This is a genomic window from Christiangramia qingdaonensis, from assembly GCF_048381525.1.
Classification (GTDB): domain Bacteria; phylum Bacteroidota; class Bacteroidia; order Flavobacteriales; family Flavobacteriaceae; genus Christiangramia.
Genome location: NZ_JBLWIM010000008.1, coordinates 46,243 through 129,428 on the forward strand (window position 1 = coordinate 46,243; position 83,186 = coordinate 129,428).

Genomic DNA, 83,186 nt, shown 5'->3' on the forward strand with positions numbered 1-83,186 from the left:
GTGATTAATCTATGATCATTTTTCAATCCAACTATGTGAATAATTGTAGTGATAGTCGTATACAACATTAGAACCACTGTGATCATCATTCCGCTCAAGATCGAAGTACAGCAAAGGCTCGCCCAGTATATCGTGGAATACCAGTTTAAGGGTACATTATCAGCCTCTGTGATCTGTATATTGAATAACTGGAACATCACCAGAGCACTAATGATTAGCACTGTATCAAGTTTGGCAATATCCAGAACCTGGTAATAATGTTCACTTTTTAGCTTGGATTCAGTACCGGTACTAATTCCCAATAAAGTTAATAGCAAGGTAAGTATCGTCGCAGAAGCAAGCGTGATCGTATTACATAGCATATTGAGTCCGCTATGGGAAGATTCTATAAGCTCTTTCGCTTCGTAACCGGAAAGCTGTCCTAATAAGAATATACCAAGTCCGGTAATTACGGTAGCGATGATACCTCCGTAAATTGCTTTTCTGTTCTCGCTAAAGAAGTTTCTCATTGTATTCTTTTTATTGATGGAATGGACAAACCCAGTCTTTCCCGGTTGCCTTGCCACTATATTGTTTTGCTTCGCTTGATGATCCAAAATCTTCTAACATGGGATTCATACTCCCCTGTAATTCTTTATCCCGATCTCTAATCTTATCACGAACTTTTTCGTAGGCTCCCATTTCCCTTAATTTCTCAAACTGCGCATGCAGATTAAAGGCTATGGAAGGATACGGACTTCTACGAGCTTTTCTCGAACTGTTGGGATGCATCCCTACAATATAAAAAGATCTTCCGGCAATACTGAAGCTAAAATTATCATCTTCTGGATCACTGCTTACTGCTGGGTCCCAGTCTTCAGTATCAATCTTTTCGATTTCTTCCAGCTGTTTCCATAACAATTGCTCAAATTCATCTTCCGTAGCAATATCAGAATCCGGAAAAACTGCGATCAAAGATTTAAAATCGTTTGTCTCAAAATCATATTCGGCAATGTACTTTTCAAGATCCATTAATAAATTTTTGGTTTGCTGGGGATCTCCCAACTTGCCGTATTGTTTGGTTTTCACATGTTCCTGGCTAAATACTGTTTGCGCCATGATACATGGATGATCCTCATCAAGGATCCAATGTTCAAATTTCTCTTTCGTTTTCATCTTCATTCAATTTTAATACTACATATATGCGGCCTCTGGCTGGTAGGACTGCTCGATTAAACCCTTATCTGGTTGCTTCAGTATTTCAATAGTACTTCCATCTGCCTCCCATCGTATCAAACCTAGCTTTCTAAATTCCTCGAGCCAGTTCTCCATGACCCATCTTTCCCATTTCTCGTAAAATATTCGCGCATTGATCACGATAGCTTCTACCTGGTGAACAGGTGGTGAATGCACCGGATGTTGCTGGTGGTAGACTTTTGCTGGTGATAATAGTAAAGGATAGATACTTTTCATTTGACGCATCTTCATAGCCACATCTGTATCTTCTGCACCGTAGCCTGTAAATTGAGCGTCGAAACCTTCCAATATTTTGAATAACTGCTTCGGGATATAAAATGCGAGGCTCCAGAATAGCATATAATCACTGGCTTCGACTAGTTCACTGATCTCTGGCCGGGCTGGATGAGCAGCACTTAGATCTTCCAGATCGCTCAATTCAAAATTCTGCGGAATGCTACTCTCAAGATAATATGGATTTCCCATAATTAGAGTTTTATGAGCCAGACCTTGGGTGATCATATCATCAAAAAAATCTGGATGTGGAATACAATCAACATCGAGAAATATTAAGTGATCAAATTTGGCATTTTCAGCTCCAATATTCCTTGCTTCAGCAATAGGAAGGTTAGCGCCCTTAGAACTAATTTCCGAAATCTCTATTGGTAAATCCTTAAAAGCGGTTAAGTCTGGCACCTCATCAATAGCCACGATCCTGATCTCATCTGGCTGCAAACTACTTCTTTTAACACCCTGGAGTAAATTATGTAAATGTGCTTCACGACCTTTCACGATCGTGATCACTGAAAATTTTATCTTATTCTGCATGTTCTTCCTGTTGTTGGTTTGCAAATAGTTCTGGAATTAATGGTAACCGATCATAATTCCCATCTAAATGTATTTTTAGATTATTAATCGCACGAAGATCATCATCGACATCCCACGATCTATGCTTTAATATTTCTGAATCATCCAGTTCAAATATAGAATTTGGATCTATCGCCAGATCATGCTGGTATAGATGGGTCGCAGTAGTTTCCTGCTCATTATAGGGCCTATCCTCCGGGATCGCCACAAAAGCTTTCTTCGCCTGCAAGATTTCGGTTACGGAGTTGAGTCCGCAATTCGCCACGACAAGATCAGCTTGCTCTAATAAATTCTGGAAATTTTGAACATAACCACAGTTCCTGATCCTGGAAATGGTGAAGATCTCTTCTGGCATCCCGATAACTTTGATCTCTGCGGAAGTAAAACGTTCCGGAAGTAGATCAATCGCCTGTAGAAGTCTTTCATTTCCTCCTCCTCCACTAATTACGAGGATGTTATTCACTCCTTCTGAAGTAGCCGTTATTTCCTGCCCAATCTTTCGATCTGTAACAAAGCCCAGGTAGATCGTTTTCTTCCGAAGCCAATCAGGAGTTTGATCGCTTTCAAATTCTTCAGGGTAATATGCAAGAACAAATGCAGCTCCCTGGAAAGCCTGTATATGTGCCGCATCATCCCTGTGACCTGGAAGTTTGACGTACGCATAAGGAATTGAAGAAACTCGCATCAAAGCTGCAATTTCTACGCTTACATCAACAATCATAAATTTGATGTTCCTTTCCACAACTTCCTGCAAGATCTGCGCGCTTCGCAATTGTATAGATCTTTGGCCCACCGGACTGTAATGCAAATAATCTGGTTCTGCAATCTGGTTTTTGAAACTTGCCGTACCATCTAGATTTTCATCTGGCAGCCGTACGAATTGGCCTTTCAAGGCCTCCGGTTTTTTCAAACTACTAAAAGTGCAAATTTCATTCTCAAAAACCTTTGCAAACAAGCGGGCAAAATTAAGATGACCACTACCATGCTGATGTGCGTAATACCCTATCATACCGCAATTTTTTTCAGATTTTCCGAGATCATTTTCCGGTAAAGATTTTCATAAGCATCTACCATTTGTGCTTTATCGCAAAATTCGATAGCTCTTTGACGACAATGATTTCTATTCAGCTTTGAACTCGAATGGATTGCATTTACAAATCCTGCTTCATCTTCAAGGTCAATAAGAACGCCGGTTTCCTTAGTTAAAATTTCAGGAGCAGCTCCTACGTTAAAAGATACAACAGGAGTTCCACAAGCGAGTGATTCAGCAATTACGAGTCCGTAAGGTTCGTCCCATACACTGGTAAATAAGGTCACTTCAGAAGAACCAATCAATTTATTTAACCCTTTATGCTTAAGGTGTCCAATATATTCCACTCCTTCCAGCTCTAATCTTGGCTCTACATATTCTTTGAAATATTCAGAATTGCTAAGTGGTCCGGCCAGGACAATTTTCTTATTTGCTTTCAAGGCATAATCTATAGCCAGGTGTGGTGCTTTTTCCTTGCAAATTCGACCAATCCAGCAAAGTTTATCTTTTTCAGCAGATTTGGAAAAGGTCCACGCAGCAGTGTCGATTCCGTTATAGACTACTTCTGTTTCCGCAAGTAAGTGAGCATAAGTCTTACCAAGTTTTTTACTTACTACGCTAAATTTTTCACTATGATCTCTTCCGAAGATACTATCAAGGCCCGCGTGAATGCTATCAAAAACCGGTGTATGAAAAGAAGTTAGAAATTGAAGCCTGCTACTGGCTCCCCAAATTATTGGTAATTCGTGCATGCTATGATTATGCACTACATCATAATCAATAGATTCGATGATCTCCAGTACATTTCTATACATAAGTTCATCCATTTTAGATTCTGTCAATTCTTTATTAGCAACCTGAACCAGGTCCAGAGAAGTCACATCAAATTGAGGATCTGAGCCGGATAGCGCGTATAAATGAACTTCATGGCCTCGTTCCATAAGCGTTTGTACCAGCTGGTGAGTGATCATTTCCAAACCACCGGCATATGGCTCGGCAATGGGAAATTTATTATGCGCGAGAATGGCTATTTTCATCTGGGATTATTTTTAGTTGGTTAATGGTTTTAGGCGTAAATTCAGAATAGAGATAAATTCCTGATAGAAGAAAGAGTAGGCTTACCTGAAGACTATACATTGCAATCCCGGTTTTTCCAACGGCAAATAACAACATTGTCATGGTAAGCAAAAGGACCGGAATCCTAAGCGGAATATGTTTGAGACTGGATACCGATGCAAATTTGCTAGTTGTCACAAAACTTGCCGGCATTCCTACTACAGCCATAATGGGAGAAAAAGCCATCTCAAAACTTAGGGCAATATGAATCAAAAATGCTTTAAAATTATACTGAAAAGTGTTTTTTCGATTAGATAGGAATAAAAACAATTTGCCAAAGACGTAAATGCTAAACTGACCTAAGATAAGCATGGGAATCCAGTCTGAAATTTGGCAGTTCGTAAATATTTCTGCCAGTATATAAAGCAAACTGAACGCGATAGGAAATGACAGTAAATTCACCCACGCAGATAATTGCATAAATACAGATAGTTTACATTGATCCTTTACACGAAGGCTACAAAATTTCAAAAAGCACTGCGTATTTCCATATACCCATCGATGTCTTTGCTTGCGCAGATCTGCAATACTTCCTGGCATAACTCCCTGCCCTAAAATTTGATTTGAGAAGTAGGTTGTAAACTTTTCAGACAGGAATTTTATTCCGAGGTGTGCATCTTCAGTCAGGGATTCTGTAGGCCACCCTGAAACAGAAAGTAGTGATGCTACTCTTATCATACTTAAGGTGCCAGTTGGTAAAGTGGAAAGACTTCGATTTCCCGCCTGAGCATAACTACTGAAAAAGTGTTCCAATTCGTTGAATAAACCATGGCGTTCATGATGAAGTGTATAATGCTGAGGGAATTGAACCACCGCTGCATCAGTACCATCAATAGTTGCTACAGCTTTGGAAAGACTATCTGGTTTCAGTATATAGTCGGCATCTACAGTGAATATATATTTGGTATCCGGATGCATTAGCTTTAAGCATTGGTTCAATGCGCCAGCCTTGTATCCATCAAGCCTGTCGAAGTGTTTAAAGATGACTTTTTCAGGATATCTATTGCAAAATTCACGGACCGGTTTCCAAAGTTTTTTATCTGAAGTGTTATTATCCAGTACTACGATCTCATAATTCTCATAGTTAAGCTGAAGAGCCGCCCGAACTGTTTTAATAACCAAATCTGAAGGTTCATTGCAAATAGCAATATGTATTGAAACTTTCGGCGATTTTTCAAATTTTGAAGATTTCGACAACGATTTATTCTGTCGCCTACAGAATCTGACTCTAACGATCGATTCTACTAACATTAGAAGACTTAACAGGCTTAAAAATATGATCAAAGTCGTTTCAAAACCCACCACAAAATAGGATAATATCACCGCAAGGAACATGACATAGCAAAGCATTAAAATGTTTTGAGATACTTTCAAAATTTCTTTTTCTTTTTACGAATTTGGTGGAAGTAACGCATGATTGTGTGCGGTTTTACATTTGAGCTTAACGATATTCTTCTAATTAGGAAAGGTTTAACTCTAGAATACTCAAGGAATACACAGTTGTTAATATTTTAGTATTAGAAAAACCGACCACTAATAATGCAAACCATCAAAATTGCTGAAACGTCAGCCAAATCAATATTAAAAGAACTAGCATCTGTTTTTGAAACGGACTATACAGAGAATTATGGAGAAGCTTATATCGAGTTTTCCAATGAGCATGGGAATGGTATAATATCAGGTATAAATTTTCCTAACGGTGTCGGTATTTTTAGATTTGAAACAAATTTAAAGGAAGATACCTGTTTAGATTTCCATGGTGATCTGGTGCATCCTTTTAAATTTATATATGTTATAGAAGGCCGCCTGGATCATAGGTTCCGGGATGAAGATATCGTGCATCACATAGAGAAGGATCAGTCAGTAATAATTGGGGCGAATAGTGGAAGCGGTAATAAGATCATGTTTCCGGGAGGTATGACGATCTCTGTAGTTGTGCTGGATGTTGATAGAAAGAAATTTGTAGAGCAACTTACATTTCCTCTGGAAGAAATGGATGATATCTATCACAGAATATTTGCAGATACTAATGCGATGCGTACCCTTTATCACCATACTCAATATAGTCTTAAGATGTCCCATCTAATTCAGGAATTAAGAGACTTTACTACACCTGGACTGGAAAGAGTAAGTTATCACGGGGCGAAAGCATTGGAGCTTCTTACATTTATGCTTATGCTTTATCGGGATGACAGTAAGCCTGAGGATCATCAAAATGTAATAAGGCAGAAAGATCTGGAAAAAGTGAAACAGGTGATCTTCCAAATAGATAAGAATATTGCAGAACTTGGCAATATTAGCTCGCTCGCCCAATCGGTTGAGATAACCGAAACCAAATTACAGGAAGGTTTTCAAATACTTTTCAATTGCACGGTTCATGAATACATTCAACGTAAAAGGATGGAAACCGCTATGCTGCTATTGCTGAAGACCAGTAAAACAATTAGTGAGATCGTATATGAAATCGGTCTCAACAGCCGAAGTCATTTTTCCAAGATCTTTAAAGAAAAGTATGGAATGACTCCAACTGCTGTAAGAAATAAGGATAAAGTATGATCGTAAATTCTAATGCTGATGGTTGGGAGATATTCTCACATTCTGCGCATGGATTGCTGGCAGGTAAAATTGCAGACCAGCTGAAACCAGATATTAAAGGTAGAAATTGGGTAGCTACCCTCACTGCGATCGTAGAACATGATGACCGGCAATTAAACTTCAGAGAAAAGGATTACCTAACCAATATTGGTACTCCCCAGGATTTTCTCGATGAGGACAGAAATATTAACGAGATCATTAAAAGAAGCCGCAGGTTACTGGAACAAGCTAAACTTAAGTCTAGCTGGGTCACCATATTAGTCATGAAACACCTGGAGTTCTTATACAAGGATCTTTCTGAAGAAAGCAAAATGATCTATCGTTTTATGAATGAGATCCGTGAGGAAATAAAGAAACTCATGAAAGTAAATTCAATGACTGACCAGGAGGTACATGACCTTTACCAGATCATGGTATTTGCAGATAGATGTTCACTTATCCTTTGCCAGAATGGAGTACCCGCCAAAAATCGGGAACTTGAAATCAACACAAGTATTCAGAATACCAAATTTGTGATCTCAAGAAATGAAGCTGATGACATCTTTATAGAGCCGTGGATTTTTGAACAGGATTCTTTCGAGTTAAGTTGTGAATACAAAATGCTGGAAAAGGCGTCATTCTCCGGAAATAAAGAATTTGAAGATTGTCTTCGGAATACTCCAATTAGTCTGAGGCATTGGAAGATTAATAAATTAAATGAAGACTTTTAGAGCTAAGTTGATTCATTAAACTGAAATATGTAGCTAACTGAAATTTTCTAGTGATCTTAGTATGCTTACAACTACACAAAAAGGCATGAATACCAATACTAAGTCCGATATTGATAAGTTTTGGAACAGGTTTCTAAGTTCTAACCCTGACTATTCTACTAAGACAATTCCTCCACACTACTTTTTTTGTGATAATAAGAAGGATGCAGATGAATGCGCAGATCTGGTAGTCAAAGACATCAAAAAAGCCACGGCTACTTCCCGGTGGTGGTTCAATCAGCATAAAGAGTGTCTACCGAAAGTTGACGATCTCGCAATTGTAACAGACTGGATTGGAAATCCAAAAGCAATTATCGAAACTACTAAAGTAGAACACGTAGCTTTTAATAAAATAACCGCAGAATTTGCTGAAATTGAAGGTGAGGGGGATAAGTCGCTTGAATATTGGAAGAAAGTGCATCTGGCTTATTACGAACGGGAGATGGAAAGTTACAATGATGAATTTGATGAGAACATGATCATCGTATGTGAACATTTTCGAAGAATTTATAGTGAGGTTTGATTTTCAAACGGTATAATAGATGAAACTAGAAGTGTCTAGTATTATTCCAATATTAATAAATAAAATAGAGTGCAGACTATAATTTCTACGGTAACCGAGCTTATTAGTGAAAATCTGGATGATAAGGTTGTCTTAAAGCTTTTGGTTTAAACTAAACGATTGGTTAGTTTTGTACCAGCATTATGGCAAGAGCAAAAAAATATAACGAGAAAGAAGTAGCAGAAAAGGCAATGAATCTTTTCTGGAAAAACGGCTATGCGAATACATCGATGCAAATGCTCGAAAAAGAAATGGGAATTAATAAGTTCTCTATCTATTCCAGCTTTGGCAATAAAGATGGTCTGTTTCTAAAAAGTCTGGATTGTTATAAATCAAGATTGTTCGTGCTTGTAGATAAGCTGGTAAAGTCAACCAATGGGATTCCCGCGATCAAGGAATACTTTTACGATTTTGTAGATTTCACGAGAGACACTAAACATGGTAAGGGCTGCCTGGTCACCAACACGGCGAATGAAATTGGTTTAGAAAGCGAAGAGGAAATTCCGCAGGTTCTAAAAAGTTTTACTGATGAGATCAAGCAAGTGTTTGCTGATAAACTTAAGAATGAAAGAAATTACGATTTGGATATGATCGAAGAACAAGCAGATTATCTCCTGATATCGATGTTCGGACTTTCCTCTGCCACCAGAATTTTTTCTGAAGACCAATTGGAACATTATATTGAGAACATATTTAAGAACATATAAAAAAATTTACCCTAAAACTAAACGGTCGTTTAGATACGATTAAACTTTAATTAAAAATTGATAATTATGAATACTGAAAAGAACACAGACATTTTAACTGTACATACGAAAGAATCTGCTCCGGAAGGCGGAAAAGCACTTTTAGAAAAATCTGAAAAAGCTTACGGATATGTACCCAATTTGCATGCAGTACTTGCAGGCTCACCACAACTTTTAGATGCTTACCAACAGTTGCATGAGCTATTCTCAAACTCATCATTTGACAAGGATGAATTAACTGTAGTATGGCAAACGATTAATGTAGAGCACGAGTGTCATTATTGCGTTCCTGCTCACACGGCCATTGCCAAAGCGATGAAAGTTGATGATGCTATTAGCAATGCCCTGCGTGATAAAACAAAACTCCCTTCTGAAAAGCTTGAGGTTCTTAGAAATACGACCCTCACACTTACCAGAAATCGTGGAAATATCTCTAAACCTGAGATCCAGGAATTCTTTGATGCAGGTTATTCTCAAAGACAATTGCTTGATATTGTACTAGGCCTTTCTCAAAAAGTGATTAGCAACTATACAAATCACATTGCTGAAACTCCAATCGATAAAGGTTTTGAGTCTTTTAAGTGGAACGCATAATATTGCAGACATATTTAGAATAGAGCAGCCCCAAATGGCTGCTCTTTTTTGTTTCAATTTTTTCATATTAGTACGGTAAGATCCTAATCCTTAAATTTCGATCCTAATTTTAAGCTTTCGAATTTGGGTTATCTTCCAAAAGTCAAAATTTGCTGCATAAGCAGTATTGCCGAGGCAAAACTCGCCATTAATGCGGGTGTAGATGCAATTGGTTTAGTAGGACCTATGCCTAGCGGTCCGGGAATTATTGACGATCGGCTAATTGCTGAAATTGTTCAGGAGATCCCTCCCGGTATTGAAACTTTCCTGCTTACCAGCGAAACTTCAGCTGAAAATATAATAGCTCACCATCGAAAAGTGAATACATCAGTCATACAACTGGTTGATCAAATAGAACTTTCAGAATATAAAAGGATCAGAGACCACCTGAATCAGGTTCAATTAGTACAGGTCATTCATGTGACTGGTTCCGAAGCAATACGGGAAGCACAAAAAATTTCCAGCTACGTTGATACCATCTTACTGGATAGCGGAAATCCTGGACTGGCAGTTAAAGAACTCGGAGGTACCGGCCGAACTCATAACTGGAAAATAAGCAGGCAGATCATTGATAGTCTGGATATTCCGGTTTACCTCGCTGGAGGTTTAAAACCTGAGAATATTCAGGAAGCAATCAGAGCTGTTAAACCATTTGGAGTGGATCTTTGTAGTGGCGTTAGAACTAATGATCGTTTAGACTCTAAAAAACTGCTCAAATTTTTCAGCAATCTAAAGCAGTGAAATTCTAAAATCCAAAATATTTGCTGGTCTTTTGATGACCCTGGAATAACTGTTAGTCCTTTGCGTTAACTCTGAAAACTTACTTGTCGTTGTACAACAAATTATAAAATTCGGAAATTGCTTGCAGAAATTGGATTTTACTCTAATTTTGCGAAAAATTCACAAATTTTTAACACAACACAACAACGACATGAAAAGATTAGTACTGCTGCTACTAGTAGCATTATTTTCAAATTTTGGAGCCCAAGCGCAGGTTACCACAGCAGAGATTAGTGGAACCGTAGTCGATGATCAGGGAACTCCGCTGCCCGGTGCGAACATTACAGCTGTTCACACACCAACAGGTACTCAATACGGTGCCGTTACAAATTTTGATGGGGATTTCACCTTATTGAACCTTAGAGTTGGAGGACCTTATACCATCTCTGCTAGTTTTGTAGGTTTCAAGACTTCAATTTTAGAAGACGTTAACCTTAATCTTGGTCAAACTTTCAATGTAGATGTGAATATGGTAGCAGATGCTACTCAACTTGATGCGGTTATCATTACTGCTACCAGGAACCAGATCATTAACTCTGATCGTACTGGAGCTGAAACTAACATTGGTCGTAAAGAATTAAAAACGCTACCTACAATCTCTCGTTCAGCATCAGATTTTTATCGTTTAGAACCTACAGCTTCCAGCAACGGATCCTTCGGTGGTCGTAATGACCAGTTCAATAACTTTAGCCTGGATGGTTCGATCTTTAACAACCCATTCGGTCTGGATGCCGCTACTCCTGGTGGTCAAACTAATGCACAACCGGTTTCGCTGGATGCTATAGACCAGATCCAGGTATCTACAGCACCTTACGATGTAACACAGGCTGGGTTTACCGGAGCTTCTGTTAATGCTGTGACTAAAAGTGGTACCAATGAGATCGAGGGAACTGTTTACGGTTTTTACCGTAATGAAGATATGACCGGAGATAAGGTTGGTGGCGATGATATTATCGTACCAGATCTAACACAAGCCCAGTACGGTGTTAGTATAGGAGCACCAATAATCAAAGATAAATTGTTTGTATTTGCCAATTTCGAGAGAGACGAACGTCAGGATCTTGGATCTAATTTCGTAGCTGGCAGACCAGGTCTTACAGGATCAAATGTTTCCAGAGTTTCTGCGGAAGATCTTGATTTCGTTTCCAATCAGCTTTCAACTTTGGGTTATGAAACCGGACCCTATGAAGGTTATACTTTTGATACTGAATCAACTAAAGGATTACTGAAGCTTGACTGGAACATTAACCAGAATCATCGAATGGCTGTAATTTATAATTTCCTTGATGCATCCAGAGATTTGCCGGCTAACCCGGAAGCTATTGGCCGAAGAGGTCCAGACCTTACTACCCTGCAATTCAGGAATTCAGGCTACAGGATCAACAACAAGATCGATTCTTGGTTAATTGAACTTAACTCTAACTTTGGAAATAATATTTCTAATAAATTCCAGGCTGGATATACTCATTTTGACGATAGTCGTGATCCTTTTTCTGCTCCTGCTCCACCAATTAATATTCAGCAAGATGGTGTGCGTTATATTGTAGCAGGTCACGAACCTTTCTCCATAAATAACAGACTTGATCAAAACGTTTACCAGATCACCAATAACCTGAACATGGTTAAAGGAAATCACACCTTTACTTTTGGTGCTAGTTTTGAAAAATTTGAATTTGACAACTCATTTAACCTTGGAGCATACGATTACAATGGGGATGCTACTTTAGGCACAGGTCCCGTAAGTACATTTTTCGATGCTTTTACCAGTGTACGAATAGATCCTAATAATCCTGGAACTTCATTTGAAGAGGCAGTGAATAATGGTACTATTGGAGCAGCCCTTCAAAATGCGCAGAATACATTTGATAGTCGAAATGCTAATGACAGTTGGGCACTTGCTGAAACTAATGTTGGACAGTTCGCTCTTTATGCTCAGGATAAATGGAAAATAACTGATGATTTTACATTTACTTACGGACTAAGAGTTGACAAACCTCTTTATTTTGATACTGAAGATAAGATCCAGGAAAACATTGACCGTCTTGCCGGTGGTACTTTTCCAAATGGAGATTATCAACCAGGAATCACTTACTACAATGAGGATGGTGAAGCGCTTAATTTAAACAGTCTCGAACTACCTTCTAATAAACTATTATGGTCTCCAAGAGTTGGTTTCAACTGGGATGTAATGGGAAATAATCAGTTACAGCTTCGTGGAGGATCAGGGATCTTCACAGGTAGACTTCCTTTCGTATGGATAGGAAACCAGGTAGCAAACCCTGCGTTTTATTTCTATCAAACTACAGCACCAGATTTCCAGTTTCCGCAGGTTTGGAGAAATAGTTTGGGAGCAGATTATAAGTTTGAAAACGGACTTGTTGCAACCACAGACCTTATTTATACAAAAGATCTAAACGCACAAATGGTTAGAAATTATGGTCTTTCAACTCCAACTGGAACTTTGAATGGTGTGGACAATCGTCCGGTTTACCAGACTAGTGATCGTGCAGTGAACGAGTTTGGTGGAGTAACTAATGCTTACGTCTTCACGAATACAGATGTTGGATATTCCTTCAACTGGTCTGTGAAATTAAGCAAGAACTTTGAAAAAGACTTTTTTGCAAGTGTTGCCTATAATTATCTGAAATCTGAAGATGCCAGCTCTCTTGATGCTGAGATCTCCAGTGATGCTTATGACCGGAATCCGGCTATTGGCAATGTAAACAGAGCTGTAAGCACTCCTTCAAGATATGGTGACAAACATCGTATTGTAGGACAGTTGAACAAGCAATTTTTCTACGGGAAGGATGACAGATGGAGAACATCTATCGGTGCATTTTACGAGTATGCTCAGGGAGGAAGATTCTCTTACACCTATTCTGGAGATATCAACAACGACGGATCTGTTTTGAATGATCTTATTTATATTCCAACTCAGTCTGAACTTCAGCAATACCAGTTTACAGGAAGTATTGAGGAACAAGCTGCGCAAAGAGAAGCTTTTGAAAGATTTATTCAACAGGATGAATATTTGAATGATAATCGTGGTGATTATGCAGGGAAGTATGATATTTTGAGTCCATGGAGAGGACGCTGGGATGTGAAATTCCTTCAGGACTACAACTTTAAGGTTGGTGAAAAAACAAATACGATCCAGTTTAGTATCGATATCCTTAATTTCGGAAACCTGATTAGCTCAGACTGGGGTGTGATCGAACGACCTGTTAATGATCAACCTGTTGGAGTATTCGTGGATGACACCAATACACCTGTGTATACATTCGGTGGCCAGACCAGAACATTTGCCAATGACTTTAGTCTTGACTCAAGATGGCAGGCTCAGGTTGGATTACGTTATATTTTCTAATGCTAATGAGTTCAATTACAGAAAAGCAGCCTTTACAGGGCTGCTTTTTTTATGCTTTCAATTCAGATTTAGTTAACTCACAGCATTCCTGGCAAAGTTTGACGTATTCATAATGCTGGTTCGCCTTTACAAGCATCAGATCAGTATCACTACCACTTCCTATTTCCACTCTTCCGTTTTCATCCGGTAACAATTCACAATTTCCCAAATGCAGTACATGGTATTTATTAAATCTTAATCGTTTTTCTATATAAAAGGTATGGGTTTTCTTACCATTTCTAAACAGGTTAAATAGAGTATCGATAAATTGCTGTACGTTCATACATTAGTTTATGGAAATTTAATTGCTCTGTTTTGAATTGGTGTTTCAGCTATTTTAATAAAAGCGGGCTAGCATTATCTCTTTGTTAAGCACACGATTGGCAGTAAAAACAGTTTTAGGTGACCAATGTTACTTTTGCTTTCATTTTGCAGTCCTATCTTTGCTTTATTAAACGCTACAATTATGAAAATCGAACAAATTTATACGGGATGCCTGGCTCAGGGCGCTTATTACATAGAAAGTGATGGAGAAGTCGCTATTATAGATCCGCTGAGGGAAGTTCAGCCATACCTGGACAGATTAACTGAAGCTGGCGCAAAACTCAGCTATATTTTTGAAACACATTTTCATGCTGATTTTGTTTCGGGTCACGTAACGCTTTCAGAAAAAACAAACGCCCCTATTATCTACGGGCCAGTTGCGAATCCCGAATTTGAAGCGATCGTTGCTGAAGATGGACAGGAATTTAACCTTGGTAAGTTGACGATCAAAGTACTGCATACTCCTGGACATACAATGGAAAGCACGACCTATTTACTGAAGGATGAAAATGGTAAGGACCACGCCTTATTCACAGGAGATACACTTTTCCTTGGAGACGTTGGCCGTCCAGATCTTGCGCAAAAGGCCGCTAGTATGACCCAGGAAGAACTCGCAGGAATACTATTTGATAGTCTGCGGGAAAAGATCATGCCGCTTGCAGATGATATTATAGTATATCCCGCCCATGGAGCAGGTTCTGCCTGTGGAAAGAACATGATGAAGGAAACGGTGGACACCCTGGGTAACCAGAAGAAAATGAATTACGCTCTGAGAGCAGATATGACCAAAGCTGAATTTGTGAAAGAAGTGACTGATGGATTGCTACCTCCTCCTGCCTACTTTCCAATGAATGTTAAGCTAAATAAAGAAGGTTACGAAAGTATCGATAAAGTGATGGCTAAAGGATTGCAGGCACTAAGTCCTGAAGCATTTGAAGCGGCTGCGAATGAGACAGCTGCAGTAATGCTGGATATTAGACACCAGGATGAATTTGCAAAGTCACATATTCCAGGCTCGATTTTTATAGGTCTTGATGGCAGTTTTGCCCCATGGGTAGGCGATCTTATAAAAGACGTTGCACAAACAATTCTATTAATTGGTGATGAAGACAGAATTGAAGAAGCGATCACCAGATTGTCCAGAGTAGGTTTCGATAATACCATTGGCTATCTTAAAGGTGGTTTCAAATCGTGGATCGATGCTTCTAAGGAAACCGATACTGTGGAAACGATCAGTGCGCTAGACCTGAAGTCAATTGTAGAAGATGCACCTGTTTTTGACGTAAGAAAACCAGGCGAATTTCAATCTGAACACTTGCCTAATGCAGTTCACACATCTCTTTCCGAGATAAATGAGCACCTATCAGAATACCCTGAAAATGAGAAATTTTATCTTCATTGCGCGGGTGGTTACCGTAGTATGATCGCCGCATCAATTTTAAAAAGTAGGGGAATTCACAATCTTGTCGATGTACAGGGTGGTTTTAACGCCATCAGGGAAGCTGGTCTAGAAACGACGGACTATGTATGTCCATCAACGCTATAAGTGATAATTTTAAATATATGAGGCGGTCATTTTGATCGCCTTTACTTTTGTAAAACCAGGGTTGTCATTGCTCTTATGTCCTGAACATTCGTAGTCTTTACAGGTTCCAGCAGTTTGAGATCGTATTTGTTCGTTAATTGAGAAATAGTCTCCCTGTCTAAATAATAGCCTGCTTTCCAATCATTATATGAATCTGATAACTCTACTGTAGCCTTCAGCAAACCAATATTAGAAGCTGTTCTAATAAAAATACTTCCTGTAGGCTTCAGAACTCTTATTAATTCTGAAAACATTCTATAAAAATGATTTTCATCTTCAGCAAAATGAAGTACAGCGCTGCAAATAATATGATCAAAATGAGCATCTGGAAATGGTATTTCTGAAAGTTTGGCAGGCATCAACCTCGCCTGCAATTTTGGGAAAATTTCCTTCGCTAAACGCAATCTTTCCAGGTCCATGTCAATTCCCCAAATATTATAATCGAATCCTGCGAACCATCTTAGATTTCTACCTTCACCACAACCTGCATCAAGTATTCTATCGCTTCGCTTATACTTCTGCTTCATGATCTGGTCGATCAGGTAGATATCCATATTTTGTATATACTGAAATATTTGTGATTCTTCCATTGGAGTCTTATTTTCGGAACAAAGATAGAGAAGCAACTAATGTTACTCAACAGGCAGCAATTCTATCTTACTTTTGTAAAAAAATTAGATGAACCTCTTCCGAAGATTATTTCTAAGTCAGCAAAACACAAATCATAACATAGTCAGGTTAGATCCGGATGATTTCAAGAAAGCCATTTCAAAAAATTCTGGGAAACTTATTGATGTACGTACAAAAAGAGAATTCGCTAACGGTGTAATTCCCGGCGCGATCAATCATGACCTTATGCAAAAGAATAATTTTCTACAAGCATCTTTTCACTGGTCAAAATCTGAGCCTATTTATCTCTACTGCCAGTCGGGAATGAGAAGTATGAAGGCAGCCAGGCTTTTGTCGCGCAACGGATTTACGAAGATCTATGAGTTAAGAGGAGGAATCTCAGGTTATGATCTCTAAACAAAATTCATGAGAAAAATAAATTACGCAATCATCTTACTCTCAATATTAGGCTTTACAATTTCAGGACATGCCCAGGGTAGACAGGAATACGGTAGCTGGAATGCTGCTTTTCTAACTAAGAATATTGGCGAGGACTGGAATGTAAGGCTGGAATATCATCATCGTACCACTTCTTTTCTTAAGTATCACGAACAAACTGTAATTCGCCCATCTATCGACTATCGACTCGATAGTATTTTTAGTTTTGCTGCCGGGTATAGTTACTTGCATAATGATCAAAATATCAACATCGCCAAACCAGATTTTTACGAGCATAATCTCTGGCAACAGGTGGCACTGAACCACGAAATTGGTTTGATGAATTTTAATCATCGATTGAGAGTAGAAGAACGTTTTATCGATGCTATCGTAGAGCGTGGTGGCCAGGAACTAATTGATGGTAGTAATTATCAAACCCGACTCAGATACCGCTTGACAGCCAGTATAAATGTCTTGAAAAACCCTAACATATCCATAGTCGCGTACGATGAGTTATTTCTAAATTTTAATTCTGGGATCTTACCAGACACAGTAGACCAAAATTGGATTTTTATAGGACCGCAAATAGGAATAGCGAAAGGCCTGAACATCACCTCAGGCTATCATTTTATTGTGTTACCTAGATCTGGAAATAACCTGCACAGGCATATTTGGGATACCATCTTAAGTTATACCTTTTAGACTGATGCGCTTTGGGAATTTGCAGGTGAAGGATTACTATTTCGTAGGCGTGCAGTTACTATTATTCCTTATTTATTTTATACCGGTAGATCTCTTTAGATTAAATATCCCTGATTGGTTAAGAATGATCGGTTTAATTCCCGGAATATTAGGGATTGGGCTGGCTTTTTTTACACTATTTCAACTTAGAAATATGTTGTCTGTGTTCCCTACACCAGTAGATAGCGGGAAATTGATTACCAAAGGTGCATTTTCGCTATCCAGGCATCCAATTTATACTTCAATAGTTCTCTCTGCTTCTAGCTTCGGAATTTTTTCTGAATCGGTATTTCGACTGATCATTACGGTACTGCTGTTTATTCTATTTTACTTCAAATCAAAATATGAAGAGCGTTTATTACTACTGAAGTATCCGGAGTATGCTGAATATTCGCGACACACTCCAAGATTTCTTTAATAAATCCAGATTTACCCCTTATTAATTACCAACTTCTGAAGCAGATACCAGTAAATTAGTCCAGAATTGCCAGAACCCGAGTAAGTTCAGCGCGGGTGTTCCAGAGTTTCTCCTGCACGCTAATTTGCTTCAGTCGTGCACTTATCAAACTTTTTTCCCGGGTATTGACGAGGAAAACAGAACTTTCGCCAAGTTGCAGCTTTCGTTCTTCAGCATAAAGCATGATTTCGTAATTTTCTACAAGTTGATTGATCATCAACACCTGCTCCTGGTAAGACAAAAATTGTTCTTTCAGCGCCCTTATTTTATTCTGAAGATTGAGTTGTTCGCTATATAATTCTAATTCTGCATCCTGAAGTTTGATTTTCGATTTTTGTAGATCCCCGCGTTCTTTCCGAAGAAATAAAGGAATACTGAAGTTTACACCAACTTTATAATTCTCATTGACAAAACTTTTTAAAATATCGGGATCGCCACTTAAAAAATTGTATTCCAGATCCAGCTTTGGGAGTAATTTGTTTGCTTTCAATCTTCTGTCAAATTCCAGAATTTCTACCTTATACTCCAATGACCGAATTTTCGGGTGCGTGGAAATTTCAGTATCACTTAAGAACTCGGCAGGAATCGTGCTATTTTCGAATAACGCATCCTCGGGATATACACGTTCCCTAATTACCAGAGGTGTATTATTTTCAGCCCATAAATATGTTCCTAATTGTTGAGAAGCCTTGAAAAACTTCAATCGTGCCTGTTCCAGGCTTAACTTACGGTCCTGTATTTGAATATCGGCTTCCAAAGTATCAATAGCAGGCTTATCACCTACTTCAAAACTGGAAAGGATTCCGTCATATCGAAACTGCGCATTCTCAATAAAGTTGTTGTACAACTTAAGCTCCCTATACGCGCTAATCCAGTCAAAATAAGCTACAGATGCGTCATAAAGAACTTTGTTCACCGCCAGTTGTTGATCTGCAAGAGATTGCTGCTGGTATGCTTTTGCCTGTTTTAAAGCAGCCATACGCTCGTTAATAAACAAACCCTGTCCTATAGGTACAGAAATTCCTGCTGCAAATAAACCATCATCTGGTACATTGTTCTGCGGATTCAAATAGAAACCTTCGTTCTGTTCAAATTTTGCCTTCAGTTCAACTCCATACCATGTTGGGATCTTAAAAGCTGCATTGAAAAGGTCAAAATAACGGGAATCTTTAAAGTCCTTTCGATCATAATTAGCTTCTATCTTCGGGTCAAAGCCACCTCTAGCCTTTAGCAATTCAGCATCACCAAGATCGGCTTTCAGTCTGGCCTGTCTAACTACCGGATGAAAGGTTTTTACCATCTGCAGGTATTCTTCAAAATTCAGAACAATACTATGCTGAGTCTGGCCATATTGTAACATTGGCAGAAAAAGCAAGGCAATAAGAAAAGTCCTGTTTAAACTCATTTCTTCTTGTCGGTTTCAGTTTTATTTTCCGGAGTATAATAATTTGGAGGGAAACCATTTAAATGACGCCATAATTCATACCAGATTGGTACGTCTTCCAATAATGCCAGTGTATTCGCCCCGGAACCCACTCTTAACGCATCTGGCCATTCGTGGTCGTTTTCATCTGGTGCCAGTAAAACTCTATACTTTCCATTGGGACTAATGAAATTCTCTATAGCAACTACTTTCGCACCGTAAGTACCGTAAGATACATTTGGCCAACCGCTGAATACGATAGCAGGCCAACCATCAAACTGTACTCTAACCTCTTCACCTTTATGCAATAATGGTAGGTCAATTGGCTTTACAAATGTTTCCACGGCAAGGTCATAATCTGAAGGCATGATATTTACCAACTGTTCACCTTCTTTAAAAGTCTCTCCGATCCCGGCTTTAATAGCCTTGTTTATATACCCGTTCTGCGGCGCTTTGACATAGTAGAGATCCTGCCTCATTTCATAATTCGTATAAGCGTTCTGGAGTTTACTCACTTCAGCCTGAGCATCGAATTTACCTGATTCTGCAGAGGAACGATCACTTTGAATCTTGGAAATCTTATCACTATACTCAGCAGCAGTACGATTAATTTCGATCCTGGCATTAATGATATCATTTCTACTTGCCATTAGCTTATTCTCTTGCGAAATTAGTTTCGCCTGAGTTTCCTGCAGTTTAAGTCGCTTTTCTTCTACATCGGTCATCGCTTTCAAACCTTCTTCCTGAAGGGTTTTAGTACGATTAAACTGAGTTTCAGCAATGCTCAGATTTGTTTTAGCGGCCTGCAGGTCAATGCTATCACTTTTAGTTTTCAGTTTTGCCTGCTCCAATTTGTTTCTTGCTTGTTCCAGCTTAAGTTCCCGTTCCTGTGCTAAGGCCTGTAATTGCGTGCCTAAAGCAGAGATCTTTTGATCATAGGATTTCAGGGAATTAGACTTGGAAGCTACCTGATCACCAGTTCTTTCTACCAGCGATGGATCAAAATATTCGTTTTTAACTTCGGTTATATGAAGGATCGTATCTCCTTTTTCAACATAATCTCCTTCATTTACGAACCATTTTTCGATCTTACCAGGAATGACCGACTGTATTGTTTGTGGTCTTTGCTCTGGACTTAAAGTAGTCACAGAACCATTTCCTGATATCGTCTGGGTCCACGGAAGAAAAAGTACGATAACGCCGAAGATCGCAGAGAACTTCAGGAATCTGTTGAAGTATTTAAAGTGTCTTGTATGCAGAACCTTTTTCCCGGCTTTGAATTGCCTTAGGTCAACCTGCTCATTCAATGGATTTCTGGTGATATTAAGCATAGTCTTTAAAGATTAGATTCAAGTTTACCGTCCCGAAGAATGATATGACGATTACAACGATTCTGCCATACTTCGTCTCCACTGGCAACTATGATAGACCATTGTTGATCTTCAGACATTAGATGATCTACAATACGTTTCTCATCTTCATAATCAATTTGGTGTAAAGGTTCATTCAAAATCAACAATCTTGGATCCCGCAATAAGGTTCTGGCTAAAATGATTTTTTTGGCGATGGTATGAGGTAATTTCATGCCTTCAGGATAAATTAAGGTTTCCAGACCATCGGGTTGTTGGCGTACAAATTCTTTTAGACCAGTTTTATCTAAAACTGAAAAGATCGCAGAATTAGTAATCGTATCATCACCGAAAGTTAGATTGTCGAATAAAGTACCTTCAAATAGTGATTCCTCTGTTAGCGACTGCCCAAGCAAACCATGATAATAGTTGAGATCTATATTCCTCAACGAAATCCCGTTCACGTAAATCTTTCCCTGGGTTGGCTCTACCAGTCCCGCAATGATCCTTAATAATAAAGATTTCCCGGAACCATTTGGACCTTTAAGCAGTATCTTCTCCCCTGCCTTGATCGTTAAATTAATATCCTTGAGAACTTCCTGCCCATCAGGTGTTTTAAAACCAATATTTTTAAGTTCAATTTCCAGGTCTTTATGTTCAGCAAAAGAAGTATCTCCACCCGATCTTTCAAGTTTTTTATCAACTACTTCACCAAGTTTTTCAAGGGAAGTCAGTAAATCGTAAAAATTTTCAAGCCCCATGATCATTTTCTCCACAGAGCTAATAATCAATAGTATGATGATCTCTGCTGCTACAAACTGCCCGATATTCATTTGCTGATTAAGCACCAGGAAACCTCCAATTAAAAGCAAACCGGCAGTGACCAGAGTTTTAAAACCAACCATTTGAATAAACTGAAGCTTAAGTACCTGGAAGTGGCTCTCCCGCTCTTCAAGATATTTTGTTACCAGTGCATCATTCTTATTAATAGCATGTTTAGTCTTCCCGGCTACCTTAAAACTAATTAAGGTTCTGGCTACTTCCTGAATCCAATGAGCGATCTTATACTTCATTTTGGATTCTTTGATACTTGTATGCAAACCTCGTTTAGCTGTGAATCTGAATACCAGATATATAAGAAGCACGAGTAGTATTCCGTAGAAGATAAAGAAAGGGTGGTACAGTGAAAGCAGTATTAATCCGAAAACGATCTGTAAAATTGCGGCTGGAAAGTCCAGTACCAATTTGGCTATTCCCTTCTGTATCGTAATGACATCAAAGAATCTGTTGGCAAGCTCCGGAGGATAAAAGTTCTCAAGCTCAGACATCTTGATCTTCGGAAATCTGTAGGTAAATTCAAAGGAGGCTCTGGTGAATATTTTCTGCTGAATATTCTCCAGAATCCTGATCTGCATTAACTGAAGCACCCCAACGAATGCAACCCCTAGAGTCACCAATATTACCAATATTATCCAGGAAGTCGTAATTCGAGCACCCTGAATTAGGTTAACAATAGCCTGAATTCCCAGCGGTACCGAAAGGTTCACCAATCCGGCAAAAATTGCATAATAAAGGATTTGCAGAAAATCTTTTTTGTCAAGCTTTAGTAAACCAACAAATCGTTGCCAGGCAGTCATTTTTTCTTCAGCCATTGAGTTCAATTTTTAGGGTATTGATCACGAGGTCTTTAAAATAATTGGATACACTTTTCTTTTCTGAACAGTCTGTAATAGACTGAATATGGTCTTTCAAAAAATGCTGATGTAAGGCACCATCCAGAACCATGCTGGAAAGGCTAAGAGAATATTCATAATCTGCAGATACTTCAGAAATCATTTCCGCAATTCTGGTGACCAGTCTCTTATATATGGAAAAATAACCTTCTTTATTATCAGTTTCCACCTCTTTAGTGAGATAAGATTTTGAAGATTCATTAATAATAATATGGTTCAAGGCGACCTCATTAATATGTTGAAACCTGAAATCCTGAACAACAGGATGCGTAATCACTTCGATAGCTTTCAGTAATTTTTCATTCGAGTCTGAAATTCCGTAGGTTGACATAGTCAACTGAAATTCTTTCCAGCCCCAGAACCAGTTAGTAATATATACCAGAAACTTATGCTTATTTTCGAAATATCGATAGATAGAACTTTCGTTTGACTTGATCTTGACACCTAGCTTTTTAAAGGTGAACTTCTCAAAACCTATATCGTCAATGAGAAGAATTCCCTGACCTACGATCTTTTTCCCCAACTCACTGGACTCAGGATCTTTCAGAAATAATTCTGAATTCACTGAAATATTAATATTCTGATATAATTTATCCACTTAAGCTTATTTGAGACAAATCTAATAGTATTACTATTAATATATGATAGTTTATATCTTAATTAACAGTTGTTAAACTCTCATGGATATAAAAAAACCCGGAAAAGTTTCCGGGTTATAAGCTTAAACTTCCTGAACACCGGGTTCCAGCGGTGCTTCAATTAGTTTCTCAGGTGTTATTGGTAACTCTCGCATTCTTTTACCAGTAGCATTGAAAATGGCGTTTGCCAGTGAAGCGGCGACACTGGTAATACCCAGTTCTCCTATTCCTTTAATTCCCATTTTATTCGCGATCTTATCTTCTTCTGGAAGGAAAATGACATCAATGTTCGCCATATCAAGGTTCACCGGAACATGATAATCTGCAAAAGAACGGGTAATAAAATTTCCGAAATTTGGTTCAACATCTGTTTTTTCGGCTATAGCCATTCCAGCACCCATGGTGAGACCACCAATTATTTGTCCGTATGCAGTTTTGGGATTTAGAATTTTCCCAGCAGCACCAACATTTACCATTCTTTCGATCCTCCACATTCCGGTATCTTTATCTACCCATACTTCAGCGAAGTTGGCACCAAAAGAGAATACAGAATGTTTTTCAAATTCCGTAGAAGGCTCGGCCATTCCGGTCATTTCAAATTTAGTGATCTGGTTCTGCTTTAAAAGTTCAGTTAGGGCAACTTCCTGATCTTTAGGAATACTTCTATTGTCTTTTAGTTTCATGACTGCATTTTCGCAGGCAGCTCTTGCTCCATTACAATAAGATGCAGCACCCCACGATCCTCCAGACCCGGGAGTTACCGGGAAGTTGGAATCTCCAAGTTCTACTTTAACCTGTTCTACTGGAATCCCTAGATATTCCGCAGCAGTTTGAGCCACGATCGTATAAGTGCCTGTACCAATATCAGTCGCATCCATTTGAATAGTTGCTTCTACCTTATCTTCAACAAGTTCCAGAAGTACTTTTGCGTGAGTTTTACGATAAGGTGAATTTCTGGAAGCCGCACTAACACCATAGCCTACAAGCCAGTTTCCTTTTACATTAGTTCGAGGTTGATCCTTACGATCTTTCCACCCAAATTTTTCAGCGCCAATGCGCAAACATTCTACCAGTAATCGGGAGGAGAAAGGTTGATTCTTATGAAGATCTGTTTGAGTATCATTCTTGATCCTGAATTCTAAAGGATCCATCTTTAACTTCCAGGCCATTTCATCCATTGCAGATTCCAGTGCAAAACTTCCAGTTGCTTCTCCCGGAGCTCTCATGGCAAACGGTGTTTGCAGGTTCATAGGCATCAGTCGCTCGGTCACCTTGGCATTCGGACTGTTATATAGCATTTTTGAAACCATTCCGCAGGGTTCCTGGTAAACAAGATTAGGTGAAGTATGCGACAGGGTATCATGAGATAAGGCTGTCATGGTTCCATCCTTTTTAGCACCAATCTTCATCGTTTGCTCATTCTTCTGTCTAAGCCCTGTATTGGTGAACATCTGGGTTCTGGTCACTGTTACCTGCACCGGTCTGCCTACTTTTCTAGCCGCCATAACCGCCAGGGTTACATGTCGCTCTACATTAAGTTTGGAACCAAATCCTCCACCAACATAGGCTGCGATCACTCTTACATCCTTCTGCGGAATCTGGAAAGTATCTGAAATAGCAATAGTAGCATCTTCCACCATTTGCTGACTGGCATAAGCAGTTACCTTACCATTATTCCATTCGGCAATCACTGCATGAAGTTCCATGGGATGATGATGTTCGATAGGAGTTATATAAGTCTGCTCCACAACCTCATCTGCTTCAGCAAGCCCTTTATCCATATCACCACGAGAATAATCTGAATCCTCACTCGGAAAAAATGCGTTTCCTCGTTCTTTATCAAAATGTATCGCAGGATCACTTGCCTTACTGTATTCGAATTTAACCAGTCTTGCAGCGTATTGAGCCTGCTCAAAAGTTTCAGCAACAACAACACCTACATACTCTCCATAGTAATGGACTTTATTGCTTTGAAGTACCGGTGCAATAGTATCTGTAGCGATCTGATAGCGATCTTTCTTGAAATCGTTAAGCTTTTCAGCGTTCTTGTGGGTAATTACCGCCAGTACGCCGGCAGCATTTTCAGCTTCAGTAGTGTCTACAGACACAATAGTTCCTTTTGCAATGGTGCTATTAATACCCTGTGCGTAAACTTTATTCTCTATAGGAAATTCTGAAGCATAGGTAGCTTTCCCTGTAACCTTTAAATGTCCTTCTACCCGGTCTATTGCTGCACCAACTCCAGTTTTGTTCATTGTCTTCATCTTATAAATTTTTGAAATTGGTTATGCTGTTCGATTTGTAGCCTGCTCCAGTGCCCGCACTATAGCTTTCTTACCCATCTCGACCTTATATTTATTCTTCTCAAATGGTTTAGCGTCTTTTAAAGCAAGTTCAGCGGCCTTCTCGAAATTTTCTGTATTCGCTTTTTTACCCTTTAGAAAATCTTCAGCTTTTGAAAGTTTCCAGGGTTTGTGAGCAACTCCACCCATGGCCAGACCAACTTTGGAAATCATCCCATTTTGAATGGATAATCCAGCTGCCACTGAAATAAGCGCAAAAGCATAACTGGAACGCTCTCTAATCTTCAGGTAATAGTAATTATCTGAAAATTCTGGAGATGATAAATGTATCTCAGTTATCAATTCTCCTTCTTCGAGGGTAGTATCTTTTTCAGGTCTATCGCCGGGCAACCTATGGAACTCGTTAAATGGAATTTTGCGACTGGAACCGTCTGTCTTTTGAACTTCAACTTCTGCTCCCATAGCGGCAAGGGCTACGCACATATCTGAAGGATGTGTAGCGATACATTCCTTGCTATAACCAAAAATTGCATGTACTGCATTCATTCCATCAATTGCGCCACAACCAGAACCTGGTTCCCTTTTATTGCAGGGCATTGAAGTCTCGAAGAAATAGGGACATCTGGTTCTCTGTAGTAAGTTACCTCCATTGGTAGCCATATTCCTGATCTGTGCAGTAGCAGCAGATAGCATCGCCATGGACAGTAATGGATAGTTCTGACGGATATCCGGATGATTCGCAGTATCAGAGTTATTTAGCATCGCTCCAAGACTCCAACCTCCAGATTGATTCTTTTCAATTTTATTGAACTCAAGATTATTTACATCCACTAATTGATCGGGACGTTCTACATCTTCTTTCATTAGATCCACCAGATTAGTTCCTCCGGCCAGGTAATGTGTCGTTGCAGTAGTTTCCTGCAAAGCTTCCTGTGTATTTTTGGCATTCGTATAAGTGAATGGTCTCATATCTGGTTGGTATTAAGCGTTCTTTGCATTTTCCATTTGTTCCTGGGTAGCAAATTCCCAGGTTGGCATTTCACTATCTCCGGAATGAACCTCCTTAAAGGCCTGTACAATATTATTATAAGCACCACAACGGCAAATATTTCCAGACATACGCTCTCTAATTTCTGCTTCGGAAAGTTTCAGGTCTTTATTGATAGTTTTCAGATCTTCAGTTAAATAACTGGCTTCCCCATTCTTAGCTTCTTCCAGTAATGCTACAGAAGAACAAACCTGTCCAGGAGTACAATATCCGCATTGGTAGCCGTCATGTTTCACAAAAGCTTCCTGCATAGAATGAAGTTTTCCACCGCTGGCAAGACCTTCTACTGTGGTGATCTCTTTTTCGTCGCAGGTTGCTGCAAGAGTTAAACAGGATAGTTTTCTTTTACCATCGATCATTACTGTACATGCACCACATTGCCCATGGTCACAACCTTTTTTCGTACCGGTAAGAGCAAGCCGCTCCCTGAGTGCATCGAGCAGACTCATTCTAGAATCGATATTTAGTGGTTTGCTCATATCATTCACTCGCAAATTCACTTTTACTTCATTTAATAAAACCCGTGCTTCTTCCGGAAGGTCTTCCATAGTGCTAGCAAACAAATCATTAGTAAAATATGAAGTTGCCCAGAGACTCATACTTGCCACTGAGACCTGCTTTAAAAAGGTTCTCCTTGAAGAGCCTTTCAGCCCCATTTCATCAAAAACCTTCTTTTCATCATCGGTGAAGTCATCTGCCTCAACTTTGGCATTCCACTTATCTAAATCTTTCATTTAATTATTTTTTGGAGGTAAGTCTACCCTTTAAAATTACAGAAATAAGACTTGGGAAATGTTACTGAACTGTTAACAGCGAGCGTTAACGAACCAATCGCCACTCTTTTTAACCAAAGTTTATTATTAAATAGAAAATATCAGATGCTTAGATCAAGTCCGAACTTGAAGATAAGTCGCAGTCCAACATAAAATACCAGGACAGCAGTTAATATTCCAAGTAGCCTCAAATTGAATTTTTTACTGCTTAGATAAGAACCAATTAATCCCCCTAAAACTACAGCTATGATTAATTTCAAAAGCAGATCTGTATCAAGTTTAAAAGTATCAGCCATATGTAGTCCCACTAATCCAGCGATACTATTCACGAGTATAAATACTGAAGCCAGGGAGGCGATGACCCGTGCATCTTTCCACCGCATTAGATTAAGAACAGGTGAAAGAAATATTCCTCCTCCAATACCAGAAATACCTGACAACAACCCAATGCCTCCACCCAGAATAGCCTTTTTAAGATTGGTGAATTCCGTAGATATTTGAGCAGATTTCCAAAATCGGAGACACATAAAAATGCCTGCCAGTAAAAGTGCAAACCCAAGAATTATAAAGAAAGTTTCCTGTGATAGTTTCACCTGTGCACCCAGATAGGCAAGTGGAATACTTAAAACGAAAAATGGCCAGAGAATTCGAGGTTTCAATACTCCATTCCTTGCAAAGACTAAAGTGCTGATAGATACCACGCAGATATTCAGTATTAAAGCGGTAGAACGAATCTCATAGAAATCGGTCATGACGAGGCTTAGTATGGCCAGGTAACTGGAACCTCCGCCAAACCCTACCGAACTATAGAATAGCGCGATTAAGAAAAATAACAATGGCAGGTATTCCAGAGGCATCTTAGGAGATCAAAAATGTTTTAATTAATGATCCTTTCCCAATTTTTTCATTAGCTTCAACAAATGCCAGGGCATTACCTTTTGCCATTGAACCTATCATTGAAGATCCCTGGGCATTTAGAATTTCTACCAGATTATTGTCAATATTAGCTTTCAGAAAGACTGGACGGTCTCCCCTGTTGTGAAAATCGCTGAAAATTGGCAAATTGAGTTCTAGCAAGCCTTTACCTGGAAGTCCGCTAAGTTTTTGTAAAAGCGGTAACAAATAAATATAAAAGCAACTAAGAGAAGATGCTGGATTTCCGGGCAACGCAAAGACAAATTGGTTTCCTTTCTTTCCAAAATATAAAGGTTTTCCAGGTTTTTGCTTTACCTTATAGAATAGCTCTACTACCCCGTTTTCTTCCAGCGCCTGCTTTACAAAATCGTAATCTCCCACTGAAATTCCTCCTGAAAGAATGAGTACCTCCGTATTTTCTAAAGCTTCCGAAATTCCAGTTTTGATCAATTCAAAATCATCATTGATCTTCCTGCTTGCTGAACTGGAAAATCCTTTGCTTTTCAATGCCGCTTCTATAGCACCACTGTTGGATTCGTAGATCTGCCCGGCATGCAATGATTCTCCGGGAGCGACTAGTTCATTCCCGGTGGTGATCATTTGAATGACGGGTTTCTTAAATACTTTTATTTTTCTGAGCCCAAGATTACCTAGCATTCCAATTCCGGCAGCAGTAATTTGGTACGACTTGCTAAATACCAGTTCACCTTTCTTTAATTCTTCACCTTTCTTTCGGATACACTGGCCTTCTTTTGGTAATTCATCAAGAATAAGTAAGTTCTGTTTTACTTCAGTTTTTTCCTGCATGATCACTGCAGAAGAACCTTCCGGAATTTTTGCACCGGTAAAGATTCGAACTGCTTCACCGTTCTTAAGTATGAACTCTTTCGAATCACCTGCAGCAACTTCACCAACGATCTTATATTCCTGCTGAAGACCACCCAAAGCATAACCATCCATAGCCGAATTATCGAAACCCGGCAAATCAATGTCTGCTTTTAGATCTTCAGCCAAAACTCTGTCAAGTGAATCTTTAAGACCTACTACTTCAGAACCTAGTTGAACATCCTGTGATCTAATAATTTCTAATGCTTCCTGAATTTCTACCATTATCCTCCTATTGAGATCATAGACCGATTTTGTTCATAATGCTCTGCATCCATCTTCACATCCATACCATCCCGGCTATGTTTCTTGGATTTAATAGCGTTTAAAATAATCGGACTTAATTCTTCACCTGCCCGCATAGGACTGAGTAGATCGGTTTCAGAATTGGCAAACAGGCAGTTTTTCATTTTTCCATCGGCAGTAACTCTAATCCGGTTACATTCGCTGCAAAAAGGATTGGTGATCGTGCTAACAATGGCAAAGCTTCCAGTATGACCAGCCACTTTAAAATTCGTACTTGTACTATGCTTAGGGTTTTCGAGTACTTCGATCTTTCCAAATTTTTTCTCAACCGTATCCAGTATTTCCTGTTTACTCACTCCCTTGCTCCAGTCCCATTCATTCCCTTTAAATGGCATGAATTCTATGAATTTCACAACCAGATTCTTATGCTTTGTAAGTGCAATAAAATCCTTGATCTCGGCATCGTTTACGCCTTTTATCAGCACGATATTAAGCTTGATATGCATACCCATTTCAAGCGCCTTCTCCAGGTTCTGCATAATACGGTCGTAAAAGTCTCGCTTGGTAATAAAAATCGACCTTGCCTTATCTAGGGTATCAAGGCTGAAATTGATCTTTTTTAAACCTATTTTCTGAAAGAGATCCAGGTATTTATCCAGTACAATACCATTAGTAGTGATCTTCAAGGTCACTCCCAATTTGGAAAGTTCCTCCACGAGATGCCCAAAATTCTTCCGAACCAAAGGTTCTCCACCCGTAAGCCGAATGGTATCTACTCCAAGGTCTCTAAAGCTGGTCGCCAGACTAATAATCTCTTCCAGGGTCATAATACTGGGTTTATCCATTAGCTGAATTCCATCTTCTGGCATACAATAAAAGCACCTCAAATTACAGCGATCTGTAAGTGAGATCCTCAAGTAGGTATGTGGCCTCCCAAAATTATCTACGATCTGCTTTCTTTCTTCAATCATGTCTCTTTCCTTCTAAAACTTTGAACGCATGCAAAACATGCGGAAATATGGCGTCCATGCATTCTGCAGCGCCTTTGGTGGAACCTGGAAACGCAAGTACAAGCTTTCCGTTCATTACACCTGCTACAGATCTTGACAGCATAGCAAAAGGCATACGTTGTTGTCCATAACTTCTAATCTGTTCTTCTACACCGGGTAGATTTTTGTCCAGCATCTTGCAAATTATCTCGGGAGTATTATCCCGATCGCTTACCCCAGTTCCACCTGTGAAAATTACCAGGTTTCCTTCGGCGTTTTCCAAAGCTGTTTTAATTTCTGAAGGTTCATCTGCAATGATGGATTTTGTGCCAGGAATGTTCAAATCCTTCAGTTTGGAAAGGATCACTTCTCCAGCCTTATCCTCGCCGTTTCCTTTCGAAATAGTATCGGAACATACAATCACACTGGCCGTAATCCCTTCAGAATTGATCTTAAAGGAGGATTTACCGCCTTTCTTTTGCTGCAATTTTATACTGCCAATTTCCACCTTTTTATCGATGGGTTTCAGCATATCGTATAAGGTCAGCGCTACAATACTGGCGCCATGCATAGCTTCGACCTCAACACCGGTTTTGTAGATCGTTTTCACCTCTACCGAAATATGGATCTCAAGATCCTTAATCTCATATTGAATACCAGTATATTCGATAGGCAATGGATGACAATCTGGAAGCAGATCAGGAGTTTTCTTCACCCCTAAAAGTCCGGCAGCTTTAGCCATTTCGAAAACATTTCCCTTAGGCACCGTATTATTTCGAATCGCATTGATAGTCTCTTCCGAAGAAGTTTTCACAACCGCCAAGGCTGTTGCTTCTCTCAGGGTATTTATTTTGTGTGTTATGTCTACCATTATTTATTTACTTTCCATTGGTGAGAATCGTCCTCAAAAAGTTCTTTTCCAAAGATGGGTACTTTCGCTTTGATCTCTTCCACGAAAAAATTACATGCCTCTATCGCTATCTTTCGATGAGCCGAAGAAGTGAACACGAACAAACAGATCTCTCCCGTATTTACCCTACCCATACTATGATAAATATGAGCGCAGGTGATATCGAATTTAGAGAACGCTCTTTCCCTTATTTCATGAAAAACCTGTTCCGCCATTTCTTCATAGGCACTATATTCTATGGCCTGAACTATTTTACCATCCACCTCATCTGCCCGAATCTGACCAAGAAAGATACTATGTGCACCAATATTGGTTTTGGACTGATGATTCGCGATGGATTTCGCGATCTTTTCTGGTGGAATTGCTCCTTGTACAAATACCTTCTTAGGTTTTTTCTTATCCATTTATAATTGTTTGAACTCCACCGAAAACATTTTTAAGATTCCCGAAATGGAATTTATTTTCTAATAACTCCTTTGCACGTAGGCTTCTAATTCCAGACTGGCAAAATACCTGTACCTCTTTATCCTTCGGAATTTCTTCCACCCGTTCCTCCAATTGCTGAAGTGGGATTCTAAGTACATTTTTAGATTCGATCAACGGCTCTTCATGCAATTCTCGAACATCCAGGTAAAACTGATCCGTATCTTTTAAAATACAGTTAGTGGCCATACTTTGAATACCTTTTTCCAGTATCATTGTGATTTGATCCGGTCGTTTTTTTATCTCAATAAGTTGATCCTGCTGAAGCATCAAATTCTGAATTTTAAGTTTTCCAGATAATATCGTTCCGGTTCCCAGGATGATTTTCACAGCTTCCATGGCCTGGTACATTCCGAAAATTCCAGGTAACATGCCCAAGGTTCCCGTAATTTCACAACTTATATTTTCCCGCGCTATCTTCGGAAAAAGACATCGATAAGTTGGTCCGCCCTTATAATTGAAAACAGAACACTGACCTTCATGTTTATAGACCGAAGCGTAGATCCAGGCTTTGTCTTCCAGTAAGCAGGCATCGTTGATCAAATACTTAGTTTCAAAATTATCGGTTCCGTCAATGATCAGGTCGTAATTGGCGATTAGTTGGCTGGCATTAGAAATAGTCAATCTTTCATCGTAGATCTCCAGGCAAACTTCTGAATTCAATGCCCGTAATTTTTCGGCAGCAACCTCTACTTTTTTCTTACCAGTATCAGCCTCAGCATATAATGTTTGCCTGTGCAGATTTGTGATAGACACGCTGTCGTGATCAAGCAAGCCAAGTCGGCCTATCCCAGCTCCAGCAAGATAAGTTGCGGCGGGACAGCCAAGACCGCCCATCCCAACGATTAGAATACCGGCATTCCTGAGTTTTTCCTGTCCGGAAATCCCAATATCATCCAAAGCTATTTGCCTGTCGTATCTCATCCTCCTGCGAAAGGAGGTAGAAATGCGATCTCGTCTCCTTCTTTTAAAGTTTTATTTTCATCAAATTGCTGATTCACTGCTACCTGAATTGTTTCAGAATCATTAAATTTATATTCCTCGAATACTATTCTTTTGAGTTCTGCCAATGTATCTGCACTTTCCAATTCTTTATATTCTTCCTGTAGGCCTGCCGTTTCGGCAAGTTTTCCGAAGTATTTAAGTTTAAGCTTCATGTTCTAGTTTTTCTAAAAGTTTTAAATCCTTCTCAGTGTCGATATCAACAATACCTTTTTCGAATGGCACCAATTGATAATTAGTAAGTCCGTTCTTAATCAGGTCTCTTGCACCACGATCACCTTCGATCTTCATAAGGTCAGGGAAGATTTTGCTGGAAAATATTGCTGGGACACCTGGAATTTCCCGGTATTCTGAAAAAGTTGCCAGGCAATTTGCTGTAAAGTGTGTATTTATAAATTTCTTTAAAAACGACTCACTTATAAATGGTTGGTCTGATAATAATACGAGTACATTCTCAATAGCAGGATGCAAATTTTGAATTTCTTCCAGTCCTTTTTTAAGGCTTGTCGACATGCCTTCCTGCCAGTTGCTATTGATTAAAAGTTTATGATTTTTCAGTTCAACCTCATTTAATATTTTTTTCGAATTCGCGCCTAGAACAATTATTCTTTCTGAAAGGTTTAAATTTTCTGAAACATCGATACTATGCTGTAGCAGCGATTTATTCTTGAATTTCACCAATTGTTTTGGCTTTCCCAATCGCTTACTAGAACCTGCAGCGAGAATTAGAACGGCAATATTTGATCTTTTCCTACTCATCTCTAAATACTCAATGCTTCTGAAGTTGTCCTTTCGTGAATTGGCGAGTTTTTATATTTCAAAGATTTAGCGCTGGAAGCGGTTAGTACTGCCTGGATTTCTGCTAAAATGGACAAACCAATCTCGGCTGGCGTTTCAGCTCCCAGTTCCAAGCCTATTGGTGCATGAATTCGATCCTCATCGACATTGGAGATTTGTATCCCTGCGTGATCCAGATCATTCTTCATACGTTCCCATTTTTTAAGCGGACCCAGAATACCTATATAAGGAACTTCTCTTTTATTAAGCAATAATTTAAGGACTGCAAGATCATAATTATAATTATGACTCATAAATGCAAAACAGGTTCTTTCATCAATCTCAATATTCTCTAAAGTTTCTTCCGGCCTGCTCACGATCACCTGGCAACCTGAGGAAAATCGTTGTGTATTCGCATGAGTTGGTCTCCCATCTGCTATAATGATCTTCCACCCCAGAAGTTCTGCCTGGCTAGCCAGGACCATTGCATCATTCCCCGCACCTATCAAAACCAGCTTAACCGGTGGATCATAAAACTGGATATAGTTAATTCTGCTGGTTCCGTTTCGCTCCAACTTCAGAATATTAGATCGCTTATTCTGAATAACTTCTGAAGCTTCATATAACACTTCTTTATCCATTTCAGCTGAAGTGAACATTTTATCTTCAGAATATATCAAAGCAGTGGTTCCAGGTTGGAAACTGGTTACTTCCAAGTCGAATTCCACCAGAATTGAAGCTTTTCTCTCGGTTTTTGTTGCAATTTGAAGCAATTCACAAGCATTATGCTCATTACCGAAATTAATCGCCTCAAATAATACCTTAATAATTCCATTACATCCTAATTGTGCGCCAATTACTGCATCATTCTCATCACTGGTATCATAAGTAACCAATTTATTCTTCTGCTGATGCATAGCGTGTAGAGCTTTTCGAAGTGCATCGCCTTCGAGACATCCACCACTAATAGCCCCGGTGAGATTGCCGAATTCATCTACTAACATTCTCGCACCAGCTCTGCGATAAGAAGAACCTTCCACATGAACCACGGTCGCCAGAACGCAGGATATTTCCTCATTTTTCAGCTTGTTATATTCTGCTACAATTGCTTCCATTTCTCTCATACCAGGCTCGTTTTTCTCATACTATTGATCGCAGTTTGAATATTTTCAAATGCCAGGTTCAGCTCTTGCTGCGTTGTAGTTTTACCCAGACTAACACGATAGGTAGCCAGCGCCAGACTCTTTTTAAATCCCATAGCAGTCAGGACATGCGAAGCTTCGATTATATTGGAAGTGCAGGCTGAACCTCTAGAGATCGCGATCCTGTTCATTCTGCGATAGAATGCATCTCCTTCTACATTGTGAACGCTAAAACTAATGGTATTTGGAAGTCGATCCTGATCTCTGGCATTTATCTGGATATTCTCCAAACCTTGAAGCTGCTCTTCAAAATTATTACGTAGCAATAAAAGTTCTTCTGAAGTTTCCTGCAATTCCTTTTTTGACAATTCCGCAGCAGAACCAAATCCTACTATTGCTGGAACATTCACAGTTCCAGGCCTAATTCCATTTTCCTGATTCCCTCCATACATATACCTGGTTAAGTCGATTCTCGAGGAACTATATAATGCACCTGCTCCTTTAGGTCCGTAAATCTTATGAGACGAAAAAATTGCGAGATCTATTCCCAGAGCTTTTAAATCAACGTCAATTTTACCGACTGCCTGAGTGATATCGCTCATAACCACGCTACCATTCTGGTGCGCCAATTCTGAAATTTTAGTGATATCCTGAATTACGCCAGTTTCATTATTAGCCAGCATCATCACTGCCATACTGGTATCTGGACGCAACAAACTTTGAAAATGTTCCAAATCCACTATTCCGTCACAATTGACCTCTACATAACTAATTTCATACCCATCATTCTCAAGCGCATTCAGTGTTTCCAGAATAGCTTTATGCTCCGTTTTACAACTAATTATATGTTTTCCTTTGTTTCTGTTTTCTTTTGCAAACCCAAGCAAAGCAAGATTAGCAGCTTCCGTAGCTCCTGAAGTAAAAGTGATTTCTGAAGTTTTGGAATTGATCAAATTTGCCACCTGCATTCTTGCCTGTTCCAATGCCTCACTGGCATCCCAACCAAATGCATGATCACTATGAGGATTTGCAAAATTCTGAGTGAAATATGGCAGCATCTTTTCCAGCACCTCTTTGCGAACCGGGGTGGTGGCATTAAAATCAAGATATATTTTCGCGGGTTGTATCAAATGATTTAAGCGTTATGTATTTAATTATATATCGGACTTTAAAACTATGAAACAAGGCTTTAAATTTCTCAGTTTTAGTTTTAATTTAAGATTTCAAGCAGCTGTTTTTCTTCTACTGAGACTTCCTGTAGTTTTTGCTGAAGTTTATTGTAAGCTTCCATTACTGCTTTTGCATACATAGTAACCTCAGCACCACCACCGGTCTTTCCACCCTTTCTTAATATTACCAAAGGTTCTTCGGAATGCTTATTTAACTGCTGAACAATATCCCATGCTTTGCGATATGATAACTGCATTTTTTCTGCTGCTTTGGACAAACTACCTTCAGCTTTGATATTCTGAAGTAATTCATGTGGACCGGGACCATAGAATTTATCTCCATTAGTCTCGATCCAGCATTTCACCTTGATACTTTTCATGGACATCAGGTCTTAAGATCGCCCTGCAAACCGGTGATAAACGGTTGCTTATAAAACCTTTTTCCGGTCGCTTTGTAAAGTGCATTCGCCAATGCTCCCTGAACAGGCGGGAAAGGCGGCTCTCCCAAACCTGTTGGATCGATACCGTTCTCTACGAAATGAACATCAATCTTTTTAGGAGCTTCTTTATGTCTTATAAGTCGGTAGCCATCAAAATTGCTTTGTTGCGGAGCACCTTCAGCAAAGGTCATTTCACTGAACAAAGCATGACCAATTCCATCGATCGTACCACCTTCCACCATGTTCTTTGCAGCTTCAGGATTTACCACGATTCCGCAGTCAACCGCACAGGTTACTTTATCGATAAGAGGCTGATTATTCTCAACGGTCATATCGAGGATCTGAGCGACATAAGAATTATGGCAATAATAAGCCGAAACCCCTCTAGCCATCGTTGAATTCGAATTCCAGCCCGATTTATCCCTGGCCAGTTTTAAAACCCCGGCATATCTTTCTGGATCGTAATCGTTGTTTTCACCAACTGGCTTACTTTTCGCCTTTTTCAGCATTTCTAATCTGAATTCTATAGGGTCCTTCCCCATTTCTTCAGCAAGTTCATCGAGGAAAGATTGCTCGGCTCCGGCAATAAAATTCGACCTTGGTGCTCTAAAAGCTCCAACAGAAATATTGGAGTCGACCACCCAGCTTTCTGCCAGGTAATTATCAATAGCTCCTGCCGGAAATCTATTGGCGAAAAGCGGACTTTCAGGAATACCTCCCGCATTCACGTGGAAAGCAGTTAGTTGATTATTAGCATCCAACGCAGCCTTATAAGTTACATGATAAGCCGGCCGGTAAACACCATTGGTCATGTCATCTTCACGTGTATACACGAGTTTGATAGGTGCACCCACCTTTTCTGAAATCACCGCTGCTTCGACCAGAAAATGACCGTAAAGTCTTCTTCCAAAGCCTCCGCCCATTCGCGTCATCTGAATATCAATATTCTCAAGATCCAACCCAAGGCGCTTCTGTACGCTTTTTTCAGCATATTCAGGAGTTTGTATAGGACCAATTAACTCGGCTTTCCCATTGGAAACATTCGCAAAAAAATTCATTGGTTCCATACAATTATGCGCCAGGAACGGGCAGGTATATGACCTCTCGATCACTCTCGCTGCATTCTTAAATGCTTTTTCAGGATCTCCATCTTTTCTTACAACTTCAGCATTTTTACTACCTGCTTCTGCCATTAATGAGTTGTGTATATCGCTGCTTTCGAGTCCGCTTGCATCCTGCATTCCAGCCGACTTCTCCAGGATTTCGATTTCTTTGGTAAGTTCAGGGTTAAGATCCCATTCGACATCCAGTTCTTTTCTTGCTTGCATCACCTGCCAGGTGGTTTCTCCAACGATAACCACAAGTTTAGAGAACGATCCAACATCACTCCATTCCTTCTCCATATCTTCAGGATAAGTATCGATGGTGAAAATATCAGTAATACCAGGTAGGCCTTTAGCCTTTTCAGCATTCATATTTTTAAATTCCATTCCAAAGGCAGGTGGCTGCATCACCATTGCGATAAGCAGTCCATCTCTTTGGGTATCCAGTCCATATAAAGGTTGCCCAGTTACGATCTTCCTGGCATCCACGTTTTTTCTGGATGTACCAATGATCTTGAAATCTGTATTCTCCTTCAAGCTTACTTCCTCTGGAACTTCAATCGAGGCAGCCGATTTTGCGATGTCTCCAAATCCAATTTTCTGTCCGGATTTGGCATGTTCGATCATTCCATCGTTTACCGTAATTTCCTCCTGAGGTACTTCCCACTGTTTTGCAGCCGCTGCAACCAGCATATATCTTGCAGTGGCACCAGCTGTTCTTAAAGATTGCCAGCCCTGTCTAATAGATTGACTTCCACCAGCAAGTTGCCTGGTGAAAATTTCAGTATTTAGCGGAGCTTGCTCTACAATTACATTATTCCAGTCGACATCGAGTTCCTCTGCCACGATCATAGGCATGGAAGTCTTTACATTCTGCCCTATTTCAGGGTTTGGTGAATAAATGGTAACGATTCCATTGTCCCCAATTTTAAGATAGCCATTCAATTCGAACCATTCATCTGGCATTTGCATCGCCAGTTCTTCACTACCTTCTTCCGCCGGACCTTTACAAGCCATCCAGTTAAAGCCAATTATTAGTCCGCCACTAGCGATAGAAACACTCTTTATAAAGGATCTACGTCCAAATGTTGTTTTTACTTTACTCATCTTGATCTTCTTTGACTATAATTAAACTTCCTGAGAATTGGATGCGGTTTTAATGGCTGCTTTGATCCGGGTATAGGTTCCACATCTACAAATATTACCATTCATAGCATTCTCTATCTCAGAATCTGTAGGATTTGGATTCCGGTTCAGCAGTGCAGTTGCAGACATGATCTGCCCAGCCTGGCAGTATCCACACTGCGGAACATCATGTTCTAACCAAGCCTTCTGCACTGGATGGTCTCCGTTTTCAGATAGACCTTCAATAGTAGTGATCTTATTCCCTGCTGCCGAAGATATTGGTAACTGGCACGATCTTATCGCATTGCCATTAAAATGTACAGTGCAGGCGCCACATTGAGCGATTCCGCAGCCAAACTTGGTACCTACAAGATTTAAGTGATCTCTCAAAACCCATAATAATGGTGTGTTAGGATCTATATCAAAAGAATGTTCCTTATCATTAATGCTAAGAGTAATTACCGCCATATCTTAAATTTTCCTAAAAACTACGCAATTTTTCAAAGCGAAACCAGTATTCAGAACTTTTAGCTGGCTAATTCCTTATAATGTCTAACAAGATTTTAACCAGTCTTATTGATTTAGATCAACTTAAAACGCCAGTCACATACTTAAATTTGTCCTAATTAATTCTCTGAGTGAACATTAAGTTGGAACTTGAGAATAAACCAAAAAAATATTATTATGAAAGTTTTATTTGTACTTACATCACACGATGAATTAGGAGATACTGGAAACAAGACTGGTTTCTGGATCGAAGAATTCGCTAATCCATATTATAGCCTATTAGACAAAGGTGTTGAAATCACCGTTGCAACGCCTGAAGGTGGAAAGGCACCTATTGATCCTACCAGTGATTCTGAAGATAATCAAACGGAAGACACCAGACGATTCAAAGACGATGAAGCTGCTCAGAAAGTGATCAATAATACACACAAGCTTTCTGATGTTAAGGAAGAAGATTTTGATGGAATATTTTATCCTGGAGGTCATGGACCACTTTGGGATCTGTCTAATGATGAAAAATCTATTAAGCTTATTGAAAGCTTTAACGAAGCCGGAAAACCAATTGCATTTGTATGCCATGCACCTGCAGCTTTGAAAAATGTAAAAGCGAAGGACGGAAACGCTCTTGTAAAAGGTAAAAAAGTAACCGGGTTCACAAACTCCGAAGAAGAAGCGGTTCAATTAACCGATGTTGTGCCTTTCTTAGTAGAAGATATGCTTAAGGAAAATGGAGGAATCTATTCTAAGGAAGCTGATTGGAATGAATATGCTGTAACAGACGGTAATTTAATCACAGGACAAAATCCGCAATCTTCTGGAGCAGTTGCTTCCAGGTTATATGAGATGTTGAAATAAGAATTTAATTCTACAGAAAAAAAGCCTCTGAAAAATCAGAGGCTTTTTTTTATTTCTTTTTTGGAGGTAAGTCGAAAGCTATTGCTTCGTGCTCAAAATGATTTCTATGAGCACCATCGCAAAATGGCTTATTCTTCGATAATCCACATCTACATACTGAAACCAGGTCTCTTCCACCCAGGTCATATACATTTCCATTTTTATCTACGATTTCAAAATCTCCTTCTACTTTTAGAGATCCGTTACTGTTGACTGTTAGTTTTGTTTTCGCCATAATTTCTTTTGGTTGAAGTACGAAGATACTTCAAAGCAGGTTTAGACTCTTTCTATTTTAGGTGCTTGTTTGATTAACGCCACAAAAAGAAAAAAGCTTCTGGAAAGAAGCTTTTTTCGAAAGTGAACATTATCGAAACAGATCTATAAGCATCATTAGATTAAAAAAAAGCAAAAGTTTAAATTCATTTTAAAATGATAGAATAGAATGTGGCCAGAACTTTTACACAATTCAAAATCAAATAATTAATAGATCTGGCTAAAAATAGTGATTAATTTATATTTTTTAAAAATGAACATTTGTTAAAATTATAAATTTAGTTATCAAAATCACAAAACTGAAGAATTCCTGTAGATAATGAAAGTTTTGGGTACTGTTTCAGACCTTTGTACCAATGAAATACTTATCTAAATTCATTTTCCTGTTATTCCACACGCTCTTTATTGGAATCGCAGTCTTTGAGAGTCAGGGCCAGATTTCTCAGCTTATACCGCTTGTGATTATCACTTCGTTACTTCTTTATTTTTACTTCCATAATTTTTCGAGGAGAAACGAACTGGTAGAAAAGGATATACACATAACAACGATCATATTTGCAATTTTAGGTGGACTTGTAACTTTTCTTCTGCAGGATCAATTTGAACTTTCAGCGGTACTCTCTGCCGGAATTGTTGGACTTTTTGGCGGAATTCTACCGAAGTTTATAGATAGACCTTTAACTAAGATCGCTCCTCCAGCAATTTACTGCGGTGCTTTTGTAGGAATGACTCCTCCGGTATTGGCAGGCAATTATCTATTTATATTACTAGCCTCTTTTTTTGCTGGAAATATACTCATTGTTACACGTGAGAATTTTAACGGTTATGCAGGGAAACTTGGTAGTATTGCATTTGCCGGAGTAAGCCTGGTAAGCCTTTTAACTTACATGCTATTATGATGAATCTACTACTGATATTAGGTTGTAGTGTACTTTCAGGTCAGCTCACTTATACCTTAAACAATAGTTTAAATCTGGGTGCTGTCATCGCTTCTTCTCTCGTGAGCATTTCAGGGGGATTATTAATCTATACGCCAATCTCTGAAGTTCTGCGGGAGACCTTACCCCTGGTTATTATGGGTGCAAGTTTTGTTGGTATGGCTTCGGAAGAGATCGCGACCAGGAATCGCATTATTATCTTATCATCTATTTTCTTCGGAATACTATTTTATTGTACCGGAGTATTCTTTGAAGGTTTTGGTGGAAGTTTAGGAACTACTGCTGCGATCGCATTTTTTGCTAGCCTTGGGTTTCAGCAATTAGTTTTTAAGAAGGGGTTCTAAAGTTTCCCAGATATTTTCTACTAAAATTGGCTGAGCTTCAGCAGTTGGATGAATACCATCCTGTTGATTGAGATCCGGATCACCTGCTACACCTTCCAGTATAAATGGAATTAAATAGATGTTCTCTTTTTCAGCTAGTTCTGGAAATAGGTCTCTGAATTCTGTGGTATAATCTTCCCCAAGATTTGGTGGGATCTGCATTCCGGCAAGAATGATCTTAGTTTCTGAATTTTTCTCCTGAACATAATCCACGATCCTATTAAGATTGGACCTGGTTTCAGCTAAAGGAACACCACGTAATCCATCATTCGCACCTAGCTCCAGAACAAAGATCTCTACATTTTGTTTTAGCACCCAATCGATCCGATTAAGTCCTCCGGCGGTAGTCTCTCCACTAAGCCCTGCATTAATTACTGTGTAATCATACCCAAGAGAATCCAGTCGCTGCTGAATTAGATTCGGGAAAGCTTCTTCTGTTTCAAGCCCATAGCCTGCAGTAATACTATCCCCAAAAAACAGGATCGTTTTAGAATTCTCTTCTTCTGAATTATTCTCAGCTTCTTCAGTAGCAGATTTCTCTTCAGTTGCAACCGATTTTTTTTCATTTCCACAGGAAAGATTCAGCAGTAAAACAAAACTAAGCGCAAAGATTTGAAAGCTTCGAAAGATAGGTGCAGTATTCATAAAATCATTTCTTATTTTGTTGGCCCGAGTAAAGAAAATTAAAAGAACTAAGATGGCAAAAATTTTAAGGGTTGAAAATCTCAGCAAAACTTATAATAATGGTAATAGAAAGCTGGTCATCCTGGACAAGATCAATTTTGATATTGAAGAAGGAGAAACTTTTGCTATCGTAGGCCCTTCAGGTAGTGGGAAAACGACTTTACTTGGCTTAAGTGCAGGACTTGATCGAAGTGATGAAGGTACTATAGAACTTTGCGGCGAAAATCTAAGTGAGCTAGATGAAGATGGTCGCGCTGTTTTAAGAAACAGGCATGTAGGATTTGTATTTCAGAACTTTCAGCTTATCCCAACCCTTACCGCACTTGAAAATGTTGCTGTTCCATTGGAGCTTCGGGGAGATTTAAGTGCAGAAAATGAAGCTACAGCCCTTTTGGAAAAAGTTGGTTTGAAGGATAGAATGAATCATTACCCAACACAATTGTCTGGAGGGGAACAACAGAGAGTTGCTCTCGCCCGTGCATTCTGTAACAAACCTAAGATACTTTTTGCAGATGAGCCTACGGGAAATCTGGATGAAGCTACTGGACAAAATGTAATCGATCTACTTTTAACGCTGAACAAGGACCTGGGGACCACCCTGGTAATAGTTACCCATGATATGGAACTGGCTAAAAAAACACAGCGAATTCTTAAGCTTCGAGGGGGAAAAGTTCAGGAATTACAAATCCAGGAATAATATGAGTTCTGAAAGATCAAGCGCCGGCTTCCCATGGTTAATAAAAATGGCCTTAAGAGATGGGAAAGCAAGTAGTCGAAAATTATTTCTATTTATCGCATCTATCGTACTTGGAATTGCTGCAGTAGTTTCTATACAGTCATTTAGCGCTAACCTCAAACGTAATATCTCTCTGCAATCGAAATCCCTTATGGGCGCCGATTATATTATTGACAGTGATAAACTTCCTACGGAAAAAGTTTACGGAATCATCGATTCCCTTGGAGGCGCGGAAGCCAGAGAGATAAGTTTTGCATCTATGGCAGCGTTTCCTGGAAACCAGGGAACAAAACTAATGCAGGTTCGGGGAATAGAAGGCGGTTTTCCATTTTATGGTGAAATAGAAACTACACCACCCGAAGCCGGTAATAATTTCAGAGAGTCTGAAATTGCACTGGTGGATGCCACGGTCATGCTACAATTGGGAATTGAAATTGGCGATACTGTAAAAATTGGAAATACAAATTTAGAAATTGGTGGAGCATTGAACAATGTTCCCGGCAGTTCCAGCATTTTTAGTTCTATAGCTCCTCCCCTATTGGTGCCCTTTTCTGCCATTGAGAAATCTGGCTTGGTTCAAACCGGTAGCCGCATTGATTACAGGTATTATTTTACCGCTCCGGAAAGTCTTGATATGGAGAAGTTTGATGAAGAACTTGATCCAATACTCGATGCGAATGATGCAGATCTGGACACTCACCTATCCACTAGTCAGAGATTAGGAAGACGTTATGAAAATTTTGCAAAATTCCTGAACCTGGTTGCTTTCATTGCGTTATTACTTGGATGTGTTGGAATCGCCAGTGCCATACATATCTATATAAAAGAAAAAGTTGCATCGATCGCTATTTTAAAATGCCTGGGTGCTTCAAGAAAACAAAGTTTTCAGATCTTCTTAATTCAGGTGATCGTTATTGGATTGATCGGTTCTGTGATTGGAACATTGTTAGGGCTCGGTTTGCAGGAATTATTTCCATACCTGTTACAGGATCTTTTGCCGGTAGAGATAGATGTCCAAATTTCACCTGTAGTAATAATTACAGGAATTATACTTGGAGTAAGCATGTCGGTTCTTTTTGCACTATACCCTTTGCTTACCACCCTGGATATTTCTCCACTGCAGACTTTACGCATGCAGCAATCTACAGGAAAGAATAAAAAATATAAGATTCTGGTGTCACTCGCAGTAATAATTTTCATCTGGATCTTTGCATTCTGGTTACTCGATAACTGGCTATATGCGATATGGTTCGTTCTGGGCCTGGCAGTCACCTTTGCTATTTTAAGCGGGTTTGCAGCATTGATCATGAAATTACTGAAAAGGTATTTTCCGAAGAACTGGGGATTCCCGGCAAGACAAAGTGTTTTAAACCTTTATCGCCCACAGAATCAAACACTCATTCTCATTCTTGCCATTGGGATTGGAACATTTTTAATTAGTACATTATATTTTACCAGGGATCTGCTTCTGGCTCAAACCACAATGGAGAGTCAGAAAAATACTCCAAATATGATCTTACTGGACGTGCAAAGTGAGCAGAAGGATGAGGTTAAACAGGTAATTGACAGTAGTAGTCTGGACCTATTACAGAACATCCCCATCGTCACTATGCGTATCATTAAGCTGAAAGGTAGAAGCGCAAACGAGATTCGTGAGGATACTAGCAGTACGATCAATAACTGGGTTCTGGATCACGAATTCAGGACTACCTATAGGGACTCTCTTTCTGAAGGGGAAGAAATTCTGGAAGGAAAATGGAAAGCTAATTTTACTGGAAAAGGTCCTATTCCTATTTCTATAAGTGATAATCTCGCTGAAGATGCTGAAGCCAATATTGGAGACAAAATGATTTTTAATGTTCAGGGTGTTCAGCTGGAAACTGAAGTTGCGAGTATTCGTAGAGTGGACTGGAGTAATATGCAGATAAATTTTTCAATTTTATTCCCCACCGGTGTTCTTGAAGATGCTCCGCAATTCACAGTGATGACAACGCGGGTTGAAGATGATAATTCCTCGGCGCAGCTTCAGCAGAAACTGGTTCAGGAGTTCCCGAATGTGACTATTATTGATCTAAGACAGGTTTTAAAAGTCGTAGAAGAAATTCTTGGCAAGATTTCATGGCTAATCAATTTTATGGCATTTTTCAGTATTCTTACCGGTATTATCGTACTTATTGGTGCAGTAAGAACCAGTAAATATCAGAGAATTCGCGAAAGTGTTCTTTTGAGAACCCTTGGTGCCAAGAACAGGCAGATCTTAAAGATTCTGGGTCTGGAATACTTATTTCTGGGAATCCTGGGAAGCCTTTCCGGAATATTACTATCCTTGATCTCCAGTTTCCTCATTGGTTATTTCCTGTTCGATACTACGTTTGTTCCTTCATGGATTCCGTTTTTGGTAGTATTCCCGGCGATTACCGCGTTAGTAGTAATTATTGGACTTGCAAATAGTTATAGTGTGGTAAAAAGTCCTCCTCTGGCTGTTCTTCGGAAGGAGTTAGGATAAATTAAATTGATGGTGTTCACATTGTCAAAATGAATTTAACAATTCTTTAGCCATGATAGTTTAAGCCGCTGTGTACCTTGTATGAGTTAACAAACTAACTTGATTTTTATGAAGACTTATCATTTAGAAATAAATGATGTGGATGATTTTATTCCCGAACTTGCACAGACTTTAGGAATAAATCATTCAGAACAACTTGGCGAATTCTCCATATTTATACCTGAATCTATTGGTGATGGTAACATTCGTGGAATTAATTTTCCAAATGGTATAGGTCTATATATGTATCATGTGACAGTTCGTGAAGACACAGAACTCAGGATTTCCCATCCAACTATAAAGCCGATTCGATTTATTTATTGTCTGGACGGAATGATTGGTAGTAGTTTTGATTTTATAGATGCTGAAGATCTTGTTAAAGATCATGAATTCGTGATCGCCGCTCCAAAAAGTAAAGAGACTTATAATATTACTTTGAAGAAGGATATAGAAACAACCCTCTGTTACCTGGAAATTGACCGTTTAAAATTCCAGGAATACTTCAGTTTTGACCTTCATGAACTTGAGCCAATTTTCTACAAATTGTTTAGTGATGTACAGGCTCACAACAGGGTCTCAAACCTGGGCAACATTAGCCTCCAGACTTCAGAAATTATCAAGGAAATTGAAACTTGTGATCTTACAGGATTTCCGAGGATTAATTTTGTGGGAGCAAAATCTCTGGAGATCCTGAGCTATATGTTGAATCGTTTTAAAAAGGAGGACCAGCAAACTCAGAATGAACTAAAAGATAAAGACCGGGCGGCTGTAGAAAAGGTTGTTAAGTACATAGATTCCAATCTCGCCCAGGCTGGAACCGTGAACGAACTGGCACAGATTGCCGGCGTTAACACGAACAAACTTCAGGAGGTTTTTCAGAAGGTTTATGGAAAAACCGTGAATGAATACGTGCGGGATATACGTCTTACAAGAGCACTACACATGCTCTCTTCAGGAAAGAAGAACGTTAGTGAAGTGGTCTACGAACTTGGATTATCCAGCCGAAGTTATTTCTCTAAGATCTTCAAGAAAAAATACGGAGTTTCTCCAAGGAAAGTACTTTCCAAAAATGAATTACCATCAAATTAATATATAAATTTTATTGATTAACCGGAATATTTAAAGCCTCGCTTTGGTTCGGTTTAGTATGTTAAAAGACTTCGAATAAATATAAAATATGAAAAAGAAATTACGAACAGGCTTGAGTATGATCGCGCTATTTGCACTAATTAGTCAGTCCAATGCTCAGGAAAATAACCAGGAAATTATGCAAAATCCATTACTTAAAGAATGGCAGGGTCCTTATGAAGGAGTTCCGGCTTTTGATAAAATGGAAGTTTCACTTGTAAAACCAGCTGTTCGCAAGGGAATGGAGATGCATCTGGAAGAGATCAACCAGATCGCTAACAACACTGCTGAAGCTACCTTTGAAAACACCATTATTCCAATGGAAAAAGCAGGTAAGGAACTCGATCGTGCTTTTACCTATTATGGTATCTATAGCAGCAATGTTTCCAGCCCGGAATTCAGAGCTGTTCAGAAAGAACTGGCTCCAGAGATTTCAGAGTATTCCTCGAAGATCAGCCAGAATGAAGCTTTATTTAAACGAATTAAAACGGTTTATGAGAATTCTCAGAAGAAGCCATTAGATTCCGCAGAACAACGAGTCATCGATTTGGTTTATGAAGAGTTCGCTATGCAGGGAGCCGACCTAAGTGAGGAAGACAAAAAACGTTATGCAGAGATCAACAAGGAACTTTCTGCACTATATACTAAGTTTTCAAGTAACGTATTGGCAGATGAAGAGAATTATGTGATCTATCTTACAAAGGAACAAACTGGCGGACTGCCGGAATCCTTTGTGAAATCTGCCGCCAAAGCTGCTGAGGATCGTGATCATAAAGGTTATTATGCAGTTACCAATACAAGATCTTCCATGGATCCATTTCTTACCTATTCTACGGAAAGAGAACTACGTGAAAAAGTATGGAAGAACTACTATTCCCGAGGAGATAATAATGATGAATTCGATAATAAAGAGACTATTCAAAAGATCCTGAAGCTTAGAGATGAGCGTGTGGAATTACTTGGTTTTGATAATTACGCACAGTGGCGTTTACAGAATCGCATGGCTAAAAATCCTGAAAATGCCATGGATCTAATGATGCAGGTATGGCCTGCGGCTTTAGCAAGAGTAAAAGAAGAAGTAGCAGACATGCAGAAAGTTGCAGATTCTGAAAATGCAAATATTACTATCAAACCATGGGATTATAGATTCTATGCTGAAAAGGTTAGAAAAGAAAAATATGACCTGGATAGCGAAGAAGTAAAACAATACCTGGAACTAGGAAATCTTACCCAGGCCTTATTTTTTACTGCTGGTGAGTTGTTCAATTTTGCTTTTACTCCTGTAGAGAATAATAGTGTGCCCGTCTTTCATGAGGATGTGAACGTCTGGGAAGTTAGTGATAAAGATTCGGGTGAAATTGTAGGATTATGGTATTTAGATCCTTATGCTCGACAGGGAAAACGCTCTGGAGCCTGGGCAACTACTTACAGAGGTTATACGAAGCTTACAGGTGAAAAACCGGTTTTGGCTTCTAACAATTCAAATTTCATAAAACCTGCTCCGGGTGAGCCAGTATTGGTTTCCTGGGATGATGCAGAAACATTTTTCCATGAATTTGGCCATGCCCTGCACTTTCTATCGGCTAATGTTGAATATCCTACCTTAAATGGTGGCGTACGTGATTATACTGAATTTCAATCGCAATTACTCGAGAGATGGTTGTCTACAGACAAGGTTATCAACCAGTTTCTTAGACACCACGAAACTGACGAGGTGATTCCAGAAGCTTTAGTAGCAAAGATCAAAAAAGCTTCTACTTTCAACCAGGGATTTGGTACGACCGAATTTTTGGCTTCTGCGATCATGGATATGAAGTATCATACTACAGATCCAGACAGTATCGATCCTGCCAAATTCGAAAAGGAAACTTTAAAAGAACTGAATATGCCGGAGGAGATCGTAATGCGTCATAGAACACCTCATTTTGGACATGTGTTCTCTGGTGAAGGTTATGCATCCGGTTATTATGGATATTTATGGGCAGATGTTTTAACTGCTGATGCTGCGGAAGCTTTTGCTGAAGCTGAAGGTGGTTTCTATGATAAGGAAGTTGCGCGGAAGCTGGTGAAATATCTTTTTGCTCCTAGAAATGCGATGGATCCTGCGGAAGCTTATAAGAAATTCCGTGGAAGGGATGCTGAAATTGATGCGTTAATGCGTGATCGTGGTTTTCCTATTCCTGAAAATTCAACTACCGAAGAATAAGTTCAAAACTTTTGATATTAAATAAAGCCCTGAAGTTTCAGGGCTTTATTTTGTTTTGGATCTACGTCTTAAGATTTTACTAACTATCTATGAAGCATTACTCATTCCGCTTTTAATACTTTCGGCAATATTTATAGTGCGTTTTACCTGATGCGTTATAGAAGTTTTAGATTGCTCATTAAGATTATCCACTCCTCCTTCAGAACTAAAACCATAAGGATTACCTCCAGTTTTGAATAGTTCTTCTGAAGTATATCCAGGAGCAGCAACGATAGCTCCCCAATGAAACATGCTTTTATAAAGTGAGAGTAGCGTAGTTTCCTGACCACCGTGTGGATTTTGCGCACTGGTCATACCCGAAACGACTTTATTAATCAATTTTCCATTACTCCATAAACTTCCTGTGGTATCAAAAAATGCCTGAAGCTGAGAAGGTAAATTTCCATATCTGGTTGGTATACTAAAAATTATTGCATCTGCCCAATCAAGATCATCCAGCTCTGCAACCTCAACGTCCTGTGTTTCCTTATAGTGTTTTTTCCAGGCATCATTTGATTCAATAGCTTCCATTGGGGCAGTTTCCTTTAATTTTCGGAGTCGAACATCATGATCCCCATTAGACTTTGCAGCTTCTGCTGCCCACTTCGCCATTTGATGATTTGTACCGGTTGCACTGTAATATATTATAGCAATTTTCATAAATAAGATTTTAAATTTGTTTCCTATTAACTTAAGTAGATTCGTTCAAAACAACTTTTAAAGTTTTGATAAATCTTCTATTGTTCACTACAATTATGACTTCTAATTATCACAGGCATTTTAAGATCTATAAACCATACGGTTATTTGAGTCAGTTTATAACTAACCAAAGAAAGGGAGGAAAACATAAGCTTCTGGGAGAGCTAGGTGATTTTCCTGAAGGTACCATGTCTATTGGGAGACTGGATAAGGATTCTGAAGGACTTTTATTATTGACGACAAATGGTAAGCTTAGCACAAAGGTTACCGCCGGTAATTCTGAAAAGGAATATTATGTACAGGTTGATGGTGAAATTTCAGAAGATGCCATTGCTAAACTTCGCAAAGGTGTTGAGATAGGCATTCAGGGCAAAAATTATCAAACTAAAGAATGCAGGGTTTTTAAATTGGATACAGTACCAGAATTCCCTGAAAGGAGCAAACCAATACGGGACGAACGACACGGGCCTACCAGTTGGGTAAGTATTACTCTTACCGAAGGCAAGTTCAGACAGGTAAAAAAAATGACCGCAGCAGTTGGCTTTGCCACTTTGAGACTGGTAAGAGTTCGCATCGCCAATGAAAGACTCGATAATTTAGATAGTGGTGAAGTGCGAGAAATAGAAAGCGTAAATTTCTAATATCCAAGCGCTTTACCTGTATAGCTTCTGGAATCGGCAGAACCCTGATAAACACCAGTTTCAGGATCTATGAAAATTCCCATAGCTCTACCTTGTGAAGATCGTGTACCTGCTTTATGTCCGTAAGATTTCAAGATCTCTATCGTGTCTGGTGAAAAACCCCATTCTTCAAAAGTGATCATATCAGGCAACCATTGATGATGAAATTTTGGGGATTCAATAGCTTTTGCGATGTCCAATTCATAGTCTACAACATTTATAATCACCTGTAGAACAGTATTAATGATAGTTCGGCCACCTGGTGATCCAATAACGATATAGGCTTTATCGTTTTTTGCTACGATGGTTGGACTCATACTTGAAAGCATTCGCTTCCCGGGAGCGATTTGATTAGGCTCTGTTCCAATTCTACCTTCTGAATTTGTTAATCCGGGAATCGCATTAAAATCACCCATTTCATTATTCAGAAGAAATCCGGCGCCATCTACTACGATTCTATTTCCATAAGAATGTTCCAATGTATAAGTAAGTGAAACGGCATTGCCTTCTTTATCGACCACCGAAATATGGGTAGTTTCCTCGCTTTCAAACTGAAGATGCTTCTTATTAAAATTTGCAGAATCGCTTACGGAAGCTGTCTTTTTCTTAATGCCCGATCTTAAGTTACGAGCGTATGATTTCGATAAGAGTGAATCCAAAGGCATTTCTGGATTAAAATCCGGATCCCCAAGAAATTGAGCTCTGTCTGCAAAAGCTAGTCGCATGGCTTCACTAATATAATGAATACTCTGAGCGCTGTTAAGTCCGTATCCCTTAAGATCATAATTCTCAAGAATGTTTAGCATTTCTATGATCGCAGTTCCACCAGAACTTGGAGGAGGCATCCCGATAATTTCATTTCCGCGATAAGTTCCTACGAGCGGTACTACTTCTTCCGACACATAATCTTCCAGATCCTTTTTGGTAATAATACCATTAGTATTCTTCATAAAATCATGAATTAGCTGAGCAGTTTTACCGCCATAAAAACCATCAGCTCCATCATCACGGATTCTTATAAAAGATTCAGAAAGATCCTTCTGAATAATGGTATCGCCCGTTTGGTAAGCATCTCCGTTGCTATTCAGGAAAACAGCGGCAGTACTTGAATATTCTTTTTTGTTATCGTAAACCCACTCAGAAAATCTGGCCAGATCGGGATATACCGTGAATCCATTCTGGGCAAGATCGATCGCAGGTTGAACCAGGCTAGCCCAATCCAATTTCCCATACCTGGAATGTGCCTGAAATAATCCAGCAACAGTTCCCGGAACTCCTGCAGATAATGTCGTTTCATGGTTCGAGTTATCTTTAACTTTACCATCTTCTCCAAGAAACATAGTTTTTGTAGCTTTTTGGGGAGCTTTTTCTCTAAAGTTGAATCCGGTTGCCTTATTTGCATTCGGTTTATAAAGCAAAAATCCTCCGCCACCAATATTACCAGCCGAAGGCAAAGTCACAGCTAATGTAAAAGCAGTTGCGATAGAAGCATCGATAGCATTTCCTCCGTTTTTGAGTATTTCCACACCTGCTTCTGAAGCCAGGTAATGTGAGCTTGTCACCATCCCGTTTTCGGCTTCCACAGGAATTCTTCCCGATTGTGCCTGCAAATCAAGTTGCTGAACCGAGAAAAATACAAGTAGAAGTAGTGTTATCTTATACATAGCAACGCGTTTTAATGAAAAAAGTCCTGAGAAGGACTTTATAATTGTATTAATTCAATTTTGAATGCTTCTTCAAACAAATCAAAAGTTTGTTGAGCCTTTCTGGCAGCAGTTTCTTTTTGATCTTCTGAAAAGTCCTTACTCCGAAGAAACTTTAGAAATTCATTCCAGCTTTTGATCTGGTCTCTTTTTCCACTGAAAAATTGTTGATCTGGTAAATGTTCAAGATGAGGACAATTCTTCAGCTCCTTCCCTATCATTAAACCTCCCATTGCAGAACCTTCCACAACATATGCTGCACCTACTGCTTCCGCTTCATTCTCACATTGAAATTCAAGAGAAGTTTCAGCTTTTTCAATTCCAAGGCTGGAAAGATCCAGTTTGATCGCATCGGTTTTAGTAGAAGAATAATTTTTCAGATGGCGGGCTATAGCATCTTCAGTAGCAGCATAAGCAGCATAATTCTGGAGCAGTAGTAATTTATACTCTTCTACAGTAATACTGTGATCCATGATCTTGTTGGCTAGATTTTCACCTTCCAATGCCTCATGTTGAGCTTTGGTTGCTTCGCGTAATTTATTCAGCATCGTTTCTATCTGTATCAAAATTACCGATCGCTTCCCTGATCTTATTGATGTTCTCTTTCTGAGCCTGATCTTCAGAATTCATTTTGTCCAGGTAATCATAGATCTTGTTCACCGTGATTTTGTTCTGGCGAATCATACTTCTAAGCTCCTGTTTTGAGGTCATATTAATGACTATCTTTTTTAGCAGAGGCTCCAGCTTTTCACTCAGGCTGTTAATATTCTTTTTAAGAATAAAACCTGAAGCTCCATTTAAAATAGTGTTTGCCGCTAATTCCTCATCGTTGATAGTTCCGGTAATAAAGATAAATCCAATGGAATCATCAAATTCCTGCACGGTAGTCAGCACATCCAGGCCTGTACAGTTGGGCAAATTATAATCTGAAAGGACCACGTCTGGCGCGAAGTTCAAAAGTAATCGTTTACAATCCTGAAGATTATCTGTGGTTTCGATCACAGGTTCCTCTACGATCTTTGAAATTTGTCGCTTAATGAGAAAAATATCATTCTCATTATCTTCAACCAGAAGTATGTTAAGTTTTCTGTGGATCATGACTACACTTATATCAAAAGCGAAAATAATCTAAAACTAAGTATGAAACAATTGCTAAAAGTTAAACATGAAAGTAGAAAGTTGAGCCTTTACCAGGGTCACTCTCTGCCCAGATCTTACCATTATGCTTCTCGATGATCTTTTTTACGATCGCTAATCCAATTCCGGTGCCCTGGTAATTATCTCCCGAATGTCTTGAAAATAAGTTGAAAATTTCCTCTTTATATTTTGGATCAAAACCAATCCCGTTATCCTTGATATGGTATACAGTAATGTTTTCTTGCAGACTATACCCTATTACAATTGCTGGACTGGAACTTCTTTCACTGTATTTCAAAGCATTGGCAATTAGATTGGACCAGACCTGACCCAGCATCCTTCTGTCTCCCAGCATTTTTGGTAAAGACTCATCGATACTAACCGAAGTATTACTAAAGTTAGACTTTATATTAAATGACTTCAATATATCACTGACCATGGTATCTGTAGAGACAACCTGTTTACTTATATTTTCATTTGAGACACCTGCAAAAGAAAGGATATTATCAATTAGATCCTGCATCTCCTGAACCGAAGAAAGGATCGTATCTACTGCCATTCTTCCTTCCTTATTAAGACTGCTGAAGTGATCTTCCTTTAAAATATGAGCATAGCCATCTACTCCACGAAGAGGTGCTTTTAGATCATGGGAGAGACCCTGACTGAAAAGTTCCAGTTCCTTATGAGCAGTCACTAACTTCTCATTAAGATTATCTATGTTACGTTTTTGATGATCAAGAATAACGTAATTAACGTTTTTACTGAGTTTTCTGGCTCCGCTTAATTCATAATCATTCCAGGCAGTTGCTACACCGCTCAAATTCTCGGTCCATTTCTCGAAAGATTTACGCGGAGTCAGCCGCTTTTTTTCTGAATCGTAGAATGCCTTGTTATTGGGATCGCCACCCCAGTCAATTTGCTGAATTACTTCAGGACGAAACCAGATCAAATAGTTCTTATTGTCATTTCCCAATCGTGAACTCAAAATACCCGAACCAGTTGCTTTGTAAGCTTTAGCTTCCGGATGCAAGCTTAATAAATTCTTAGTATGGAATATATTATCCTGTTGTCTACTCAAAAACTTTTTAATGAGCGTTTTCACTTCTTTTTTAGATGGTGTCTCTCCAACGAGCTTGATCTTCCCGTCTATTACGATTGCAGCTCCAGAAGATTCAATAAGATCTGTAAGTTTAAGATCATTGGTTGCGAGTCCTTTTTTGATGGAATCCTGTCTCAAGACCTGATCCATAAGTTGTCCTGCAACCTTTTCTATCTCTCCTATTTTATTTAAAAATGTATTGGAATTCTTGAGTGAAAGTTCATTCGAAAATATCTGAATTAAAAATTCACAGGTCTGCCGCTCGTAGTAACTCACAAATTTAGCTTCCCGATGATGACAGGCCAGCAGACCCCATAATTTTCCATTACTGATCAATGCTGCGGTCAAACTCGCACCAATTCCCATATTCTGAAGATATTCGATATGTATTGGTGATACACCTCTAAGTTTTGATTTCGAAATATCCAGAGGTTCACTACTGGTTGGTGAAATTTGCGGAACTATCTTTACTGGACTGTAATTAACATCAGTAATAATACGCACTCTGTTCTTAAAAAATAATTGTCTCGCCTGCTTCGGAATATCACTTGCCGGATACTGTAGTCCTAAGAAAGGCTCCAGATCATTATTCTTTGCTTCCGCGATCACCTTTCCATTCCAGTCGTCATCGAACCTGTAAACCATTACACGGTCATATTGAAAAATCTGGCGGGTAAGATTGGCTGCATCCTGACAAAGCTGTTGAGGGTTATCACTTGCAGATAATGTATTCAGTAATCCGGATAACTCCCTCTGAAAATCAAAAGTATCCTTCTTTTCATGGGTGGGTTCAATATCCAGAATTAAAGAATCACCGCTTAAATGTGGGATAATGATGAATTTCTTACCGTTGACATGCGTTTCTTCAACTTCCAGTCTCTCATCCTTCAGCAGAGATTTATTGATATTTTTAAGCACTTCCGAAGATAAAATAGCAGAAATATTGAGTTTTAGTAATTCGTCAGAAGCAATACCAATGATATGGCCAGAATTCTCTCCAACCTGTGTGATCTCACCTGTCTTAATACATGAAGCAATCAACAAACCATGCGATTGCGTGGTACCTATGATATGAATAGGCTCTTTCTCACAACTACTAAGGTCTACTTCTACCGGGTACTTATTATCTTCTGTCATTAAATAAATTAAGCCTTCAGTTTAAAATAAAAGGTACTACCTACTCCTTCCTGAGAGTCTACCCAGATGGTACCTTCGTGAAGCAGTACGATCTTTTCTACGTGTGCCAGTCCAACTCCTGTTCCTTCCATATCCTCATTTCCAGGTACACGATTAAAAATTGTAAAAATGTTTTTCTGGTCTTCTTTTGAGATTCCTACACCATTATCCATGATGGAAAATACCCAATAATCACTTTCACGATAAGAAGAAATCCTGATCTCTGGACTTCGCTCCTTTGGAACGTATTTTATAGCGTTACTAATAAGATTCTGGAATAACAATCTAAGTTCTACTTCATAACCCATGATTTGAGGCATCGAACCAATATTGATCTTTGCATCTGTATCCCTAATGCTCTTTCCCAGATCGTATTTCACTATCTCTACAACCTCTTTTATATCGACCAGTTCCTTTGCTCCATTCTTTCCAATTCTGGAATGTTCCAGAAGTGCCTTTATCTGTTCCGAAAGCCTGTCTGAAGCATTTTTGATGTACTTAATATAGTTCTCTCCTTTTTCATCCAAATGTTTGGCATACATTTTCCCCAGAACATCGCTACCAAATTTGATTGTTGCTAATGGTTCCTGTAGATCGTGAGAACAAATGGAAACAAATTGCTCCAGATCTCTGTTCGCTCTTTCCAGGTCACTTTTTTGTTCCTGAAGTTTGGCTTCTGCTGTTTTCAAAGCTGAAATATCCACGCAGGTATAGCGAATGGTTTTAAGGTTTTCAGCTTCGTCCTTTTCAGCGGTTGCATTTAAGATTACCGGTAAAATACTACCATTCCTGGTAATCATATTCTGCTCGATATTAATGATCTCTCCAGATTTCTTGATGCGAGATTTAAGTTTCGTAGATGAAACTTTTGAGTCTTTATCGAATAATTCATGAATGGATCGACCCACAACTTCTTCTTTATCCTTATAACCTAGTCGTTGTACGGCTTTGCGATTACACTGTACAATTTCGGAGGACTTTGGATCTACACTTAAATGCAGTACCGGATCATCTTCATAGAAGGATCTAAAACGTTTTTCACTAGCCGCCAGTTTCTCTTTGGACTTCTGAATCGTTTCTATATCTATGAAGGTGATCACCACCCCATCCCGTTCGTTCTCTGAATTAAAATAAGGAGAAATACGTTGTAGATAATTACGTCCTTCTCTAGAAACGATATGCTTTTCCAAAACTTTACCGCTTTGCAATACTCTCTTACAACGATCTATAAAACTTCGTCTACGGGTTAGACCAAAGCTATTGGTGAAATTATCAATTGGCCTCCCAATATCACCGTTTAGCAAACTAAAGTGCTTTTTGATTGCCGGAGTAAATTTTCGAATATTGAATTGTGAATCCAGGAAGATCACACCAATATCAGTACTTTTCAAGAGATTGTTCATATCAGCATTTAGTGCTGCGAGATCATCCATTTTCTGAACATTCTCTGCATTAACTGTATTTATTTCCTCATTGACACTTTGAAGCTCTTCATTGGTACTTTGCAGTTCTTCGTTCGAAGCTAAAAGTTCCTCATTTGCCGCCTGAAGTTCTTCATTACTGGTTTCAATTTCCTCTAGCGAAGTTTGCAGGTCTTCCCGGGTACGTTTCAGCTCATTTTCAAGGTTGCTAACATACTCCTTGGTTTGATTAGAAGGACTCACTTTTTCAACCTCCTGAATCTTCGATAAATCGATATCCTTTTCAACAAATATTATTACGTAATTGATCTCATCCTCCAGAGCGTATTCTTTTAAGGGCTTAATGATCACATCTACGCCAAAATTGTCATGCTCTTTTTTTATAACAACATCTTTATATACGGCAACTTCATTAGATTCCAGCGCTTTAGAAAAGGTAGATTGAATTACGTATTTCAAACTGGAGTCAAGCATATCCAGTAAGTTGATCGAAAATCCACTAACAGGTAAAGCTGCATATTTTCTAAATTCGCCAACCGCCTGCAGTATATTATAATCTGTATCTACGAAAACTGCAGCACCGCCAAACTGTCCTAGAATAGCTTCATTTAGTTCATGCTGAAGCTTTTGTCGAATAGGATTGGATTGAGCGCCACGATTTTTGCGTTCCCGTTTAGCGTTATTCTCTAAAATCCTGGAGTTGTCGCTATTTGTTTGGGATGCATGAGTAACTCCATTCTTTAAGCGCTTACTAATCTTTTTATTTCTGAAGATTTTCCATTTACGGTCAATTTCAGAAAATTGGTCTTTTAGTGAATGTGGATTTTCACTGGTGCCTAAAACCAGAACACCATCCTTCTTTAATGCATAATGCAACATATTCATCGCCTTCTTCTGAATACTATTTTGAAAATAGATTAAAAGATTACGACATACCACCATATCCATATTACTGAAGGGCGGATTTTTAATAATGTTATGCCTGGAGAAAATGACAGATCTTCGTAATTTATCTGAAACCTGATACCCTTCAGATTTACTTAAAAAGTATTTTAGTAAAAGATCCTTTGGAACATCTGCGACGATACTTTCCGGATAAAGCCCTTTGCTACCAATATCCAGGTGTGCCTGGGAAATATCTGTAGCGAATATTTTAATTTCAATATTTTTATCCTGTCTCTGCATCTCTTCGAGCAGGCACATAGCAAATGAATATGCCTCTTCACCGGTGCTGCAACCAACATCCCAGATCTTTAGAACGTCACCATTATTCCTATTTCTAATCAATTCGGGAAAAACATCATTTCGTAAAATGTTCCATACTTCTTCATCCCGGAAAAACTTAGTAACTCCAATTAAGAATTCTCTGTAAAGAATTTCAACCTCTTCATCATTGTTCTCTAAATAATCAAGATAGCCATTGAGATTATTACAATTACAAATATTTACTCTTCTGGCAATTCTTCTCGCCAGAGTAGCATACTTATATTCTCTGAAATCTAATCCTGACTTTTTATCAACGTAATTCAGAATTTTTTCAAGTTCATTTTGGTTGAAGTCAGCATTACCATCTTCTGAATGAAATATTGGAGGTGTATTAATGAATCTTTTGAGCTCCTGCCCCATTTCATTTACAGAAAGTACATAGTCTACAAGCCCTGTACTTATGGCGCTAACGGGCATACCATCAAATTTAGCCTCTTCTGGCTCCTGCACCATCACCATACCATCATTCTCTTTAAGTGCTCGCGTGCCTCGAGTGCCGTCACTTCCAGTACCGCTCAAAATCACCCCAATAGCTTTGTCCTTTCGCTGTTTCGCCAGAGACTCAAAAAACATATCAATAGGCAAATTTAGGGTCTGACTTTTAGGCTTCTCTATTAAAATTAACCGGTCACCATCAAGTTTGAGGTTGTTCGCGGGAGGGATCAGGTGAACATGCCCTGGTTTCACCTGCATCTCGTGGTCGATCTGAATTATTGGCAATTTTGTATTCTTCTTCAGTAATTCTCCCATCATACTTTTGTAATCTGGTGACAAATGTTGAATTACTACATAAGCATTTACATCATTAGCATCTATAGTATCAAAAAACGCCTTTAGAGCTTCTAAACCTCCAGCACTAGCTCCTACGGCAATAATGCGAGTTTGGTTTTTTTCAATTTTTGATTCAGACGTAACACTTGAGCGTTCTCCTGTACTTTCCATTAATCTGAGTAGTAGATAATTAAAGATTAGCCATTTAGGCTTTTAGCAATTCGTAATTATAAAAAAAAATTTCGATTTCGAGTAACTCGATTCCCACAATTGTTGCGGCAAATGATCAGTGTTTACGGTGCTTTTCACGTTATTCATCTTTCGGATTCTCTTGCTGAGATAGTGAATTTGTCGCTAAGGCCTTATTAACAGGGTCACTGATGGTTCTGCCATTCTTACAGCTAATTGACAAAATTGCGCTATAGCGTATTTTTTGAATCCAATGTTTAACATAGTTTTAAGACTCTTGAACAATTTCTTGAATTTTCTCCTATCGCATTGTTTCGAATCTCGCAAGAATGCAGCAGAATCATTATTAATATTTGAATACCTAGCAATCAACTGCACATATATTGGATATTATATCCATAATAAGTAAGGATTTCATAAATAGATTTTAAGTTTTTATTAATGATAATTCTTATGGAATGTGGCTAAATTAACGGTCATCTAGTGGGTGAGCTACGTGTTTTAAGTCCTATCGCATGGTAATTGCACCATAATAATCGAAATCGTTCGACAAAAAGTCGATATTATTTGAATTAAAATACCAAAAATGAAAACATTAGTAATTGGAGCGGGAAACATGGGATTAACTTACGCTGAAGGGATGGCACAATCTGCCATGCTTAACAGGAGAAATCTTATGGTATTCGATAAATCAGCAGATGTGATTGCAAGACTTAGAGACCTGGATCACTTTGATGTTTATGAATCACTTTCGGAATGCCTGCCCAAGGCTGATATGGTTTTTGTCGCCGTTAAGCCTTATCACTGTGATGAGCTTTTTGAGGAAATGAAGCCAATGGTAAACAAGGATCAGATATTTGTTTCCTTAATGGCTGGTATCACCATAGAGAAAATTCAGAATGGATTGGGTGTCAAGAAAGTGGTTAGATCTATGCCCAATCTACCAGCACAGGTAGGAAAGGGAGTCACTTCCTATACAGAATCCAAGGAAGTTTCCAGAGTGGAACTTCTAATGGTTCGTAATCTTTTGGATACTACTGGAGAATCTATACACGTAAAGAATGAAAATTTCATTGATGCTTCTACTGGTATTTCAGGTAGTGGACCAGCTTATGTATTCTATTTTATGAATTCGATGCTGGAAGCTGCTCTTAAAATGGGCTTCAGTAAAAATGACTCCAAAGTACTAGTAAGCCAGACTTTTGAAGGGGCCGTGGAACTTTTCAACCAGAATGATCTAAGCCCAGACACCTGGATGGACCGTGTAGCCTCGAAAGGAGGAACTACCAGGGCAGCACTAGATTCTATGGATGATAATAATGTTAAGGAACTTATTAAGGATGCAGCCTACGCTGCTTTCGACAGAGCCGTTGAACTCGGAGAAGAAAAATAATCAACTTACAAAACCTAATAACCAAAACATCTATAATGGATAAGAAAAGAAGAATTGTCGTGAAAGTTGGAACCAATGTGATGACCAACAAGGACAACAGAATTTTGGGACCAATATTGAAAAGTTTGGTGCGACAGATCGCAACATTATATGAAGAAGATATCATGGTTGTCCTCGTCTCTTCCGGATCTGCAATTGCAGGCAAAGAAATTCTGGGACAGATTAATGTTGAAGACGCTAGCAAACGTAGACAGGTGTACTCTTCTGTAGGACAACCTAGAATGATGCGTCATTATTATAGCATTTTTCATGACTACGGAATGCGATGCGCACAGGTATTAGCTACCAAAAGAGATTTTAGCCCGGGAATACACCGTGAGAATATGATCAATTGTTATGAATCCTTGTTATCTGAAGGAATTATTCCAATTGCGAATGAAGATGATGCTGTTTCAGTAACTATGTCTATGTTCTCTGATAATGATGAACTAGCTAGTTTAGTTGCAGAATTGATCGGCGCTGAAAAGCTAATCATCCTTAGTGATACAGATGGTCTTTATACTGGACATCCTGAGCATGACGATTCAGAAAAATTAAATAAAGTACAGATTGATGAAAATGTAGAAAAATACGTTCAGCAATCTGAGAAAGGTGAAGGCGAAGGTCGAGGAGGAATGGAATCCAAGATCAAGATCGCTAAAGGTACTGCAGCCAAAGGCATTGTAACCTATATCGCTAACGGTAAACGTGAAGATGTGATTCTGGACATAATGGCCGGAAAACCTGTAGGTACGAAGTTTACCTCGTAATAGATAATTAATATAATTTTAAAGAAACGAAGAAATGAAGTTGATAAAATCAGATACTAAAAATAACGTACTTAAGTCTATGATGAATATTCTGGATAAAAGACGCCAGGAAATTATAGCAGCGAATAAAAAAGATCTGGATGCTTTTACAAAAGATGATCGGGCTATGTATGACCGATTGATCGTTGATGAGAAAAAAGTAGACGGCATGATCCAGTCTGTAAAAGAGGTGATGGAACAGGATGATCCGGTAGGCCAGGTAATCGAACATAGAAAACTGGATACTGGACTGGATATTACGAACAAAACGGCTCCATTTGGAAATATCATGATCATTTATGAATCCAGACCAGATGTAACTATTGAAGCAGCTGTTCTTGCCTTTAAAGCAAACAATAAGATCTATCTGAAAGGCGGTAAAGAAGCAATTGAAAGTAACAAAATACTTGAAGAATGCTGGCATGAAGCACTTGAAGAAAACGGATTAGGTAAGGAGTGGATCAAACTTCTACACCTGGATAGAACCGAAACTCAGGAATTTCTGAAAAATCCACCAGAGCAATTAGACCTTATCGTACCACGTGGCGGCGAAAGACTGATCGCATTTGTGAAAGAACATGCAACCGGAGCAGTATTAGTTTCGGGACGAGGAAATAACTTCCTGTATGTTTCTAAAAATGCCGATTTTGATATCGCCAAAAAAGTAATGCTGAATGCTAAGATTGACAAGATCTCAGGTTGTAATGCTTTAGATAAGGTATTGGTAGACACTAATATTGAAGGGTATGAATCTAAACTGAAAGAACTGGAAGAATTATTCAGCGATAATAAAGTTGAAATTCTGGTAGATGATAAAGTCTCTGAAGTTCTTACAGATCAAGCTAAAGTACCATCTGAAGATACCTGGTATGAGGAGTTTCTAGCGATGAAAATTGTGATTGGAGCTGTAGACGGACTTGATAATTCTATTGAGAAGATCAACCAGTACTCTGGTGGTCACTCTGCTTCGATCATTACAACAGATAAAGAAGAAGCAACCACATTTATGGAGCAGGTAGATTCAGCCGCAGTATATCACAATGCTTCCACCCGCTTTACCGACGGTGGGCAAATGGGCGTTGGAGCTGAACTTGCAATTTCAACCGACAAGCTTCACCATAGAGGACCTTTAGGTCTTAAACAATTGGTGACCAATAAATATTACGTATTGGGTGAAGGACATGTAAGAGTATAACTTCGATTTTATAAGTATAAAAAAAGCCTGGCAAATGCCAGGCTTTTTTTATGTCCAGATTTCGAAAATAAAATGTTTCGCGTTAAACAATTCAACTGAATTTTCAACGTATTCAATAATTAGATCTGGTATATAATTAAATCACTAACTGTAACGTTTAAGGGACTGTTTAGTCTTATAAATGGAAAACAAAAGCAAATATGAAAAAATTAGTAATGGGTCTGGCTGCAGCTTCAATGTTGTTCGCTTGTAAGACTCAGAAAAATCCCCAGGCAACTATTGAAAAGCCAGTTCTGGCTCAACTTGATCTGGTAAACGTTCAAAATGACAAAGTATGGGTTACCGTGGACCCGGCAGAATTTAAAACCGAATCTACCATATTCAATATCCCGAAAACTGTTCCCGGAACCTATTCTGAAGATAACTACGGGAAATTTACAGAATCCTTCAAAGCTATTGACTATAAAGGAAACGAATTGAGCTTCGAAAAGCCGGATGATAATAGTTATAAGATCGAAAAGGCGGCAAACCTTGATAAAGTTATGTACCTGGTAAACGACTCTTTCGACTGGGAAGAAGAAGGCGGTGTTTATTCCATGGCAGGAACGAATATTTTAAAGGATAAAAACTTCCTTTTGAATCTTCATGGTTTCGTAGGTTATTTCGACGGAATGACTGAAAAGAAATACCAGCTTGAGATCGTACGTCCTGAGGATCTTGTAGCAGGAACTTCTCTTACTATCGCTTCTACAGAAGATTCAGAAAAAGGAAACTCTAAAACAGATATTTACAACCTGGACAGGTACTTTGAAGTGATAGATAACCCGATCATGTATTCAAAGCCAGACACTACCAGTTTTATGGTAGAAAACATGCAGGTCTTACTTAGTGTTTATTCACCAAATGAAAAACATTCAGCTCAGACTTTAAAGCCTGGGATGGAGAGAATGATCCGTGCACAAAAGGAATTTCTAGGTGATATAAACTCTACAGATAAATATGCCATTCTTGTATACCTTTCCGAAGGTGAAGGAGATGCTTCGAACTATGGAGCTCTGGAACATCATACCTCAACTGTGGTGGTAATGCCAGAATCTATGGATGCATCTTCTCTGGATAAGAGCATGACCGATATCGTATCGCATGAATTTTTCCATATTATTACGCCACTTGGAATTCATTCTAACGAGGTTCATTATTTCGATTATAATGATCCCAAAATGTCCAAGCATTTATGGCTTTATGAAGGTGTAACAGAATATTTCGCGAATCTATTCCAGGTAAATCAAGGACTTATAGACAACAAAGAGTTCTACAAGCGAATGAATCAGAAGATCACAACTTCAAAAAGATTTGATGACACTGTTCCATTTACTGTAATGAGTGAAAACATACTTACAGATGAGTATAAAGATTCCTATTACAATGTTTACCTGAAGGGAGCGCTTATAGGAATGGCTCTTGACATCAGGCTAAGAGAACTTAGCGGTGGAAATATGGGAATTCTGGATCTTATGAAAAAATTGAATGCTAAGTACGGGAAAGACAAACCATTTAATGATGATGAATTGATTCCTACGATCGTTGAACTTACATATCCTGAAATTCAGAATTTCTTTGACCAGTATGTTACCGGTGAAACACCAATTCCTTATGACAAGTTTTTTGCAAAGGCTGGAATTGAGGAACAGGAGCAGATGACGGAAGTTGGTTTCTTTCTGAAAGGTCAGCAGCCTTACATCACTGCAAATCAGGAAACCAAGGAGATCGTTTTCCGTGGAGATACAGAGTTTAATACTTTCCTGAAGGAGCTTGGAGTTGAAGGCGGTGACGTGATCAAAAGCGTAAATGGTGAGGATTATTCTATTCAGAATGTTTATGAACTTATACGCAAGTCCCAGGAATGGAAGGAAGGAGATGACTTTACCATGACCATTGTTCGTAATGAAGAAGAGATGCAGTTGAAAGCCAAAGTATCTACACCTATGGATACCCAAATGACTTTAAGCGAAGTACAGAATGCAGATGGTGATAAAATTGAATTGCGAAATGCCTGGTTGAAGGGTTAATCAAATCCAGGTATTTCATATAGAGCGGCAGTTTTTACTGCCGCTTTTTTTGTTTAAATGCTAGAGTCGCTCTCGCAATATTTTTATCTTTAAAAACTAATTAACCAGCCAAAATATGGAAATTCCAATCCTTCAGGATATTGTTATTATACTAGGATTATCGATCGTGATCATTCTCGTATTCCAGAAGTTGAAACTACCGGCAATTCTCGGATTTCTTCTTGCTGGAATCATAGCCGGCCCACATGCTTTTAATTTAATTAGTTCGCAGCATGATGTAGAATTGCTTTCAGAAATAGGAATTATTTTCCTGCTTTTCGTTATTGGGATCGAATTATCATTGAAAGGTCTGGCGTCCATCAAGAAGATCATATTTCTTGGTGGTGGATTACAGGTTGGAGGTACCATTCTTGCTACTGCAGGAATATCAACCGCCTTAGGATTACCTTTGAACACCTCTATTTTCCTGGGGTTCCTGTTTAGTTTAAGTAGTACGGCGATCGTTTTAAAACTACTTCAGGAGAAAGGGGAAATTTCCACACCACACGGAAAAATAGGTTTAGGAATCCTTATTTTCCAGGATATCGTGGTAGTTCCTATGATGCTTTTTACACCCTTGCTAGCCGGAGAAACTCCAAATATTCTTACCACAGTAGGGATCATGATCTTAAAGATCTTACTGGTATTGGTGATCGTATATATTCTTGCAAAGTATGTCGCGCCTAAGATCTTTGGATGGGTCGTAAAGACAAAGAACCAGGAATTATTTATTCTTACGGTCGTCGTATTCTGTTTTGGGGTGGCATGGTTAACTTCTACGGTCGGTTTATCATTAGCTTTGGGAGCGTTTTTCGCCGGACTCATTATTTCTGAATCAGATTACAGTCACCAGGCTACCGCTAACGTATTACCATTTAGAGAAATATTCATCAGCTTTTTCTTTATCTCTGTGGGGACTTTGCTAAACCTTGATTTCTTTGCTGAAAATATTCTGATTATTATTGGTCTTGTACTCGCAGTTGTGTTACTGAAAATGCTTGTTATTGGAGTAACTGTACTAATTCTGAAGTTTCCGGCGAGAACCATGTTCCTGGCTATATTTAGTCTCTTCCAGGTTGGTGAATTCTCCCTGTTACTTTCTGGAGTAGGAAAAGAAAGTGGTATTATTCCTGAAAATATTTATCAGTATTTCCTGGCGATTTCTATTATTACGATGGGTATTACTCCTTTCCTGATTGAATCTGCTCCAAGGATCACCTATGCACTTCTGAAGGCACCGATTCCTCCAGCAGTTAGAAAAAGACTGGAAAACATCAAGAGAAGCACTAAGGCTGATGAAGAATTTTCCGAAGAGAATCTGAAGGATCATCTTGTACTTATTGGATACGGTATCAATGGTTCCAACATATCCAAAGCTGCTCAAAAGGCTGAAATTCCATACGTAATCATTGATGCAAATCCGGAAGCTTTTGATAAAGCAAAAGAACTCAAAGAACCTGTCATATTCGGGGACGCTATCAATACAACGATCCTGAAGCATGCACATGTGCAGGAAGCCAGGGTTATCGTAATTGCAATATCAGATGCTGGTGCGACCAGAAAAATGCTTACTTCAATAAGACAATTAACCAAAACCGCTACTATTATTGTTCGTACCAAGTATGTCAAAGAAATGGAAGAAGTCCTGAGATTGGGTGCAGACGAAGTGATCCCGGAAGAATTTGAAACTTCCATTGAGATTTTCACCAGGGTTCTTAAGAAATATCTTGTGCCGTTTGACGAAATTCAGGAGTTTATTAACCAAATTAGATCTTCAGATTATGAGATGCTGACTTCCATGAAGAAAAGACCGCACTCCCCTGCCCTGCAACACCTGAACATTCCGAACAGGGAGATCGTTACTCTAAAAGTGAATCGGGACAACCGGCAGATCGTAGGAAAATCCATCGAAGATTCTGGTATTGGAAAGAACTTTCAGGTCACCTTGCTTGCGATACAGAGAGATCGCAGGTATTTAACTGAGATTTCACCAAAAACAATTATTGAACAAGGTGATTTATTATACCTGTTTGGTCATCCTAGTAATATCAACCATCTAAATGACCAACTTTCTTTCAAGTAAATTAATATGCTCTTCAGCAATAATACTTAAACCAAATATGAAAAAAATACATTTACTCATTGTCGCATTTACTTTCTTCTCTTCCAGTGCCATGGCACAAAAAGTTGAGATTCCACAGGACACTATGGTGACTACCAGTCATTCAGTAAAAATAAATGGGAAATCTATTGACTATACTGCGGAAACTGGTATGATGCCGCTCTGGAATGAAAGCGGAACTCCAATTGCCAGTCTATTTTATACCTGTTATAAGTGTAAAAATGTAAATAATACTGAAGACCGCCCATTGGTCATTTCCTTTAATGGTGGACCCGGTTCTGCTTCCGTTTGGATGCATATTGCCTATACTGGTCCAAGGGTTTTGAAGATCGATGATGAAGGTTTTCCTGTGCAACCTTATGGAATTAAAGAAAACCCTCACTCTATTCTGGACGTTGCAGATATCGTTTATGTGAACCCTGTAAATACAGGGTTTTCAAGACCTATCCCTGATGCTGAAGGTAATGTTGACAAAGAGAGGTTTTTTGGAGTGCAGGCAGATATCACTTACCTGGCTGAATGGCTAAGTACTTTTGTAACCAGGAAAAATAGATGGCTATCACCAAAATACCTCATTGGTGAAAGCTATGGAACCACCCGTGTTTCTGGATTGGCTCTGGAATTGCAAAATAGTCAGTGGATGTATTTAAACGGCGTAATTCTCGTTTCTCCTACTGAAATTGGTATAGATCGGGAAGGTCCGGTTGAGGTAGCCAACAGGCTTCCTTACTTTGCCGCGGCTGCGTGGTACCATAAAATGCTACCTTCAAAATTACAACAAAAAGATCTTGAAGAGCTTTTACCGGAAGTAGAGTCTTATGCAATCAATGAACTTTTGCCGGTTCTTATGAAAGGTGGTTTTGTAGACGCTAAAAAAAAGAACGAAGTCGCAGAAAAAATGGCTGAATATTCCGGTATTAAAAAGGAGGTCATTCTTCAGAATAATATGGAAGTACCTTTTCAGTATTTCTGGAAAGAACTATTAAGAGATAAAGAGGGTTACACCGTTGGCCGATTGGATTCTCGTTACAAAGGTCTCGACGCCAGGAATTCAGGGGATTCTCCAGATTACAATTCAGAGTTGACTTCGTGGTTACATTCTTTCACTCCTGCGATCAATCATTATTTACGAAATGATCTTCAGTTCAATACTGATCTAAAGTACTTTATGTTCGGCCCTGTTCACCCATGGGATCGTAGTGATAATAATTCCGGAGAGATGCTAAGACAGGCTATGGCGCAAAACCCCAATCTGGATGTTCTAATTCAATCTGGTTACTTTGATGGGGCTACCACCTATTTCAATGCGAAATACAGCATGTGGCAACTTGATCAAAGTGGTAGAATGAAGGATCGTCTTAGTTTTAAAGGTTACCGAAGCGGACATATGATGTACCTAAGAAGCGAAGATCTCCAAAAAGCTAATGATGATCTTCGCGATTTTATCAATAACACGTTGCCTGCAAAGGATCAGTCGGCTAAATATTAAATTTTAACGCAACTAAATCCATATTGAAGCATCCAATAAGAAACAAGTATATCTCATGAAAAATTTATTGATATTACTCTCCGTTTTATTTCTTACTGGATGCTCTAGTGATGACGAAACTATATCAGACACTGCAATTGAAGGCATCTGGGAAAAGACTTCCACGTTAGATCCTATTGAATTTGATGGATTGGATGAAAATTTGAACTACGAGTATGTGATTCAATATAAATTTCTGGATAATGGTAAATTCGAAAGTTTTACTTTCATTCGAGCTATTGATACTTCTGAGATTGCAGGGTATATGTTCAAGGAACTCGGAACTTTTACAATCAGCAACAACCGACTTTCTTTAGTATCAGACAGATGGATTTCTCAAGATGATTCTGGAGCTCTACAATCTTTGCAGGAATTAAGTCTAAATGAAGGGGATATAGAATGGAGTTTCAATTTTGAATTGGAACAAAATACTCTTACATTTATTTTTGATCCCTGCGGACCTGCTGAGAATTGTATAGGAAGTATTACCCTGAACAAGGTCAAATAGTAAGTCATCTTACATTCTATTATTAATAATCTTCCAGAAGAAATTCTTTCAACTCGCCATACGTGCTAAGCTGAAAGGATTTCTTCTTTTTATTCAGAATTCCTACTATAGACTCGGGTATACTTACTATTGCTCCGGAAGCTTTTTCTACAGTTTTCAGAAATTTGACTGGATGCGCTGTTTCTAAAAACACGCCGTCATATTCAGGATTTATCTTCAAAAAGTCCTTAAGACCAAGGTAACCAACAGCTCCATGAGGATCCATCAAATAATTGTGTTTTTCGTAAACCGATCTAATGGCTGTATTAGTCTCGGAGTCGGTATAGCTCATAGCCATCAAATGTTTCTTGAGATCTTTAAAGTGATGTCCGAATAATTCCAGGATACGTACGAAGTTACTGGGATCACCAACATCCATAGCATTCGAAATGGTCTGGACACTTTGTTTAGCTTGGTAATCCTGAGATTCCATAAACCTGGTTACCGTATCATTGGCATTATTAGCCGCGACAAATGTATCTATAGGTAACCCCATCTTTTTTGCCAGTAGTCCTGCGCAAAGATTTCCAAAATTTCCACTTGGCACTGAAAAAGCTACCTTATTTTTTGTTTCTAACTGCCTGTAGGCAAGGAAGTAATAGAACATTTGAGGTAACCATCTAGCCAGGTTGATCGAGTTCGCTGAGGTAAGTTGCCGACGATCTGTGATTTCACTATCGAGAAAAGCTTTTTTTACCATTCCCTGGCAATCATCGAAATTTCCATCAACTTCGATCGCCTGTATGTTTTCTCCCAGAGTGGTTAATTGTTTCTCCTGAATTCCACTCACCTTTCCTTTTGGGTAAAGAATGACCACATCGATCCCATCAACACCTAGAAAACCATTAGCCACAGCGCCACCAGTATCACCTGAAGTTGCTACTAATACGGTGACCTTTCCTAAATTTCCCTTCTTAATAAAATAGCCAAGACTACCTGCCATAAATCGTGCACCTACATCCTTAAAGGCCAGGGTTGGACCATGGAATAATTCCAGCACTGAAACATCTGGCTCAATCTTTTTCACCGGAAAATTGAAGGAAAGCGTTTCTTCCAGGATTTTTTGAAGCTCAGTCTCAGGAATTTCATTGCTAACGAATGGAGAAATGACATGCATCCCAATTTCTGTGGAATTCAGGCTCTTCAGGTTGCTTATGAATTCGCTCGATAACTGCGGAATGCTCTCTGGAAAATAAAGTCCTTTGTCGGGTGCAAGTCCGCGTACCACCGCATTTTCAAAATTGCTATGATGTTCTTTATTGTTAAGACTATAGTACTTCATAATATTCTGATTCCTGATTTATTAATTTCTGAAACATGCAGTTCGAATCCCATTTCCTTATCCTGAAGAAAATCGACGAATCCTGCCCTCACCTCTTCTGCGGCAGTATCACCTTGACACATTGCGAAAACTGAAGGTCCTGAACCTGAAATTCCAAAGCCCAGGGCTCCTTTATCTAAAGCAAGTTTTTTCAAGTCATCGAAGTATGGGATCAAAATGGAACGAACAGGTTCTACAATAGCGTCGTGTAGACTTCTTCCCATAAGCTCATAGTCACAGGTATAAAGCGCGCTTACAAAAGCTCCCAGATTTCCCCATTGAGCTATGGCCGATGCTAGGGTAACATTCTGTTTTATGATTGCCCGGGATTCCCGGGTTTTAATTTCTATCATTGGATGAAGAACGACCATTCTTATCTCGGAAGGTGCAGGTAGTGCAAGAATTTCCAGTGGATCGTAACTTCTAACCAGACTAAAGCCACCGAGTAGAGCCGGAGCAACGTTATCTGCATGAGCATTGCCACTGGCAAGTAATTCACCCTGCATCGCAAACTCGATCAACTCCTTGCTAGTAAAAGGATCGTCAAGAAGTTTATTAACTGCATAAACTGCTCCTGCAGAACTTGCAGCGCTACTCCCAATTCCGCTTCCAGACCGAATCTTTTTATCGATCTCGATATCAAAACCCTGCTTCGAATCAAGTCTTTCCAGAAGAGCGAGAACGGCAACACCAGCAACGTTCTTATGAATTTCCATTGGAAGATCTGCGCCAGTAATTTTAGTAATACGAAGCTCATTTAGATCATTCTTTTTTACCAGCATCTCGTCACCTACGTTCTGCAGACAACATCCAAGTACATCAAAACCACAGGATAAGTTTGCCACGGTAGCCGGAGCGAAAATTTTAATTTCTTCCATAACTAGCTTTTACCGATTCTAATCACATCTGCAAAAATTCCCGAGGCAGTTACATCTGCTCCCGCACCAGCCCCTTTCACAATTAATGGCTGCTCAGGATAACGTTCTGTAAAGAACAGTACAATGTTATCACTCCCACTCAGATTGGCGAAAGGATGCTGTGCATGAACTTTTTGCAACCCGACTTTAGCCTTTCCGTTCTCTAATTGAGCTACATATTTGAGTTCGGCACCTTCAGCTTCTGCTTCACGATACATTTTCTGAAAGCTTGCTTCATCTTTCTCAATGATCTCAAAAAATTCAGCATTATCTGCCGCATTCAGGCTGGCTTCAGATAAGAAACTATCTTTTTCAATATCCTCCAGTTCAAGGCTAAGTCCCGATTCTCTGGCCAGAATTAAAATCTTTCGAGCTACATCTACTCCGCTAAGATCAATTCTTGGATCTGGCTCGGTAAACCCTTCTTCCATCGCCTGACGTACAATACTATGGAAAGGCTCTTCAGCTTTATAATTATTGAAGACAAAATTCAAACTCCCGGAGAGTACCGCCTGGATCTTCCTGATTTGATCTCCGGAAGCCATTAGATTTTGTAGTGTATCTATAATTGGCAACCCTGCACCAACATTAGTCTCATAAAGAAAGGAAGCTCCATATTCCCTGGCAAGATCCTGCAATTCCTGATAGTTTTCAAAAGAATCCGCGCAGGCGATCTTATTACAGGTAACTACCGAAATCGAGTTTCTGAGGTAATGTTTGTACCACCCGGCGATTACTTCACTCGCAGTATTATCTACAAATATGCTGTTTCGCAGGTTTAATTTTTTAATAGATTCAAAAAAAGCTTCTGGTGAGCATTCATCAGCGTTAGCTAGATCATTCTGCCAGGAGTTAAGGTCGATACCATTTTCAGAAAAGAGCATTTTTCGGGAATTTGAGATTCCCAGAACCCGAACTTTCAATCTTAACTTCTGAAGTAAATATGCTTCCTGCTTCTGAAGTTGCTGTAAAAGTTTACCACCCACGTTTCCTACTCCGGTAATGAACAAATTCAATTCTTTAGAAGGCACTTCAAAAAACTCTTCATGCAATAGATTTAGAGCTTTAGTTACATCCTTTTTCGCAATGACAGCTGAAATATTTCTCTCTGAAGCACCCTGGGCAATTGCCCTGATGTTGATATTATTATGTCCTAAAGCGCTAAACATTTTACCACTAAGACCATGATGACTTTTCATACGATCACCTACCAGAGCAATAATCGCAACATCATCTTCAATTTTTACGGCCTTGATCTTACCGGAAGAAACTTCAGCTTCAAATGCATCATTCAGTACATTTCTAGCTTCCAAAGCTTCTTCATCCCTTACTGCGATACAAATACTATGTTCCGAAGAAGCCTGAGTGATAAGCACAACATTAATCCCTGATAAATAAAGCGCTTCAAAAAGTCTTTTAGAAAACCCTGGGATACCAACCATGCCACTACCCTCCACGTTCAGCAAACTGATCGCATCAATATGGGTGATACCAGTTACCCATCTAAAGTTCTTTTTGCTGGAACGGGAAATTATTGTTCCATGACTTTCCGGGTCAAACGTAGATTTTATATTGATTTCAATGTTCTGATTTATAAGCGGTTGTAAAGTTGGAGGATAAAGTACTTTGGCACCAAAATGAGAAAGCTCCATGGCCTCTTCATACGAGATATGTTCCAATGGATAGGCCTGTGAAACCAAATTTGGATTTGCGGTGTACATTCCGTTTACATCAGTATAGATATAAACCTTTTTGAGATTGAGAGCCGCACCAAGGATCGCGGCAGTAAAATCTGAGCCACCTCTTCCTAGAGTACTGGGAACGCCTTCAGAATTTTTCGAAATAAAACCAGGAACTACATAGATCTGAGCATCATATTTATTAAAATACTGACGAATTTTTGTGTTCGACGGTTCGTAGCTTACCTGCACTTTTTCCTTAAAGTTGCGGCAAACAATAAGTTCTCGTGCATCTACCAATAATGTATTCTTTTCGCTCAACTTAAGATAAACCGAAATGATTTCGGTACTAAGCATTTCTCCGAAACCGGAGATCACATGAGTCGTTTTATCTGAAAGTTCACTTAACAGAAAAACCCCTTCACAGAGCGTTTCCAGATGATTTATAAATGATTTCACCTTACTTAAGACAGCACTCTGCTGGTCGACAGGCAGCAATTCCCGAACCGCCTCCAAATGTCTTTTTTCTATAGAAGTCAGAAGTTCTTTATACGAATCATCGCGGTCCCGAGCCAGTGTAGCTACACTTAAAAGATCGTTGGTTACACCTCCAAATGCTGAAAAAACAACAACTACTTTTTCATTCTTACTATACTGTTGAACTAGTTTGGATAATGACTTGATTCTCTCTGGAGAGGATACAGAAGACCCCCCAAATTTCAGGATTTGCATGGCTGAAATTATTTAAATGATTAAAATAAAATTAGGTATGGACGAGTATTATATAGCTAGAACCCCACAAGGGGTAATACCTGTAATCGTGATAAACATAGTCACTGCAGAAGAATAGGTATCTTCCTGGATCATGTTAATAAATGAAGTTGAAAAATTCACGATTCTGTTCTTATTTATTTTAAAGGTATTTAATAATTCTACATGACAAAATTTTAAACCATATTGAATTGAAGATTTACGGAATTCTCAAAATAGCACAAAAAAAAACCTGATAATTCAAATTATCAGGCTGATTATTAATTATTTAAAAATAAAGATTATAATCCGCTTATGTAACTTCCATAAAGATCTTTAAACTTGAGACCTTTAGAAAATCGTTGTTTACTTAATTTTTTATGTTCTACCAAAGCCCATAATAAGAACTCTTTCATAAAATATTTATCTGAATTTTCAATATTCGGTTGATACTTCTGAATAAGTTCATTTAGAGGTTCAATAGAATCTAGTTGTTCTTTATATTCTGAATCACTTAGATCATCTGGCAATTCGAAACCTGAACTTTCAAAAAACCATTCTACCAGATCATCATATGGTGTAGTTGCGTCTGGCTTCTGAAGCTTTTCGATCTTCGGAAAATACTCTGGGAACAAGGTTTTTACCGCTGCACCAATAAGTTCCATGGCTACGAAAGCTGCACCTTCCTGCTCTCCTTCATAAACGAGTTCTACTTTTCCAGTGATTGCAGGAATAACCCCAAGAAAATCACCAAATCGTAAAGTAGTTTCTTCACTTCCGGTTTTAAGGATACGTCTCTCTGCAGTACTTAATAAATTTTCGAAAGCGGTAATACTCATCCTCGCACTTACACCACTTTTATGATCTATATATTCACTGTCCCTGGCTTCGAAACTAATTTGTTCTAAAAGATCTTTCGCAAGCTCGGGAACTTTGATCGTATCTTCCTGTCTACCATCTTTTTTGGCTTCCTGTGCCGTAATGGTTTTGGCGATATCAATATTCTGTGGATAATGGGTTAGAATTTGAGATCCTATCCTGTCCTTCAGCGGAGTTACAATACTTCCTCTATTCGTATAATCTTCGGGGTTGGCTGTAAACACAAACTGCATATCCAATGGTAAACGCAATTTGAAGCCTCTAATCTGGATATCACCTTCCTGAAGGATATTGAAAAGAGCAACCTGAATTCTGGCTTGCAGATCTGGTAGCTCATTGATTACAAAAATGCTTCTATTCGCCCGGGGAATCATTCCGTAGTGAATTACGCGGTCGTCAGCATAACTCAGTCTCAAATTCGCAGCTTTGATAGGGTCTACATCACCTATAAGATCTGCTACAGTAACATCTGGAGTCGCCAGCTTCTCGAAGAACCGATCGTCTCGATGCATCCACTCTATTGGAGTTTCGTCACCCTCTTCCGAGATTTTTTCCTGCGCATAGCGACTAATTGGTTTTAAAGGATCATCGTTGATCTCTGAACCTTCAACTACCGGAATCCATTCATCCAGTAGATTCACCATGAGCCTGGCAAGTCTTGTTTTTGCTTGTCCGCGTAATCCTAGTAAATTAATATTATGTTTTGATAGAATGGCACGTTCAAGCTCCGGGATCACCGTATAATCATACCCGTGTATTCCTTCAAAAGCTTTTTTACCTTCTTTTATTCTGACTTTTAAGTTATCTCTAAGTTCGTCTTTAATACTCTTAGTCTGGTAACCTGAAGATTTTAATGCTCCAAGTGTCTTGATATCTTTCGTATTCATAGCTTTATCCTCTAATTCTTTTTTTTCTGTTCGATTCGTAATCTTCAAAGATCATTTCACCCAATCCTTTAAGCCCAGTATAGAATGCTTTCCCTTGATTAGCAGCGGTAAATTCCTGTACAAACCTGGTAAGGTATGGATCCTGGGCGATCATAAATGTTGTAATAGGAATTCTGAGCTTTCTTGCTTGCCTCGCTTTATTATAACATTTATCGATTACATAAGGATCCAGTCCAACACTATTCTTGTAGTATGTTCCATCCTTTTCCCTGATGCAACTTGGCTTCCCATCGGTGATCATAAAGATCTGTTTGTTGGTATTTCTCTTTCGGCGTAGGAGATCCATAGCTAATTCAAGTCCTGCCACCGTATTGGTGTGGTAGGGACCAACCTTTAGATATGGTAATTCAGCAATAGATATCGGCCAGGCATCATTTCCGAAAACCAGGATATCCAGTGTATCTTTAGGATACCGCGTAGTAATTAATTCTGAAAGTGCCATCGCAACCTTCTTTGCTGGAGTGATACGATCTTCGCCGTATAGAATCATACTGTGACTTATATCGATCATAAGTACGGTGCTCATTTGTGATTTGAAATGAGTTTCCTCTACCACCAGATCTTCTTCAGACATACTGAATTCACCAATTCCATTGTTTATCTGTGCATTCCGAAGACTTTCTGTCACAGAAATTCTACTTAAAGAATCTCCAAACTGGTATTGCCGGAAGTCACCCGTGTGCTCATCTCCCCGACCTGTTTTGTTAGTTCTGTGATTTCCTGCGCCACCTTTTTTTAATCTTCCGAAGATCTGCTCCAGCGCTTGCTTTCTTATAGCGCGTTCGGTTTTCGCAGTAATGCTCATTCCTCCGCTGCCATCTGGTTCTATCTCTTCCTTAATGTAACCTTTCTGCTTCAGCTCTTCAACGAAATCATCGATCGTATAATCATCAGTTGTAAGTTGATACTCTTCATCCAATTGTCTAAGCCAGTCTAAAGCCTCTTCGAGATCTCCTGAGGTGTGGGTAATAATCTCTTTAAAGATATCGAAAAGCCTGTCGAATACAGGCTTTTCAGGTTCTTCGAATTTATTAAAAACGAAGCCCCTTACTTCTTTCTCCTTCTTTTTCATAACAATAAAATTAATGCTTTTCAGAAGAATCTAAAAACACCTGAAGATACACAGAGACTAAAGTTATGTTAACTTAGATAAGCTACTTTCTCAACTTCGGATGTTATTTTTGTCACAAATTCCAATGTCTATCCTGTGGTGTTCACAAGTAAGTTAATTGAAATTATTCTTTGGAGGCTCGTATTGATAAGGGTTCAGCCATTCACTTAGAAATAGAATAAAGCATCCCGATTCTTCCGGCACTCAGGCTCTCTTTTACAATTGCGATGCAAATACTATCTTAGAGGCCTGTAGTACATTTTTACACTGCATAACAGGGATAGGATGATTCTCTAATGAATTAACCTACACTTAATAACCAACCATAAACGACCAGTATGAGCATAGGAGAGATTATCTTGATCTTTTTTACAGTAGTAATGTGTATTCCCACGATAGCATCAGCCACCAGATTTGATCAATGGTGGATTCGTGGATTTGATTTCCCAAGGATTCAGATAAGCTTCTTGATCATTTGTGTAATTATTGCTTCTGTCCTTGTTTACGACTTCAGTAAAGATTGGCATTTAATTGCCATAGCTGCGCTTTTCATTAGTCTCCTTTATCAATTCGTGAAAATTTATCCATACACCTACCTTTCTAAGAAGCAGGTTATGAAATTTAAAGGAAGTGATGCAGATGCCTCAATTTCTATTTTAGTTAGTAACGTACTTACTCCTAACAAACGCAGTGATAAGCTAATTGAACTGGTCAAAAATCGTGATCCGGATATTCTTCTAACCTTGGAATCTGACCAACGCTGGGAAGATGAAATGTCGGTTATCGAAAAAGATTATAAGTATACGGTTAAGATTCCTATGGATAATCTTTATGGAATGCACTTATATTCCAAACTTGAATTGGAAGATATTAAAGTAAGATATCTGGTACAGCACGATATTCCTTCCATACATGGAATGGTAGTACTTAGAAGTGGCAAGAAAGTGAACATTCACTGTCTACACCCGATGCCGCCCAGCCCTACGGAAAGTGATACCAGTACTAACCGAGATGCTGAACTTTTGATGTTAGGTCGTGACATCGACAGTGAAAAACATACTACTCTAGTATTTGGTGATCTGAATGATGTAGCCTGGTCAAGAACTACAAGACTTTTTCAGAAGTTGAGCGGACTCATGGATCCAAGAATTGGTAGAGGCTTCTTCAATACTTTTCACGCAGATTACCCATTATTAAGGTGGCCCCTGGATCACGTATTCCATACAAGAGACTTTACACTTATTGAAATCGCGCGGGAGAAAAGTATTGGTTCAGACCATTTCCCTATGTATATTAAGCTAAATCATGAACCTATTGCAGGCGCGATCAATGAGGACACTGATGCACCTGATGAAGAGGAAAAGGATTGGGCCGAAGAAAAAATTAAAACTGCAAATCCTCTGGTCGAGAAGATTCCCTTTAGCTCATTTGGAAATAGGGTGCAAGCTTAGAGATTCCCTTTAACTTTTCACAGTGTCTGGCTGAAAGTGGTTTTTCAATGAAATCTACTACGTGAGGATCATTTACCGCTTCACGTTTGTCCTTTCGATCTATAGAGGAAGTTGCCATTACTACATGCAAGCGCTCATCTGAAGGCAATTTTTTGATGTGGTCTAAAAATTCCCATCCAGACATAGCAGGCATATTTATATCAAGCATAATCAAGTATTCCTGATCTTCACTGGCTTCATATTCTAGAAATTCTAAAGCTTTATGCGCATCTTTAAACACTAAGGGATCAGTATCCAGTCCACTTTTAGATACAATCTTTTTTTGTAGGAAGGTGACAATATCATCATCGTCAATGATTATAGTACGTAACATATTTTAGGGTAATTTTGGGGATTGCTACAATTCGTTTTCAGTTTTCACAGCAATTTCTCGGATGATAGCATCCAATTCATTCGCTGAAATTAATATATTTTCTAGTATTTCATCGATGTTATCTAAATCTTCTCGATAGTTCATCATCAAATCTACCAGTCCCATGATCTTCGCGAGTGGCGCACGCACTACATGTGACTGAGTCCAGGCTATTTCTTTTAATCGTTTATTATGATTTTGAATGGCAATTAAATGACTCTTTCTCTCAGTGATATCCTGCAGTGAGCCGATGATCCTTATTGGTCTCTGTTCAGCATCGAACATCAAATGACTTCGATCCAAGACATATTTATAAGAACCATCCACGCATCGAAATCTATATTCAATGGTTAGATTCTGAATATTCTTTTCAATAAGATCTTGTGCAGAGTTTCTTACCTCTTTATAATCTTCAGGATGAATTTTATCATTCCACCATTCCGAAGTAAAAGTACCATCTTCAGAAGTCCAACCAAAAACCTTTTCCAGGGTGTCACTAACTTTCATAATTCCAGTCGCTATATGATAATCGGTAATAATATCACTTGTAGCTTTGGCCACTATATCATAACGCTTAAGGCTTTCAATTAGCTGGCGTTCCTGAAGTATAAATTCTGTAATATCCCTCGAATTGAGTACAATTCCGCCAACTGCATCTTCGTTAGAAAGATTTGTTGCAATAGTTTCGATCCAATGGATATTATCATCCTGATCCTTAACTCTATAACTTGGCAGTTGTAATCTTTGTCCTTCTTTGAGACCTTCCAGAATACCGGCAATGTTATGCCAATCATCATGACACACGCTATGTTCGAAAGAAGTGTGAAATAATTGATCTATAGACAAGCCGTAGAGTTGCTCTGTACCTGGGCTATTATAAATAAATTTCCATTCACGGTCCAGAATTGCAATATGATCTGAACCTTCCTGAACCAGAGCCTTAAATCGCTTCTCACTATTTCTTAGTAAGGATTCATGATCTTTGATAGCGGTAACATTAGTTCCATAGATGTATACTATATTTTCGTTCTCAAAAAATCTTGAAAAACGCCAGGATATCCAGATATAATCTCCATTCTTTTGCCTGCAGCGAATTTCGAAATCTTCTCCTCCAATAGAAATTAGATTGATAGCTTCGAAAGTTTTATCCAGGTCATCAGGATGAATGAAAGTGGAAAATGGTTGTGATAAAATTTCAGCTGTGCTATAATTAAAAGTTTTCACGAAAGCAGGATTCGCCATTTTAATAAATCCATCCAGCCCAATCACCGCTATTAAGTTTGGAGAATATTCAAAGAAGTCTGACAATTGATTCTGACTCAGTTTTCTTTCCATAGCCGAGGCTATCTGAATACTAACATCTGTGTATATAGATTGTTCTATTTTTTTTCGGTGAACTTTAGAACCAAAACAAAGAATACTGATCAAACGTCCTTGCAATATTATAGGTATTCCAACCGCAGTTTGTATTGATTCAGATTCATTTATCATCATATTTTTAAGCAGACCTGTATTATCTTCTTTATGAATAATTTCAATACTCATAGAGGCCCATACTTTACCTGGTAGACCTTCATCTTTTTTATAACGAACGCTCTCAGAATCTCCTTGCTGAAGATCCATATTTTCAGGCCAGTAAGCTGTTCGGATCAATTCTATATTATTTGCACTTAGCTTATAGGCTTCTGCATAGTCAAAGCCTAATTCATTACTGAATATCTCAAGCGTTTTGATCGTTGCATCCTGGAATGTTCTTTTATCCCCAAAAGCCTTCAATGTTTTAAGAATTAGATCCTTTCTTTTATTCTGCAGAAAAGCATCTGTGTTGTTTCTTGCTATCCCTACTAAACCAATTACATTATCTTCCGCATCTTTCAAAGGAACTTTTGTTAGTAGTACCATCTCCCGACTGCCATCACCTTTTTCAACTACATCCTGGCGATTGTAAACTGCTTTACCTGAATTCATTACCAAATCATTATCGGCAATGATTTTTTTAGCTTTGGTTTCCTCAAAATAGTCGAACGGAGTGATATTTGAGTTGGCTTGTAGATCATCCATTCCTAATATAGTATTCGCAAATTTTTTGTTGGTGAGGATAGAACGGTTATTCCGGTCCTTTACAAAAATATAATCCGGAATATTATCGATTATAGCGCGCAACATTTGTTTATCTGCACGTCGCTTACGTTCGGTTTCGAGTTTTTCTGTAATATCTTTTGCAATTCCGTATACCCCGATAATTTCTTGCTGAAATACAATTGGAAAATTTTTGACCTCCAGTATTCTGTGATTTCCATTAGCTGTAATAAAACTGCATTGAAAATCAAGAGACTCACCATTCAGAGCTCTTCCGAAGTAATCTAAAACCTGGTCCTTCTCTGCTTCAGGAATGAACGGTAAAAAGTGCATTTGCAACAATTTTTCTTCGGTAGTTTCGGCTAATTGTGCAGATCGTGCATTTACATTTATGAACTTTCCCTCTTGATCAAAAAGAAAAACCGCATCTGGATTGTGATAAAAAAGATTTGTATAGAATTGTGAACTGTAATTTAATTCTCTCAATAACAGGTCTTCCTTCTTTCTATATGTATTGTCATTCTTTTCTATTGATAAAGAAACACTACTAATCTTCCTATCATCACCCATAATAGGCGCTATATAAAAACTATAGACAGATGAATGTGTATCTTTTTGGTACGTATGGGTTTGAAAGCGACCTTTCTTGCAAAAGGTCATTTTTTCATTGACCTGTGCGGCAAGTTCTGAAGGAAAAAGGGCGAATAGCGTGCATCGCAGACTGATTTCCGAAGAAAAGTTTTCCTCAAAAAATTGTGCTGCTGAATTATCAAACGCAATGACACCCTTAGCATAGCTTAAGGTGATCACTGTTTCTGTAATAGAATTTATAGAAACGTAGTTCAAGATACTATAGTAGGTTTGGGTTCAGGAAAATACAAAAAATATGAAGCCTAACCTAAAATAAAGATCTAGAGAATTTGAGACCTGCACCAAAATTAGATTGATCTACGTTTTTAATATCTGAAGCGACAAAGGCTGACAGGTTATAATCGCCCTTCATTAACTCAACTTCCAGGTAGGAAGAAACTACCTTTTGTGTAAGATCAAAAAATATATCCTTCCTACCATAGTTTTTACGATAAGAGAGTAAAGCTTTATAGGGTAGGTTAAAGGCATTTCCTGTAATTCCTACATGATGTGCAGTTATAATATTCACTCCGATTCTATAGCGTTCTTCTGTGGTTAATATAAATGGATTACCTATGACTAGATTCTGATACGTCCAACCTGATTTATATAAATTATTATTAAAGTAATCGTCTGACCCATCTCTATTAGAACTTTTTCTGCTCCTACTTTGATTCTTGGTATAGTGAAATTCGTATATAAAAGCTTTTACCCAATCTTTACCCCAAAAAGTATCTCTATTATCTTCAATATATATTCCGTACCGTCCATCTGGAAGATTACCCATTTTTAGACCGGAGCCGTCTTCGAAGATATGATTGTAAAAGAATTCAACATCCAGATCATTAATTTTTGACCTTACCTTCAACTCATAACTTCCAATTTGATTACCGAGTGCGTTGACTTCCTGTCCACCCACGTCGTCTATTCCCGCTCTACCTGTGATTACACGTCCATAGTCTTCTAGGGTCTGAGGTAGTCTTCCAAATTCCTCTGAAACACCTGCCCATTGCACGAATTGTTGCAACCCGAGACTCACTTCGAAATCTTTCTGACTTCTATAAACTAAATGTCCACTTTTATGATGTAACCTAGGGCTATCTATATATCTATCATCATCCAGAAGATATTCACCAAAAAAAAATTTAAAACCCAATCCGTAATCTTTAAAATTGAAGAAGATTGGTTCAACCGTTTCAATAGATACGCCTGGAAAAGGTGATGCATTCAGCGACCATAGAATACTTTCATTGCTAACACTTAAACCCTGGTATAAATCAATGCGCTGCCTTTTACCTATGTCAACTCTAATTTTAGGTGAGACATAACTAAAATATGCTTCATCTATCTTAATACCATCATCATAGCCATCTTTATAGAGAAATCCGCCACCAAACTGGAATGACCTGGTATTATCGATTTCAAAAATAGCCGTACCCGATAATAGTCCGCTATAAAAAGTTTTCTCGTCTAGCCTACCTCTACGGTTAGAATGCATCCAAAATGGGGATTCTGATCCACTATAAAGCCCAGCAGTTCCTTTCACATCGAGATTAAAATAATCCTGACCAGATGAACTTAGGCCAAGGATTAAAAATATGTAAAGAATAAAAGGATACTTCATAGATCTACTTGGGTTGCAAATATTACTAATTAGAATTTAAAATCTGTAATTTTGAACGGTAAAATAGATTATATGTTATCGATATTTAGTAGAAGTAAATATTTGGTTGACCTTATAGAAGGGATGCCAGATTTTCACAATCATACCTTGCCAGGTATTGATGATGGTTCAGATAGCGTAGATACTTCACGGGAATTATTTAGGCGGTTTTCAGAGATAGGAATTGATAATATTGTGGCAACTCCGCATATTATAGGTGAATTTTATCCTAATACTCCCAGTAGTATTGGTGAAGCTTATAAAGAGATTCTAAATAATAATGCAGGTCCTAAAAAACTAAGCTATTCTGCTGAATATATGATGGACCAGCACTTTCTTGAAATTCTAGAAAATAATGATCTACTTACAGTAACAGATAACAAGGTTCTGGTGGAAATGTCGTATTTCCAAGCGCCAATTAATCTGAACCAGATTTTATTTAAACTTCAGAATAATTCCAAAATTCCAATCCTAGCGCATCCGGAAAGATATACTTACATGCATTCTAAAGACCTAAACAAATTTCATGATCTAAGAACAAGAGGTTGCCTTATGCAGGTCAATATGCTCTCCCTATCCAATCATTACGGAAAAGGTGTACAGAAGATGGCATACCAATTAATTGAAAACGGATTAATCGAATACATTTGCAGCGATGTTCATAAACTCACGCATCTTGAAAAGATTAAGGAAATCAAAGTGCCAGTTAAGTATATTCACAACATTACAAAAATCTGCGATAATAATCGTACTCTAATGCAACAACATTTTAGTTAGAGTTAGAAATACGTTTTTTAATACGCTGCCACCTAGATTCTTTGTCTAC

Annotated in this window: 72 protein-coding genes; 28 read left to right on the top strand and 44 right to left on the bottom strand. The window is 38.8% G+C overall.

Annotation, left to right across the window (positions count from 1 at the left end; all coding sequences use genetic code 11):
* From ACNI3T_RS00970 to ACNI3T_RS00995, 6 genes are all read right to left on the bottom strand, one after another.
* Nucleotides 1–509: hypothetical protein (locus ACNI3T_RS00970; RefSeq protein ID WP_418226226.1), on the bottom strand; the 509-nt coding region annotated here is incomplete at its 3' end.
* 10 nt (nt 510–519) lie between these two features.
* Nucleotides 520–1,155 (bottom strand): guanitoxin biosynthesis heme-dependent pre-guanitoxin N-hydroxylase GntA, encoded by a 636-nt coding sequence (gene gntA / locus ACNI3T_RS00975; protein WP_418226227.1) that lies wholly within the window; start codon nt 1,153–1,155, stop codon nt 520–522.
* 18 nt (nt 1,156–1,173) lie between these two features.
* A complete protein-coding gene (locus ACNI3T_RS00980; protein WP_418226228.1) occupies nt 1,174–2,043 on the bottom strand; it encodes a glycosyltransferase family 2 protein in 870 nt (289 codons plus the stop codon).
* On the bottom strand, nt 2,033–3,091 hold the full coding sequence (locus ACNI3T_RS00985; RefSeq protein ID WP_418226229.1) for a glycosyltransferase: 1,059 nt from the start codon (nt 3,089–3,091) through the stop codon (nt 2,033–2,035). The genes ACNI3T_RS00980 and ACNI3T_RS00985 overlap by 11 nt, the downstream gene beginning before the upstream one ends.
* Entirely contained in the window at nt 3,088–4,149 is a 1,062-nt protein-coding gene (locus ACNI3T_RS00990; RefSeq protein ID WP_418226230.1) for a glycosyltransferase, read from the bottom strand. Before ACNI3T_RS00990 ends, ACNI3T_RS00985 begins: the two co-directional genes overlap by 4 nt.
* Nucleotides 4,124–5,578 (bottom strand): glycosyltransferase family 2 protein, encoded by a 1,455-nt coding sequence (locus tag ACNI3T_RS00995; protein ID WP_418226231.1) that lies wholly within the window; start codon nt 5,576–5,578, stop codon nt 4,124–4,126. Before ACNI3T_RS00995 ends, ACNI3T_RS00990 begins: the two co-directional genes overlap by 26 nt.
* Before the next feature lie 189 nt (nt 5,579–5,767).
* Between ACNI3T_RS00995 and ACNI3T_RS01000 the strand changes: the two genes are divergently transcribed.
* From ACNI3T_RS01000 to ACNI3T_RS01030, 7 genes are all read left to right on the top strand, one after another.
* Nucleotides 5,768–6,784: a helix-turn-helix domain-containing protein gene (locus ACNI3T_RS01000; RefSeq protein ID WP_322302535.1), complete on the top strand. Its 1,017-nt coding sequence runs from the start codon at nt 5,768–5,770 to the stop codon at nt 6,782–6,784.
* Nucleotides 6,781–7,533, top strand: a complete 753-nt coding sequence (locus tag ACNI3T_RS01005; protein ID WP_418226232.1) for a DUF3891 family protein — start codon at nt 6,781–6,783, stop codon at nt 7,531–7,533. The genes ACNI3T_RS01000 and ACNI3T_RS01005 overlap by 4 nt, the downstream gene beginning before the upstream one ends.
* 85 nt (nt 7,534–7,618) lie before the next feature.
* Nucleotides 7,619–8,095, top strand: a complete 477-nt coding sequence (locus ACNI3T_RS01010; RefSeq protein ID WP_418226233.1) for an ASCH domain-containing protein — start codon at nt 7,619–7,621, stop codon at nt 8,093–8,095.
* Between the two features lie 182 nt (nt 8,096–8,277).
* A complete protein-coding gene (locus ACNI3T_RS01015; protein ID WP_418226234.1) occupies nt 8,278–8,841 on the top strand; it encodes a TetR/AcrR family transcriptional regulator in 564 nt (187 codons plus the stop codon).
* 66 nt (nt 8,842–8,907) lie between these two features.
* Entirely contained in the window at nt 8,908–9,474 is a 567-nt protein-coding gene (locus tag ACNI3T_RS01020) for a carboxymuconolactone decarboxylase family protein (protein WP_418226235.1), read from the top strand.
* A gap of 123 nt (nt 9,475–9,597) precedes the next feature.
* A complete protein-coding gene (locus ACNI3T_RS01025; protein WP_418226236.1) occupies nt 9,598–10,254 on the top strand; it encodes a phosphoribosylanthranilate isomerase in 657 nt (218 codons plus the stop codon).
* Between the two features lie 190 nt (nt 10,255–10,444).
* Nucleotides 10,445–13,660 (top strand): TonB-dependent receptor, encoded by a 3,216-nt coding sequence (locus ACNI3T_RS01030; protein WP_418226237.1) that lies wholly within the window; start codon nt 10,445–10,447, stop codon nt 13,658–13,660.
* A gap of 49 nt (nt 13,661–13,709) precedes the next feature.
* On the opposite strand, the gene ACNI3T_RS01035 is transcribed toward ACNI3T_RS01030, so the two are convergent.
* Nucleotides 13,710–13,982 (bottom strand): hypothetical protein, encoded by a 273-nt coding sequence (locus tag ACNI3T_RS01035; RefSeq protein ID WP_418226238.1) that lies wholly within the window; start codon nt 13,980–13,982, stop codon nt 13,710–13,712.
* Between the two features lie 183 nt (nt 13,983–14,165).
* Between ACNI3T_RS01035 and ACNI3T_RS01040 the strand changes: the two genes are divergently transcribed.
* On the top strand, nt 14,166–15,569 hold the full coding sequence (locus tag ACNI3T_RS01040; protein ID WP_418226239.1) for an MBL fold metallo-hydrolase: 1,404 nt from the start codon (nt 14,166–14,168) through the stop codon (nt 15,567–15,569).
* Nucleotides 15,570–15,610: 41 nt separating this feature from the next.
* On the opposite strand, the gene ACNI3T_RS01045 is transcribed toward ACNI3T_RS01040, so the two are convergent.
* Nucleotides 15,611–16,198 (bottom strand): class I SAM-dependent methyltransferase, encoded by a 588-nt coding sequence (locus ACNI3T_RS01045; RefSeq protein WP_418226240.1) that lies wholly within the window; start codon nt 16,196–16,198, stop codon nt 15,611–15,613.
* An 88-nt stretch (nt 16,199–16,286) separates the two neighbouring features.
* On the opposite strand from ACNI3T_RS01045, the gene ACNI3T_RS01050 reads away from it, so the two are divergent.
* The 3 genes from ACNI3T_RS01050 to ACNI3T_RS01060 are packed head-to-tail and all read left to right on the top strand — an operon-like array spanning nt 16,287 to nt 17,814.
* Nucleotides 16,287–16,634, top strand: a complete 348-nt coding sequence (locus tag ACNI3T_RS01050; protein WP_418226241.1) for a rhodanese-like domain-containing protein — start codon at nt 16,287–16,289, stop codon at nt 16,632–16,634.
* 9 nt (nt 16,635–16,643) lie between these two features.
* The gene (locus ACNI3T_RS01055) at nt 16,644–17,357 is read left to right on the top strand and encodes a DUF2490 domain-containing protein (RefSeq protein WP_418226242.1); all 714 of its coding nucleotides are present in this window, start codon (nt 16,644–16,646) and stop codon (nt 17,355–17,357) included.
* 4 nt (nt 17,358–17,361) lie between these two features.
* On the top strand, nt 17,362–17,814 hold the full coding sequence (locus tag ACNI3T_RS01060; protein ID WP_418226243.1) for a methyltransferase family protein: 453 nt from the start codon (nt 17,362–17,364) through the stop codon (nt 17,812–17,814).
* A 55-nt stretch (nt 17,815–17,869) separates the two neighbouring features.
* On the opposite strand, the gene ACNI3T_RS01065 is transcribed toward ACNI3T_RS01060, so the two are convergent.
* The 20 genes from ACNI3T_RS01065 to ACNI3T_RS01160 form a co-directional block, all read right to left on the bottom strand.
* Nucleotides 17,870–19,258: a TolC family protein gene (locus ACNI3T_RS01065; RefSeq protein ID WP_418226244.1), complete on the bottom strand. Its 1,389-nt coding sequence runs from the start codon at nt 19,256–19,258 to the stop codon at nt 17,870–17,872.
* Nucleotides 19,255–20,607, bottom strand: coding sequence for an HlyD family secretion protein (locus ACNI3T_RS01070; RefSeq protein WP_418226245.1), 1,353 nt, complete (start codon nt 20,605–20,607; stop codon nt 19,255–19,257). The genes ACNI3T_RS01065 and ACNI3T_RS01070 overlap by 4 nt, the downstream gene beginning before the upstream one ends.
* A gap of 5 nt (nt 20,608–20,612) precedes the next feature.
* Nucleotides 20,613–22,277 (bottom strand): peptidase domain-containing ABC transporter, encoded by a 1,665-nt coding sequence (locus ACNI3T_RS01075; RefSeq protein WP_322302520.1) that lies wholly within the window; start codon nt 22,275–22,277, stop codon nt 20,613–20,615.
* Nucleotides 22,270–22,956 (bottom strand): TetR/AcrR family transcriptional regulator, encoded by a 687-nt coding sequence (locus ACNI3T_RS01080; RefSeq protein ID WP_418226246.1) that lies wholly within the window; start codon nt 22,954–22,956, stop codon nt 22,270–22,272. Before ACNI3T_RS01080 ends, ACNI3T_RS01075 begins: the two co-directional genes overlap by 8 nt.
* Before the next feature lie 123 nt (nt 22,957–23,079).
* The gene (locus ACNI3T_RS01085; protein WP_418226247.1) at nt 23,080–25,260 is read right to left on the bottom strand and encodes a xanthine dehydrogenase family protein molybdopterin-binding subunit; all 2,181 of its coding nucleotides are present in this window, start codon (nt 25,258–25,260) and stop codon (nt 23,080–23,082) included.
* A gap of 21 nt (nt 25,261–25,281) precedes the next feature.
* The gene (locus ACNI3T_RS01090; RefSeq protein ID WP_418226248.1) at nt 25,282–26,268 is read right to left on the bottom strand and encodes an FAD binding domain-containing protein; all 987 of its coding nucleotides are present in this window, start codon (nt 26,266–26,268) and stop codon (nt 25,282–25,284) included.
* Between the two features lie 12 nt (nt 26,269–26,280).
* A complete protein-coding gene (locus ACNI3T_RS01095; protein WP_418226249.1) occupies nt 26,281–27,081 on the bottom strand; it encodes a 2Fe-2S iron-sulfur cluster-binding protein in 801 nt (266 codons plus the stop codon).
* Nucleotides 27,082–27,221: 140 nt separating this feature from the next.
* On the bottom strand, nt 27,222–27,977 hold the full coding sequence (locus tag ACNI3T_RS01100) for a TSUP family transporter (protein ID WP_418226250.1): 756 nt from the start codon (nt 27,975–27,977) through the stop codon (nt 27,222–27,224).
* 1 nt (nt 27,978) lies between these two features.
* Nucleotides 27,979–29,145 (bottom strand): molybdopterin molybdotransferase MoeA, encoded by a 1,167-nt coding sequence (locus ACNI3T_RS01105; RefSeq protein WP_418226251.1) that lies wholly within the window; start codon nt 29,143–29,145, stop codon nt 27,979–27,981.
* Nucleotides 29,145–30,137, bottom strand: coding sequence for a GTP 3',8-cyclase MoaA (gene moaA, locus ACNI3T_RS01110; protein WP_418226252.1), 993 nt, complete (start codon nt 30,135–30,137; stop codon nt 29,145–29,147). Before moaA ends, ACNI3T_RS01105 begins: the two co-directional genes overlap by 1 nt.
* Nucleotides 30,130–31,026, bottom strand: coding sequence for a bifunctional molybdenum cofactor biosynthesis protein MoaC/MoaB (gene moaCB / locus ACNI3T_RS01115; protein WP_418226253.1), 897 nt, complete (start codon nt 31,024–31,026; stop codon nt 30,130–30,132). Before moaCB ends, moaA begins: the two co-directional genes overlap by 8 nt.
* Nucleotides 31,026–31,469, bottom strand: a complete 444-nt coding sequence (locus ACNI3T_RS01120; RefSeq protein WP_418226254.1) for a molybdenum cofactor biosynthesis protein MoaE — start codon at nt 31,467–31,469, stop codon at nt 31,026–31,028. The genes moaCB and ACNI3T_RS01120 overlap by 1 nt, the downstream gene beginning before the upstream one ends.
* A complete protein-coding gene (locus ACNI3T_RS01125; RefSeq protein WP_418226255.1) occupies nt 31,462–32,472 on the bottom strand; it encodes a ThiF family adenylyltransferase in 1,011 nt (336 codons plus the stop codon). The genes ACNI3T_RS01120 and ACNI3T_RS01125 overlap by 8 nt, the downstream gene beginning before the upstream one ends.
* Nucleotides 32,469–32,705, bottom strand: coding sequence for a MoaD/ThiS family protein (locus ACNI3T_RS01130; RefSeq protein WP_418226256.1), 237 nt, complete (start codon nt 32,703–32,705; stop codon nt 32,469–32,471). Before ACNI3T_RS01130 ends, ACNI3T_RS01125 begins: the two co-directional genes overlap by 4 nt.
* Complete coding sequence (locus ACNI3T_RS01135) at nt 32,695–33,309, bottom strand: nucleotidyltransferase family protein (protein ID WP_418226257.1); 615 nt, start codon at nt 33,307–33,309, stop codon at nt 32,695–32,697. Before ACNI3T_RS01135 ends, ACNI3T_RS01130 begins: the two co-directional genes overlap by 11 nt.
* 2 nt (nt 33,310–33,311) lie before the next feature.
* On the bottom strand, nt 33,312–34,451 hold the full coding sequence (locus tag ACNI3T_RS01140; protein ID WP_418226258.1) for an XdhC family protein: 1,140 nt from the start codon (nt 34,449–34,451) through the stop codon (nt 33,312–33,314).
* Nucleotides 34,448–35,599: a cysteine desulfurase family protein gene (locus tag ACNI3T_RS01145; RefSeq protein ID WP_418226259.1), complete on the bottom strand. Its 1,152-nt coding sequence runs from the start codon at nt 35,597–35,599 to the stop codon at nt 34,448–34,450. The genes ACNI3T_RS01140 and ACNI3T_RS01145 overlap by 4 nt, the downstream gene beginning before the upstream one ends.
* 80 nt (nt 35,600–35,679) lie before the next feature.
* A complete protein-coding gene (locus ACNI3T_RS01150; RefSeq protein ID WP_418226260.1) occupies nt 35,680–36,018 on the bottom strand; it encodes a winged helix-turn-helix domain-containing protein in 339 nt (112 codons plus the stop codon).
* Nucleotides 36,019–36,023: 5 nt separating this feature from the next.
* Nucleotides 36,024–38,288 carry a xanthine dehydrogenase family protein molybdopterin-binding subunit gene (locus tag ACNI3T_RS01155; RefSeq protein ID WP_418226261.1) on the bottom strand — a complete coding sequence of 755 codons (2,265 nt, stop codon included), beginning with the start codon at nt 38,286–38,288 and terminating at the stop codon, nt 36,024–36,026.
* A gap of 21 nt (nt 38,289–38,309) precedes the next feature.
* Nucleotides 38,310–38,774, bottom strand: coding sequence for a (2Fe-2S)-binding protein (locus tag ACNI3T_RS01160; RefSeq protein WP_418226262.1), 465 nt, complete (start codon nt 38,772–38,774; stop codon nt 38,310–38,312).
* Between the two features lie 216 nt (nt 38,775–38,990).
* Between ACNI3T_RS01160 and ACNI3T_RS01165 the strand changes: the two genes are divergently transcribed.
* Nucleotides 38,991–39,668 carry a type 1 glutamine amidotransferase domain-containing protein gene (locus ACNI3T_RS01165; protein WP_418226263.1) on the top strand — a complete coding sequence of 226 codons (678 nt, stop codon included), beginning with the start codon at nt 38,991–38,993 and terminating at the stop codon, nt 39,666–39,668.
* Between the two features lie 49 nt (nt 39,669–39,717).
* Here the strand turns inward: ACNI3T_RS01165 and ACNI3T_RS01170 are convergent, their stop codons facing one another.
* Complete coding sequence (locus ACNI3T_RS01170; RefSeq protein WP_322302501.1) at nt 39,718–39,942, bottom strand: CDGSH iron-sulfur domain-containing protein; 225 nt, start codon at nt 39,940–39,942, stop codon at nt 39,718–39,720.
* Between the two features lie 394 nt (nt 39,943–40,336).
* On the opposite strand from ACNI3T_RS01170, the gene ACNI3T_RS01175 reads away from it, so the two are divergent.
* A complete protein-coding gene (locus ACNI3T_RS01175) occupies nt 40,337–40,879 on the top strand; it encodes a hypothetical protein (RefSeq protein ID WP_418226264.1) in 543 nt (180 codons plus the stop codon).
* Nucleotides 40,876–41,262 carry a hypothetical protein gene (locus tag ACNI3T_RS01180; protein WP_418226265.1) on the top strand — a complete coding sequence of 129 codons (387 nt, stop codon included), beginning with the start codon at nt 40,876–40,878 and terminating at the stop codon, nt 41,260–41,262. Before ACNI3T_RS01175 ends, ACNI3T_RS01180 begins: the two co-directional genes overlap by 4 nt.
* Here the strand turns inward: ACNI3T_RS01180 and ACNI3T_RS01185 are convergent.
* Complete coding sequence (locus ACNI3T_RS01185; protein WP_418226266.1) at nt 41,239–41,946, bottom strand: arylesterase; 708 nt, start codon at nt 41,944–41,946, stop codon at nt 41,239–41,241. The two genes, ACNI3T_RS01180 and ACNI3T_RS01185, sit on opposite strands and share 24 nt — an antisense overlap.
* Nucleotides 41,947–41,998: 52 nt before the next feature.
* On the opposite strand from ACNI3T_RS01185, the gene ACNI3T_RS01190 reads away from it, so the two are divergent.
* The 4 genes from ACNI3T_RS01190 (at nt 41,999) to ACNI3T_RS01205 (ending at nt 48,600) form a co-directional block, all read left to right on the top strand.
* Nucleotides 41,999–42,682 (top strand): ABC transporter ATP-binding protein, encoded by a 684-nt coding sequence (locus ACNI3T_RS01190; RefSeq protein WP_418226267.1) that lies wholly within the window; start codon nt 41,999–42,001, stop codon nt 42,680–42,682.
* Nucleotide 42,683: 1 nt separating this feature from the next.
* Nucleotides 42,684–45,227, top strand: coding sequence for an ABC transporter permease (locus tag ACNI3T_RS01195; RefSeq protein ID WP_418226268.1), 2,544 nt, complete (start codon nt 42,684–42,686; stop codon nt 45,225–45,227).
* Between the two features lie 108 nt (nt 45,228–45,335).
* Entirely contained in the window at nt 45,336–46,355 is a 1,020-nt protein-coding gene (locus ACNI3T_RS01200; RefSeq protein ID WP_418226269.1) for a helix-turn-helix domain-containing protein, read from the top strand.
* 88 nt (nt 46,356–46,443) lie between these two features.
* Complete coding sequence (locus tag ACNI3T_RS01205; protein ID WP_418226270.1) at nt 46,444–48,600, top strand: M3 family metallopeptidase; 2,157 nt, start codon at nt 46,444–46,446, stop codon at nt 48,598–48,600.
* 87 nt (nt 48,601–48,687) lie between these two features.
* On the opposite strand, the gene wrbA is transcribed toward ACNI3T_RS01205, so the two are convergent.
* Nucleotides 48,688–49,299 carry an NAD(P)H:quinone oxidoreductase gene (wrbA, locus tag ACNI3T_RS01210; protein ID WP_418226271.1) on the bottom strand — a complete coding sequence of 204 codons (612 nt, stop codon included), beginning with the start codon at nt 49,297–49,299 and terminating at the stop codon, nt 48,688–48,690.
* Between the two features lie 95 nt (nt 49,300–49,394).
* On the opposite strand from wrbA, the gene ACNI3T_RS01215 reads away from it, so the two are divergent.
* Nucleotides 49,395–49,979 carry a pseudouridine synthase gene (locus ACNI3T_RS01215; RefSeq protein ID WP_418226272.1) on the top strand — a complete coding sequence of 195 codons (585 nt, stop codon included), beginning with the start codon at nt 49,395–49,397 and terminating at the stop codon, nt 49,977–49,979.
* Here the strand turns inward: ACNI3T_RS01215 and ggt are convergent.
* The 5 genes from ggt to ACNI3T_RS01240 form a co-directional block, all read right to left on the bottom strand.
* The gene (gene ggt / locus ACNI3T_RS01220; RefSeq protein WP_418226273.1) at nt 49,976–51,682 is read right to left on the bottom strand and encodes a gamma-glutamyltransferase; all 1,707 of its coding nucleotides are present in this window, start codon (nt 51,680–51,682) and stop codon (nt 49,976–49,978) included. The genes ACNI3T_RS01215 and ggt overlap by 4 nt on opposite strands.
* Before the next feature lie 38 nt (nt 51,683–51,720).
* Nucleotides 51,721–52,287: a biliverdin-producing heme oxygenase gene (locus ACNI3T_RS01225; protein ID WP_418226274.1), complete on the bottom strand. Its 567-nt coding sequence runs from the start codon at nt 52,285–52,287 to the stop codon at nt 51,721–51,723.
* Nucleotides 52,259–52,819, bottom strand: a complete 561-nt coding sequence (locus tag ACNI3T_RS01230; RefSeq protein WP_322302489.1) for a response regulator — start codon at nt 52,817–52,819, stop codon at nt 52,259–52,261. The genes ACNI3T_RS01225 and ACNI3T_RS01230 overlap by 29 nt, the downstream gene beginning before the upstream one ends.
* A gap of 61 nt (nt 52,820–52,880) precedes the next feature.
* Nucleotides 52,881–55,094: an ATP-binding protein gene (locus ACNI3T_RS01235; RefSeq protein WP_418226275.1), complete on the bottom strand. Its 2,214-nt coding sequence runs from the start codon at nt 55,092–55,094 to the stop codon at nt 52,881–52,883.
* Between the two features lie 8 nt (nt 55,095–55,102).
* Nucleotides 55,103–58,762: a CheR family methyltransferase gene (locus ACNI3T_RS01240; RefSeq protein WP_418226276.1), complete on the bottom strand. Its 3,660-nt coding sequence runs from the start codon at nt 58,760–58,762 to the stop codon at nt 55,103–55,105.
* 604 nt (nt 58,763–59,366) lie between these two features.
* Between ACNI3T_RS01240 and proC the strand changes: the two genes are divergently transcribed.
* The 7 genes from proC to ACNI3T_RS01275 all read left to right on the top strand — a co-directional run bounded on the left by proC (nt 59,367) and on the right by ACNI3T_RS01275 (nt 68,482).
* On the top strand, nt 59,367–60,173 hold the full coding sequence (gene proC, locus ACNI3T_RS01245; protein WP_418226277.1) for a pyrroline-5-carboxylate reductase: 807 nt from the start codon (nt 59,367–59,369) through the stop codon (nt 60,171–60,173).
* 35 nt (nt 60,174–60,208) lie between these two features.
* Nucleotides 60,209–60,982 (top strand): glutamate 5-kinase, encoded by a 774-nt coding sequence (gene proB, locus ACNI3T_RS01250; RefSeq protein ID WP_418226278.1) that lies wholly within the window; start codon nt 60,209–60,211, stop codon nt 60,980–60,982.
* A 34-nt stretch (nt 60,983–61,016) separates the two neighbouring features.
* The gene (locus ACNI3T_RS01255; protein WP_418226279.1) at nt 61,017–62,216 is read left to right on the top strand and encodes a glutamate-5-semialdehyde dehydrogenase; all 1,200 of its coding nucleotides are present in this window, start codon (nt 61,017–61,019) and stop codon (nt 62,214–62,216) included.
* A 200-nt stretch (nt 62,217–62,416) separates the two neighbouring features.
* A complete protein-coding gene (locus ACNI3T_RS01260) occupies nt 62,417–64,285 on the top strand; it encodes a M61 family metallopeptidase (protein ID WP_418226280.1) in 1,869 nt (622 codons plus the stop codon).
* A gap of 115 nt (nt 64,286–64,400) precedes the next feature.
* Nucleotides 64,401–66,407, top strand: coding sequence for a monovalent cation:proton antiporter family protein (locus ACNI3T_RS01265; protein ID WP_322302482.1), 2,007 nt, complete (start codon nt 64,401–64,403; stop codon nt 66,405–66,407).
* 37 nt (nt 66,408–66,444) lie between these two features.
* On the top strand, nt 66,445–67,935 hold the full coding sequence (locus ACNI3T_RS01270; RefSeq protein WP_418226281.1) for a S10 family peptidase: 1,491 nt from the start codon (nt 66,445–66,447) through the stop codon (nt 67,933–67,935).
* Between the two features lie 55 nt (nt 67,936–67,990).
* Nucleotides 67,991–68,482 carry a hypothetical protein gene (locus ACNI3T_RS01275; RefSeq protein WP_418226282.1) on the top strand — a complete coding sequence of 164 codons (492 nt, stop codon included), beginning with the start codon at nt 67,991–67,993 and terminating at the stop codon, nt 68,480–68,482.
* A 22-nt stretch (nt 68,483–68,504) separates the two neighbouring features.
* On the opposite strand, the gene thrC is transcribed toward ACNI3T_RS01275, so the two are convergent.
* The 5 genes from thrC to ACNI3T_RS01300 form a co-directional block, all read right to left on the bottom strand.
* Entirely contained in the window at nt 68,505–69,803 is a 1,299-nt protein-coding gene (gene thrC / locus ACNI3T_RS01280) for a threonine synthase (RefSeq protein WP_418226283.1), read from the bottom strand.
* Complete coding sequence (locus ACNI3T_RS01285) at nt 69,800–70,720, bottom strand: homoserine kinase (protein ID WP_418226284.1); 921 nt, start codon at nt 70,718–70,720, stop codon at nt 69,800–69,802. The genes thrC and ACNI3T_RS01285 overlap by 4 nt, the downstream gene beginning before the upstream one ends.
* Before the next feature lie 2 nt (nt 70,721–70,722).
* Entirely contained in the window at nt 70,723–73,170 is a 2,448-nt protein-coding gene (thrA, locus tag ACNI3T_RS01290) for a bifunctional aspartate kinase/homoserine dehydrogenase I (protein WP_418226285.1), read from the bottom strand.
* A 320-nt stretch (nt 73,171–73,490) separates the two neighbouring features.
* Nucleotides 73,491–74,954, bottom strand: coding sequence for a magnesium chelatase (locus tag ACNI3T_RS01295; RefSeq protein WP_418226286.1), 1,464 nt, complete (start codon nt 74,952–74,954; stop codon nt 73,491–73,493).
* Between the two features lie 4 nt (nt 74,955–74,958).
* Entirely contained in the window at nt 74,959–76,086 is a 1,128-nt protein-coding gene (locus tag ACNI3T_RS01300; RefSeq protein ID WP_418226287.1) for a vWA domain-containing protein, read from the bottom strand.
* Nucleotides 76,087–76,463: 377 nt separating this feature from the next.
* On the opposite strand from ACNI3T_RS01300, the gene ACNI3T_RS01305 reads away from it, so the two are divergent.
* A complete protein-coding gene (locus ACNI3T_RS01305; RefSeq protein ID WP_418226288.1) occupies nt 76,464–77,576 on the top strand; it encodes an endonuclease/exonuclease/phosphatase family protein in 1,113 nt (370 codons plus the stop codon).
* On the opposite strand, the gene ACNI3T_RS01310 is transcribed toward ACNI3T_RS01305, so the two are convergent.
* From ACNI3T_RS01310 to ACNI3T_RS01320, 3 genes are read right to left on the bottom strand one after another with little or no spacing between them, the layout of a single operon-like run.
* Complete coding sequence (locus ACNI3T_RS01310) at nt 77,545–77,949, bottom strand: response regulator (protein WP_418226289.1); 405 nt, start codon at nt 77,947–77,949, stop codon at nt 77,545–77,547. The two genes, ACNI3T_RS01305 and ACNI3T_RS01310, sit on opposite strands and share 32 nt — an antisense overlap.
* A gap of 24 nt (nt 77,950–77,973) precedes the next feature.
* Nucleotides 77,974–80,913, bottom strand: a complete 2,940-nt coding sequence (locus ACNI3T_RS01315) for a PAS domain-containing protein (RefSeq protein ID WP_418226290.1) — start codon at nt 80,911–80,913, stop codon at nt 77,974–77,976.
* Nucleotides 80,914–80,965: 52 nt separating this feature from the next.
* Nucleotides 80,966–82,321 (bottom strand): capsule assembly Wzi family protein, encoded by a 1,356-nt coding sequence (locus ACNI3T_RS01320; protein WP_418226291.1) that lies wholly within the window; start codon nt 82,319–82,321, stop codon nt 80,966–80,968.
* Nucleotides 82,322–82,372: 51 nt separating this feature from the next.
* Here ACNI3T_RS01320 and ACNI3T_RS01325 point away from each other — a divergent pair, with 51 nt between their 5' ends.
* The gene (locus ACNI3T_RS01325) at nt 82,373–83,137 is read left to right on the top strand and encodes a tyrosine-protein phosphatase (RefSeq protein WP_418226292.1); all 765 of its coding nucleotides are present in this window, start codon (nt 82,373–82,375) and stop codon (nt 83,135–83,137) included.
* The last annotated feature ends 49 nt before the right edge of the window (nt 83,138–83,186 follow it).

What these genes read in the sequence shown, in the direction of transcription:
- gntA (WP_418226227.1), bottom strand. Translation starts at nt 1,155, where the DNA reads ATGAAAACGAAAGAGAAATTTGAACATTGGATCCTTGATGAGGATCAT.
- ACNI3T_RS00980 (WP_418226228.1), bottom strand. Translation starts at nt 2,043, where the DNA reads ATGCAGAATAAGATAAAATTTTCAGTGATCACGATCGTGAAAGGTCGT.
- ACNI3T_RS00985 (WP_418226229.1), bottom strand. Translation starts at nt 3,091, where the DNA reads ATGATAGGGTATTACGCACATCAGCATGGTAGTGGTCATCTTAATTTT.
- ACNI3T_RS00990 (WP_418226230.1), bottom strand. Translation starts at nt 4,149, where the DNA reads ATGAAAATAGCCATTCTCGCGCATAATAAATTTCCCATTGCCGAGCCA.
- ACNI3T_RS00995 (WP_418226231.1), bottom strand. Translation starts at nt 5,578, where the DNA reads ATGCTTTGCTATGTCATGTTCCTTGCGGTGATATTATCCTATTTTGTG.
- ACNI3T_RS01000 (WP_322302535.1), top strand. Translation starts at nt 5,768, where the DNA reads ATGCAAACCATCAAAATTGCTGAAACGTCAGCCAAATCAATATTAAAA.
- ACNI3T_RS01005 (WP_418226232.1), top strand. Translation starts at nt 6,781, where the DNA reads ATGATCGTAAATTCTAATGCTGATGGTTGGGAGATATTCTCACATTCT.
- ACNI3T_RS01010 (WP_418226233.1), top strand. Translation starts at nt 7,619, where the DNA reads ATGAATACCAATACTAAGTCCGATATTGATAAGTTTTGGAACAGGTTT.
- ACNI3T_RS01015 (WP_418226234.1), top strand. Translation starts at nt 8,278, where the DNA reads ATGGCAAGAGCAAAAAAATATAACGAGAAAGAAGTAGCAGAAAAGGCA.
- ACNI3T_RS01020 (WP_418226235.1), top strand. Translation starts at nt 8,908, where the DNA reads ATGAATACTGAAAAGAACACAGACATTTTAACTGTACATACGAAAGAA.
- ACNI3T_RS01030 (WP_418226237.1), top strand. Translation starts at nt 10,445, where the DNA reads ATGAAAAGATTAGTACTGCTGCTACTAGTAGCATTATTTTCAAATTTT.
- ACNI3T_RS01035 (WP_418226238.1), bottom strand. Translation starts at nt 13,982, where the DNA reads ATGAACGTACAGCAATTTATCGATACTCTATTTAACCTGTTTAGAAAT.
- ACNI3T_RS01040 (WP_418226239.1), top strand. Translation starts at nt 14,166, where the DNA reads ATGAAAATCGAACAAATTTATACGGGATGCCTGGCTCAGGGCGCTTAT.
- ACNI3T_RS01045 (WP_418226240.1), bottom strand. Translation starts at nt 16,198, where the DNA reads ATGGAAGAATCACAAATATTTCAGTATATACAAAATATGGATATCTAC.
- ACNI3T_RS01050 (WP_418226241.1), top strand. Translation starts at nt 16,287, where the DNA reads ATGAACCTCTTCCGAAGATTATTTCTAAGTCAGCAAAACACAAATCAT.
- ACNI3T_RS01055 (WP_418226242.1), top strand. Translation starts at nt 16,644, where the DNA reads ATGAGAAAAATAAATTACGCAATCATCTTACTCTCAATATTAGGCTTT.
- ACNI3T_RS01060 (WP_418226243.1), top strand. Translation starts at nt 17,362, where the DNA reads ATGCGCTTTGGGAATTTGCAGGTGAAGGATTACTATTTCGTAGGCGTG.
- ACNI3T_RS01065 (WP_418226244.1), bottom strand. Translation starts at nt 19,258, where the DNA reads ATGAGTTTAAACAGGACTTTTCTTATTGCCTTGCTTTTTCTGCCAATG.
- ACNI3T_RS01070 (WP_418226245.1), bottom strand. Translation starts at nt 20,607, where the DNA reads ATGCTTAATATCACCAGAAATCCATTGAATGAGCAGGTTGACCTAAGG.
- ACNI3T_RS01075 (WP_322302520.1), bottom strand. Translation starts at nt 22,277, where the DNA reads ATGGCTGAAGAAAAAATGACTGCCTGGCAACGATTTGTTGGTTTACTA.
- ACNI3T_RS01085 (WP_418226247.1), bottom strand. Translation starts at nt 25,260, where the DNA reads ATGAAGACAATGAACAAAACTGGAGTTGGTGCAGCAATAGACCGGGTA.
- ACNI3T_RS01090 (WP_418226248.1), bottom strand. Translation starts at nt 26,268, where the DNA reads ATGAGACCATTCACTTATACGAATGCCAAAAATACACAGGAAGCTTTG.
- ACNI3T_RS01095 (WP_418226249.1), bottom strand. Translation starts at nt 27,081, where the DNA reads ATGAAAGATTTAGATAAGTGGAATGCCAAAGTTGAGGCAGATGACTTC.
- ACNI3T_RS01100 (WP_418226250.1), bottom strand. Translation starts at nt 27,977, where the DNA reads ATGCCTCTGGAATACCTGCCATTGTTATTTTTCTTAATCGCGCTATTC.
- ACNI3T_RS01105 (WP_418226251.1), bottom strand. Translation starts at nt 29,145, where the DNA reads ATGGTAGAAATTCAGGAAGCATTAGAAATTATTAGATCACAGGATGTT.
- moaA (WP_418226252.1), bottom strand. Translation starts at nt 30,137, where the DNA reads ATGATTGAAGAAAGAAAGCAGATCGTAGATAATTTTGGGAGGCCACAT.
- moaCB (WP_418226253.1), bottom strand. Translation starts at nt 31,026, where the DNA reads ATGGTAGACATAACACACAAAATAAATACCCTGAGAGAAGCAACAGCC.
- ACNI3T_RS01120 (WP_418226254.1), bottom strand. Translation starts at nt 31,469, where the DNA reads ATGGATAAGAAAAAACCTAAGAAGGTATTTGTACAAGGAGCAATTCCA.
- ACNI3T_RS01125 (WP_418226255.1), bottom strand. Translation starts at nt 32,472, where the DNA reads ATGAGATACGACAGGCAAATAGCTTTGGATGATATTGGGATTTCCGGA.
- ACNI3T_RS01130 (WP_418226256.1), bottom strand. Translation starts at nt 32,705, where the DNA reads ATGAAGCTTAAACTTAAATACTTCGGAAAACTTGCCGAAACGGCAGGC.
- ACNI3T_RS01135 (WP_418226257.1), bottom strand. Translation starts at nt 33,309, where the DNA reads ATGAGTAGGAAAAGATCAAATATTGCCGTTCTAATTCTCGCTGCAGGT.
- ACNI3T_RS01140 (WP_418226258.1), bottom strand. Translation starts at nt 34,451, where the DNA reads ATGAGAGAAATGGAAGCAATTGTAGCAGAATATAACAAGCTGAAAAAT.
- ACNI3T_RS01150 (WP_418226260.1), bottom strand. Translation starts at nt 36,018, where the DNA reads ATGAAAAGTATCAAGGTGAAATGCTGGATCGAGACTAATGGAGATAAA.
- ACNI3T_RS01155 (WP_418226261.1), bottom strand. Translation starts at nt 38,288, where the DNA reads ATGAGTAAAGTAAAAACAACATTTGGACGTAGATCCTTTATAAAGAGT.
- ACNI3T_RS01160 (WP_418226262.1), bottom strand. Translation starts at nt 38,774, where the DNA reads ATGGCGGTAATTACTCTTAGCATTAATGATAAGGAACATTCTTTTGAT.
- ACNI3T_RS01165 (WP_418226263.1), top strand. Translation starts at nt 38,991, where the DNA reads ATGAAAGTTTTATTTGTACTTACATCACACGATGAATTAGGAGATACT.
- ACNI3T_RS01170 (WP_322302501.1), bottom strand. Translation starts at nt 39,942, where the DNA reads ATGGCGAAAACAAAACTAACAGTCAACAGTAACGGATCTCTAAAAGTA.
- ACNI3T_RS01175 (WP_418226264.1), top strand. Translation starts at nt 40,337, where the DNA reads ATGAAATACTTATCTAAATTCATTTTCCTGTTATTCCACACGCTCTTT.
- ACNI3T_RS01180 (WP_418226265.1), top strand. Translation starts at nt 40,876, where the DNA reads ATGATGAATCTACTACTGATATTAGGTTGTAGTGTACTTTCAGGTCAG.
- ACNI3T_RS01185 (WP_418226266.1), bottom strand. Translation starts at nt 41,946, where the DNA reads ATGAATACTGCACCTATCTTTCGAAGCTTTCAAATCTTTGCGCTTAGT.
- ACNI3T_RS01190 (WP_418226267.1), top strand. Translation starts at nt 41,999, where the DNA reads ATGGCAAAAATTTTAAGGGTTGAAAATCTCAGCAAAACTTATAATAAT.
- ACNI3T_RS01195 (WP_418226268.1), top strand. Translation starts at nt 42,684, where the DNA reads ATGAGTTCTGAAAGATCAAGCGCCGGCTTCCCATGGTTAATAAAAATG.
- ACNI3T_RS01200 (WP_418226269.1), top strand. Translation starts at nt 45,336, where the DNA reads ATGAAGACTTATCATTTAGAAATAAATGATGTGGATGATTTTATTCCC.
- ACNI3T_RS01205 (WP_418226270.1), top strand. Translation starts at nt 46,444, where the DNA reads ATGAAAAAGAAATTACGAACAGGCTTGAGTATGATCGCGCTATTTGCA.
- wrbA (WP_418226271.1), bottom strand. Translation starts at nt 49,299, where the DNA reads ATGAAAATTGCTATAATATATTACAGTGCAACCGGTACAAATCATCAA.
- ACNI3T_RS01215 (WP_418226272.1), top strand. Translation starts at nt 49,395, where the DNA reads ATGACTTCTAATTATCACAGGCATTTTAAGATCTATAAACCATACGGT.
- ggt (WP_418226273.1), bottom strand. Translation starts at nt 51,682, where the DNA reads ATGTATAAGATAACACTACTTCTACTTGTATTTTTCTCGGTTCAGCAA.
- ACNI3T_RS01230 (WP_322302489.1), bottom strand. Translation starts at nt 52,819, where the DNA reads ATGATCCACAGAAAACTTAACATACTTCTGGTTGAAGATAATGAGAAT.
- ACNI3T_RS01235 (WP_418226275.1), bottom strand. Translation starts at nt 55,094, where the DNA reads ATGACAGAAGATAATAAGTACCCGGTAGAAGTAGACCTTAGTAGTTGT.
- ACNI3T_RS01240 (WP_418226276.1), bottom strand. Translation starts at nt 58,762, where the DNA reads ATGGAAAGTACAGGAGAACGCTCAAGTGTTACGTCTGAATCAAAAATT.
- proC (WP_418226277.1), top strand. Translation starts at nt 59,367, where the DNA reads ATGAAAACATTAGTAATTGGAGCGGGAAACATGGGATTAACTTACGCT.
- proB (WP_418226278.1), top strand. Translation starts at nt 60,209, where the DNA reads ATGGATAAGAAAAGAAGAATTGTCGTGAAAGTTGGAACCAATGTGATG.
- ACNI3T_RS01255 (WP_418226279.1), top strand. Translation starts at nt 61,017, where the DNA reads ATGAAGTTGATAAAATCAGATACTAAAAATAACGTACTTAAGTCTATG.
- ACNI3T_RS01260 (WP_418226280.1), top strand. Translation starts at nt 62,417, where the DNA reads ATGAAAAAATTAGTAATGGGTCTGGCTGCAGCTTCAATGTTGTTCGCT.
- ACNI3T_RS01265 (WP_322302482.1), top strand. Translation starts at nt 64,401, where the DNA reads ATGGAAATTCCAATCCTTCAGGATATTGTTATTATACTAGGATTATCG.
- ACNI3T_RS01270 (WP_418226281.1), top strand. Translation starts at nt 66,445, where the DNA reads ATGAAAAAAATACATTTACTCATTGTCGCATTTACTTTCTTCTCTTCC.
- ACNI3T_RS01275 (WP_418226282.1), top strand. Translation starts at nt 67,991, where the DNA reads ATGAAAAATTTATTGATATTACTCTCCGTTTTATTTCTTACTGGATGC.
- thrC (WP_418226283.1), bottom strand. Translation starts at nt 69,803, where the DNA reads ATGAAGTACTATAGTCTTAACAATAAAGAACATCATAGCAATTTTGAA.
- ACNI3T_RS01285 (WP_418226284.1), bottom strand. Translation starts at nt 70,720, where the DNA reads ATGGAAGAAATTAAAATTTTCGCTCCGGCTACCGTGGCAAACTTATCC.
- thrA (WP_418226285.1), bottom strand. Translation starts at nt 73,170, where the DNA reads ATGCAAATCCTGAAATTTGGGGGGTCTTCTGTATCCTCTCCAGAGAGA.
- ACNI3T_RS01295 (WP_418226286.1), bottom strand. Translation starts at nt 74,954, where the DNA reads ATGAATACGAAAGATATCAAGACACTTGGAGCATTAAAATCTTCAGGT.
- ACNI3T_RS01300 (WP_418226287.1), bottom strand. Translation starts at nt 76,086, where the DNA reads ATGAAAAAGAAGGAGAAAGAAGTAAGGGGCTTCGTTTTTAATAAATTC.
- ACNI3T_RS01305 (WP_418226288.1), top strand. Translation starts at nt 76,464, where the DNA reads ATGAGCATAGGAGAGATTATCTTGATCTTTTTTACAGTAGTAATGTGT.
- ACNI3T_RS01310 (WP_418226289.1), bottom strand. Translation starts at nt 77,949, where the DNA reads ATGTTACGTACTATAATCATTGACGATGATGATATTGTCACCTTCCTA.
- ACNI3T_RS01320 (WP_418226291.1), bottom strand. Translation starts at nt 82,321, where the DNA reads ATGAAGTATCCTTTTATTCTTTACATATTTTTAATCCTTGGCCTAAGT.